Raw genomic sequence first — 113,978 nt, forward strand, 5'->3', positions numbered from 1 at the left:
GACCGCCAGGCCGCCGATGAGTGCCAGCACCGGGACGGCCAGCACCGGGAGCGCGCCCATGAGGCCCGGTGAGCTCTTCAGCGAGGTAAAGCCGGCGAGGTAGATCATGAGCTCGCTGACAAAGCCGTTTAGGGGCGGAAGCCCGCAGATCGCCAGCGCGCCAGTCAGGAAGAAGAGCCCGGTCCTCGGGAGGCGCCGCCCTACCCCGCCCAGCACCTCGATCTCCCGGGTTCCCGCGGCCTGGATCACCGCCCCGGCCCCCAAAAAGAGCAGGGCCTTGAAGGTCGCGTGGTTCAGCACGTGCAAAAGCGCCCCAGCCAGCCCCAGGGTCGCCAGGACGGGCGACGCCAGGCTCTGCCCCAAAAGCGCGCACCCCAGCCCGATCATGATGATCCCGATGTTCTCGATGCTGTGGTAGGCAAGCAGCCGCTTCAGGTCGTGCTGCCCGATGGCGAAGGCGACGCCGATCACCCCGGAGATGGCGCCCAGGATGAGCACGGTACCCCCCCACCAGGGGGGCGGCGTTGCGAAACAGGAGAAGATGCGCACCATGCCGTAGATGCCGACCTTGAGGACCACCCCGGAAAGGACCGCCGAGATGTGGCTGGGGGCGTTGGCGTGGGCCGACGGGAGCCAGACGTGCAGCGGCATCACCCCTGCCTTGAGGCCGAAGCCGATCAGGGCGCAGAGGAAGATGGCGCTTGCCAGCCCCCCCTGGGCCGGCAGCGACCCGGGCGCGGGAAAGAGGTAGCTGCCGGTCAGCGAGGCGATGAGCGAGACCATGGCGAAGAGGACCAGCACCCCCAGGTGGGCGGTGACCAGGTAGAGGATGCCGGCGTCGCGCACCTCCGGCTTCTCGTCCTCGGTGCTGAGGGCGAACCAGGCTGCGAGCGCCATGATCTCCCAGACCACCAGGAAGAGCACCAGGTGGCGCACCAGCAAAAGCGCGCTGAGCGAGGCGGCCAAAAGCCCCAGGAAGAAGGTGACCCGTGCGGCAGTTTCGGGGTGACGGTCGGCGGGCCAGTAGCCGAGGGCGAAGAGGGCGCTCGCCCCGGTGACCAGGAATACCGGGATGAGAAACCAGGCGGAGAGTGCATCGATGCCGAGGCTGCCGGGGCCGAAGGGGAGTCCGGAGATGAGGGCGAAGGTGACCGGTGCCGGCGAGGTGAGGGACCAGAGTGCGGCGGCGCTCCCGGCACAGGATCCGGTCAGCATCAGGAGAACTGAGAAGCGCTGGGCGGCGGCAGAGCTGCGGGCGAAGAGCAGCGGAAGCCCGGAGGCTCCCTGGCAGGCGACGGCAAGGCAAAACAGCACGAAGCAGTTGATCGCCTGGCCGCCCGCTGCCATGTCAGCTCCTGATCCCGCGTTCGAAGTGCCGGGCCGCTTCCAGGACGCCCTCGGGGTCGCAGGCTCTCAGCACCGTGTCGTGGAACTGCGGGTCGTGCAGCGCGTAGGCAAGCCGGGAAAGCAGGTGCAGATGCACCTTCACGGTAGGGCTTGTGAGCAGGAACAGGATGTGCACCGGCTGGCCGTCCAGTGCCGCGAAATCGATCGGGTTGGCGAGGTAGCAGAGGGTGACGGTCGGCGCAGGACGGTTCTGCAAAAGGATCGGGTTTCTCACGTGCGGGATGGCGATCCCCCCGCCGATTGCCGTGGTCCCCAGCGCCTCCCGGGCCAAAAGGACCTGGAGCAGGAAATCCGGGTCCACCTGGGGCGGCAGCTTCAAAAGGTTCACCACACTGCGCAAAACGCTCAGCTTGTCCTCTCCCGGCACGCCGCAGTGGATGCCGCCGGCCTCGAGCGCCTCGCTGAGCGTCGGATAGTGCATATCGGCCTCTGCCGCCTCGAAGAGCTCGGGGGGCATGGTGATGCCGTTCTCGGTGGCCCACTCGAGGAGGTCGATCCGGTTGATCCGGTAGCTCCCGCGCACTAAGGTGGCGGCCAGCTTCTCCTTCTTGATCCACTTAAGGACGGTGTTCTCGTCTATTTTGAGAAGTGCGGCCACTTCCGAGGCTTTCAACAGCATCTTCCAGACTCCTGTAGGGTAGCTAACATTTGTATAACATCGTTAGAAGAAAGAAACAAGAGCCTCCTCGGAGAACCGGAAAGTTTCAGTCTCTTCCATGACCTATTTGTTCTAACCGGGCCCCGCCCCGCTCAACCGCGCCCCGTCCACCGCCCCCTGCGCTCCCCTGCCCCACCCGATTGCCCGCGCGCGCCGCGGCACAAAAAAGGCGCCCTTGGGACCAGGGGCGCCGGAACTCATACTGGAATCGGGCTAGCCGAAGTGCGAGCGCCGCGGCGGCAGGGAGCGCTCCCGCGGCAACTGGTGGGCGATCAGGCTGCGCAGCCTGAGTCTCGTGTCCTGGTCCAGGTTCACGAACCTGACACAGGCCATCCCGTACCCCAGGTGCACCAGGCGCGTCATGAAGCGCAGCGACGTGTTGTTGTCCTCGCGGTACAGGGCGAGCGAGCAGCGCTCCCCCGGCGACATGGCGGGCTCCGCGCCCTCCAGGGTCACCAGGGCCCCGGCCAGCGAGATGTTCTCCAGTCGGGCACGGTAGAGTTCGTCGCGATATACCAGCAGCCCCTCGGCATCCATGGCAACGCGGGGAAAGGTCCTTTTCTCCAGAACCGGTCCTGGCATGATCTGCTCCCTTGAGCTCCCCGGAGCGTGCAGCCTGCACGAGCTCCAATGAAAGCTGACTGTCCGTAGCTTTTCCCCACTGAATCGGCAGCCAGGGCGGGAACTTTAGGAAAAATACCGACAAAGACTCAGGCACCAGGGGAGCGCGGTTTTTCGCGGCGGAGGTTCCGCGCCCCCCGCTTCCGGCACCGGGAGTCGGGCTGCCCGGCGTAGGGTTGCTGCGGCGAGGGAGTCCTCCGGGACCCGGGCCAGGCACAAAAAAAGGCCCCCGGAGTATCCTCCGGGGGCCTTGCTGCATAGGCTGGTACTTGAAACTACTTCTTGTGGGCCTCACCGCCCGGGACGTCCTGGCCGCCGGCGGAATGGCAGTCCGAGCAGTTGGTCTTCATGATCTCGTCGCCGATGTCAACCGGATGCACGAAGCCGTTGGGCTTGGTCCCCTCGGGGATGTTCTCCTGCTTCTGGCTCAAGACGGTGTGGCACAGGTTGCAGTCCTTCGAGATGATGCGCCCCTCGGCGTTCTTGTGCTTGCCGTCGTGGCAGCGGAAGCACCCCGGGGTGTAGAAGTGGCCGATGTTGTTTGGATAGGTGTTCCAGGAAACCTTCATCTGCGGGAAGAAGTTCCTGCCGTAGATATCCTGGACCTCGGTGACCGCCTTGGCGATCTCCTTGGCCTTGGCCTGCGCCACCTGCGGGTAGTTCTTCTGGTAGTAGGCCGGGATCTCCTTGGCGATGGTCGCCTTGGCTTCCTCGGTCGTCTTGTAGGGCCTGGTCAGCACTTCGACCGCCACCTTCTTCATGTAGGGGAGCGACTGGTCGATGTGCCCAGACACGAAGTTCTCATCCATCTCGACGCCGGGGGCGCGGTAGATGTGGGTCGGACGGTTGTGGCAGTCGGTGCAGTCCATCTCACGCTGCTTGGACTTCTCGATCTCCGCCTTGGTGAGCGGCTTCTCGGTGTCCATGAACTCGGTGATCTTGCCGTCTCTCCCCTCGACCCTGATGTAGGGGATGTTCATGCGTTTCTTGTCGGTGGCGATATAGGTAACCTTCTGGCCGATGTGCCAGTGGATCCCCTTGGAGTGGGCGCTCTTCGGGGTGCCGCCGATGTTGATCAGCATGTTGATCTCGCGCGGCGAGTTCTGCTCGTTGGGCGCGTAGTGATAGAAGACCTTCTGACGGCCGGCGTAGAACTTCTCGGGCCAGTGGCAGTGCTCGCAGGTGTCGCGCGCCGGGCGCAGGTTGTCGATCGGGGTCTCGATGGTCTCCGGGTAGGTGTGGAAGGCAACTGCGTAGAGCTGGCGCATGCCGGAGAGTTTCGCCTTGACGTACCAGGCGGCACCGGGGCCGACGTGGCACTCGACGCACTTCACCTTGGCGTGCGGAGAGTTGGCCCAGGCGGTGTGCTCCGGCGACATCACCACGTGGCAGAGCTCGCCGCAGAAGGTGGTGGACTCGGTGAACTCGAAACCCTTGAGCGAAGCTACCGAGACGAGCAGCACGAACCCGACGCTGGCGATGACGAAAAAGATGAACATGTGACGCTTGTGCGGGTCGTTGAAGTCGACCCGGGGGAACGGCGGGATGTGCTCCTCTGCCTCTTTACGCTTCTTGTTGCGCACCAGGTAGGCGCCCAGCGGCACCAGCAGCAGGCCGAAAATGAGCATCCCCGGGAACAGGAAGTAGGTCATCAGACCGAGGTAGGGTTTCTCCACTCCAGTTATCCCCTCATAGGACAGGAAGCCTATGATGAGACATGCTGCTGTCAGAGCCAGGACCATGCCGGCGAGGCTGATCATGTTCCAGGCGTAGCCAGCATACTTTCTCAGTGCCATGTGTTCTCCTTCAAAACGTGTATCTGGGGTCTAAAAAATCGCAATAATTTACTATGTGTAAACAGTTTTGTCAAAGGAAAGAACGTTAAAATTTCCTACCCCGAAATAAAACGCAAATCGGTGAGAAATCCGGGTGATACCGTGACCTTGGCCTTGCAAAATGAACTTTTTCTGGTAGCTTCAAACCGGCGTTATATTAAAGCTAAACATGGTGCCGACCGAAAGAAGAGAACACGCCAGAAGGCGAGGAGGCTGTCCAATGAAGAGTCACGTTTGGCGACCGCTCTACGTGGTGCTGCTGGTCGTCGGTACCGTGTTGCTGGTGCGCAAGGTCCTGGTGCCCGCCGACTTCGGCATCGGCAGCCGCGGCTACATGTACGGCTGGCACCGTCCCAGCAACGAGGCCGAGTGGCAGAAGGTGACCGTTAAGTACCGGACCGCCGAGTACTGCAAGGATTGTCACGCCGACAAGTACCAGGAGATCAAGCAATCTCCCCATGCCGCCATCAGCTGCGAAAACTGTCACGGCCCCGCGCTGAAGCACCCCGACGATCCCCGGTCCCTCACCATCGACCGCAGCCGCGAACTCTGCGCCCGCTGCCACTTCCGGCTGGAGTACCCGACCAGCGGCCGGGGCAAGATCCGCGGGATCGATCCGAAGACCCACAACCCGGGACTTGAGTGCGTCACCTGCCACTGGCCCCACGACCCGCGCAAGCAGGGGCACACCAAGAAAAGCGCCGCGGCTTCGGGCCTGCCGGGGCGGCCAGCATCGATCGGGCACAAGGGGGGCGGCCATGATATCGCGTAGGAACTTCTGCAAAAAGTCGCTCCTGGTGGCCGGCGGTCTCGCCATTCTGCTCTCGGCACTCGAGCTTTTCGACCCCCGCCGCCTCGAGGCCGAAAAGGGGGACGGCAAGAAGGTGCGCTGGGTCTTTCTGGTGGATACCCACAAGTGCGTGGGGTGCGGCTTCTGCGTCAAGGCGTGCAAGATCGAGAACGAGGTCCCCTACGACGCCAACGTGACCCGGACCTGGGTGGAACGCTACGTGGTCACCAAGGACGGCAAGACGCACATCGACTCCCCCAAGGGGGCGCGCGACGGCTTCGAGGACACCCGGATCGACATCGGCGAAGGGAAATTCCAGGAGATCAAGAACGAGGAGATCAGCAAGGCGTTCTTCGTCCCGAAGCTCTGCAACCAGTGCGACAATCCCCCCTGCGTCCAGGTCTGCCCGGTGGGCGCCACCTACCAGACCGCGGACGGCGTGGTGCTGGTGGATCGGAAGTGGTGCATCGGCTGCGGCTACTGCGTGATGGGGTGCCCCTACGGGGTGCGCTTCTTCCACCCGGTGTACCACGTCGCCGAGAAGTGCAACTTCTGCTACCACCGGATCTCCCAGGGGATGCAGACCGCCTGCGTGGACGCCTGCCCCTTCGGTGCCCGCAAGGTCGGCAACATCCGTGATCCCCAAGACCCGGTCACCAAGGTGATCACCACCGATCGGGTCAACGTCCTCAAGGAGGAGTACGGGACCACGCCGCAGGTCTTCTACCTTGGGCTCACCAAGGAGGTGAAATAGCCATGGTGCACGGAGAAGCCTGGACCCTCAAGGAGTTTTTCACCTACCCCAACGAGTACATCTACTGGACCATCCAGATCGTCATGTACCCGTTCATGACCGGCCTCGTCGCCGGGGCTTTCGTACTCTCCTCGCTGTACCACGTCTTCGGCGTGACGCAGCTCAAGGGGATCGCCCGCTTCTCGCTGGTGTTCTCCTTCGCCCTCTTGCCGGTCGCCATGCTCCCCCTGATGCTGCACCTGCAGCAGCCGCAGCGCGGCATCGAGGTGATGATGACGCCGCACTTCACCAGCGCCATCGCCGCCTTCGGCATCGTCTTCTCCACCTACGGGATGATCGTCGCCTCCGAGCTCTGGTTCGTCTACCGCAAGCACTTCGTGGAGAGCGCGCTCAGGCTGAGGGCCATCCCCCAGCGCAGCGTTCCCGAAAACCTCTGGCACCTGCTCTACTCGGCGCTCACCCTGGGGGCGACCGACATCAGCCACGAGGCGCTCGAGGCGGACGAGCGGGCGGTGAAAAAGCTCGCCGCGGCGGGAATTCCGGTCGCCTGCTTCCTGCACGGCTACGCCGGCTTCATCTTCGGCTCGGTGAAGGCGAACGCCCTCTGGATGACGCCGCTTATGCCGGTCATCTTCATCTGTTCGGCGGTCGTCTCCGGGATCGCCCTGTGCATCCTCACCTACATCCTCACCATGGAGATCAGGAAGGTCCTGGCCGCGCGCCGGCGCCGCGAGTATCTGGAACTCCCCTCTACCGAGGAGCTCAAAAGCGCGGAGCTGCACGTGGTGACCATGACCACCAAGTACCTGGTGATGTTCCTGGTGGCGGCGATCACCCTCGAGCTTCTCGACCTCATCTTCCGCGGCTACACGGCGATGAAGTCCTGGGACATCTTAAGGAGCGTCATCTACGAGCGCGACTTCGTGAACATCTTCGTGATCCAGTACGGCCTGGGGAACCTGGTGCCGTTCATCATCTTCCTCACCCCCGGGCTCACCATCCGGCGCGCGCTTTTGGGGACCTCCCTGGTCCTTCTGGGGGTCTTCATGATGCGCTGGAACGTGGTCATCGGCGGGCAGGCCTTCTCCTCGTCGCTCTCGGGCTTCATGCACTACGTCCTCCCCATCTGGCCCGACAGCATGGAGACCGCCAAGGAGGGGCTCGTGGGTGCGCTCACCGTCGCGGTGGTCCCCTTCTGCCTGTTTTACCTGCTCAACAAGGTGATGCCGGTCTTCAAGGACACCCACTGAACCGACGGTTCCCGATAGCCGAAATAAAAAAGGCCTCCCCTGTCACCGGGGGAGGCCTTTTTATTGTTCGGGAGACACCAGGAGTTTAGGAGCTGTAACCGAACTCCTTGAGCATCCGGCTGTTCTCGCTCCACTCGCCGCTTACCCGCACGAAGAGCTCGAGGAAGACCTTGGTGTCCAAAAGCCGCTCGATTTCCTGGCGCGACTGCATGCCGATGCGCTTGAGCATGTCGCCGCGCTTGCCGATGATGATCCCCTTCTGCGAGTCGCGCTCCACGTTCACCGTCGCCTGGATAGCCACCAGTCCGTCCGGCCGCTCCTTGAAGCTGTCCACCACCACGGCTACCGAGTAAGGTACCTCGTCGCGGGTCATCCGGAAGATCTTCTCGCGGATGATCTCGGCCACGATGAAGCGCTCGGGGAGATCGGTCAGGATATCATCGGGGAAGTAGCAGGGGCCTTCCGGAAGCAGGCCATGCACCAGTTCCACCACTTGCTCAACGCCATCGCCGGTCTGCGCGGAGATGGGGATGATCTCTTTGAAGGGATAGACATCGCCGTAGGCCAGCAGGCGCTCCAGGAGGTCCGATTTGGGGAACAGGTCGATCTTGTTCAAAACCAGGATGACCGGCGCCTCGACACCGGAGAGCACCTCCTTGATCATCCCGGTCTCCTTGGCGGGATCGGCCGCGCCGTCCACCAGGTAGAGGATGACGTCGACCCACTGCACCGCCGAGAGGGCCTCCTCGACCATGAACTTGTTGAGCCGGGACTTGGCGCGATGGATGCCGGGGGTGTCGATGAAGACAATTTGCCCGCCGGGGACGTTGTGGATCCCCTGGATCCGGTTCCTGGTGGTCTGCGGCTTATCCGAGGTGATGACGATTTTCTCGCCCAGGATCTTGTTCAAGAGGGTCGACTTGCCGACGTTGGGCCGGCCGACGATCGCTACGAACCCGGAGCGGAATGCTGCTTGTGACATGGGTATCTCCTAGAATCTTCTGCGTGCTTGCTACGTTTCACCATACGGGAAAAGCAGCGGGATGAAAAGTCCTCTTTACGTGCTCTCCCCGGCAGCGCGGGCCCGGCGTCGCCTTTTGAGGCCGACGCGGCAGCGCTCACCTCACCCGGTTACCGATCGGCAAGGGACCGGAAACGCTCGCCGTGGGGGCCTTCCAGCACGATGACATCTCTTCCCAGGGTGTCGTCCTCACGAACCTTGAGGATCCGGACCTCAAAGCGTTCCGCAAGCCGCCTCAGGTTGCAGCGGCGCTGTCCGACCAGGTCCGAGGTCCGCCCCGGAGCGGCCCGGAAACCGACCTCGCTCCCCGGCGTGGCTCCCTCCAACAAGCTGGCCATCACCTCGAAGCAGATTTCCGACTCGACCAGTTGCCCGAAGGCGGGATGAAAGGGACCCGCGAGGATCACGCCGGGTGTCTCGAGTTCTTCCGTCGGCTGCAGGCCGAGGCGGACCACCGGCACGCCGGCCTGCCGCGCCAGCTTGAGCAGCTCCTTGCACCAGGTTACCGCCTCACCAAGGGCAAGCGGCCGGTAGCGCCCATGACGATAGAGCTCGGCAAGCTCGGTCCCTGCGACCACGACCGTCGGATAGATCCTCAGGAAGGACGGCTTATCCTGCAGCACCCGCTTCAGCGAGGCAACGGAGCGTTCCAGGGTGTCGCCGGGAAGCCCCGGCATGAGCTGCACGCCGACTCTGAAACCGAGCTCCTTGAGGGTTGCCAGCGCCTGTTCGCTGTCCCGGCCACCGTGGCCGCGCCCCGCCAGACGGAGCACCTCGTCGTTCATCGACTGGACTCCAAGTTCCACGGTGCCAACCCCCATGCGCTTTAACAGGGATCCTGCAGCGTGATCGACAGCGTCTGGCCTGGTGGAAATCCGGAGCGAGGTAACAGTGCCGCCAGCGAGATACGGCTGCACCGCGCCGAGGAGCTTGAGCTGGACTTCCTCAGGCAGTGCGGTGAAGCTCCCGCCGTAAAAAGCGACCTCGAGCTGGCGGCCGGGTGCGCTGGCTCGGAACTCTTCAATCTTGTCCAGGATCGCCTGGGTGTCGGGGAGAGCTGTCCGGCTGCCGGAAATCTTCTCCTGGTCGCAGAAGATGCAGCGATGCGGACAGCCCAGGTGGGAGATGAAAAAGGGGACGACAACCGGCCTCAAGGAGTCCCCTCGAGCCGTTGCCAGGCTTCCTTGGCGGCCGCCTGTTCCGCTTCCTTCTTGCTGCGCCCGGCACCCTCGCCCATCAGCTCGTCGCCCAGGTAGATCTCCACGGTGAAGTGGCGGTCGTGGTCAGGACCGGTTACCTGCTTTAGCTGGTAGCGCGGGAGAACGCCGCGCACGTTGCGGGCACGCTCCTGCAGTGCCGTTTTAAAGTCCCGGCCGGCGAGCGCTGAGCCGGAAACCAGCTGCGCACCGAACTGTTCGAGCACCACCCGCCTGACCGCCTCGATGCCGCCGTCGAGATAGAGCGCCGCGAGGAGTGCCTCGAAGGCGTCGGCCAGCAGGGACCTTTTTTCCCGCCCGCCCCCTTTTTCCTCGCCGCGCCCCAGGCGCAAAGCGGCACCGAGGTCGAGGGTCGCGGCAATGCGGGCGAGGCTCACCTCGTCCACCAAGGAGGCGCGGATCCGGGTGAGTTCTCCTTCGCGGCTGGCCGGGAACTGGACCATGAGCATCTCGGAGAGCAGGAAGTCGAGCACCGCGTCGCCGAAGAACTCCAGGCGCTGGTTGTCCTTGCCGCCACCAGCCTCATTGGCATAGGTGCGGTGCGTCAATGCCTCTTCCAGCAGTTCCTTGTTGGCAAAGGTATAGCCGAGAGCTTTTTCTATGCGACTGAGTCTATCGTGGTCGAGATCCATAGAGCCTTCCGATGGGTGAAAGTCCAAACACTATAGCCAATGCACTGCTCCATGGCAATAGCCAAGGCTGCGGTGTGAGTATATGTCGCTCATACAGTGGCGACAGCGGGATAAAACGCACTAAAACAGTCAGTTGGCCGTTTTACGAGCTTCGCGACCTGGCGTGGCTGCTCTACCTGTATGGAAGAGCCAAACGCAAGCTGGCAGATCGCCGCGCTCCCCGCAGCACCGTCGGACAACCTTACGTATTTATGGTCTTATTTTATCGGGTACAGGCGACATGCTCTGGCATGCTACCTGCTAATGGAATATCAGGAATGAAATGCAGCGTTGCAGGAGGGGTGTCATGAGAGCCATTACCTTAGGAGTTGCTATCGCAGCAATGACAACGACAGCGGTTACCGCCAATGGTGCGTTGCAGAATGGGCCGGGTGGAATGCTGAACTGGCTGGCCTTGGGCCTGTGCGCCGCGGTGCTGGTCGGGCAGACCCTGCCGGCCATCAGGATGATGCTGAACTATCCCAATATCACCAACCGCCCGAGCACAGCCGACCCGCGCTAAGGCAGCGCCCCACAAGTTGTCCAAACAACCGTCCAGGTGGCCGTTCAAGTGGGCGTTCTGGTGGCCGTTCTGGTGGCCGTCCAAGTGGCAGTCCAAGGGACCGTTCAAGCGGCCGTCTGAGTATGCCTGCCAGCCTGTCTGCAGCTTCAGCGTTTATGGCTACGACAGGTGTCGATTACCCCCCTCCGCACAGAGCTCATTACCATCAGAATTATCATGCCCCGGCGTGCGCCTCACGTTCACTAACTGAACGTGGGTTTTTTGGTTTGTAAGGCGCGTGGCGGGTTTGCTTTGATGGTTTATTTTGTGTGGAAAGTGGGGGAAGGCAGAAGGGGCACTACAACCGTCACCCGACGCCGGGCCGGTAGGCGGCCCGAGCGACGGTGTCTGGTTGCAACAGCTGAAGGGTGAGGGTTGTGGTTATTTCCCGCTGCGCGAGGATTCGGAAACCTGCTGCCGGCGGGCCGCACGTCCCAGGGCGAGCCGGATGCGGAATATCGGCAGCAACTGCCCCACGACGATCATCGCGCAGAACCCGAGGAACAGCCAGATCGCGAAGTCACTCCCTTGCTGGGCGGTACTTGCAGCGCGGCGCGGAATGGCATCGGTGCAGAGCACCAAGGCGAGCAAACCGACCATCCACGGGAGCAGTTGCACCAACTGCGGGCGCACCTTTTCGTGATGCGCCGCAGCAGGAAGCAGATAGTGGCCACGACTGCGCCTGGCGTCGGCGGCCTGCTTCTCGAAGGCGCAGGCGACCGCTTGGCCCAGTTCCGCGGCCTCGCACTCCGAAGCAGGCTTCAAGGCGTGGTAGAAGATCCCCTCCTGCCTGACTTGCCGTTCCTGATCCAGGGTTACCTCGTCACAGACCATGATGATCTGCAACTGCCGGTTGCACTTTTTAAGGAGCCGAACCAACTCCGGCGAAGGGACCTCGCTGCCGAACGCACTTCCCAGCAGAAGGACCGGCGCCCGGCGCTCCCGAACGCTGCGCAGGACTTGATCGGCGGAGGCGGTTGCCTCGACGCGGTACCCTGCCCTTCTGAAGAAGACGGCGATGGTACCGCAGTAGTCGAGATCTCTGTCAGCGATGATGATGGTTTTCTCGTCCATAACCCACCTCAAACACTTCTCTTGCTGGCGAGCCAACGTCTAGTGAGCGTGCTCCGCTTCGCGGTTCGCATTTCTCTTGAAAATCATGCCGTAGATGCCTTTGAACATGGCGCCCAGCAGCATGAGCCCGGGAACGACCTGCAGTACGATCACGGCACCAATGAACAGGATGAAAAGTTTCGCGCTGGAGCCCCCTGCCTCTGAGACGTCGGCAACACCCGAGATGGCAAAGGCGCCCGCTACGACTACTGCTACGATGAACCAACTTGCGATCTTGCCGGCGGTTTTGCTGGATTTCGCTTTCATGGTTTCCCTCCCTGACGCTAGTATTTGGATGCCGAATCGTTCTCTTGACCTGGTAGTAGCATCAACCGTGCCCGATTTCACCCAAGAGCGTAAGGCACTGTTTCTTCGTCGGTTTCAGACTCTTCAAGGCGACAGTCCCGGCACTGAGGTTCCCCAGGAAGTATGTTTTCCCAATACACCCCCACGATGCGGCTGCCGGCCGGCAACGCCGTCTATTGGCTAAGAGGCCTAAAATACGGTAATTTTTTCGCGTTACAGAACTGTATATACACGATGTACGTTCGGTCGGGGGCGCTGCATGAAACACCAGGGACGGGAAATATGGGTGAGTTTGCGCAGCTCTGTCAAAGGGTACATCGTCATTTGAACTAATGGCAGGGGATCTTGAACAAGCGTCTGAACCTAAACAATACAAATCCTGAACTTGGTTGCTTTGCCGCAGCACAAAGATATGATGTAAAAAGATAATGCCCTGGTTTTGCCAGTTAAGAGGCTGCCGATGAGCATTCCGGTCTTTCAAATTGATCTGCTACAGAGTGAGCACCCTCAAAGGCTCGAAAGCGACCTTGAGAAAGTGGCACTCTCTGAGTCTGTGACACCCCCTCAAGCTGGATGTCCAGCCTGGGTTCAAGACATCTGGGTGTAAAGGAGAGACAACATGCATCCTACCTATCGAGTTCTCAATCTTCCGGTTGCGCTGGCGCTGGTCGGGGCGTTGTCTGGCTGCGCCCACTACGAAGTGAACAACGGACACGGCAACATCCCCGGCTACTACATCCATTCCGAAATGCAGGACGCGGACCGCGCGGTGGAATCCGCCCGCCAAGCCGGGAAAGATCAGGCGTGCCCGGCCGATTTCAAAGCCGCCGAGGCCGCCAAGGACAAGGCCTACGACGTCTACCGCGCCTGCCACACCGAGGAAGGGATCGCCCTTGCCAAAGAGGCCACGGCCAAGGCCAACGCGCTCTGTCCGCCGCAACCGGCCAAGGCCGCCGAGGCTCCCCCGGCGCCCCCTGCCGCAGCTGCTGTCGAGACGCCCCTTGAACCGGTACCCGCCAGTGAGCCGACCCCCGAACGTTTCAAGTACTGCGTGTCCCTCAACATGGAGTTTGACATCGGCAGCGCCGAGGTCCGCCCCCAATACCGCGATGAAATAGGGAAGGTCGGGGAATTCATGAAGAAGTATCCGACCACCACCGCCGTCATCGAAGGGTATACCGACGAGGTCGGCTCCGACGAGGTCAACATGCAACTCTCCCAGCAGCGCGCCAAGAGCGTCGTGAAGTACCTCGAGGAGAATTTCGGCATCGAACCTTCCCGGCTTTCCGCCAAAGGGTACGGCAAGAGCCGGCCCATCGCCGCCAACAGCAACGACACCGGACGGCAGAAAAACCGCCGCATCGACGCAGTCATCGACTGTGCCTTCGACGTCCAGGAGGTTACCGCACCTCCGGATCGGCTCTGTATCGCCCTCAACGTGGAATTCGCCACGGACAGCGCCGAGATCAGACCTCGCTACTTCGAGCGCATCGATAAGGTCGGCGAGTACCTGAAGAAGTATCCGACCACCACCGCTGTCATAGAGGGGCACACCGACGGGACCGGCGACCTGGGGCACAACATGAAACTCTCCCGGCAGCGCGCCGAGAGCGTCGTACACTACCTGGAGACCAAGTTCGGCATCCAGGGCGACCGGCTCTCCGCCAAGGGTTACGGCCCGACGCGGCGCATCGCCTACGACAGCACCGCGGAAGGACGGCAGAAAAACCGCAGGATCAACGCCATCATCGACTGCGTGGTGAGATGAGACTGGTAACATCCCTCTGAACTGGCAGGCGCACCTCTCACGCGGGGTGCGCCTGCCACCGTCTGTTGTACCCCACCCACTTCGCTGCAGGGACCACCCGAGGTTTCAGAACAAACCGCCGGCTTTTCTTGAATGAACCTAGCGAGGTTCACCTGCACGCGCCGCTCACTGCCAGGACCTGAGACAGTTTCATTTTCCGCCTCGCACATACCCCTCAAAGCTCAGTCGTGACGCGGCCTGGGGACCATTAAAATGTTGCATATTTACCCCCCCTCCCCTATAATTCGGTGATTTTATAAAAAGGTTAGAACAAGGGCATCGGCATGTTCATTACATTTGAAGGCGTCGAAGGGTGCGGCAAGACCACCCAGCTAAGACTCTTGAAGGAGCGCCTTCAGGCACGGGGGCACCGGGTGACGGCGACCCGTGAGCCAGGTGGCTGCCCGATTGCCGACCAGATGCGTGCCATTCTCCTGGACGCCCAAAACAGCGCGATCACCCCGCTTGCGGAGTTGCTGCTCTACGCCGCGGCCCGCGCCCAGCACGTTCAGGAGGTGATCGTTCCGGCACTCGAGCGCGGCGAGGTGGTACTCTGCGACCGCTTCACCGACGCGACCGTGGCCTACCAGGGGCACGGCAGGGAGCTGGATCTCGCCACCATCGAACAGTTGAACCGGCTCGCCACCGGCGGGCTGGAGCCGCAGCTTACCCTGCTCATCGATTGCCCCGTCGAAACCGGCCTATCGCGAGCCAGGGCGCGCATCGAGGCCGCCACCGGTGCTCGAGAAGAGAGATTCGAACTGGAGAGCATCCTCTTTCACGAACGCGTGCGCCAGGGATACCTGGGCCGTGCCGCCGCAGCGCCGCAGCGCTTCCTGGTGATCGACGGCTCGGGCGACGTCGCGGCGACCGAAGAACGCGTGCTCGCTGCCCTGTCCGGCAAGTTATCTGTGCTTGGGGAGGCTGTCTCGGTGCCGCAACAGGCGGAACGGTAATGCCCTTTTCAGAGATCATCGGCCAAGACCGTGCAATCGGCGTATTGCGCCGCTCCATCGCCATGCAGCGGGTGGCGCATGCCTATCTCTTCTCCGGCATCGAGGGGTGCGGCAAGCGCAAGACGGCGCTTGCCTTCGTACAGGCGGTCTTCTGCGGCCGGGACGAAGCCTGCGGAACCTGTTCCTCGTGCCGGAAACTGGCCAGCGGACAGCATCCCGACCTGCACATCCTGGAACCCGACGGCGCGTTCATCAAGATCGACCAGGTGCGCGAGCTGCAGAAGGAGCTCTCCTACCGGCCCTTCGAGGCGCCTAAGAAGGCCTGCATCATCGACGGCGCCGAAAAGCTGAACGCCTCGTCGGGAAATGCACTCCTGAAAACCCTGGAGGAGCCGCCGGGAAATGCGCTGATGATCCTGATCGCCCCGGAGCGCTCCGCGGTGCTGCAGACCATCCTGTCCCGCTGCCAGTCCCTGGCCTTCCAGCCGCTGTCGGCCGAGCTCATCGAGGAGCGACTGGTGCGCGACGGCTTTGCCGGCGAGGCCGCGCGCGTCGCGGCGACCCTGTGCGGCGGCAGCCTGAGCCGCGGCCTGGAGATCGCCGCCGACGGGGTACTCGAGGGGCGTGCAGCCTTCCTCACCCGGATCACCTCGCTCTCGCTGAAAGACGTGGGGGCGCTCTTCGCGGCCGCCGAGGAGTTCGCCGCCAACAAGGACGGGCTGCCGGAACTCCTCGAACTGCTGCTGTCGTTTCTGCGCGACATACTGATCTACCGCAGCACCCCTGAGTCCCTGGTGAACAGCGATCTCGCCCCCCTGGTTGCCAAGGAATCGGCACGGCGCAGCGACAGCCAGATCATGGAACTCATCGAACAGCTGATGGCGATGCGCCACATGTTCGTTCGCAACGTAAACGCGAGGCTGGCGCTGGAAGTCTTCTTCATGCGCTTTTGCACCTTGCGCCTGGCCTAGTCAGCACGCAGTGCTGTCCCCTCCCCTTGCGGCGTCGAGTGGGGTGGCGAAACGACAGAATCGGCGCCGGCATCGTGATAACGTCGGGGCTCTTCCCGACAACCCGCAGCACACGACCCCACGGATCGAGGCTCCACGCACCTTCCCCTCGACAGATCCGTCTCAGTAATCGGAGGCATGTTTGGCAAGAATAGTACGGATACAGTTCAGCACCGCCGGTAAACTCTATGACTTCACGGTCGGCAAAGTCGAGCCGAAACCGGGTGACAAGGTCATCGTCGAAACCGAGCGTGGCAAAAGCATAGGTCACGTCGTCGCCGGCCCCATCGAGGTGGACGACTCGCTGTTGCCGGAGGGGACCAAGCCGGTACAGCGCATGGCAGAGCAGTCCGACCTGGCCATCCAGGCCGCGAACGTGCTCAAGGAGCGCGAGGCACACAAGTTCTGCCTGAGCCGCATCAAAGAACGCGGCATGGACATGAAACTCGTCAAGGTGGAGTACCTCTTTGACGGGAGCAAGGCGATCTTCTACTTCACCGCCGACGGCCGCGTCGACTTCCGCGAACTGGTGAAGGACCTGGCCCACGCCTTCCACACCAGGATCGAGATGCGCCAGATCGGCGTGCGCGACGAGTCGAAGATGGTGGGCGGCATCGGCATCTGCGGCAGGGAACTCTGCTGTTCCTCGTACCTGCGCGAATTCGAGCCGGTCAGCGTGAAGATGGCCAAGGAGCAGAGCCTCGCTCTCAACCCGAGCAAGATCTCCGGCCAGTGCGGCCGGCTTTTGTGCTGCCTCTCCTACGAGTTCGAGACCTACTGCAGCCTGAGAAAAGGGCTCCCCAAGTGCGGCAAGCGGGTGCAGTGCGGCTGCGTGGACGGCGAGGTGGTCAAGGTGAACGTCTTGGCCGGCACCGTGACGGTGAAGCAGAACGACGACAGCCTGGTGCAGTTAAACGGTGACCAAATCGCTCCGGAGAACGTAAGCGACCGGATCAAGAAGCCCCAGGGGCAGCCCGGCGACAAGGGCAAAGGGCAGCAGGGCCAGGCCCAGGGCCAGGGGCAGAAAAAGCCGCGTCGCGACCGCCCCCAGGACGTCAAGGAAAGAAAAAAGGAGAAACCACAATGAAACCCGCGTTCTACGTCACCACCCCCATCTACTACGTAAACGACGTCCCGCACATAGGCCACGCCTACACCACGCTCGCGGCCGATGTCCTGGCCCGTTACAAGCGGCTCAAGGGTTTTGACGTCTTCTTTTTGACCGGCACCGACGAACACGGGCAGAAGGTGGAGAAGGCGGCCTACGCCGCAGGCGAGACCCCGCTGGAGCTGGCAGACCGCGTCATGAAGCGCTTCCAGGCCCTGTGGGAGAAGCTCGAGATCTCCAACAACGACTTCATCAGGACCACCCAGGAACGCCACAAGAAGGGGGTCACCGAACTCTTCGAGCGGGTGATGGAGAAGGGTGACATCTACCTGGGCGAGTACGAGGACTGGTACTGCACCCCGTGCGAGACCTTCTGGACCGAGACCCAGCTCATCGACTTCAAGTGCCCGGATTGCAACCGCCCCACCGAGAAGCTCAAGGAGGAGTCCTACTTCTTCAGGATGAGCAAGTACCAGGAGCAACTGCTCGCGCACATCGAGGCGAACCCGGAGTTCATCCAGCCCAAGAGCCGCAGAAACGAGATCATCGCCTTCGTGAAAGAGGGGCTGAGGGATCTCTCCGTCTCCCGCACCACCTTCCAGTGGGGGATTCCGGTTCCCGGCAACGACAAACACGTGGTCTACGTCTGGTTCGATGCGCTCACCAACTACATCACCGCGCTCGGCTACCCGGACGAGGCGGGGAACTTCGGCAAGTACTGGCCCTGCGACGTGCACCTGATCGGCAAGGACATCCTGCGCTTCCACACCGTCTACTGGCCGACCTTCCTGATGGCGGCCGGTCTCCCCATCCCGAAGCGGGTCTTCGCCCACGGCTGGTGGACCGTCGAGGGGCAGAAGATGTCCAAGAGCCTGCAGAACGTGGTCGAGCCGAACATGCTGATCGACAAGTACGGCGTGGACGCGGTGCGCTACTTCCTGTTGCGCGAGGTCCCCTTCGGGCTCGACGGCGACTTCTCGCATCAGGCGCTCATCCACCGCATCAACTCCGACCTGGCGAACGACCTGGGGAACCTTTTGAACCGCTCCACCGCGATGCTCGGCAAGTACTTCGGCGGCGTGCTGCAGGCGCCGGGCGAGGAGACCGAGCTGGATAAAAACTACCGCGAGAAGACCGTGGCCCTGCTGGAGCAGGTCGAGAAGCACATCGAGGATCTCGCCTTCAGCCGCACCCTCCAGGCGATCTGGGAGGTGATCTCGGCCGGCAACAAGTACATCGACGAGACCGCGCCGTGGACGCTTGCCAAGGACCCGGCCCAGAAGGAGCGGCTGGGAACCGTCATGTACTACATGCTGGAGTCGCAGAGGATCGTCTACCTGCTGCTCTCCGCCTTCATGCCGAAGACCGCGGAGAAGGGGCTTGGCTACCTGGGCTGGACCCAGGTGGACGACGCCGCACTTGCCTGGGGCGGGCTCAAGCCCGGCAGCAGCATCGCGAAGGCCGAGGCGCTCTTCCCGCGCATCGAGGAGAAGGCGGAGTAGCCCAAGGTCCGAACGTGGCAATGAAAAAGGGGACGCTCGCAGGAGCGTCCCCTTTTTTGGTGGTTCGGAATGGGGGAATAGGGGCCGCTGTTTTCTCCTCCTCAGCTCCCGCCGGGGAGCGGTCGCAGCTCTCCGGGCGCCAGCATGAAGAAGAAGCGGAACCCGCAGTACTTGTAGAACTCCGTGAAGAGGAGCTTGAAGCTGCCACCGTGAATCCACCAGTCTTCCTTGAGGTTGCGGGAATCGACCGGATGCGGATAGATGGCGATGTCCTTGGCAAGCGCGTTTCTGAAAATAAGCGTGGCCCGCTTCATGTGGTAGCGCGAGGTGATGAGCGAAATGGAGGTCACCTTGTGCCTGGTGATCAGATCGCGGGCGTAGATGGCGTTCTCCAGGGTGTTGCGGGAGACGTTCTCCAGGTAGACCTGGTCCGGCTTGGTGCCGCGGTAGAGTTCCCCCTTTTTGACCAGCGGATCCACCCCGATGAGGAGTAGCAGGCGCCCCTGCCCCTCCTTGTACATCTTGATCCCCTCCTCCACCCGTCCACGCCCGCCGGCGAGCACCACGATGGCATCGGTGTGCACCTCGCGCGGGGTAACGGAGAAGGTTTTATAGACGAAATCGACAAAGAGCACGCTCAAGACGAGGAGCGTGACGATCAGCAACGAGAAGAGACCTTTTATCAAACCCATGATTGCACCGTTAAATCCATCACCACCGGTATTTTTTACTTGCACCTGGTGGTTTCATCTGCTATAAGTGACGACTTCAGTAAACACCGGAGGGTAGAAAGAAATGTCCAGAATATGCGAGATTTGCGGTAAGGGCCCTAGCTTCGGGAATAACGTCAGCCACGCTAACAACAAAACCAGCAAAATCTGGCGCCCGAACCTGCAGAAGATCAAGGCCGTGAGGAACGGTACCGTCAGGAGCATCAAGGTCTGCACCCGCTGCATCCGCTCCGGACACGTAACCAAAGCCCTCTAGGATCTGACCCTCTGCAAAGAATCTAAAGCCGCTCGCGCCTCAAGGCGCAGCGGCTTTATTTTTGTCCGGAGCGGGCTTGCCCTAAAGCCTATCGGCAAAGGGCGGTCACCTCGATCTCGACCAGCGCGGCGCGCGGCAGCCCCTTGACCTCGACGGTGACCCGCGCCGGCGGGTTCTCCGGGAAGAAGCGCCCGTAGATGGCGTTCACGGTGGCGAAGTCCCCCATGTTGGCCAAGTAGATGACGCTCTTCACCACGTCGCCGAACCCCAGGCCGGAAGCCTCCAGAAGTGCCCCGATGTTCTTCATGACCAGCTCGGTCTCCGCACTGACTCCACCGCCGCACATCTCGCCGGTCGCCGGATCGAGCGCAATGGCGCCGGAAAGGAACAGGAAGCCTCCCGCCTTCACGCCCTGCGAATAAGGCCCGATCGCCTTGGGTGCCTGCTCGGTGCTGATGATCTCCTTGCTCATGGTTCCTCCTCAAAATAATGCGGGTTCCGGACCCGTGAGATTATCAACGTACGAAATCTTTTTGTAGCTACTACCCGCTTCAGGCGACTCACGCCGACTCACCCTAGCTCTTCAGCCTTTCCACCTTCAATACGCCGCGCACCTTGTTGATCGAGGCGAAGACCCGCTTCAGGTGATCCAGGTCGGTCACGTCCACCTCGAAGAGGTTCTCGCCGCGCTTGTCCATAGTGCTCTGGATGGAGGCGCTGGAGATGTTCGCCTCGCTGTTGGTGATGGCCGTGGCGATGTGCGCCAGAATCCCCTTCTCGTCGTTGCAGATGACCCGGATCTTGACCGGCAGCGCGCTCTTCCGGCCCCGGTTCCAGGCCACCTCGATGCGGCGCTCCGGTTCGAGGGCAGCCGCGAAGGGGCAGTCGGCGGTGTGTACCGTGACGCCGCGGCCGCGGGTGATGAAGCCGGTGATCTCGTCGCCGGGCAGCGGATTGCAGCACTTGCCGAAGCGGACCAGCACGTCCTCCACACCGTCGATCTGGATCGCGCTGGAGGACTTCCCCTTCAGCTTGTCGATCACCTTCCCGATGCGGGTTTCCTTGCGTTCCTGGGCCGCCTCCAGCTTCTCGGCCGGCACCAGTTTGCCCAGGATCTGGTTCGCCGAGAGCTTACCGTACCCAACCGAGGCCATCAGGTCGTCCTCGGCCTGGAAGCCGAACTCGACGGCCACCCGCTTCATCTCGCCCGTCTTTTGCAGCTTGGCGTAGTTAAGCGAATAGCGGCGGAACTCCTTCTCGCAGATCTCGCGCCCCAGCTGGATGCTCTTTATGCGCTCCTCGGTCTTCACCCAGGCCCGGATCTTGTTGCGCGCCCGGGAGCTCTTGACGATCTTCAGCCAGTCCTTACTGGGGGTGTGGTGCGGCGAGGTGATTACCTCGACGATGTCGCCGGTCTTAAGCTCGTACTTGAGCGGGACCAGCTTGCCGTTCACCTTGGCCCCCACGCAGCGGTGCCCGACGTCGGTGTGCACCGAGTAGGCGAAGTCGATGGGGGTGGACCCCTTGGGGAACCCCTTCACGTCCCCTTTCGGGGTGAAGATGAAGACGTCTTCGGGGAAGAGTTCCACGCGCACCGTGTCCATGAACTCCTTGGAGTCGGCGAGCTCCTGCTGCCACTCGAGAAGCTGCCTGAGCCAGGTGAAGCGCTTCACTTCCTTCTCGTCGTACCCCTTCCCTTCCTTGTACTTCCAGTGCGCCGCGATCCCCGCCTCGGCCACGCGGTGCATCTCCGAGGTGCGGATCTGCACCTCCATCCGCTCGCCCAAAGGCCCGATCACCGTGGTGTGCAGCGACTGGTACATGTTCCCCTTGGGCATGGCGATGTAGTCCTTGAAGCGCCCGGGGATCGGCTTCCAGGTGGAGTGAATGATCCCCAAGACCTCGTAGCACTCGCGCACGTCCTCGACGGTAACCCTGATGGCGATCAGGTCGTAGATCTCGTCGATGTCCACGTTGCGGCTTTGCATCTTGCGGTAGATGGAGTAGAGGTGCTTGCTTCGCCCGGATACCTCCCCCTTGATGCCGTGTTCGGAGAGCTGGTTCTTGATGATCTCCTTGACGCTCGCCACGTAGCTCTCGCGCTCCTGCTTCTTCTTGGCCACCTTGCCGGCCAGGTCGTAGTAGAGCTGCGGCTCCAGGTAGCGGAAGGAGAGGTCCTCGAGCTCCCCCTTCACCCAGGAGATCCCCAAACGGTTGGCGATCGGGGCGTAGATGTCAAGGGTCTCGCGGGCGATGGCGCGCTGCTTCGCCTCGGGCTGGTACTGCAGGGTGCGCATGTTGTGCAGCCGGTCGGCAAGCTTCACCAGGATGACCCGGATGTCGTTTGCCATGGCGAGGAGCATCTTTCTGAAGTTCTCGGCCTGGCTCTCTTCCTTGGTCTTGAAGTGGATCTTGCCGATCTTGGTGACGCCGTCCACCAGGCGCGCCACCTCGCCCCCGAACATCTCGGCGAGTTCCTGGTGCGTGGTCAGGGTGTCCTCGACGGTGTCGTGCAAGAGACCGGTGACCACGGCCGGGATGTCCAGGCGCAGGTCGGCCAGGATCCCTGCGACCTCCATGGGGTGGATCAGGTACGGCTCTCCGGAGAGCCTGGTCTGCCCCTGGTGCACCTTGGCGCAGAAGACGTAAGCCTTTCTGATCAGATCGAGGTCGGCACCCGGATTGTACGAGGCGACCTTCTCAAGTATGTCGTTGAGTCGTATCATCGAATCTTGACGTCCCGGTAAGCAAAAGGGCCAACGGCGGGACCTTCCCCCAAAAAGCCGTCAGCCCCTTAAGTCGAGCGAAACAAAAAGGGGAGACGCGCTCCCCTTCTTAACTAACGACCTTTCTTGCCAATTTCACAGCCGATCTTGCCGGCGGCGATCTCCCTTAGGGAAACCACCACGTTCTTGTTGGCACCGCGGTTGTCGATGAGCGGACGGGCGCCCTTGAACAGCTGCTTGACCCTCTTGCTGGCCAGCATGACGAGGAGAAAGCGGTTATCCACTTTTTCCAGACAATCTTCTACGGTAACCCTTGCCATAGTAACACCTCTTTGTCGTGGTATCGTGTCGTTTTTTCTAGATATTGAACTGCGCCGAGAGCCCCTGGATGACCCTGAAGGCCCGGCACTGTTCGGCGACCAGTACGCTTTTCAGCTGTTCCAGCGCCACGGGAAACTCGTCGTTGACGATGATGTAGTCGTACCAGCGCGATTCCTTGATCTCGCCCGCGGCATTCTGGATGCGGCGCTCGATCACCTCTGCGGTATCGGAGGAGCGGCCGTTCAGACGCCGCCTGAGCTCTGCGATGGAGGGGGGCAGGATGAAGATATAGACGCCTCCGTCGAAGCGTCCCTTCAGCTGCTGGGCTCCCTGGCAGTCGATGTCCAGGATCAGGTCGATCCCCTGGGAGCGGCATTCCTTGAGGGTGGCGAGCGATGTGCCGTAGAGGTTGCCATGAACTTCGGCCCACTCTGCGAATTCCCCGGCCTCAATCATCCGGGAAAATTCCTCCTTACCCACAAAAAAATAATCACGACCAGGCACCTCTCCGGCTCTGGGGGCGCGCGTCGTGTAGCTGACAGAATGCCGCAACTCCGGGAATTTGTCAATAATTTCCTTGCAGAGCGTGGTCTTGCCGGCACCGGAGGGGGCCGAGATGACAAAGAGCACTCCTTCGCGTTTCATGGTTCCCTCCATTTTTGCTACTCGACGTTTTGCACCTGTTCGCGGATCTTCTCGAGCTCGCCCTTAAGCTCCACCACGCAGGCGGCGATCTCGGCGTCGTTCGCCTTGGATCCGATGGTGTTCACCTCGCGGTTGATCTCCTGCAGGAGGAAGTCGAGCTTGCGCCCCACCGGTTCGCTGCGCTCCAGGGTCTCGTCGAACTGGCGCAGGTGGCTCTCCAGGCGGACCAGTTCCTCAGTGATGTCACACTTATCGGCCAAAAGCGCCACTTCTAGAGCGACCCGGTCCTCCGGGAGGCCGCTTTCCTGGGTGAGCGCCTGGATGCGTTCCTTGAGCTTCGCCGCGTATTCGGCCACCACCGACGGTGCGCGCTTTTCCACCCGGGCGATCAGCTCGGCAAGCGTCTCGCGGCGTTTTCTGAAGTCCGCCCTAAGCGACTCCCCTTCGAAGCTGCGCATCTGGTCCACCCGGGCAAGTCCCGCCTCGAGCGCCTCGACCAGTTCCGCCGGGATCTCCTCGATGGCCGCTTCGGCCTCGGCACTCACCGTGATGACGTCGCGCTGAGAGGCGATGAGGGCGAGATCAACCTCCTCCTCGAGCCCCAGCGCCTCGCGGATGCTGGTGAGGGCGCGGTGGTAGCCGCGCGCCAGCGGCAGGTTCGCAGTGGGAACCCCGGCTTGGGCGGCCGACTCGAGCTGGATGAAGACATCGATCTTGCCGCGGTTCAGCTTCTCGGCGACCCGCTTCTTGATCTCGTTTTCAAACGGCATCAGCACGCGCGGCAGCTTCACCGAAATCTCGCCGTAGCGATGGTTCACGCAGCGCAGCTCCACGACGATACGCCCTCCGGCGTACGCCGCCTCACCCTTGCCGTAACCGGTCATGCTCTTGATCATCATATCCTCCAGGGCGAGCGCCCCTAGCGTTTAGCCTCGAAAAGTTTCTTTTCCCAGCGCCAGGCGTCCTGGACGATGGTGGTGAGATCCGCGTAACGCGGGGTCCAGTCCAAAAGGGTGCGGATCCGGTCGGCGCCGGCCACCAGGTTGGGCGGGTCGCCGGGACGGCGCGGCCCCTCCAGTACCTTGAAGTCCACCCCGCTCACCTGCTTCACCACCTCGATCACCTCGCGGACGCTGCTCCCCTTGCCGTACCCCACGTTGATGGTGCTGGAAGTCCCCCCCCCGGAAAGGTAGTCGAGCGCCCTCAGGTGCGCCGAGGCGAGGTCCTCGATGTGGATGTAGTCGCGGATCCCGGTGCCGTCGGGGGTGTGGTAATCGGTGCCGAAGATGGAGACCGCGTCGCGCATCCCGAGGGCAGCCTGGCAGCAGACCTTGATGAGGTGGGTGGCGTCCGGGGTACGCTGCCCCATGCGGGCCTTCGGGTCGGCGCCGGCCACGTTGAAGTAGCGCAGGGCGACATACGAGAAGCCGTGGGCAAAAGCGGCATCGCGCAGCATCCACTCGCTCATCAGTTTCGAGGTGCCGTAGGGGTTGATGGGAACGGTCGGCGTCGTCTCGGAGGCCTCGCCCCCTTCCGGGATGCCGTAGACTGCGGCGGTCGAGGAGAAGATGAAGCGCTCCACCTGGTGCTCGACGCAGGCCTGCAGGAGGTTCAGGGTGTTGCGGGTGTTGTTGCCGTAGTACTTAAGCGGCAGGTGCACCGATTCCGGGGCCACGATGGCCGCGGCGAAGTGGAGCACGCTCTTGCACCCGGTCTCCTTGAGCACCCGGTCCAGGTGTTCCCGGTCCGCGAGATCCCCCACGATCAGGCGCTCGCCGTGAATCAGGGCATCCGCCGAGCCCGTGGAGAGGTTGTCGAACACCACAACCTGGTGCCCCGCTTCGGAAAGCTGCCGCACCACGTGACTGCCAATGTAACCGGCACCTCCGGTCACCAGTATTGCTCCCATCGGGTCCTCCTCGTTCGTTGCAGTGGCAAGCGCGATAAAAACGAAACAAGGGCCTAGCCTTTGGACTAAACCCTCGAGTCTGGCAGAGCGTGCCGGCAGGGGTCCCCATCAGGAACCACAGCCTTGCCGGGTGGCTGCTGCAAACCGGCCCGTCGTACAGGATCTGGCTCCCGCAGGACAAGCATTAGTTCGACATATATAGCACTTGGCCCCGCTCCATGCAACAGCTAATCTGTTTCGAATCCGGCACACAGTGGGTGCGTCGACAGCTGGATGAGCGAAGTCGCCTCATGGTAGATACTTATTGGGTGGGGGAATCAGTTCCTGGTGCGTCTGTCGTTACTCCAGGCCATGCGCAACTCGTAGGGGAGGCAACTGTTGATGTTCAGTACTTCTGCGGCAAGCACATGACTGTGATAACGGATCGAGAATTCTTCCAGGCGGGTTTTCAGCTGGAACAGCACGTCGAAGCTTTGGTGACGCAGGTACTCCCGGTGCAGGGACATGATCTCGTCAAAGACCCGCTGGGTCTCCGATTCGGTGGGAAGGTCGCTTTCCGCGGCCCTGTCAAAGGCTCCGGAGGGGATGGTAAACCGACCGCGCGCTTCCTCGATGAACGAGTCGAGCGTCTCCGGATCGAAATGGTACTTGCCGCTGCCAATCCCAAAGATGTGTTTCTGCATTTCCCGCCCCTTGAACCATTCAATTGAATACTCAAAGCAAATGTGACACGCCGGAGTCTGGAAAAAAGCCTGATACTCTCAGGAGCGTTTGTCACGGAATCTATTGCAGCACCGTCAGTCATAGCAGACCGGTACTGACAGTGTGCAGTCTCTTTAGACCATTCCGTACCATGCTAAAAGACATATCGGTGTGTGGTGTTGCAGACTTTAATAATTATTGTTGGCTCCCTCAGCCGTTCCCGTCCCGGACGCAAAAAGGCCGCGTCCCCTGCGGGAGGCGGCCTTGAGGTGTCGTTAGGGAGCGGTCACAACGCTAAGCCGCCCCAGGAGTCGCTCCAAACTCGGTTAAGCCGTCCGGTGAGGTGGCAGCGCCGCTTCCCCTCGGGGCTCCCGCCAGGCAGACGAGAGGGGGTTGACAGCCTGCCGGGCAATAGTTATAGTACGTTAATAAAAATTTTCTGGAGGAACTGCGCAGTGAGCAAGGTAAATCCCTTCGACTTGGCCTACGAACAGTACCGACTTCTCAAAGAAAAACTGACCGCGACCGGCGACCCCAAGGAAAAAAATCAACTCTTCAAAAGGCTTCTCAACCTGCTGGCGGTAATGGAGTTCCTCACCTCACTCAACAAGGTCCCCTGAACATAACGAGAGCCGCCCCCCAAAAAGGCCTGCACCTGCAGGCTATATTTTTGGCGCCGTAAGGTCGAGCCGGCTCAGCAATTCCCGCAGCGCCCCGAGCGTGTAGGGCTTCTGCATGAACCCCGCCAGGCGCCGCCCGGGAAACTTGCCGGCCACCTCCTGCTCGGTGAAACCGCTGGAGAGCACCACCCGCACGCCGGGATCGAGGCGGATCAGCTCCCGGAAGGTCTCCTCGCCGTTCAGGTTTGGCATGGTGAGGTCCATGAGCACCAGCGAGATCTCGTCCCGGCGCTCCTGGTAGCGTTTGAGCGCCTCCGCCCCGTCTTCCGCGCAGATCACCGCAAAGCCCAGGGCGCGCAGCAGTTCACGCCCCACCTCGCGCACCGCTTTCTCGTCGTCCACCAAAAGAACCGTTCCGCTGCCGCGCCAGGCCTGCGAGGTCTCGACTTTGCTCGTCTCGCAGCTTGTCTGCCTGCTGGCCGGCAGGTAGATCCGGAAGCAGGTCCCCCGCCCGGGCTCGCTCTCAACCGAGATGGCACCCTTGTGGCCGCGCACGATGCCCAAAATGGCGGCCATCCCGAGGCCGCGCCCGGTGAACTTCGTGGTGAAGAACGGCTCGAAGATCCGGGCAAGTGTATCGGCATCCATGCCGCAACCGGTATCGCGGACCTCCAGGAAATCGTAGAACCCCGGCGGTAGGTCGTCGTTGAGCCAGGTGCTGGCCAGCAAGCTCCGGTCGCACTCCAGGCAGCCGGTCCGGATGGTGATGTCACCGCTTTGCTCTCCGATCGCCTCCGTGGCATTGATGGCGAGGTTCATCACGATCTGGCGCAGCTGGGTGGCATCTGCCACCAGGCACGGGATCCCCTCGTCGAGCTCGAAGTGAAGGGTCACCTTCTTGCTGAGCGAAACCTCGAGCATCGCAGTCATATCCTGCACCAGCCGGTTCAGGTCGACGGCCTGCAGTACGAAGTGCCCCTTGCCTGAGTAGGCGAGCATCTGGCGGGCCAGGTCGGCAGCCTTGTCCGAGGCGTGCTCGATCTGCTCAAGGTGGTACTGCGCCGGAGAGTCGGGGGGGAGCCGGTGCAGGGCGAGGCTTGCGTTCCCCATGATGGCCAAAAGGATGTTGTTGAAGTCGTGGGCGATCCCCCCCGCCAGCACCCCCAGGCTCTCCAGCTTCTGCACGTGGAGCATCTGCTGCTCCATCCTGAGCCGCTTCTCCTCGGCGCTTTTCAGCTCGCTGAGGTCGGTCACCGTGCCGACCATGGTAACCACCCCTCCCCCTCCGCTAACCACGCGCCGCGCCGTGAGGTAGCCCCAGAACGGGGAGCCGTCGGCGCGGCGGTAGTGGCGCTCGGTACTCAGGCATTCGGTTGCGCCGCTAAAGAGCTGCCTCAGGTTCTCCGTGGCGGGTTCCACCTGGTCCGCGCCGATCAGGGCGCGGTAGTCGCTCCCCAGCAGCTGTTCTGGGGCAAGCCCCAGCATCTCGGCCATGCGCGGGTTGGCGAACCGGACCACCCCCTGGTCGTCGAGCTGGATGATTCCCGCCTGGGTCACCTCGAACAGCACCCGCAGGGTCCGCTCGCTCTCCTTGAGCGCCTCCGCCGCCTGCTGCTGTTCGAGCCTCGCCTGGTGCAGATCCTCCTCCACCAGTTTGCGCTCGGTGATGTCGCGGATGCTGCTCAGGCACGCCGGGCGGCCCCGGTAGTCGATGATGCGCGCCGTCACCTCGACCAGGCGGCGCTCGCCGTTCTTTAAGAGGTGTTCCGATTCGAAGACGGCGCTGCCGGCGCTGAAGATCTGCTCCAGCCGCTTGAGTGCAGGGAACTCCCTGTTGCTGCTGAAGTCGGCGAGGTTCAGTTCGAGCAGCTCCTCGCGGCTTGAGCCGTACCAGCGCCAGGCGGTCTCGTTGGCGTCGAGGATCTTCCCCCCGCGGTCGAGAACCAGTACCGAGTCGCTTACGCAGTTCAAGAGTTCGGCCCGCACGGCGAGTTCCTGCTCGTGAAGTTTCTGCACGGTGATGTCCCGGTTCGAGATCCGGCGCCCCTGGTAGTTTCCGGCCGAAAAGACCGGACGGCAGGCATGGTGGATCCAGCGCAGGGTACCGTCGCGGGCGATGATCCGGAACTCGTGGGTGCCCGCGCACTCCTTGGGTTGCAGACGGCTTTGCCGGACATGATGCACATAGGCCTCCCGGTCCTCGGGGTGCACCAGTCGCGCCAAGAGATCCGGATCCGCCAGGAAGGCGTCGGGAGGGTGACCGGTGTGTTCCTCACACGACGGGGAGAGGTACCTAAGCTCCCCCGAGGCGTCGATCCAGTACTCCCAGTCCTGGGTCCAGTCGCAGATGGTCCGGAACTTCTCCTCGCTGGCGCGCAGTCTCTCCTCGTAACGGGTCCGCTTCCGGGAGCTGGCACCAATACCGACGGTCCCGGCGAACCAGAGGGCGAGGTAGCCGGCCACGAGGTCGTTGCGGGTTTGGGCCTCGGAGGCGAGGTAGGGAGCGAGCGGGATGGCGATGGTGATGCCGCCGCGCACCTCGCCGGTCCGGTACCCCTGAACACCGTGACAGGTGAGACAGGGAGGGAGCGTGGTGAAGCGCGAGATGTAGCGCAGATAAGGCTGGCCGTTGATGCTGGAGAGCTGGGTGCGTTCGGTCGCACCCTTGCGGATGAAGGCCTCGATTGCCTCCCGTTCCCAGGGATCGGGTGCATTGGCGGGGTTGAGCGGCCGGTCGCTGACCAGCTTACTGATCACCGGGGTGGCCGAGGAGTGCCGGATCGCCTCGAACACCATCCGGGTCATGTAGGCGGGGTTTACCAGGGTGAGCTCTTGACCGTCCTCGGTGCGCAGGTCGCGGCGCGGCGTGGTCAGGTAGGGGTTGGGGGCCACCTTGTCGGCCGGGGCGTAGACACCGCCCAGCCGCGCCGCCCACCCGCGGTAGAACTGGTTCAAAAGGAAGTAGTTGCGCGCCTCGCTCTCGGCCTCTTTCAGGGTGTCCTGGTGGTGGAAGTAGAGCGTCGTCAGAGTGAGCGACACCATGAACGCGGTCCAGGCGGCGATGTAGCCGACCCCGTAACGGGAGAGCGACGCGGAGAGCCTCGTGATGCGGGATGTTTTCCCGGCCTGGGCGGCCGATGGCGAAGGGGGCAACTGAGCACCTCGATTCCGTGGTAAGGATCGGCTGTGACATACCACGTATCGGGTCGCGAGTGAATATCTTTTAGCATTTTGTGGTGATTGGGACCGCCTCCCTGAGTTGGTCGTTAATACATTAACGAGCCCTTACCATAGAAACGGCTATTGGATCAGCAACCGAGGTCATCCTAGAAACCGACGGCCTTCCCCTTTTTTTTCCCGTCAAGGCTGTTAACATTACCTGAAAAGATGAGCTAAACCACATTAAACCAGCGCCGGTATCGCCTATTAATGATAGATCCACCGCGCTTCCCCGACCAGGAGCCTCCAGACCATGCACGAATCCATCGTCGTCTTTTCGCACCTGCGCTGGGACTTCGTCTACCAGCGCCCCCAGCACCTCCTGGCCCGCATGGCCAAACTCCGACCGATCATCTTCATCGAGGAGCCGATCCACCAGGAAAACAGCGCCCCCTTTTTCGAGCTGAGCCGGCCCGAACCGGGGGTCCTGGTCTGCAAACCGGTCACCCCGAGCTCTCAGGGCGGTTTCCATGACGAGCAGATCCCCTGGATTGCGGAGCTCCTCGGAGAGCTTCTGGCCAAGGAGCAGATCAGCCACTACCTCGCCTGGTTCTACACCCCGATGGCGCTGCCGCTGTTGCGCCACCTCAGGCCGCAGCTGGTGGTCTACGACTGCATGGACGAACTCTCCGGGTTCCTGAAGGCACCACGACAGCTCACCCAGCGCGAGGCCGCCCTCTTGAAGTCCGCGCACCTCGTCTTCACCGGCGGGCGGAGCCTCTACGAGGCGAAGAAGGGGCTGCACCCCGCGGTGCACTGTTTCCCGAGCAGTGTCGACGCCGCCCACTTCGCCAAAGCGCTGGACCCCGCCCTGGACCACCCGCTGCAGCGCCCCCTCCCCCGGCCGCGCCTGGGGTTTTACGGGGTACTGGACGAGCGACTCGACCTCGCCTTGCTGCACGCCCTGGCCAAGACGCACCCGGGCTGGCAGATCGTCCTGGTGGGCCCGGTGGTCAAGATCGCCCCCGAGACGCTCCCCAAGGCCCCCAACATCCACTACTTCGGGAAAAAAGAGTACACCGAACTCCCCGCCTTTCTCTCCGGCTGGGATGTCTGCATCCTCCCCTTCGCATTGAACGAAGCGACCCGCTACATAAGCCCCACGAAGACCCTCGAGTACATGGCCGCGGAAAAGCCGGTGGTCAGCACCCCCATCACCGACGTGGTGCGCCCCTACGGCGAGGTGGTCTTCATCGGCCGAAGCATCGCGGAGTTCATCACGGGGTGCGAGCAGGCGCTCAGGCAGGATGCGGAGCAGAAGCGTCGCATGGTGGCCGGCATGCGCCGCATCCTTTCCAGCACCTCCTGGGACAGCACCGTGGAGGCGATGGACACCCTGATCCGGCAGGCGCTCCGCGAGAGAACTGCCGCGCCTCGTTGAGGCAGCGCCCGCTTCAGCACCAGAAAAAGCCCCGAACCGGGGCTTTTTTCGTTTGCGGCACCACCGTCGGGGTGTCACAGCAAGGGCTTTAGCGCGGGAAAACCGTTCCGGCGCTAGGGGAGACGGGGGAGAGCCGCGTCACGGAAGTAGCGCTCTAACGCGTCGTCCAGCTCGGGAAGGGATCCGCCGCGCACGGTGGCGAGGGGGACGAAGGAGGGACGCAGCGCGGGAAAGCCGAAGCTCGCCGCGGGGCGGGGGAGGACGCCGGCGGGGTCCAGGCCGGCCAGCGCCGCGAACCGGCGGGCGAACTCGGCCCAGCTCACGGCACCCAGGTTGGAAAGGTGCCAGATCCCCCGCTCCCGGTCCAGCAGGAGATCGAGGCTCGCGCTCACCAGGTCCGGGACGTAGGTGGGGGAGACGTAGAGGTCGCACGCCGCGGGTACCCCCTCTCCGCGGCGCAGCTCGCGCAGGGTCGTGGTGACGAAGTTGTAATCGTCCCAGGGGCCGAAAAAGGCGCTGGTTCGCACCACCAGCGCCTGCGGGTGGAGGGCGAGCACCCGCCGCTCCGCCTCCGCCTTGCTGTGACCGTAGGTATTGAGGGGGGCCACGGGGTCGTTTTCGTAGTAGGCCGTCCCTTTCTTGCCGTTGAACACCATGTCTGAGGAGAAGGTGAGCAGGGCGATCCCCCGCTTGCCGCACTCCCCCGCCAGGAGTGCGGGACCGGTGGTATTCTCGCGAAAGCAGTTCTCCCGATCCGACTCGGCCTGGTCGATGCGCACGAATCCGGCGCCGTTTACCACCGCCCAGGGGCGGAAGCGCTCCAGCGCCGCGGCCACCGATTCGGGAGAGGCGATGTCCAGTTCCTGGCGGCACAAAAGCCGGTAGTGGATGCCGCGCTGCTGGCAGAGCCGGGCGAAGGCCTGCCCCAGCGTCCCGGTCTTGCCGGTTATGAGCACCCCGCAGGCCGCCTCGCCGTCGAAGTGGCGCGGACGCCACCCCGCAGGGCGGCACTCGGGGAGAAAGCGCTCCGGCCGGCGCCACCACCCCGGGGTACCGAGACAGGGGTCGCTGAGCCCGCCGGTCTGCGAAAGCTCCCTGAGTGCCGCTCCGATGGCGGTCCGGCGCGGGCGGGGGCCCCGGATGTCGAAGGCGCCGGGCTCGTAGCAGCCGGTCTGCCGGGTGAACAGCGAGTCCCAGTCGAACGACCCCAAAAGCGCCCAGGAGGTCACCGCCTCAAGTGCCACCCCCTGGCGCCTCAGGGCGAGCGCGGCCTGCCAGGCCTCGTTGAGCCAGCGCAGCTGCTCCTCGCGGCTTGAGCCGAGGTGCACCTCGGTGATGGCGAGCGACCTGCCGTAGCGGGCCCACGCCTCGCGCAGGTGCTCCTCGTGACCCACGATCCCCTCGGGCCGGACCCGGACCGCCTCCACGTCGGCATAGCGGTCCCGGCCGTTGCCCCCCCTGACCCACTCGGGGTAGCGCTCCAGGCGGTGATCCAGGAAACGGTCGCTGGTCAGGTAGTAGTTGACGCCGATCACGTCGGGGGGGGAGGGGCGCTCGCAGAACTCGTCCAGCTCGGCGGGGCTTGCGCCGTGCAGCTCCAGCCACCACCTGAGCGGGTGCTGGTCGTTCACCCTGCCGCAAAGCAGGTCGTAGCTGAGCCAACGCCGGTGGTTTTCGAACTCCGCCTGGTAGCGCAGCCGCCCGGTGGCGAAGGTGCAGCCCAGATCCTCGGTGGCGACCAGGCGGGCCTGCGGGTTCACCTGGCGTATGGCGCGCATGGCGCGGGCAATGGCGCGGCACTGCAACAGGAGCGCGCGCACGAAGCTCAGATCGTCGGCGGCGTGGGGGTACCAGTGCCCGTAGAGGGCGCTGAAACGTGCGGTGGTGAGCGGTTCGTTGATCGGGGTGTAGGCGGAGATCCAGGGGTAGCGGCGGGCCACCTGGGCGGCATAGCGGGCGAGCTTGTCGGGGAAACCGGCATCGAGCAGGCTCGTGTAGGCGGGGCCGCTGCCGTGATGCAGCAGCCCCGCGATGGGAGCGATCCCCAGCTCCCTGAGCCTGGCCAGGCGCTCGTCGCACCAGGACCAGTCCGTCTCCTCCGGGGTGTTTGGCGCCACCAGCTCCCACAGTACCGGGTAGCGCAAGGTCTTAAGCCCCAGTCCGGCGATGAGCTCCAGGTCCGCGGGGCGGTTTAGGTGGCCACTTAGGGCCAGCTGGTTCTGGTAGGTATCTCGCACGCGGTTCACGGTGCATTCAATGCCGCCCCACAGCTCGGGAGGTTCGGTCAAACTTCTGCGGGATTCCATGACCACCTCGCGGAAAACCTAGCGGGGGACCAGCAGGGTCCCCAGTTGCCCCTTCTCACGGTACCGGTCGAGCACCCATTCGCCGAGTTGGGTGCCCCACCCCTCCCGAACCAGCGCGACGCAGGCGCCGCCGAATCCGGCCCCGGTAAGCCGGGCTCCGAAAACCTCCTCTTCCCCCTGCAGCAGTTGCACCATGAGGTTCAGGGCGGGAATCGAGACCTCGAAGTCGTCCCTGAGGCTGCGGTGCGAGAAGTTCATGAGCTCGCCGAAGCGCCGGGCGTCGACCCCCTGGGCCGCCTCGAGGACGCGCAGGTTTTCGGTCACCACGTGCCGGGCCCTTTTGGCCAGCTCCTCGGGGAGCGCGGCCAGCTCCCCCGGATCCCCGACATCCCTCAAAGCCGCTACCCCGAGAAGCCGCGCGGCCTCCTCGCACTCCCGGCGCCGCTCGTTGTAGCCGCTCTCCTCGAGCCGGCGCGGGACGCCGCTGTCCAGGACCAAAAGCTCCGCCCCCTCGGGGAGCGGCAGGAGCCTCCGCTCCAGGGTCCGGGTATCGAGGAAGAGCATGTGGTGCTCGTCGGCGAGGCTTGCCGCCATCTGGTCCATGATGCCGCAGTTCACCCCCGCGTACTCGATCTCCGCCCTTTGGGCCAGCCGCGCCACCCGGACGTCGTCCAGGTCCAGGTGGAACAGCTCGCGCAGCGCACGCAGCACGGCAACCTCGAGGGCGGCGGAACTGGAAAGGCCGGACCCCATCGGGACCTGGGAGTCCACCCTCATGAGCACCGGCGGGATCACCGCCCCGCCTTGCCGCACCAGGGTAAGGCAGCCGTGCAGGTAGGCGGCGAAACCCGGCGGTGTCGGCCCGACCGGCTCGCAGTCGACCCGCTGCCCCAGGTCCTCCGCCGCGAAGTGGTCCAGCCGGTCCGGGCTCAGCGCCATCTCCACCCGGGTCTTTTGCGGTATCGCGCAGGGTAGCACGAACCCGTCGTTGTAGTCGGTGTGCTCGCCGAGCAGGTTCACCCGTCCGGGGGCCTGGGCTACGGCTTTGGGTTCCACGCCGAAGAGTTCCAGAAACGATCGAGGCATGAGGCGCTGCTCCATGGCCTAGCGCTCCAGGACCTGGGGCCGGGGGATGCCGGCCACCGGCACCGTGGGCCAGGCGGGGTCGAGGGTGAGGTTTTCCAGACCGCTCTCGGTGATGAGGAAGGTGTCCTCCACCTTGGCACCGGGAAGGCTCGGGTTCCAGGCCACCGCGCTTGCGGCGGCAAGGGTCTGACAGCTGTCGGGGGTGGCTATCACCTCGCGGGAGAGGTAGCCGGTGCTCCCCCCCTGGTGGTGCTCCCGGATCGCCTCGGGGTGCCCGAGCGCCGCGTACGCCTTGGAGAGTTCCCGGTACACGGTGCGCAGCCGCGCCCCCGGGCGCGAGAACTCGAGGGCCCGCGCCTCCACCTGCTGCACCAGGCGGTGCCGCTCGAGGGTCGCGGCGGGGAGCGCCCCGAAGCTTAGGAAACGGGTGAGGTTCGCCCACAGCCCAAAGCCCCGGGCACAGAAGACCAGCATCGCGTAGCGTCCCAGGGGGGCCGTGGTCGGCATCGGGTGGCGGTAGAGCTCGAGGCGCCGCTCCCCTGCCGCCATGACCAGCCCCGGCTCGAGACCGCGCCGCAAAAGCGCCTGCGCCCCTGCCCCCGCCAGGTCCAGCTCGCTCCACTCGGGACGCGCCAGGTTCAAGACCTCGGTCATCGCGAGCGCCGCCTGGCGCCCCACCTCCCGGTAACGCTCGACCTCGCCCGGGACCAGGGCCCACCTGGCATGCAGGAGCTCCTCGGGAAGCGGCTCCTCTCCGGGCACCGGCCGATCCGAAAAGACCCGACACCTCTGGGTCAGCTCGCGCACCAGCGCCTCGCGCGCCTCCGGATAGGCCCAGGGGGTGGGGCGGACCGGGAACCCCACCGGGAGCTCCTCGTCCATGAGGCGCGCCGCCTCGATCTCGTCGGTAACGACGCACCCCCCCTGGGCGGTCACCACGACCTCGGCGATCCCGGTCTCCGCAGCCAAAAGTACCGCGCTGGAGCCGCCGGCACTGATCCAGGCAAACCAGTCGATGCCGCGCAAGCGGGCAGCCCCCCCCTCCCCCAGCACCCGCTGCACGGTGCGGACCTTCTCCTGTACCTCCTGGTAGCGCGAGCTGCCGGTCACAGGGTCACCGCCACGGCCCGCAACTCCTCGGCCTTTTCTTCGGGAAGGGCGTCGTTGGCGAACATCCCGGCGGCGAGCTCGGTCCCCGCCAGGTACTTGAGCCGGTCACTCGAGCGGTACGGGGGGAAGAACTCGGCATGCAGGTGCGACTCGGGGTGCGCCTTGCCGTCCACCGGCCCCTGGTACCAGGCCATCAGGTAGGGGAAGGGGCGCTGCCAGAGCCCGTCGTACTTGAGCAGGGTGGTCTTCAGAGCCCGGGCCAGGTCCGCGCGCACCGGCGGGGTGAGGGCCCGGAAGTCCGGCACCGCCTTGATGGGGGCGAGCCAGACCTCGTAGGGATAGCGGGCCCAGGCGGGGACGAAGGAGATGGCGTGCTCGCCGCGGTAGATGACCCGGGTGTCGGCCGCGAGTTCGGCGGCGATCAGGGTCTCCAGGAGCGGTTTCCCCTTCTTCTCGAGGTAGCTCTTCTCCTGGTGGTTCATGCGCTTGGGGACCGGAGGGATGAACGGGTAGGCGTAGATCTGTCCGTGCGGGTGGTGCAGGGTGACCCCGACCTCCACCCCCTTGTTCTCGAAGGGGAGCACGTACTTGATCCTCGGGTCCTGCGCGAGCACCGCGGTGCGGCTCCCCCAGACCTCCATGAGGAGCTCCAGGTGGTCGAGCGGGAGCCCGGCCAGCGAGGTTGCGGGATCCTTGGTGAAGACCACCACCTCGCACTTCCCCAGTCCCGGCATGGTGTCGACGATGCTCTTCGGGGCATCGTGGGCCAGGGGGCTCAAGGAGGGGAACCGGTTGTCGAACACCGCCACCTCGTAGTTCCCCTGGGGCAGCTCGGTGGGATTCTCCGGATCGGTAGTGACCGCGAGCGGGTTGTACTCCGGCGGCGGCATGAAGGTGCGTCCCTGGCGGTAGCTTGCGTAGGCGATCCACTCGCGGCGCAGGGGGTGCCAGCGCAGGTGCGGGTTGGCCTCCAGCGGTTCCCGGTTCGGACTGGGGACCGGGCCTGCCACCTCGATGGGGCGCCGGCCGTACAAGGTCAGGCTGCGTCCGTCGGGTTTAACGAGCTCGTGCCGGTAGAGCATACGACCTCCAGGTCACGGCACGGCGGGACGCCGGCCGGAAAAGGCAAAACGATTCGGGTTCACTTAGGGGGGATGATCGGGGGGGTCAGACACTCTCCCAGGAGAGGGCCCCCTGCGCCCGGGTGCCGCGCACCGCCTCGGCGATCTTTTCCAAGGGGATCTTCGGGGTGCGGTCGGCGAAGAGCAGGCCGTTTGCCTCCTGGAAGGTGTCGGCGAACTGGGTGTAGCAAAAGCCGCTGAACATCGCGGTGGTGCGTGCCACCTCGATGAGCGTGAGCACCACCCGTTCGAACTCGTCGATGTCGTCGTGGCGCACGTAGCCCCAGGCGCTGTGGTGCAGCTCGTCCACCGGCCGCACGTAGGCCACGCCGCCGAACTCGGTCAACATGATCGGCTGGCCGCGGTGCGGAAAGCCGTCCAGGGTGAGGATCCGCCCTCCGGGGCGCCGCCTGTCGAAGAGCTCTTCGGGCTTCACCTGCGGGCCGTAGCGCTCGCGCAGGGTCTGCGGGTTGTGGTCGTAGTCGTGGATGCCGATGATGTCGGTGGCGGAACTCTCCCAGCCGTCGTTGCCGATCACCGGCCGGGAAGGGTCCAAGGTCTTCGAGAGGTGGTAGAAGGCGTGCACGGCGTCGCGGTGCGGCTGGCTCGCGGTCAGATCCGGCCCCCCCCAGGACTCGTTGAAGGGGACCCAGACGATGATGCAGGGGTGGCTGTAGTCGCGCTCGATGGCCTGGATCCACTCGCGCATCAGCCTCTTGATGGAGCGGGTGGTGAAGCGGTAGGCGCTGGGCATCTCGGACCAGACCACGAGCCCCAGGGTATCGGCCCAGTAAAGGAAGCGGGGATCCTCCAGTTTCTGGTGCTTGCGCACGCCGTTGAAGCCCATCGCCTTCACCAGTTCCACGTCGCGCCGGAGCGCCTCGTCCGAGGGTGCGGTCATCAGCGAGTCGTGCCAGTACCCCTGGTCCAGAACCAGGCGCAGCGGGTAGAGCCTGCCGTTTAACAGGAATCGATCCCGGTGCACCTTCACGGAGCGAAGCGCGGTGTAGGAAAGGAACTCGTCCAGTACCTCCCCACCTTGGGTGAGCTTCACCTGGGCGTGAATCAGCCGGGGATGCTCGGGAGACCAGAGCAGGTCGTTGCGGTAGTCCTCGATCCCGGGGTCGGCCAGCGCCAGGCGGCGGTGCATCTGGTCCCCGATCACCCGGTAGCGGTCCTCGACCAGGAGCTGGTCCGCCGTGGTGAGCTTCACGTAGAGCTCCATGCCCTCGGCGATCTCCCCCTCGAGGAGAGCCTCGAAGCCGACCTCCCAACGCTCCAGGTGAGGGGTCCAGCGCACCCTTTTCACGTAGGTCCTCGGTACCGTCTCGAGCCACACCGTCTGCCAGATCCCCGTGGTGCGGTGGTACCAGATCGAATGCGGTTCAAGAGCCCAGTCCTGCTTGCCGCGCGGCTTTTCGAGGTCTTCGGGATCGTCCTCCACCTGCACCGTGATGCGCTGGGTTCCCGAGGGGTCGAGGGCGTGGGTGATGTCGATGAAAAACGGGGTGAAACCGCCGCTGTGCCGGGCTACGTGGATGTCGTTGACCCAGACCAGGGCGTGGTAATCGACCGCACCGAAGTGCAAAAGCACCCTCCCCGCTTCGGGGATCTGGTACTGAAAGTCTCTGCTGTACCAGCACTCCCGGTGGAAGGTGGTGTCTTCGATACCGCTACGCTTGCTCTCCGGCACGTAGGGCACCTCGATGGTCAGGGGCCACTCCCTGACGTCGGCGGGAACCCGGTAGTTTTTACCGTCGGCAAAGGTGAACCGCCAGGGACCGTTCAGGGAGAACCAGTTGGAGCGCTGCAACTGTGGACGCGGGTAGTTCATGAGCAGGACCCTCGGTTTAATTTTTATAATTACAGGATGCTAACAGGTCTCTCATAAATTTCAACCTGACGATAAAGCCTTGCCAGGCGCCTTACAGCAAACCGCCGGGCCGGTCGGGCGAGGACGCTTTATTAGTGAACGCCATTTCACGACCCATGCGCCCTCCTGGCACGGCGAGAACAAAGGGCGGCCTGCGCTGCCCTCGAACGTCCCGCGTCAATCGCCTCCCTGGAAAAGCCGGCTTTCCGCGTTCCTCATTGACACCCAACGTCGATTAGGTATCTTTAACATTTCAAAACACCGGGGATCGCTGGCGCAGGGAAAAGACCAGCAAAGCCGGGCGAGTTACGCTAGTCCTAAAACGGCTGTACAGCTAAGCGACAGGGAGACGGCTCATGAGCGGCAAAATGAAAACAATGGACGGCAACACCGCAACGGCCTACGTCGCCTACGCCATGAGCGAGACGGCGGCCATCTACCCGATCACCCCCTCCTCCACCATGGGCGAGGTCGCGGACGAGTGGGCGGCTAAGGGGCGCCACAACATCTTCGGCCAGCGCCTCTTGATCCGCGAGATGCAGTCCGAGGCGGGGGCCGCCGGATCGGTGCACGGCTCGCTCGTCGCAGGCGCGCTCACCACCACCTTCACCGCCTCCCAGGGGCTTTTGCTCATGCTCCCCAACATGTACAAGATCGCCGGCGAACTCCTCCCGGGAGTCTTCCACGTCTCGGCCCGCGCCCTCGCCACTCACGCCCTCTCCATCTTCGGGGACCACCAGGACGTCATGGCCGCCCGCGCCACCGGGTTCGCCCTTTTGTGTTCTTCGTCGGTGCAGGAGTGCATGGACCTCGCCCTGGTGGCCCACCTGGCCGCGCTGGAGGGGAGCATCCCGTTCCTGCACTTTTTCGACGGTTTCCGGACCTCCCACGAGGTGCAGAAGATCGAGGCGATCGAGTATGAGGCCATGGCGCGCCTTTTAAACCGCGACAAGCTCGCGGCCTTCCGGAAGAAGGCGATGAACCCGGAGCACCCGGAGCTGCGCGGCACCGCCCAGAACCCCGACATCTACTTCCAGGGGCGCGAGCGCTCCAACCCCTACTACCTGGCGCTGCCTGAGATCGTCACCCGCTGCATGGAGCAGGTGGGCGAGTTGACCGGCCGGCCCTACCGGCTCTTCGACTACGTGGGGGACCCGCAGGCCGAACAGGTCATCGTCAGCATGGGCTCCTCCTGCGAGACCATCGAGGAGGTGGTCACCCACTTCAACGCGAAAGGCGAGAAGCTCGGCCTCGTCAAGGTGCGGCTCTACCGTCCCTTCGACAGCCAGGCCCTCTTCGCCGCACTCCCCGCGTCCGCCAAGAAAATCACCGTGCTGGACCGGACCAAGGAGCCGGGATCGCTCGCCGAGCCGCTCTACCTCGACGTCTGCACCGCGTTCATGGAGCGCGGCGGTCCGCTTCCCGAACTCTTCGCCGGGCGCTACGGGCTGGGGTCCAAGGAGTTCAGGCCGGTGCACGTAAAGAGCATCTTCGACAACATGAACGGCTCCCCGGGCCTTAGGCACTTCACGGTCGGGATCGAGGACGACGTCACCAACCTCTCGCTTCCCGCCGGGGGGACCATCTCCACCACCCCCGAGGGGACCATCCAGTGCCGCTTCTGGGGGATGGGGGCCGACGGGACCGTAGGGGCGAACAAGGCGGCGATCAAGATCATCGGCGACAACACCGACCTCTTCGTCCAGGCCTATTTCGCCTACGACTCCAAGAAGTCCGGCGGCATCACCGTCTCGCACCTGCGCTTCGGCACGAGCCCGATCCGGTCCACCTACCTGGTGGACAGCGCCGATTTCGTCTCCTGCCAGCAGTCGGCCTACGTCGAGGTCTACGACGTCCTCGAGGGGATCAAGGAGGGGGGGACCTTCCTCTTGAACTCCCCCTGGACCACGGTCGAGGCCCTGGAGGAGCACCTCCCGGCGGCCATGCGGCGCGCCCTCGCCGGCAGGAAGATCCGCTTTTTCAACCTCGACGCCATCAGCATCGCGGCCCAGGCGGGGCTGGGCGGACGCATCAACATGATCATGCAGACCGCCTTCTTCAAGCTCTCCGGCGTGCTCCCCTTCGAGCAGGCGGTCGAGCTCCTGAAGGATTCCATCCGCAAGGAGTACGGGCGCAAGGGGGAGCAGGTGGTCGAGATGAACCTGAAAGCGGTGGACCTCGCCGTGGAGAGCCTGGTGGCCATCGACTACCCCGATTCCTGGCGCGAGGCCGACGATAGCCGCGGGCTCAACTTCCGCCTGAACCAGCAGATGCCCCACTACATGGGAGAGACCATCTTCCCCATCCTGCGCCAGAAGGGGGACGACCTGCCGGTCTCCTCCTTCACCCCCGACGGGGTCTTCCCGGTCGCCACCGCGCGCTACGAGAAGCGCGGCGTGGCGATCAACGTCCCCGAGTGGATCAAGGAGAACTGCATCCAGTGCAACCAGTGCTCCTTCATCTGCCCCCACGCCACCATCCGCCCCTTCCTGGCGACCGACGAGGAACTCGCTCAGGCGCCCGCGAGCTTCGAGACGCTTCCCGCCACCGGGCGCGAGGTGAAGGGGCACCGCTTCCGGATCCAGGTCTATCCCCTTGACTGCATGGGGTGCGGCAACTGCGCCGACATCTGCCCGGCCAAGACGTCCGCCCTGGTGATGAAGCCGATCGAGACCCAGGCGAAGCTCCAGGAGGAGAACCGCGCCTTCGCCGAGACCCTCTCCCCCAAGGGGCACCTGGCCAAGCGGACCACGGTAATCGGGAGCCAGTTCCAGCAGCCGCTCCTCGAGTTCTCCGGCGCCTGTTCCGGCTGCGGCGAGACCCCCTACGCTAGGCTCGCCACCCAGCTCTTCGGCGAGCACATGCTGATCGCCAACGCCACCGGCTGCTCCTCGATCTGGGGCGCCTCGGCTCCGGTCAGCCCCTACTGCACCAACCACGAGGGGCACGGCCCGGCCTGGAACAACTCGCTCTTCGAAGATGCCGCGGAGTTCGGCTACGGCTACCACATGGCCTACGCCCAGCGCCGCGAGCGGCTCGCCGAACAGGTGCGCGAGCTGCTCGCGGGCGAGCTCACCGGTGAGTTGGCCGGCGCACTCGGGGCCTGGCTCCAGGACATGAACCATCCCGAAGAGTCCCGGCGCCAGGCGCGCGAACTGAAGGGCCTCCTGGCTCAGGTTTCCTCAGACGGGCGCTTCCGGGAGATCGTCGAGTCGGCCGACCTCTTCGCCAAGAAGTCGATCTGGATCTACGGGGGGGACGGCTGGGCCTACGACATCGGCTTCGGCGGCCTGGACCACGTGCTTGCCATGGGCGAGGACGTGAACATGCTGGTCATGGACACCGAGCTCTACTCAAACACCGGCGGGCAGTGCTCCAAGGCGACCCAGTTGGGGGCGGTGGCGCGCTTTGCCGCGGCCGGCAAGGGGACCGCCAAGAAGGACCTGGGGCGCATGGCCATGAGCTACGGCTACGTCTACGTCGCCTCGGTGGCCATCGGCGCCGACAAGAACCAGACCCTGAAGGCACTCTCCGAGGCGGAGGCCTACCCGGGGCCGTCCATCGTCATCGCCTATTCCACCTGCATCAACCAGGGGCTCAGGAAGGGGATGGGGAAATCGATCGAGGAGTCGCTCTTGGCGGTGCGCTCGGGCTACTGGCCGCTCTACCGCTACAACCCGCTCTTGAAGAGGGAGGGGAAAAACCCGTTCATCCTGGAGTCCAAGGAGCCCGACGGCTCGCTCAACAGCTTCCTCTCCGGGGAGGTGCGCTACGCGGCACTCGCCCAGTCAAACCCGGAGGCCGCCCGCGCCTACCGGCTCAAGCTGGAAGAGGAGGTGAACGAGCGCTTCCGGATCCTGAAGGATATGGCGGACTGGCAGCCCACCAAGGGGGACGTGCCGAAGGGGGGCGGGCGCAGCCACGAGCACGTGCCGGCCGAGGCGGGAGCCGCCGAGGAGTCGGCGCCGGTCTGCATCAGCGCGACCAGCGACGCCCGCTACAGCCGCCCCACCATGCCGGAGGAGGCCTGCGACGACGGGCGGGCCGGGATCGACAAGAAACTGGACGAGTAGAGGAGAAGCTGCGGAGCACACGTCACCGCGGCCCCGCAGCCCCCCTGGCGCCGCCATGCACCACTGGCATTTACATTAGTGGGCCGACCCGGGAGATCCCCCCTCCCCCTGCGGGAGGGGGTTAGGGGGTGGGGAAGCTGCCACGAAGAACAACAGCCTGTCACCTCAGCGGCAACCACCCTCCCTCAAAGAGGGGGGAAGACGCTAACCAAACGGCAGCGTCCCTGCAGTCGGAGTGAGTCATGAGCACGTTCGACATCGTCGTCATCGGAGCCGGCATATCCGGGGCCACCTTGGCCGAGCGCTACGCCGCCTTGGGCAAGAAGGTGCTGGTGCTCGAGAAGCGGGACCATATCGGGGGGAACTGCTACGACTACTACGACGAGGCGGGGATCCTGGTCTCCAGGTACGGGGCGCACCTCTTCCACACCAACTACGAGGACGTCTGGCGCTACGTGAACCGCTTCTCTAACTGGTACCCCCACGTGCACCGCGTGCTGGCGCGCGTGGACGGCCTCCTGGTCCCCATCCCGGTCAACATCGTCACCGTGAACCGGATCTTTAAACTGAACATCCAGTGCGAGGAGGCGATGCAGGCCTTTCTGGACCGGGTCCAGGTGAAGAACCCCGCCCCCCAAAACGGGGAGGAGGCGGCGCTCGCGCGGGTGGGGCAGGTCCTCTACGAGAAGATGTTCAAGCACTACACCAAGAAGCAGTGGGACAAGTACCCCCACGAGCTGGACGCCTCGGTGCTGCAGCGCATCCCGGTGCGCAGCAACTTCGACGACCGCTACTTCGAGGACACCTACCAGGCGCTGCCGCTCAACGGCTACACCCGGCTCTTCGCCGCCATGCTCGACCACCCGAACATCACGGTCAGGCTCAACACCGACTACTTCGAGGCGAAGGAGACCCCCGAGGTGCGGGGGTGCCACAAACTCTTCTACGCCGGCCCCATCGACCGCTTCTTCGATTACCGTTTCAGTCTCGAGCGCAAGCTGCAGTGGCGCTCCATCCGCTTCGAGTGGCAGACCCTCGACCAGGAGTACTTTCAGGAGAACTCGGTGGTGAACTACCCCGACCCCCAGGACGGGACCTTCACCCGCATCGTCGAGTACAAGCACTTCACCGGCCGGAAGAACCCGAAGACCACTATCTCCCGCGAGTACACCACCGACGAGGGGGATCCCTACTACCCGGTCCCCAACCCGCAGAACGAGGCGATCTGCCAGCGCTACCGCGAGGAGGCGGACAAGCTTGCGAACATCTACTTCGTGGGGCGCCTTGCCAACTACAAGTACTTCAACATGGACCAGGCCTTCAAAAACGCCCTCGACCTCTTCACCCGCCTCGAGGGTCCCGCCGCCGCGGAGATCAGCGAACCATCTGCGGCATGACCGGATCATTGCTCGCCCCTACCCCGATTCCCGGATGCACCTACAACAAAGGCCCTTGGCAGTGAAGCCAAGGGCCTTTCTTCTTTCCGGCTGTTGTTACGTGTCAGGCCGAACCCGTGTCACAAGGTTCGCGGCTGGTTTGTCCCGTTTTGCCTGAGTCCAGCTAGACCGGGGCCACGGCGAGTGCGGTCCCCTCTTCGTCCCACTGGTAACCGCAGATCGGACAGATCCCCTTCCCGGTCCCGAAGTAGTCCTCGCCGCACTCGGGGCAGGTGAGGTTCGGCTGTGGCCCGCACATGCTGCAGCTGTCTCCGCCGTTTAGATCGTGCCCGCACCAAAGACAAGTGGTTCGTTTCATGGTTTCCCTCCTGGCAATCACGCTTGCTACCTTACCCTTTCTCGACCGCCGGGGGAATATCTTTAAGCGGTGCCTCCCTTATTGCGGGGAGACCCTTACCACGACCTTCCCGAGGTTCTTCCCGGCCAGCAGATCGATGAGCCCCTGCGGCGCCTGGTCCAGCCCCTCGATCAGTTGCTCGCGCGCCTGCACCTGCCCGTCGCGTACCCACTGCCCCATCTCCCTTGTGAAATCTGCCAGCCGGGTCTCGTAGTGGTCCGAGATGATAAAACCCTGGACCCTGATGCGCCTGGCCAGCACGGCCCCCATCAGCAGGGGGAGCCGGTCGGGTCCCTCGCCGGGGCCAAACTGGTTGTAGTGGGCGATCAACCCGCACACCGGCACCCGCGCGTGCTGGTTGAGCAGCGGCCAGACCGCTTGGAACACCTTGCCGCCGACGTTCTCGTAATAGATGTCGATCCCCTTGGGGCAGGCCTCCTTGAGCTGCGCTGCCAGGTCCGCACGGTGGTGGTCCAGGCAGCGCTCGAAGCCGAACTCCTCAACCGCGATCCGGCACTTCTCCTCCCCCCCGGCGATCCCCACCGTCCGGCACCCCTTGAGCTTCGCGATCTGCCCCACCGCCGAGCCGACCGCACCGGTTGCCGCGGCAACCACCAGGGTTTCGCCTCCTTTCGGCGCCCCGATGTCCAAGAGCCCGACGTACGCGGTGAACCCCGGCATCCCCAGGACCCCCAGGGCGTAGGAAGGGTGCGGGAATTGGGCCGGGAGCTTGTTGAGACCGCTGCCGTCACATACTTCGTACTCCTGCCAGCCGCTGTAACCAAGGACGAGATCCCCGGGCTGGAAATCCGGATGCCGGGAGGCCTCGACCCGGGATACCGTCCCGCCGACCATGACCTCCCCGAGCTCTACCGGCGGGGCGTAGGAGGGTCCCTCATTCATGCGGCCGCGCATGTACGGGTCGAGCGAGAGGTAGACCGTACGCAGCAGGACCTCCCCTTGGGCGGGTTCTGTTACCGGTTGTTCCTCGATGCGGAAGTTGTCCCTGGTCGGTGCCCCCGAGGGACGCGAGTTCAGCACGACGCGGCGGTTCATCCTCGTTTCAACACTCATGTTCGCACTCCTTTGTCAGGTGAAAGAATTCCGGTGCTGGTCGCAACCGCACAAGCTTATCATGCTATTATCCTCTGGGGAGTGCGAGCGCTCGCGGAATACCGGCAACGCTGCTCCCGGAAGAAATCCCGCAACAAGGAAATTTCTTTTTGGGAGGACGCGATGATCGAGAAAGTGGTGTCGGGCGGGCAGACCGGCGTGGACCGGGCGGGGCTGGATGCGGCGCAGGCGGCGGGGTTCCCGATCGGCGGCTACTGCCCCAAGGGGCGGCTGGCCGAGGACGGCACCGTTCCGGAGTGTTACCCGCTCATCGAGCTGGAGAGCGACCGTTACGCAAGCCGCACCGAGAAAAACGTGGTGGAGTCCGACGCCACCTTGGTACTCAACTGCGGCGAGCTGAGCGACGGCACCCGGGCGACCGTCGAGTTCGCCAGGGAGCACCGCAGACCGCATCTCATCCTGCAACTGGACCAGGAGCCCGACCTCGAACTCTGCCGCGCCTGGATCGAGGAGAACGGGGTGAGGACCCTGAACGTCGCGGGTCCCCGGGAGAGCAAGTGCCCCGGCATCTATCAAAAGGCTCTGGAGTTCCTCAGGCGGCTCTTCGAGTAGCAGCGGGAGCCTCACGGTGCAGATCCTCTAACCCTCTTCCGGTCCCCTCCCCTACCCCCGTCACGTAAACACCGATCCCCCCGATCACCGCTAAAGCTGTTGGCGATTCGTCCGATGAGCCCCCTGAAGATGCACCATGATCGTGCCGATGCAGTCGCCTTTCCCGCCCACGACTGCCAAAGGCCGGTCACGTCGATGCACCCCGCGCGTTACCACCTTCAGGAGAGCTGCATGAAAACCACCTTCAGCATCAGATTCAAAGTACTGCTTGGAACCGCCGTCCTCGTGACACTGCTCGCCGTGATCCTTACCCTGCAGGGACGCAGCGCCATCCGCAGCCTCGCCCAAAGCGGCTGCGATACCCTGCGCGACAAGAGCGTGGAGTCCCGCAAGCAGGAGTTAAAGAGCGAGGTAGAGATCGCCCTCGGAATCATCAACGCGGTGTACCAGGAGGCCCAGGCCACAGGCGGCGACATGGCCCAGGCCCAGCAGCGGGCGCTCAGCCTGTTGCGCCCGGTTCGCTTCTTCGGCAACAAAAGCGGCTACTTCATGGTGCACGCCCTCTCCGGCGAGCGCGCCAAGGCCGTCCTCATCCCGGTGAAACCGGAGCTGGAAGGAAAAGACATCACCGAGCTCAAGGATAAAAAAGACAAGCTCTTCGTCCAGGAGTTCATGAAGGCGGCTCGCGCCGGCGGCGGCTGGGTCGAGTACAGCTTCCCGAAGACCCCGGACGGCCAGCCGCTCCCCAAGACCACCTACATCGGCCACTTCGCCCCCTGGGACTGGGAGGTCGGCACCGGGGTCTACACCGACGACCTCGAGGCAGAGGTCGGCGCGCTGAAGAAGGTGGAGCTTGGCAAGGCCGACGGCCAGTTTTACCGGATGCTCGGGGTCTCGGTGCTGGCACTGGTGCTCATCGTCTCTTCCCTGGGTTACCTGGTAAGCACGGCGCTCAGGCCGCTCAAGAGCATCGGCGACCTCGCCAGCGAGCTGGCCGCCGGCGAGGGGGACCTGACCCGGCGCCTTCCCGAGGGGACCCATGACGAAGTCGGCACCCTTTCCCGGGCCTTCAACCGCTTCATCGACAAGATCCAGCACATCATGCTCGAGGTGGTCGAGGAAAGCCGCCAGGTGAGCCGCTCAAGCGAACAGCTCTCCCGCACCTCGGACAGCATCGCCGTCGATTTCGACCACCTGGCGACCAAGTCCTCCTCGGTCGCCACGGCCAGCGAGCAGATGGCGGCGACCACCAACGACATCGCCGCCAACTGCATGAGCGCCGCCGAGGGTGCCCAGCTCGCCAGCCGCAAGGCGAGCACCGGACAGGCACTCTTGGACAACACCCTCACCTCGATGCATCGGCTGGCACAGCAGGTGACCGAATCGGCCCAGACCGTTGAGGGGCTGGGTTCCCGCTCCGACCAGATCGGGGCCATCGTCAGCACCATCGAGGACATCGCCGACCAGACGAACCTCCTGGCCCTCAACGCGGCCATCGAGGCGGCCCGTGCCGGGGAGCAGGGGCGTGGTTTCGCGGTCGTGGCGGACGAGGTCCGGGCGCTTGCCGAGCGGACCGCCAAGGCGACCCGCGAGATAGGCGAGATGATCAAGGGGATCCAGACCCAGACCAGGCTGGCGGTCGGGGTGATGGAAGCGGGGGTGCGCGAGGTGGAGACCAGCTCCGGCGAGGCCGAGCGCAGCGGCACGGCATTAAAGGAGATCCTCGAGCAGGTGGACCGGGTGACCGGCCAGGTGAACCAGATCGCCACCGCCGCCGAGGAGCAGAGTGCGGCGACCGGCGAGATTGCGGGGAACGTGCAGCAGGTGAATGAGGTCTTGCAGCAAAGCGCCGAGCTGTTGAGAAGCTCCTCTGCGATGGCCGGTTCCATGAAGGAGCGCTCCGACGCCCTGAACCGCGTGATAAGCCGCTTCAAGCTGGCCTGATCCCGCGCCGGGAAACGTCACCGAGCACCTGGCAGGTACAACCGAGGGGGGCTACCGGCACTACGAGATCTCCAACTTCGATTTAGAGCAGAAAAAAACGCGGCGGGATCTACCGGACCCGGCGGCTGAAGGAAGATGACCTTTCCAGCCGCCGGTTCCGGCAGATCACCAGGTCCGCGTTTTTTTGTATGGTATTCCGGTTTTCCGGGATTCATTTCATCAGTAACGGGAACACATCCCCCCCTCCCTTGACGGGAGGGGGTCGGGGGGTGGGTGAAGGCAGTCACCGGCAATGACGTCGCGCCCTCCCCCTCAGGGGACCCCACCTGCGCGCCTTTCTCGAATTCCAGCAAGAACCGTTTCTTTTCGGCTCCAGCTCCGGCGGAATTCCCGATCCGGCGCCGTTTCTGCTCCTTAACTAGTTTCGCGGTGTCGGCTAGCCGTTCGCCCCGAACCACCCCTTGCGCTGCTCCTCTTCGATGCGCTCCGCCAGGTAGTCCCAAAGCGCCGGGCACCCCGCCTTGATCGGCGGGCCGATCCGCCCGATCACCCGCTCGTAGCTGATCCCGTTTTCGCGCCAGCTCTGACCGTCGTTGGCCAGGTTCAAAAGCGGCGGCATGGCCCGGTCCACCGCGTTGGCGAAGACCGCCTCCGGCGTGGTGCCGGCCTCGAACTCCTCCCAAAGTTCCAGAAAGTACGCCCCCGGGTCCTCGGGGAGCATCCCGAAGATGCGCCGGGCGGCGGCGAGTTCCGCAGCCTTGCGCTCCTCCCAGCCGTCCTGGACGAACACCATGGTATCGCCGGTGTCGATCTCGCCTATGTCGTGCACCAAAAGCATCTCCACCACGCGGTTGATGTCCACCGGGGCCTGGGCGAAGCGCTCCAGGGAGAGTGCCAGCATGGCGATCTGCCAGCTGTGCTCGGCGGAGTTCTCGAAACGCTCGAGCCCGAGCGGGCGGTTTTTGCGGGTCACTCCCTTTAGTTTGTCCAACTCGAGTATGAAGGAGACGATCTGGGAAAGCGGGCTGTTCTCTGGCGTCATGGCGGTTAAGGGTCCTCTCGTTCGGGGTGTGGTCGGCTGGTCTGCCGGCGCCGACCATAGCACAGCTTGCCCCCCAAGACAAACGCTCGGCTACTGTCGCGCCCCGTCTGGCTGGGGCCCGATCCGCTCCAGCGGGATCCGCTTGAAGCCGAGCTTGAAGGCCGGCGCCCCTTTCTTCAGCTGGAAATTGCCGGCCGCCCGGTCCACGAACCCCGGGTCCCGGTTCTCCAGGTTGTCCGCAAGCCTTACCATCTCGCGGGTGACCCCCTCCTTCAGTTCGACCAGGCGCCCCCCTACGCTTATGTTGCGCAGGAAACTGTTTCCTTCCGGCAGCGCCGGGTCCTTTTCGTAGAGGCGCTTCAGCTGCGGGTAGCGCGTGCTGTAGGGGGGTTCCCGGTAGCGCACCGCGGCCAGCCGTTCGGTGAGCGTCGTGTCGGTGCCGTCGAAATACTTGCGGTACCAGCTGGTGCCGCGGGCATCGAAGAACGAGGCTTCCTTGCAGTCGATGAAGATGTTGTTCTCCACGCGGTTGTCCCGCCCACCTCCCACCTGGATGCCGCGCCCGGCCCGGTAGACCAGGTTCCCGAACACCGTGGTCCCGCTGGCGAAGTCGTCCAGGTAGATCGCCTGCACGTCCCCCTGGTTCAGGTCGTGGAAGTAGTTGAAGCGGACCACGTTGCCCCGTTCGGAATAGTCGCGCCCCATGTAGAAGGCACCCGCGTCGCTGGTCTCCAGGCAGACGTGGTGGATCTCGTTGTACTCAACCAGGTGGTCGTTGCCGTGCAGGAGGATGGCGGTGTGCGGCGCGTCGTAGATCAGGTTGTGCGCCACCCGGTTCCCCACCCCGAAGAGGTCGATTCCCGGGGTGTAGGTCCTTACCCAGCGGCTGAAGTCGTGGATCCGGTTGTTGAGGGCGTAGTTGGCGCCGGGGGTGAGGCTTTGCCGGTCCCCCCCCGCGAGAAAGATCCCCCCCTCGCCGCAGTGGCTGATCTCGCTCCTTTCCACCCCGCTGTGGCTCGCCCACTCGATGCGCACCCCGGTGTTCCCGGCGTTGCGCACGGTGAGCCGGGACAGGCGGACGTGGCTGCCGCCGTTCACCACCACGGCGCTGCCGCGGCAGCACTCGACGGTGAACCCCTCGAAGTTCACGTGCGCTACCCGGAACAGGGAGACCACCGTGGGAAGCAGCGAGACCGAGGCCCCCTGGCTCCCCTGGCGCGCCGGCGGCCAGAAGTAGAGGAGCCCCTTTTTCCGGTCCAGGTACCACTCGCCCGGTTCGTCCAGCTCCTCCAGAAGGTTCAGGGCGCGGTAGCGGGCCTTCGCCTTGTAGCCGAAGAGGTGCGGCTCCCTCAGCACCAGCTCGCGGCGTTGCGGCTTGATGTTCTGCACCCGCACGTAGCCGTCGGCCCAGTCCCAGGCCCAGTAGCCGTGCAGCCAGAGGTCCTCGGCATCGAGCCAGCGGCGCGGCCGGTCCCCCTCGTAGGTGATCCTGGTCTCTCCGGGCTCGCCGCTCGCCGCCGCAACCCGGGCCCAGCCGCTGTTCGGCCAGCGCGCCAGCTGCATCGGCCGGCCGTCGAAGAAAAGCTCGAGGCCGGCCGGGATGTTCGCCTTGGCGAAGCCGCGCGGCTTCATCTCCCCGAAGTCGCGGATGCCGAGCGCCCAGAGGTCGACCTGGAGCACCTTGCCCCGAGCCGAAGCCGGGAGCCGCTCCAGTACGGCGGGATCGACCACCGGAGTGAACCCGGCGATCTCCCGCCCCCCCGTGAGACGCACCTCCTCGTTCTTGTAGGGGCGGTAGCTGACCGGTGCCTCGGGCGAGCCGGAGTCCGGCTCCGAGAGTTCAAAGGTGCGCGCCAGCTGGTAGGTGCCGCCGCGCACCAGCACCTGGACCGGGCCTGCCGGCGCAGCGCTGCGCCGCCCTTCCCGAATCGCGTCACGGGCCCGCTCCAGGGTCCTAAACGGTTGTTCCAGGGTCCCCGGGCCCCGGTCGTCACCACCGGGTGCCACGAAGAAGAGGTTGGAACCAGCTGCGGCAGGGTGCGAGACCAGGGAGAACCAGAGCATCACCAGGAGCGGGACGAGTCGTCGCACAGGGGACATGGCTGCACCTCCTTGCTTTGGGTTGTGGCAAATCCAGATTGGATTCTACAACCAAAGCAAGATTAGGCCAGTCTCATCCAGCCATCCCCACCTTCCCGAGTTGCCGGGCGCCCGAAGCCGCGGCCAGGATCAATTCTGCTCCACCGCCAGCGCGACCATGAACCAGTCCTCGTCGGAGTCGAAGAGGAGCGTGGTCACTTCCGGCTTCCGGGTCATGTGGATCACGTACTTGGTACCGGAGACGACCGAAGGGGTGGCGAGCCTTATGTCCAGGCTCCTCTCGCACAGGTACGGCTTGAAGGTGCCGGCCAGGATGTTGGCGAGTTCCCCGAGGGCGTCCTCCACCTCCTCCTCGCTCGGCTCCAGGGTGACCAGGAGCTGGGCCGCGATGCTCTGCGCCAGCGACCGCGAGGCGTGCAGGCTGACCACCCCGTTGCAGGTTCCGGCAAAGCCGACCAGTGCGCTCAGGCAATCGGTGAAGTTGGAGGCAGGATCGATGGACAGCGGCAGGTGCAGCAGGTGATCCATCCCGACAAAGGAGGTGAAGACCCGCTTCACCTCGTGGATCAGTGATTTCTCCAGCGCGGGTCCGGTAGTTTTAAGCTTCGTGAGAAGTTCGGCCGAAAATGTCATGACTCCCTCCTTGGTGCTAGTCGCGGGCTGTACCCGGCAAGGACAATCTGCCGGCATACCGGCGCGGGTACCAAGGAGATTACAGGATCGGTGCCAAGAGGATGAACGGCGTTCCCACGCGGGGTTAGCGTGCCGGGGCCCCGGCGGGGTGTCCCGGGAGGGGACACGGTGTTTCTCCGGGGGACAACAACGCGTGTCCGAAACGCCGCAAAGGACTTGGGTGCCGGGCGCCTTGGTGGTATAGTCCCTGGCGACTCACCACGTCACACTTCCCGGAGCAGACACATGGTAGCGATCATCGGCGCCGGAGCCTTGGGCGCCATCTACGGTTCTCTTCTGTTTCAGGCCGATCCCGCATCGGTCTACTTCATCGCCGGCGGCGAGCGCGGCCAAAGGCTCTCACGCGACGGCGTCGTGGTAAACGGCAGCCGCTTTGCCATTCCCGTGCGCACCCCGGATGAGGCGACCCCCGTCGAGCTGGTGATCGTCGCGGTGAAGTACCACCAGCTCCCGCAGGCCCTGGCCGAACTGAGGCGGGCGGTCGGTCCGCACACGGTGATCCTCTCGGTCATGAACGGCATCGACAGCGAGGAGCGCCTGGGGGAGGAGTTCGGTCCCGAGAAGCTCCTCTACGGGCTGTCGCTCGGCATCGACGCGGTCCGGGTCGGCAACGAGGTCAGCTACCGTAACCTTGGGCGCATCGTCTTCGGCGAGAAGCGCAACGAGGAGCACAGCGACCGGGTGCGCCAGGTCGCGGCGCTCTTCGACCGGGCCGGGATCGCCCACCATACCCCGGTCGACATGATACGCAGCCTCTGGTTCAAGTACATGATCAACGTCGGGGTGAACCAGGTATCGGCCCTTTTGGGGTTGAGCTACGGTGGGGTGCGCAACGATCCGGCGGCGCGCGAACTCATGGAGGCCGCCATGCGCGAGGTGATCGCCCTGGCGCAGGCGCTCGAGGTCGACCTTTCCGAGCCGGACATCCAGGAGTTCTACCGGGTGCTCGAGACCCTGGACGCCGACGGCAAGACCTCGATGCTGCAGGACGTGGAGGCGGGCCGCAAGACCGAGGTGGAGATGCTGGCGGGGACCGTACTGGCCCTGGGGGAGCGCCACGGCGTCGCCACCCCGGTGAACCGCCGGCTCTTCGAGGAGTTGAGGCGGCTGGAGGCGGGCTTCACGCCGTGACGCACGGTAAGGTGGGAATCAGGGGCGGGTCCAGACCGTGGTCCGGCCGAAGAGCGGGACACCCACATAGCCGCGGATCTTGAGCTTCGTGGCGTTCACCAGGGTCATCTTGCAGGAATAGGTCTTCCCGGAGTCGGGGTCGTAGATCTCCCCGTGTTCCCAGCTCTCCCCGCCGCCGTAGCTGAAGCCCTGCATGATCTTCAGCCCGAGCAGGGAGCGCCCTTTCAGTTTCGGGTCCGGGTTCTCCCGGTCCACCCGCGGCTTCCCCGCCATTCCCTGGGGATCGTCCGGCGGATACACCGGGCGTCCCAGCCAGGCGAGCCTGCCGCAGTACTTCCCGTCGCAGTGATAGATCTCGATCTGCGCCCTGCCGTCCTCGTTCTTCCAGGCCCCCAGGATGTCGTCCGCCGCGCCGTAGGCCGCAGCCGTCAAAATAAGAAGAACCGGCAGCGAGCCAAGCACCCGCCCAAGTACCTTTTTCATAACTTCCCCCTATCTGACGTTCAGGACGGCCTCTCCGTCCGATTTCGCCAGCAGCGCGACCAGCTCGGGCACCGCCTGCCGGGCGACGATCTCCACCAGGTCAAGCAGCGTCTGGTCGAACACCTTCGAGTCGCTGCGCAGCGCCTCCGCCGACGAGGTCCCCTCGTACTTGAACGTCTTCACCAGCTTTCCGGCCTTAAAGACGTCGATCGTCACCTTGAGCGAGCCGTTCACCTCGCGCTTCACCAGGTGGTCCACCCCATCCAGCTTCGCCTCGATGCGGCTGAAATCGATGCCGCGGCCGGCTCCCTCGGGAAGCCTGGCTGCCAGGTTCACCCGGTAGCCGGCCTGTTCGAGTTCCCTGATCAGCGACTCGGCCACCATCTCCCTCGGGTTGCGGTCGGTGAGCAGTTTTCCCTGCACCTCACCGTCCGCGTCGCGCAGCTGCCCCAGGACCCAGGCGACCTCGCCGCTCTGAGCTGCGTGGTCGGCGGAGACCGCGGCGTAGACCTCGCCACGTCCTCCCGAAGCTCCCACGACCGGCTGGTAATCGAGCCGTACCGTCCGGTCCTGCCCGGCGCACCCCGACAGGAAAGCCACAAGCACCAGGACCGCGAGGACAAGTCCGCCCCGCTTGAACCCATTCTTTTTCTCAATCATGGTTCCCCCCTTTTCAGAAGATTCTTCCCGGAAATTACGCGTGCGGATGTGCAGGCGAAGATCATTCGCCCGGCGCGCCGGCAGGCACGAAACAAGCGCCACCATCTTCCCGGCACCACCTTCCGGACCTCGCACCTGGCAGATCAGGGTGTTCCCTTCCGCCGGAGCAAAAGCCGGATCGGCAACGCAGAAAATGGTGCCACAGGATTGCGGACTGGCAACCGGCACCGGAAGTCCGGCACCGGGAAACACGCATCGGATGCTGCGCAGCGGCACCCGGGACCAGGAACTTTAACCGGCCCGCATGAGATGTGAGATAACCACCCGCAAAAAAGGAGCTGCCGGCCCACCGGCAACTCCTTTTTCCTTTCCGGTGCACTTAGGCAGCGCTAGTCGTGCTTGCCGTGGTGCTTGCCGTGCCCCTCGCCCTCGTGCTTGCCGTGGTGCTTCGGCCCGTGCCCTTTCTCCTTGTGGTGGTGGCCGCGGTCCCGTTCCAGGTAGACGATCCTCCCCCCTTCACGGTAGCAGGGACGCCCCCCGACGTAGACCACCTGCACCCCTGCGGGAGCCGGCAGGTAGCCGTTGATGTTGACGCTGACAGCGGTGCCGGCATAGGCGCTGCCGGCGCTTAAGACCAAAGCTGCGACCGCCGCCAGACGGCCTGCTCGATGTTTCATACAACCTCCTTGAAAACCGGGAACCCCGGTCAGTTGCGGGACAAAAGCGGTTGTTCCGCCTCCCGGGAGAAAATGCGATAGATGGTACCTGGCCGGCTCTTTGCTGAGCTGCCGGAGGCGTGTTCAGGGACACCTGCCGGAAGAGCCCGTCGACCGGCGGCGGGTGGTGACACTACGACTTCGTTGCCTCCTTTTTGGCCACGAAAAAAGCCGGGGCCAAGATATCGGTTAGATATTTCGGCGACCCGGCTGTCTCGGTGAGACCCTGTAGGCTTTCCGTCCCATCCTCGCGGATGGTTTAGTAGTATCGTTTATCTCACGCTTGTTGTACTGGCCGTCTTGATACCTTCCCCACGCCTTCCTGTCAAGAAAAAACCCTCCCGTCAACCCGAAGGCCGTTCATGCGTTTAGCGTTGGTGCGCCCCCGCGTGCCCGCACCGGATCTCCCTGCGGAGCTACTCGCCGCCCCAGCTGTTCTGTACCGCACCGTGACAGGCCCTGTACCGAAAACGAACAGCCAGGGGAGGCTGCCGGCCTGCGACCCGCTCCCCGCGCGGTTTTAGCTTGGCACAGAGTTGGCTTACCTGAACCATCCAGTACGAGGGTGGGCCGTTCCCCGCCGTCAGATCGGAGTCGGCCTGGCCCGAACCGGATCCGGAGGTTTCCCATGAGCAGACAACAGCATTCCTTACACCAGCAAGCTGCCGCCGAGGCGGGGCTGCGGGTTCTTTTTGTCGATGACACCGAGATCAACCGGGAACTGGGTGCGACCGTACTCAAGAGGCTCGGGCACCAGGTGACAATCGCCGCAGATGGTGCAGAGGCAATCGCGGCCCTCTCGTGCGCTACCGCATTCGACGCGGTCTTCATGGATCTCCAGATGCCGTTACTCGACGGACTGGAGGCGACCCGGCGCATCAGGCAGATGGCGGGACTGGACAAGATCCTGATCGTGGCGATGGCCGGTTCCCTGCAGCCGGGGGAGCGTGATAAGATCCGGGCGGCGGGAATGGACGACTGGGTGAGCAAACCGATCCGGCGCGAAGAACTCCAGGCAGTCCTCGAGCGTCGTCTCGGCTCCCCCACGGTGCCCGCAGCGCCCGTCCCGGCCGAAGAGCCGCTTCCCCCCGTCTTCGACCGGCAGGGGCTTTTAGACCGCCTGGGTCGCGATGCCGGGCAGCTCAGGCGTTTTCTCGAGATGTTCTTCCGGTCCGCCGCGGCAAGCCTGGCCGGCCTGGAAGCCGCCCTTATCGCGGGAGATCGGGACAGTCTCCGACTCTACGCCCACACCTTGAAGGGAACCTCCCTCAACATCGGTGCCCAGCGCCTCGCCTCCCTTTCCCGGAACCTGGAAGAGAGTGCCGCGGCCGGCCAGCCCGAGCAGCTTCGGGTGCAGTTCGCCGCGCTGCGCGAGAGCTACCGCGAGTTTGCCCAGTTGCACGGGAGCTTTCCCGATCAATCGTCCGTCGTGGCAGAGCGTCGCGAGGCGACCCGTTCCTCCGCCCCGGCGGCGTCCGGCGAGCAGGTCCCCGTGGGCAGGACAGCACGGCTCTGAGTGCAGGTGACTTCGGTCCCGCTCCCTAGCCGGTCCTCGCCTCGTTACGATACAAAGGTTCCAGCCTTTCCCCGCCGTTGCCGTTCCTCTGTGCCCCTCCGTGTCCTCGGTGGTGAGGGAAGTCGTTTTCCGCTCTCTGCTTTTCTCCGTGTTCTCCGTGTCTCCGTGGCAGAATTCAGGATTTTCTTCTGTTGCCCAAACCCCCGTCCCTGCGTTATAACATCTGAAAAATTTCTCAAGGCGGAAGACATGGGGAAAGCAGCAAAAGGTTCCGGCGGCGGGCCGATGAACGCGCTGGAAATAGAGATCGCCATTGCGGCGCTCCACTCGACCGGAGACTTCCAGGTATTGCGCAGGCTCGACCTGGAGCGCGAGACCCGTTTCGCCCGCGCCTCCCAGCAGGGGAAGATCGCCATCTGCCTCGACACCGAGACCACCGGCATCAACCACCTCCAGGACAAGGTGATCGAGCTCGGCATGGTCGCCTTCGAGTACCTCCCCGAGACCGGCGAGATCACCCGTGTCCTCGGTCGCTACAACGGTTTCGAGGATCCCGGCTTCCCGCTTCCCGACGAGATCAAGGAGATCACCGGGATCACCGACGACATGGTCGCCGGCCAGAGCTTCGACGACGCCGAGGTGCAGAACCTTGCCGCCTCCGCCAGCCTGGTCATCGCCCACAACGCCGCCTTCGACCGCAAGTTCGTCGAGACCCGTTTCCCCGTATTCCGCGATACCCCCTGGGCCTGCACCGTCTCCCAGATCGACTGGAAATCCGAGCGGATCTCCTCGCGCACCCTCGATTACCTTCTCTTCAAGATCTGCGGCCTCACCATCCATGCCCACCGCGCCCTCGACGACGCCGAGGGGGTCCTCGGGCTTTTGCTCGGCCGCTTGCCGGTGACCGAGTTCCCCATCTTCAAGGCCCTGCTCGAAAGTGCCACGCAGACCACCTCCCGGCTGAGCGCCGTAGGTGCGCCCTTCGACAAGAAGGATCTCCTGAAGGACCGCGGCTATCGTTGGAGCGACGGCACCCAGGGGACCGCGAAGGCGTGGTGGCGCGACGTCCCGTCCCACGAAGAGCGCCAGGAGCTCGAGTACCTGGCGCGCGAAGTCTATCCTCGCGGCAACGCCGACGCGGTGCAGATCAAGCGCATCGACGCCTTGACCCGGTTTTCGGTAAGGGAATAAGGCAGGGGCTAGGGGCTGGGGACCAAGGACCAGAGTCCCGGGCTCGCCAAAAGCCCATCGGTTCTCCTTCCGTCCTTTGTGTCCTTTGTGTCATTCGAAAGCCGGCAGGCACTCTAAGGAATATCGAAGCCTTCCAGCGCTTGCTTAATGAACCGTGGGAGGTAAGCTCTCTTCCAAATCCTTTACCAGGGGTACCGGATGAAGAAAAAAGCCTACTGCCCTGCCTGTGGCAACCGCGAACTCAACAAGCTCTTCATCACCACCAACCGGGGGAAGTCGCTCTCGCTGCTGCTCACCTCCCAGTCCGACCTGCGCAAGTCCTCCGGTGACGTCTGCTGCATCCAATGCCAGCACGTCTGGAGGATCAGCCACCTCCACAAGGACTAGCGGCGCACGCAGATCCCGCGTCGCCTCCGCCACGACTCCCCACACCGAAGGGCACCCGGCCCCCACCGGGCAGCCAACTCCGCTGACGAGCGCCTTCCCCCGTTTGTTCCCCCGTGGTGTGCCGATACTACCCGCCCGAGCCTGTATTACCAAGCGCCAGTCCGACGTTTACTGTTCCGGCAAGATCTCCTTTTGAAATCGGTTCACGACCACCGTGTGGGCGGGGGAAAGCGCCTGGGCCTTCCCGGTCATGGTCTCGATGGCGATCTTTACCAGGGCGGTGTTGGCGAGGTTCTCCTCGTTCATCGGAGAGACCGGGTAGCTCGCCGGGACGTACTTCTCGATCATCTTGACCAGGATCGCACGTTTTTCGGCAGGATCCTCGATGAAGCTGGCGCTGCCGAAACAGAGAACGCTCCGGTAGAGCTGGCTTATGCCGCAGCCGCGCGCCGAAAGGACCTGGGGACCGGCCTCATCCACCTCGAAACAGACCCGGCCATCGGCCTTGAGGGCGTCGAACTTGCGCCCCGCCCGCGCGCTGTGGACGTAGATGGCTCCCGGCAGGAACAGGAAGTTGACCGGGACCAGGTAAGGCCCCTCCTTGGTTGCCAGCGCGAGCCGGCCCACTGCCGCCTGTTCCAGAAGCTCTTCCATCTGCTGAGGCGATTCCATAACGCGATCCTTACGCCGCACTTCCCTTGTCATGACCTGCTCCGTTACGAAGTTTGATGGCAATTCCTGCCACCTTATACCCCAACCGCCCTGGCCGGCCAACCAATTAAAGGTTGCAGCGCGCTTCCCGGACCAGGAAAAAGAAGAGGCACCGGAGCTTTACGTTCCGGCGCCTCATACGTCAACGACCTTGTGTCGGTTAGGACCTTCGACCCTTTCTTCGTAGCTCCTCTAAGCCTACACCCTTCCCGCCGAGCCCAGCACCGCCTCGTTCTTGTGCCGGACCAGCTTGGCGAACTCCGAGCGTGCCTCGCCCAGGTACTTCCTCGGGTCGAACTCCTGCGGGTTCTTGGCCAGGTGCTCGCGGATCTTCGCGGTGAAGGCGAGACGCCCGTCCGAGTCGATGTTGATCTTGCAGACCGCACTTGCCGCGGCCCGGCGCAACTGCTCCTCGGGGATCCCCACAGCGTTGTCCATCTTGCCGCCAAAACTGTTGATCATCTCCACGTACTCCTGCACCACGCTGGAGGCGCCGTGCAGCACGATCGGGAACCCGGGGATGCGCCGCTCGCACTCTTCCAGGATGTCGAAGCGCAGAGGAGGCACCTCCTCCCCCGGGGCCAGCCGGAACTTGTAGGCCCCGTGGCTCGTGCCGATCGAGATGGCCAGCGAGTCGACCCCCGTTTTCTTCACGAAATCCTCCACCTGTTCCGGGTTCGTATAGGTCGAGTGTTCCGCCGAGACCTCGTCCTCGATTCCCGCCAGCACCCCTAGTTCCCCCTCAACCGTCACCTCGAAGCGGTGCGCAAACTCCACCACCTTCCTGGTCAGCGCCACGTTTTCCTCGTAGGGGAGGTGCGAGCCGTCGATCATAACCGACGAGAAGCCGCTCTCGATGCAGGCGACGCAGAGTTCATAGGAGTCTCCGTGGTCCAGGTGCAGCGCGACCGGGATCTGGGATCCCTTCTCCCTGATCATCTGCAGTGCGCCCTGCACCATGTGGCGCAAGAGCGTTTCATGTGCGTAGCTGCGGGCCCCCTTCGAGACCTGCAGGATGACCGGCGAGCCCGTATCGGCGCAGGCGGTGAGAATCGCCTGGAGCTGTTCCATATCGCTGAAGTTATAGGCGGGAATTGCGTACTTGCCGGCCATCGCCTTGGCGAACATCTCGCGGGTGTTGACCAGCCCGAGTTCCTTGTAATGCACCATCTCGCCAGCCATGTCCCCTCCCCTTTTCTCTTTCGACGTGCGGAAAAACATAAGGATAGAACACAATGGACAATTGACAATGGACCATTGGCAATGACGACAAGGCAATTCACAATGGCCCCTTGCCCCAGGTTCTCGTTGTCAATCGATTCTCTCCGTGTCCTCCGTGCCTTCGTGGCAGAATCAGAGGCATTGGGAGGGAACAACGCAGCGTGGTAAAATCAGGTGGTGCCGGTTGAGGGAGCAGCAGAAAGAGAACAGCCAGAAGGGAGTAAGCCGTGCGCAAGATCACCTACAGCACCAACATCCGGGCGCGGTTGGAGACAGTGTGGAGCCTCATGGTGGACCGGATCGAGCATCCGTCCCTTCCAGGAGTAAAAGAAGTGCGGGTCACCGAGCGCGGCGAGGGGTACCTGGTCCGCGAGGTGCGGGCGCGTTGGCTGATGATCCAGGAGCGGGTGATCGTCGACCAGGGGAAGCACGAGATCACCTTCAAGATGGAAGAGCACCCGCTTTTCAACGGCAGTGCCGTCATGCGAGCCGTGGCCCTCTCCCGGCAGAGCCCCGTCGCGCCGGTCCAACTGACCATGGAAGTTAACTGGATACCGAAGCACGAGGAAGCCGAGCGCACCATCCTCGAGACCATGCCCTCCGAGATCCAACAGGAAGTCCTGGGCATAAAGGAAGAAGCGGAGGCGATTGACAGTTGACAATGGACAATTGACAATTACAACCTTAACTGCGGCCGGCAGAACAGCCTGCAGTCGTTTTCACTGTCAAATGTCAATCGTCCATTGCAGTACAGGAGATGTCATGACCAAGCACAAGCATGCAGAGAAAGAGGTTCCGAGAACACCCGAGCAGTTGACCGAGACCGATCTGAAGGAGATCGATGCAGCTCTCTTGGAGAACGCCTCCGAGAACTGGAGCAAAGTCTCCCGGATCGTGCTGGCCACGATGATCGAGCGCGGCGAAGGCACGACCGGTCTCCCCACCGGCTTCTACGCGGAAAGGGTTGCCGGCCTGGTAAAAGCCGGATCTCTCGAGGCGCAGGGCGACCTCAGCGACATGCACCTCAGCGAGGTCCGGCTGAAAAAATAGCCGTCGCCCCTGTTCGCGGTACGTCCCTTTCGTCGATTATGTCCCCTGCGTCCTATTCGTCCTTTGCTGGTGCAACCCTGGCTAGCGCCACGGCATGATCGGCACACTGGAGATGCTGTGCTTGGGCGAGCCGTTCACCAGCTTGTCGGTGAAGGCGAGGTACACCAGGACGTTTCGCTTGCGATCCAGAAACCGTACCACGTGGAGCTTCTTGAAGAGCACCGAGCGCGATTTCGAGAACACCTCCTCCCCCTCCTTCAGATTTCCCGGCAGCGCAATCGGTCCGATCTGCCGGCAGGCGATCGACGCCTCCGAGCGCTCCTCCACCAATCCCAGCGCTCCCTTGATCCCGCCCTTCGTCGGATAACTCACGTGGCAGGTAACGCCCGGCACCAGAGGATCGTCGAACGCCTCGATGACGATCTTCGAGTTCGGTCCCGTCATGATGAACTCAGTGCTCACCTCCCCGACCTTCTCCGCAAAAGCCGGAGCCGCGGCCAACAGCAAAGCCAATCCAGCCAGCGCAACCATCGAACATTTCATACAACCTCCCTGGGCAGCATAAGAGATACGTCCGAAGACGCCATCACCAGTCGGACCGGAAGCGATCCCTTCTGCGGAATAAGAAGATACCCCAACAAATCCCCCCCGTCATCCCCAGATTGCTCCGCGGTTCGCTTCGCGCGGTTCTAGCCTTTACTGCGTCCTGAGAATGTATCATCATCCAGTAATCGAGGAGAGCAGGAAGTGAAGAAGACCGACCAGTACCTGAAAATTGTTGAATGGTCAGAGGAAGACGGTTGCTATGTAGGCAGCTGCCCCGGTGTCATCTACGGTGGCGTGCATGGCCAGGATGAATCTGAGGTGTACCGGGAACTGTGCCAGGCCGTTGCGGAAGCTGTGGAACTTTACGAAGCAGACGGTAAGCCGCTTCCGGTACAAACTGCGCATAAGGATTATTCTGGTCGTTTCCTCTTGAGGGTCGATAAGGAGTTGCACCGAGAACTCGCCATCCGTGCCCTCAGATCCGGCGAGAGCTTGAACAACTATTGCCAAAACGTCCTGAAGAAGGCGATCCGTCAAGGGTAGATCGGGGAGGAGAATCCTTTTCCCGCCCCCCTTTTTCCGTGTTCCTCCGTCTTTCGTGTCTCTCCTTCGTGTGCGATTTCGATCAGCTTAGCGTGCTTAGCGATTTCGGTTCAAACCGTTTGCCTTTCCCGGTTTGCCTTTCCTCTGTGTTCCCCTGTGTCCTCTGCGGTGAAGCTTTTCATTTTTGAAGTTGTTTCTGCTTTGCGGTTCAGCTCCCATTCATGGTATCTGTTACCGAAATTCCGATGCCCAAGGAGAGCACCGTGTCCCTGCGCAGCCTTCGCATCCTCACCTCCATCGCCAGCAAAGGAACCTTCGCCGCCGCGGCCGACCAGTTAGGGCTCACCCAGTCCGCCATCAGCCTGCAGGTCAAGAACCTGGAAGATGAACTGGGCGTGCAGCTCTTCGAAAGGACCGGCCGCAGTCCCAGGCTCAACATGAACGGACGCTACGCGGTGGAGCGCGCCAGAGAGATCCTCCAGATCTACGACGAGATGAAGGCCCGGCTCTCCCCCTCCGATGGGGTGCAGGGCGTGCTGACCCTGGGCGTTGTACCGACCGTCATCACGGGTTCGCTCCCCCCCGCCCTCGGCCGGCTGCGCTCCCGCTACCAGGAGATGCACGTCAAACTCGTCTCCGGCCTCTCCAGCGAACTGGTGCGCCAAGTCGAGGAGGGGGATCTCGATGCCGCCCTCACCACCGAGCCCCCTTACCTGGTGCCGGCACAGTTCGAGTGGATCCCCTACGACGAAGAGCCTTTCTACGTCGTGGCCCCCAAGGGGGTCGGCACCCACAACGTCAGCGAACTCTTCGAGCGGTTTCCTTTCGTGCGCTTCGACAAGATGGCCTGGGCCGGCGCCATCGTAGACCGCGAGTTGCTGGCCCGGCAGATCAATCCCCGCGAGGTGATGGAATTCGACTCCCTCGAGGCGGCCCTCGCCCTCGTTGAAGAAGGACTCGGCATCGCCGTGGTGCCGCTCAGCAAAGCCCGCCGGGCGCGCGTTTCGGACCACATCACCCTCACCCCTTTCGGCTCGCCGCAACTGACCCGGCGCATGGGGATGTTCCAGAAGCGGCAACACCCGCGCCTCTCCCTCACCGGCGCGATCCTGGACGAACTGCGCCGGCCCCACACTTAAGTAAAACTCAAGCTTAGAGAAAGTATTATCAACTTTTTGTAAAAGCAATCTCGTGCTACCCTCTCTCCATTCATCAAAGTGGAAGAGGTTTCAGCATGGTTGCCATCGTAAACGCCCTCACGCCGGTCCTGGCGTTGATACTTTTAGGCTTCATCATCAAGCGCAGCGAGTTCATCCCGAACTCCTTCTGGCCTTCCGCCGAGAAACTCACCTACTATCTGCTGATGCCGGCCACCCTCATTCACAGCCTGGCCGGCAAAGATATCGGCTCCTCCCCCTGGTTCAACATCCTGCTCACCATCTGGGGCGCGGCGCTCGCGAGCGTGGTCTTCGTGGGCCTGAGCTGGCTCACCCACCGGCGCATGGGGGGGCCCGTCTTCACCTCACTCTTTCAGGGCGGAGTCCGCTTCAACACCTTCGTGGCACTCGCCCTTGCCGAAAGCCTCTTCGGCAAAGAAGGACTCTTCCTCGCCTCCTTGGGTGCAGGTTTCATGATACTCATCGTGAACGTGTTGACCGTCAGTGCCTTCTCAGTGGCAGTCGGCAGCGGCGGACTCGATGTGAGGCGCATCAGCCGCGACCTGATGCGGAACCCGCTGATCTGGGGGTGCGTCCTGGGGATCGGGTTGAACATTTCCGGGTTGAAACTACCCGTAGCGCTTGACGGTTCGCTGGTCCTTTTGGGCAAGGCAGCCTTTCCCGTCGGGTTGTTGGCAGTCGGGGCGGCGTACCAGGCCGGGAACATAGTCCGGCACTGGCAGCCGATAGTGGCGAGTTGTGGCATCCAGTTCTTTTGCAAGCCCGTCGTAGCCTGGTGGTTGGCGGCGGCGACCGGGCTGTCCGGGGTAGCCGCCGGAGTAGCCGTGCTCATCTTCAGCGTACCGACCGCGCCGACCGCCTACATCCTTTCCCGGCAGATGGGAGGCGACCACGACAGCATGGCCGTGATCATCACCATCCAGACCTGTCTCTCCTTCGTAACCCTCCCCCTCACCCTCTGGCTCTTGAGCTCATAGGACCGGTTACCACAGAGAGGACGCAGAGGTAAGATTCCAGCCTTTCCCCGCCGTTGCCTTTCCTCTGTGCCCCTCTGTGTCCTGTGGTTGCGGATTTTAGCTTTTGACGTCACCCTCACGAATTGTGCAAGAAATGTGAAAATAACAGTTGTAGGAATTCGCCGATCACAGTTATAGTGTAAACAAATGGGCGCCCCAGTCGTCGTAATCCGGATCCGCCTCCCGTTAACGGGGCGTGCGGCAAAAGAACAGCCACCTTCATCTACCCCATGTACAACGAGGTAAATCATGCTGACTGTCCTCATCGTCCTTGTAGTAGTAGCCGTAGTCGTTGCAGCGATTCAGTTTGCCTGTATGCCGTCCAGCAAGAGCAAGAACAAAGGCCACTAAAAAAAATGTGCCGCTCCTGGGCGCGGAGCGGCACATTTTTAAGCAGTTGTAATTGTCGTTCCACAGCTAGTGATTCAAGCCAAAGACTCCTGATCCAACAACCGATGCCCTCCCCCGATTGTCCCCACCGTTCCTTCGTAGCCAAATCTTGTCCGAGTACTTCAGTCGTAAGTAAAGAGATTCCAGCCTTTCCCCGAAGTTGTCTTTCCTCTGTGCCCTCTGTGTCCTTGTGGTGAGGCTTTTTGGAGCCGACCGTAACGTCACCGGTTCCCAGCCGCGATGATCGTCTCCAGCACACCCGGGAACCGTGCCTCCAGGTCATCCGAGCGCAGGAAGTTCATAAGTTCGTTCCCCTCCCGCCTGCTCGCGACCACCCCCGATTCCCTAAGCACCCTGAAGTGATGCGACAGCGTGGACTTCGGCATCGGGATGTCAAAGGCACCGCAGGCCACCTCCCCTGCCCTGGCGATCTTCAAGACGATCTCCATGCGCACCGGGTCGCTCAGCGCGTGGAGCACCTTGGGCAACGAGATTTCCTCCCGTACCGGCTGTCGAACCTCCGTTTTACAGACCATCTGCCGCCCTCACTCTGGTTCTTCCGAAAATGATGAAAACATCGAACCGTCTCCCCGCAGCGCCGCAGCAGCCCGCGCGTCCCCCCCTTTGCGAAGGGGGACAGGGGGGATTTGCCTTAGCATTCCCGGATGAACCTCATTTTTTGCCCATCATATAGAAACCATCTTGACAGCGCAAGATGGTTCGACTATTTTCGAACAACTCGTTCGAGATTTATCGAACTACTTTCCCGTCAGAAAAGCCCATACCGGCGCGGGGAAAACCTACAGTCGCAGGAGGAGAGAAGAGATGAACGTGATCGGAATCAACGGCAGTCCGCGTCAGCAGTGGAACACCGGAACCCTGGTGGCCAAGGCCCTGGAAGGAGCCGCAGCGCAGGGGGCGACCACCGAGTTGGTGCATCTTTACGAGCAGGATTTCAAAGGGTGCAAGAGCTGCTTCGCCTGCAAGGCCCGCGGCGGGAAAAGTTACGGCAAATGCGTGCTGAACGACGACCTGGCGCCGGTGCTGGAGAAGATTGCCGCGGCCGACGCCCTGGTTATCGGTTCGCCGATCTACTTCGGTTCCGTAACCGGCGAGACCCGCAGCTTTCTGGAGCGCCTGCTGTTTCCCTACCTCACCTACACCGTCCCCTACGGCACCCTGTTCGACCGCAAGATGAAGGTCGGCTTCATCTACACCATGAACGTCCCCGAGGAAGTAAGCGTCCAGTACGGTTACGAGAACCTCTTTGCGGCCAACGAGCGTTACGCCAAGCTGCTTCTGGGCGATGCCGAGTCCATGTACGCCTTCGACACCTGCCAGGTAGAGGACTACTCCAAGTTCGTGATCGAGAGCTTCGATCCGGTGCACAAAGGCAAGCGCCGCACCGAACAACTCCCCCTCGAGTGCCAGAAGGCCTTCGACATGGGCCGCCGGCTGGCGGGAGCAGAAGCATAGCAGCGTAGCTTCAAAAAAAAACGGGCCATCTTAGGTATCTCACGTTGATCTACCTAAGGTGGCCCATATATTAAACCGCTCGGCAGGTTTCAAGTTCCGTCGTCAGGGTCCAGTCTCCGTGTCCTCCGTGCCTCCGTGGCAAATTACAGATTATTCGCCCCCACCACCACAGCAGAAACTTAATCGAACCTGGCACGCCCCCCCGCAGCGAGTCCCCATTTACCACTTTACCGCCGTATCGATTACTGGGTATAGTTTTCACATCTTCGCTGCGAGTACCCCAGGGGGCAGCTTATGGGCAAGAACCGACTCGAAGCCTTCAGCGACGGGGTCATGGCCATCATCATCACCATCATGGTGCTGGAAATGAAGGTCCCCACCGGGACCGACCTTGCGGCCCTCAAGCCGATCCTCCCCATATTTTTGAGCTACCTGCTCAGCTACGTGTACATCGGCATCTACTGGAACAACCACCACCACATGCTGCACACGGTGCGTCAGGTAACCGGAACCATCCTGTGGGCCAACCTGCACCTTTTGTTCTGGCTCTCGCTTTTCCCCTTCGTGACCGGGTGGGTCGGCCACAACCACCTGGAGCCCGCCCCGATGGCGCTCTACGGCGTGGTGCTGCTCCTGGCGGCGCTCGCCTATTTCCAACTGCAACGGGCGATCATTCGGAGCCAGGGGGCAGATTCGCTGCTGGCCAAAGCGGTGGGGCGCGACATCAAGGGGAAGATCTCGCCCATCCTCTACGCCTCCGCGGTGCCGCTTGCCTACCTGAGCCCCTGGTGCTCCGCCGGCCTCTACATCGTCGTGGCCCTCATGTGGCTCATCCCCGACCGGCGCATAGAGAGGGCACTGATGACGGGCGAACACGTGTGAGCCCTGCCGAAGCTGCCTCTGCGCGAAAATTCCCCCAATCCGCGTCATCCGCACTCTCTTGAAGTTGCCGTTCCCACCACCTCAACGGAAAACAGGCTTGAGGGTATCGATACCCCCAAGCCCGTCCTTGCTGTCCTTGCTGTCCTTCCGTTACTTGCTCGTTATCAAGAGTGCCGCGCTCCCCATCACCTTCTCGTCGTCAGCTACCGGCGCTGCGAAGCGGTCCGTCGTGTACCTCAGCTGGGCTTTGACCGTGTAGAGGCCGGGGGCCAAGGCGGGGTCCCAGTTCACCAGGCGCTCCTCACCGGCCCGCACCGGGGCTTCATGCACCCCCTGGGCGTCGGCCCGCGTCTGGGCGTACCCCTCGTAGCCGGAGAGCTTCTTGTCGGCTTCCAGGAAAGCCTTGTCATCGGGACGCGCGCTGAAGTTCGGCGCAAAGAGCCACTCTTTACGGGCCCTGCTCACTCCCTGCCGATCCAGGACATCCACCGAAAGGTACACGCCGCGGGCATTGGGACCGGTCGGGACCGAGTGTCCGGCACCGATGTTGGTCACGCTGAAGGAGAGGTTCGCTTTCTCCTTGTCCCGCTGGATGATCGCGAGGCTCAGCGAGCCGCCCAGGCGCTGCCCGGAGTGGCCGCCGGTCCAGAGATGGCGCCCGACAGCCACGGGAGCACCGTCCGAGTCCTCGGCGAGTTTACGCAGCGTGCGCGGCATGTGGCAGTCCTGGCACTGCTGCGCACCGAGCCCCGGCTTGTTGAAGTCCTCGCGCCACTCCATGAAAGTCTGGTACTGCCCGCCGACGATCCTCTTGTCCGTGGTGTCGACGTGGCAGTGGGCGCAAATGGCAGAGCTCTGCAGGGCAGGCTCCGCGACAGAGGCATGGGGTGCATTTCCGGTTTTATGCACGCCCCTCACCTTCCCCTCCGGTGTCAGGTGGCAGGTCGCACAGGTAATCGAGATCTCTCCGGCATTCGCCACGTTGGGAAGCTGTTTCCCCAGCTCGCCCTTCGCGGGAATGTTGAAAGACCCGGCGAAATGGCAGGCGCGGCACCATTCGACGTCCCCGCCGGAGGCAAGCGGCGTGAACTTCGAGGTGGCATGGGCCGTCGCGGCAGAAGAGACCGTCGCGGGTATCGAGTGGTTGGCGGAACGGTTGTCGCTCCCCACGCCCAGGGCGTATTCGCGATAGAGGGTCTGGTGACACTCTCCGCAGGTCTCCGACGGGGTCGCGGCACCCTTGGGAAAGGAGACCGGTTCCGCAAGAGCGATGGATGCAAGTGACATAAACATGGTGAAAACCGTGCCTGCGAGCTTCAGACTACATTTCATGGTTACCCTCTCGATGCGTTTCTTGGTTTTTTCCGGCTTGCGCATTTGCCGGCCTGACATCAGTGAGGGGAGCATAGGCCGGATGTGCAACCATTCACAGCCGCAGTTATCGTTTTTTTTATGGTGGCAGATCCGATTGTATGCGAGTATGCGGAAAACGCCGGCGAGGTTAGTTGGCAGGCAAAGCGATCATCAAAAGCAGAGGATCGGGGACAACATGTTCATCCTGAATAGCAGTGATCCTGTACCGCTGTACAAGCAGCTCTACAACCAGATCAGAGAGCATATCCTGTCAGGCAAGATCCCCGCAGACACCAGGCTGCCGTCGGTGCGGCAGCTGGCCGGCGAGCTTTCTGCCAGCTGCAACACGGTTGACGGGGCCTACCAGGAGCTCTACGCAGAGGGGTACATCTACAGCAGGCCCCGCAGCGGCTACTTCGTCTCCGCACTGGACCAGGAGGTGGCGCCGCGCCCCGTGCCCCGGAAGCTTGGGAGAAACGACTTCCTGCCGCCCCCCCCGGCCCGCTTTACCTACGACTTCCACCCTGCCCGCCTCGATCCCGAGAGTTTCCCCGCCGAACTCTGGCGCAAGTGCCTGACCGAGGGGCTGCGCCGCGACAGCAGGGAGCTTACCCACTACGGCGAGCTCCAGGGAGACTGGGGACTGCGCTGTTCCATTCAAAGCTACCTGGAGAAATCCCGCGGCGTGGTGTGCGACCCGGAGCAGATCGTGGTCTCTTGCGGGCTGCACCAGACCCTGGAAATCGCCGCACAGCTTCTCAAGGACGATCATCCCGTAATTGCTGTGGAGAACCCCGGCTACCACCTGCCGCGCGACGTCTTCGAGAACCACGCCTATACCATCCTCCCCGTCCCCGTGGGGCAGAGCGGGATCGACCTGAACCGGCTCAGGGCCGGCCACGCCGACATCGTCTACGTCACCCCTTCCCACCAGTTGCCGCTTGGGTACGTGATGCCGGTGGCGAACCGGCTCGCATTGATCGAGTGGGCGGAATCAGGTGGCAGGTACATCATCGAGGACGACTACGACAGTGAGCTGCGTTACCAGGGGAACCCGATACCCTCGTTGCAGGGGCTGCGACCGACCGGCAACATCATCTATTCCGGGACCTTCTCAAAGATCCTCTCCCCGGCCCTGCGTCTGAGCTACCTGGTGCTCCCCTACTCTCTTTTGGGAGCCTTCCGCGAGCGTTACCGCAGCTACAACTGCTCCGTGTCACTGGTGGAGCAAAGAGCCATGGCAACCTTCATGGAGCAGGGACACTGGGAGCGCCACATCCGGCGCATGCGCACCGTCTACAAGAAGAAGCACGATACCCTTTTGCGTTCCGTGGAAGCCTGTTTCGGGAAGCGGGCCGAGGTCATCGGTCAGGGAGCCGGGCTCCATGTCGTCATACGGTTACCCGAGACGACCCAAAGCGAGGCGCAGATCCTCGACAAGGGGCGGCAAAAGGGGATCGGGCTGATCCCGTTTTCCGACTTCCACGTCACCGGCCAGCCCGAGAGCGTGACACTCATGCTAGGCTTCGGCGGCTTTAACAGCAGCGAGATAGAGCAAGGCATCGCCCTGCTCTCCCAGATCTGCTGAGGATTGTGACATAGGTGGTTCGCTGGGGCCCCGGTCAAATTGACAATCAGTTAGACACTTCTAAAATTTCTGCATTTGTCTCCCCAGGAGGTCCTCATGTCGACGCGCTACGGTGGGCGACTATTCGATCCCACGAACTTCCACCTGGTTCCATGAAGCGCTCCGAAGCGACAACGCGTAAAGGTATTCTACGGCCGATTCGAGGCCGAGCGGTGTTTCTGGAAATTCTCCTTATCATCCTTATTTCCAGCGTTCCTGGTCACACTGCTAGTTACCCCGGATTCGAGCTGTTGCAGGAGTCGCAGTGTTCCAAGGCAGACGCATACCTGGTGTCGACCCTCCCCACACAGTGGCAAAAGTATGCCTTGTTCGTTAAGTCGTGCGAACTGATGGGTAAGGCCGGCAGTCCTTCCGGCTTTCAAATTGTGTCGGTATGGGTAGACGAGTACTTTCAGGAGAAATATCCTCGGCAACATCCTCGTTGGGAGCCCTTCCCAAAGGCTTTGATTCTCGATTCCCACCTTAAGGTGGTAGGCACACTTCCAGTCGTCTATCCGCGCGATGACATTACTTTTCCTGATGTGTTTTACGGTAGGTGGATTACAAACGTTCCCACGGAAATCAGAATCGACGTCGAGAACCCAGCCGAGGGCGGAGACTACTACTATGCCGCTCTCGTCTGGGACGAGTCATCGCATTCCTACCGCAGCCATGGTACGGAGGCCATAGATGGCACAAGACCAAGGTAACCCGGCTGATAAACTCCGCGCCGCGTGTCAAGCCGCCTTCCAGAAATACCCGGACTCTTGCAGTACGGCAGTTTGGCATGTCATTAGACAATACAGGCCAAGCCAGCCATACTTGATGGCTAATGACCTATTAGACGCTCTCGGTTCAAGTCCTGACTGGCAGGAGGTGCCTCTGAATCATGTCAGTACCGTAGCAAATGAAGGTGGCGTCGTCGTTGGAGGATTAAAAGAACCGGGACACGGACACGTTGCTGTTGTCTATCCAGGTGAAGAAAAACTGAACGGTGGATTCACTTATATCAGCAAGAAAACCGGAAAACCGGTGGAAGCAGCTGCAACGGGCACGTACCCATTGGCAATGTCAACAACCATGGGCGCCTGGCCAGGAGCTAAGAGCAACGGAGATAAGACGGTGAGAGATCCTTGGCCGGCCGAAAAATTTAAGGCCGTCCAGTTCTGGAGATACATCGGCTCAGTTGGAGCCGCCTCTAGCCCTCCTAGAACCAAAGAAAGGTGGACCATGAAAAGTCAGAGGGGGCTAGCCTACTCCAAAGGGTGCGAGCGGCACGGCAACATAAAACGTTGGCAAGCGGAGGAAGATTCACTTCGCCTATCTCCAGGAAGGCCAAGTAACGTCATCAGGTGGGTGCGGTAAGGACAAAATACAGCAGGCGAAAAGGTGGCTGGGTTCTCCACGTGCTGACTATATTTTCGTTGTCGGTATCCCCTTGACAGGTATACTATGGCCGTTGCATGGATCGTGACTTTTTCGGGAAAAGCTTTAAAGCAGAAAACGAAACTGCCGGAGCGGGTCCGTTTGCTGCTCTTCCAGCTTGCTCGAGACATTGAGTTTTCCGGTGCGGTGAGGGGAGAGGTAGTGCGGGACAACGTCTCGGTGGAGATCATCTATGCAGGAACCCACGAAAAAGCACCATACTGACGAATTGGTAAGCGTCACTCTTCAAGTCAGGCGAAAAGACCTGTCGTTGTTGAAGAGGTACGCAGAAGCGCTGCGCAGCGAAGAAGGATCCTTTTCCGTCGCCGAAGTTTTTCCGGAGTATGCCGGGCGTGAGCAGCAGGTGGCCCTGCGGGCTTACCGTCATCGGGAAGGACTCACCCAGAAGCAGCTTTCCGAGCTTTCCGGGATTCCCCAGCACCACATAAGCGAGATGGAAAACGGCAAGCACACCATCGGCAAAGACCGTGCTCGGACCTTGGCACAAGCCCTCAACTGCGACTACCGCCAACTGCTGTAGGATGTTGCCGGGGATATGATTGGCAACGCCTCATAACCGTGCAAACGCCAGCTTGCGGTCTAGCCTCCCTCCGTATCGTCTCCTTTGACTCGCCTTTCCCCTGTGTTCCTCTGTGCGCCTCTGTGGTCAGGGCTCTTGCCTTTGATCGGCGTCTCAAGATCCAGTCCCCAGTCCAGGTTCCAGGTTTATCCGCGGAAATCAGCACAATCCGCACAATCCGCGTTCAAAGAAGTTGAACTTGTCTTTGGTTTCAACTCCATAACGGGGTTCCCGCCTTCGTCTTTCCTCTGTGTTCCTCTGTGCCCTCTGTGGTGGGGCTCTTGCCTTTGCCTTGAGCTTAAGGTTTTACCTGATTCACGAATCTCCCCTGGTACTTGGCCGACCCGATGCAGCGCTCGAAAACGAACTGGCAGATCCGGGTCCCTGGATAAAGCGCCAGCGGCCCGCGCCCCAGGTTCACGATTTCCAGCACCTGCTGGTTCGAGATCCCCGGTTGCATGAACCCCGCCGTCACGTGGATAGCCAGGCCGAACCGGGCGAACCGGCTGCGCCCCTCAAGCCATCCCGCGACATTCTCCGAAAGCGTGATCCGTTCCCTGGTGATCCCCAGGATCATCTCGCAGGGTGCGATGGTGATGAACTCTCCGTCCGTGAGGGAAACCAGATCCGTGACATCGGCGAAGTCCGAGTCGTTGTGCACGTGATAGATCCCGGCCTCCTTCTTGAAGACCCTGAAATCGTTCCCAAGCGTAAGGTCCACCGATCCCGGCCCGATCTGGGAATCCTCCAGCGGATCGACGCAGACCTCCCCGCGCCGTATCGCCGCCCGCAGCTCCTCTCCTACCAAAATCGACATAGCTCCCCCTTCCTTTCGACACCTGCAGGATGACGTCTTGATTCCTTTCCTAGCCTTATCGGCAAGGCCCAGGTGAACGGAAGTGCTGAAATCCTATCGTAGCATTTTTCCGTGTCGACTTTTATCTGCAGTGCGTCCCGGAACAGGCACACAGGCACAAGCCGCCACGAAGGTTGTTCCGGAATTTCCAGGAAGCATGAACAGGTTGCTACCCACCACCAATGGCAGCCGAGCGTTCTCCATGTTGAAAAGGTTCATCCGAGATTCCGGAAATGCGGAAAGGGCTGCCATCAACCACTGCTGTCAGCCCAGCGTTCCCCACTTTGAAAAAGGGGGACAGGGGGGATTTGCCACGTCTTCAGTGTTTTCAAGCAATAAGCGACAGTTCGATGGTGAGTTTTTCGTAGGGAGCCCGGATGTGGTTCTTCGCGTCCCGTTCTATAAGCCCCGATTCTTCCAGTATCTTCACGTCCTGGTGCACGTTCTTGTAGTTGCGCTCCAGCAGCGCCGCCAGTTCTCATTACGGGATGTCACATGGTAAAAGGCACCTGGGAACTCAAGTCGAAGCGACCGCGCCATAATCCCCCTCCAGACCTAGGAGCCTAAAGCACAGCAACGATCGCCTAAATGTAAAAAGTGGAGCTTTGCCCCCTCGGAGGCCCCCAAAAGTTGACCCCACCCAAGATCTCAATCACCGCGCCGCTCCTCCCTTTGCAGAGGTTCTTTCGGAAATTCTAGGAAGCCTGGATAAGGTTGCCACTCGCCACCAATGGCAGCCCGACGTTCCCCACTTTGGAAAAGGGGGGACAGGGGGGATTCGCTTTGCAGTCAGCGCCTTAGCCTTTTCAGCCTACCCCCTACCCCGCTCATCGCTTTAAAGAACGGAAGCAGGTGGGCAATGTCAAGCTGAGACCCCACAGGCATTCCGACCCCACAGGCATTCCAAGCCAGCCCTCCAGATGTTGCCCTTTATATCAATTTAGGTAATAATCTCGGGAAGGATGCTGACAGGAGGAGCCCATGCGCAGTGTTACCCTACGACTGGACGACGACTTGGACCAAAGGCTGGGGAACTTAGCACGCCAGACAGGCCGGACCAAAAGTTATTTTGCCAAACTAGCCCTGCAAGAGTTTCTTGACGAGCAGGAGGATTACGTACTTGCCATAGCGTCTCGCGACCGCAATGAATCGACTGTCAGCCTGGATGACCTGGAGAGGGAGCTTGGTCTGGCGCGTTGAAATCAATGAGACTGCGCGCAAACAGATAAAAGCGCTTGATCGAAAAGCTCAAGTCGCTATAGTTGCCTACCTGCGAGAGCGGATTCTTGAAACAGGCAATCCACGCAAGGCAGGAAAGGCCTTAAAAGGCAACTTGGGAGACCTCTGGCGTTACCGAGTTGGTGATTATCGAATAGTATGTGAAATTATGGATGAAGTAGTTACCGTCCTGGTCATACGAGTTGGACACAGGAGTAACATATACAAGAGGTTATAGGTAAGACAGCCCTGCCCTCCCTTAGCCTATACAGCTACGCCCCTACCCCGCTCATCGCTTCAAAGAACGAAAGCATGTGGGCAATGTCAAGCTCAGCCCCCTCAGAAGTTCATAAGGCCGAAGCGAATTTGGTAGAGCGTCTTTAGGGGTCAAAGCTCCACTTTTTACATTACTCCTTCCTAAGCGCCTGAGTAATCGCGGCTATGGTCTCGCCAAGAACTTTGTCTGTTTCAGCTTCCTCATGCATACGCTTACTGGCCAAAGACACTGCAGAGTCGCCGATCCCAAACCTTCCCCCGATGGCCTTAAGGCTCATTCCCCCGTAGCGGTGGCAGAAGTAAAGACTGATCCGCCTTCTCAATCGATCCGCTGAGGGGGAAGGAATCACCCTCTCGACGGTCTCCACGATTTCATCAATAGTAAGGTGCGGAGCAAGGCTGCGTACCGCCGGCACACTCCGGTCAGGCTTGAGAGTTCTCGTGACGGTCTCCGAAATCTCTGCAGTGAACGGTTCCGTTCCCAGGAGTGTTTCAGCAATGGCCTTTTCCAGCGGGCTGCATAAATCGTCATCTCCTTTGGCATCTACAAAATTGCGGTAGCGCGCGACATCTCCATCCGGTTCGAAACTGGAGAGGACCAGATCGGTGTAGAGCCAACGGGGCGTCTCAGCAAGACCTAGGTAGGAGCGGTAACTTGACCACTCGTATTCCTCCGGCCTTTCAACCAGTCCCGCACGTACGGGATTCCGGTGGATATACCTTGAAAGCTCAATGGCATACGCTTCAGCTTCGACAAGGATTGAGGTGAACCTTCCATGAAACAAGTGACCGGATCTTTTGCGCTTAACGTTGAAGTAGGTGGTATAGGATCCGTTGAGGTACTGCAGGATGTGGGATAGGTTACCGCGAGGAGTTTCAAGCAAAAGGTGGTAGTGGTTTGACATGAGGCAGAACGCATGCACGACGGCAGCGTAGCGATCGGCCGCAGCCTCAAGGTATCCGTAGAAGTGTTCCCGGTCGGCGCGTGCCTTTCACCATGTAACGTCCCGGGGTAACGAAAAAGACCTGTTCCACCTGGACGACGTGCGGACGACCGACTCTCCAAATTAACCGAGTTGCAATACTGCAATCCAGGCCTTGGAAAAGAATCAGACGGTGCCGTACTTCTGCGCGAAACTTTGATCGGACATGGTCAAGAAGAGGATCCCCTCTATAAAACCGATCAACGCCGGGATAAAGGTCCAGCAAAAAATGAGGAACAGGATGCCCTGCCCCGCCTTTCCCAGATAGAACTTGTGAATCCCGAAGCCGCCCAGTAGCAGGGCAAAAAGCGCCGCAGCCAACTTGTTCTTACCATTTGGAGCAGCCACGCCAAGCCCCGAACTTGAATACTGCCGAACACCGCATTTCGGACAAATCTCTGCTTTCATCTTGATGGCTTCACCACATTCAAAGCAGAATTTCTCATCAGCAAGTTTCATTTCCTGAGGCATGGTTTCTCCTTTACCATGTTTTTTCCAGTAACCCTAGTTTGCCTTACCAAGAAATACCTTGTGCTTATCGAGCATGGTCTGCCAGTCCGGGCTCTTGCGGAGGTTTGCCAAATCGCCGTCCTTTCGGAGTGCATTGTAGTCATTGAACCCGTTGGTGAGAGCTGAATCGATCGCCACGATCCCCCGCCCCACCTGGTTGCGCAAGGAAAACCAGCAGGCTAGGTTGTAGTAGTTTTTGCCGTCCTTCGGACCGAGTTCAACGGCCTTTTTCAAATCATCTTCGGCCAAATCAAATTTTTTCTGCTGCATGTAGGCGACTCCGCGATTGGAGTACGCTCCCGCGTAGGAAGGATTGGCCTGAATCGCGTTGGTGAACTCCTTCACCGCGTTTTTAAAATCGTGCCGCGCGGCGTACTGCATCCCCTGCTGAAAGTGCTGCTTTGCCTCCAGAGAGCTCTTATTCGAGCCGGCGGGTACAGGCTCGTTTACCGGTGGCCGCGGCTGTTTCGCCACCTCGCCTCCGCTACCCGAATAACAGATCATATCCCATTGCTGCCGTGTCGCCTCCTTCAACACGGCGTCATTCGGCTCCGCCTTCAGGTTCTTGAGCAGCCCCGTCCAGCGCTCCTTGGCACCCTGTCCGGTTAGCATCTGAATCCAGTTCAGTGAAAATTCCTTGCGCTCCTTATTGGCCACCAGGATTACCCGTATCTTCCATGGATCGACCTTTATTGAACGCTTCCCGGCCTCATCGAGATACTTCTGGAACAGTTCCAGCGCATTACCATCCGAGAGGTAGACCGTGCGGTTGGCAGCAGTCTGGCTTTTTTGCAGCAGGACGTTGCAGATATCTTCGGCAACGGCATCCCGCGCTACCACCTCGAGGAGGACAATCAACATGATAAACGGAACCGGCATGATCTTTAAGAACAGTTGACCCATGGCACACCTCTGTGGTCTTAATTTGGCACTGCGGCAGAAGGCTCGAGACTCGCGTTTTTTACCGGATCCGGATCTCTCTGGAATTTCTTCATACTCGCATTGTTGACCATGATCTCGAAATCGCGGCGGTAGTTGCCTTCGTCGAGGTTCTTGGTGTGCATCTGGGAGGCCTGCACCCTTTGGCAGTTGGCGAAGTCCTCATGGCACTGAATGCGCTGCCGGGAGAGGTCGACAGCCGAAGCTTCACAGATGGCCACCGCTTCCCCGAAGAAAAGTGTGATCAGGAAAACGAGAAAGAATTGGGTCATGCCGAATCCCCCTGAACCACGAATTGTGGAGATCAGCAAGATCAGCACGGTTCCCAACCCGACCAGAATCCAGTCCCTGGTCTCGGGGGCGTTATGCGGTCTTCCGGTCCGGTTTTTCCAGCGGTAAAAAAGGAGATTTCCGGCACCGAGCCCCTGCAGAAATCCACCCAAACCCAGGATGAAGGCGAGAACGAAGATGAACGGGTTGATATCCCCGGAAAGGGCCGCCTGGACCCCCATGACGACGACCTCAGCTGAAAGGGCAAACCAGAAGGCCAGTTTGAAGCAGAAGATGGAGCCCCACTTCGGGCACTCGCCCTGCAGTTCTCCCCGCACGGCCTTTTTCCAGATCGCCGCAGGAGGATCGGTGAATGATGTATAGCCGCTGCTGATACTGCGCATCATGCTGTCGGCATAAGCATAGGCATTCTCTGCACCATTTTGTGTGTATATGTTGCCGGCCACCCGCTCCATCTCGTCATAGATGCACTCTTTCTCCAGCAAAAAGCTGAGATCGAGGTTCCATTCATTGTCGTCTGGCCTGAAATGCCGCTTCTCGGCGCGCTTCCCGTACTCCAAGGCAATCATTCTGTACCTCCCAAGGAAAAGTTGGTCTGAACCTAGACAGCACCAGGCAACCGGCATTACTCATGTTTCAGCTTGATCTGCAGGGTCAGCACCTTTTTTTTCCCGAGTGCCTGAACCGGTGCAACCGCATAACTTGCCGGCAGGGGGGCGGCCTCACCTACCTCCTCCTCGATGACCAGGTCCTTAGCGCCTGGGACGTGGGCATCTGCCAGCATCTGCCTGGTTTCCTGTTCGGGGAGACTTTTGGTACCCGGAGCGAGGTCGGGCATCGGTTTTTCCGACAGCATGACCAGCAACGTCTCCTCACCGGGGAGGTTGTCGAACTTGAGGCTGGAGTCGAAGGGAACCGCATAGGTGATCTTCGCCTTTATTCCGTTGGCGACCCCTTCGGCATTGGGGAACAACACCCGCGAAGCACCTGACGATCCAACTCCGACGACGTACAGGTAACCGTTGCGGTTGGCCTGCAGGTTCAATTTGATGCGATCACCACTGCGGAAAGTTCTCGATGCCGTAGTCCGAGAGACTTTCCCGTTCGGCTCGATCAGATCAACCCAGTAGGAGATGCCGAGGTAGTTTTGGGCAGTCTCCTTGGTCTTCTTTTTCTGGGCAGGCTTCTTTTTCGTTTTGGTAGAGGTCTGAACCGATACGTCCCCCTCATCATAGAAAAGTGCCTTTGCTCCGGACGCCGACGCGTCGGTGGCATAGATTCCAGCAAGAAGTATTGTCAGCAGGGTGATTTCACGTTTCATGTCGTTCCTCCCTTTAAAATTGCACTCCTTTTACCAATCTCTCTTTGACGCGATGACCTGCGGGTGCTGGTCGGCGTTTTTCTCCTCTTTTACCCCCAGTATGACTTTCGGCTTGGCGGATGCGAATGCGGTTCTCAGGCCGCGTCCCTTTTTCAGCTCCTGGAGCAACTGATAGGTGAAGAAGCTCGCCTTGTAGTTTTCCGATTCCCACGATCTTTCTCCTGCGTCGCTGGCACTTACGATTACCTTGACGCCGCCGTTTCCCTCTCGAGCTTCAGGAGAGGTCTGCTCCTGCTCAACGACGATGTCTTTGGCACCAAGCAGGCTCTTGGCCATCGCCTCGCGGGAAAGTCCCTGGTTGTCGTCATCGAAGCTGATCGATTTGGAGCCTGGGTGGTAGAATCCGTCAATCCCCTTGAATGCTGCGCCGCTGTAGCAGACGTCGAGCACTATGTACACGTGCCCCGCGCGCGTCCGTTCCAGAAACGACTTGAGCGTCTTGGAGGGGAAGGAACTCTCCGCCATGGTGAAGTGGTTCTTGAAGACCGTATCGTAGGTGACGATGTTCAGGCTGCCGTCGTAAATCGGAGCCCCATGCGAACTGAAATAGACAAAGACCTCGTCATCTTCACCGGCCTTTTGTCTGATAGCTTCAATGGAGCGCTGGATGTTTTTCCCCGTGGCGGTCTCATCTACCAGAAAGGTGACATTGTCAGGCTGGTACTGAGCGTAGTCTACGAGATAGCTGCGCACCTGTTCTGCGTCATCCGCCGCATATCTCAGGGTATTTTTCCCGTTCCGGTCATTTTGGAACCTGCCTACCCCCACAACCAGGGCAAACTTCTCCGGTTTGCCGCCGGACCGCCGAACAGGCTGTGGTTTACTCACATGCTCCGTCTTTTTCGTTGGGAACAGCAACGCGAGGCTTTCTGCCCACTCACGCACCTTCACGTTTTCGGGCACCACCGGGGAGGTCCACTTCACTCCGACCACGGACTGCGCCAGGGAAAACGCGAGGCTCACCTCTCGGCTGTCCTTGTAGCTTCCGCCGAGAAGCACCCTTCCCTGCCGGTCGAGCTTCACCTCGGCGTTGTTGATGCCGTTGTCCCTGAACATCGAGTCAATCATGATCAGGTGGGCGCTGGATATCGGTGATCCAGCTGCTTCAGCTGTTAAACATACAACGAGCTGCAGCAGCAGACCCAGGACAAAAACCTCGAGGATACGCACCATGCATGTCACTCCGTTATCTTGCAGAGGCTCGCGGAAACCCACGCCGAGGCTCCGTCCTCAAGTTTGACCTGGCACCATTTTTTACCACCTACCGTTATGGTGGTCTGGAGGGCAAATTTTTCCCCTCTGTTCGCTTTGGCGACGAGCTTCGAGCTAGCATCGGGATTCACGCGCAGGTTCGCGACTTTCGCCGTTATCTCTACCTGCTGGACGTTTTCGCTGCTGAGGTTCTTGCTGCCTACGGCAGAGGCTAACTCCACAGGTTTTGGTGTCGCATGTTCCGCCTCCACACGGGCCACCCGGGCACCTTTTCTATCCAAGTCATCTTTTGCCTTGGCAAGGATCGCCCCATCGTTCGTGATGGTGAGCGGCACTTCCTTTTGGTCGTATTTCCCATCCATATCGACCCTGAACGCTATGAAGAACTTGGCTTCTTCGGCATTAGGGGGAATAGGAATTTCTGAGGTCGCTTTTCGTTTACCTGGCTGGACCACTACTTTTTCCTGTGATTTGCCGAGTTCGACGAACTTTTTCTTATAGGGATCGAAGATCTTCAGGATGATCGTCTCGGTGATTTCAACCTCTTTCTCTTCTGGCGTCATCACATAGTACGAAGCGTTCAGACTCGGCTTGTCCCCGGGGGCTATTGCTACCGGGTCGACAGAGAGTTCTTTTATCTTGGTCAGCGTGCCCTGGCGTGGCTGGTAGTCGATTTCCTTTCGTACCGTTGAGTATGGAAGGTCCTCCGCGCTTTTCACCTTGGTAAAGGCAGCAAAACAGTGTCCCCAGGCATAGGCAAATGCCATGGCCCCGCCGGCAGCGGCGCCTATACCGGCTTTTGTAGCAGTATTTTTGGCCCCTCCGCCCGTTGCCAACGCGATAAGGACACCGGCTGTTGCTCCCAGAATTGCACCACCAGTGGTATAAGAAGCGATGCAGGCCTGCGGCGAGCTCCAAGTAAGCTCACCGTTTCGCCCGGTTGCACAGGAGCAAAGAACGAATACCGACAGCATCAAACTTCCGATTAATCTGGTGGTGCCTTTCATCGTTTCCTCCCTGGAGTCAACGGCTCGGTTCGTGTCAGATAATCCCTCGTACCAAACCACGCCCACACGCTCAGGCCGCTTTATCCTTCCGGCCATTCAACTAATGGCATCAAGCCAAGCCAATCTGGATGGATTCGCAATTTGCCTGATCGCCAGCTTCGGCCCCGGAATTGGCTGCAACTAACATTCCTTTTGTGTATCTGCACGAATTAACGGTCTTTACTGATCGATACGTGAAGGGATGTGTTAGGATTCTCGACAAATCTTTTCTCACAAAGAGCTAAGGTGTAAACCAATCCGACACAATTAGTATCTTCTTTTACTAAAGTGGTCGACAATATCGCTCAACCTTCAGCTGAATTAGATCCAACAAATTGCCAGACAGGCATTAGACTTGCTAAATGATTAGGCAAACAGACGGTGGGAAAAGGGAGACCCTATACAGATACGGCAAGTGAAACCAATACGTGTAGGATTATACTGAGCACACACTAGAATTTTTCGGATATCGTTTCAAGTAAGGGGTAAAGGTTTTGACTTTCAGCTTTGCCTGCTCTAATCTACCGACAACTCACGAGGTCACCACGCTTGCAGTATCAACGCTATTCCAGAGGACAAGCAAGACCGATGCAGAACTACTGCGCAGACTTTACCAAGCTCAACCGCGCACCGGGGCCAATGTGGGGAGAGGAGACCAAGCGGCGGGCACCGCATAAGCCTATTCTGCTGCTCGCCGTCCTCGACCTGGTGCACCGCGGCGTCATCACCTCCCCTTTCATCTCCATCTCCGGCGACCTCGTCGAGCTGAACGAACTCTTCAACCTCTATTGGCAGTGCGTGGTGCCGCTCGGTCAGACCAGCAGCATCGCCTTCCCCTTCTCCCGTCTCAATAACGAACCGTTCTGGGAACTCGTCCCAATTCCCGGCAAATCGATTACTCAAGCGGTAATCAACAATACCTCCTCGGTTTCCTACCTGAGAAAGTACGCATTGGGCGCCAAGCTCGATGACAACCTCTTTGCCATCATGGCCACCGACACCGGCCGGGAGGGGCTTCGGGAGGCGTTACTGCAATCGTGCTTTTCTCCTGTTGCTCAGATCCTGCTGCGCGAGCAGTCTTCCATCAACCGCGAGGCGTTCGACTACGGCACCCTTCTCGAGAAGCAGGCGCATCAGCAAGTGGCGGTAGAACTTCCACCAGACGACTATCGCCCCGTTGCCAGAAGCCAAGGGTTCCGGCGTTCGATCATCAGGGCCTACGATCACCGCTGCGCTTTATGCGGAGTCCGCATCATCACACCAGATCAGCAGACAGCGGTCGATGCCGCGCACATCGTACCGTGGAGCCAAAGCAAGAACGATGACATCCGAAACGGTATGGCCTTGTGCAAGCTCTGCCACTGGGCCTTCGACAGGGGGATGATTGGAGTAGCAAATGATTACAGCGTGATCACCTCCCGCCATATCGCAGCTAATGCAAACGTCCCCGGTCTTCTAACGACACTAGCGGGCCGCGGTATCATCCCGCCTGCTGATAAAGACCTGTGGCCTGCGCAGCACTATCTGGTTGAGCATCGGAAAGCGTGGAGACTGTAAGCAAGTTTCAAAAGGAGCAGTAGATGGGTCGTCAAAGAAAATCCGATGCAGAAAAAGTCATTGAGCTAGTTAGCAGGTATCCGTGGTGGATAGGAATAAGCCTCGCTCCCCTTTCCTTTTTCTTTTTAAACGCAGTAGCTGGTCGTACAATCGCAGCACCTCAAGGCTCGCTCACTGCAGTAATGTTTTTTATGCTAGTCAAGGTTTTCGCAGGCATCGGTCAATATTTTTTCCCACTCATTTTCGTACTGGGCGGTCTAGTTTCAGCAATTACTGCAGCCCGAAATAAGAAACTATACGACCGTGTCGCTTCATCTCAGGCCAAAGCCTCCATGGACAGCATCACATGGGGCGAATTCGAGAGCATTGTTGGTGAGTACTTTAGGAGGCACGGTTTCGTTGTGCAACGAAAAGGAGGGAACGGTCCCGATGGTGGCGCGGACTTGGAGTTGCACAAGAAGAGTGAGTGCTATCTAGTTCAGTGTAAACAGTGGAAGGCGTACAAGGTTGGCGTCCAGCCGGTACGGGAACTTTATGGTGTGATGGCTTCCAGGGGAGCGGCCGGCGGGTTTGTGGTTACATCAGGTGTATTCACTGAGGAGGCCAAGAAGTTTGCCAGAGGTCTCAACGTTGAACTGATCGATGGGGATCGACTGAAGACCATGATGGAGGAAGCCCGAGAAAAGGTGTCGGCGCAAGTTCCTCCTTCACCTCAGACTCCCTCCTGTCCCAAGTGCGGGTCACAAATGAAAAAGAGAGTTGCGCGGCAGGGTGCACAAGCCGGCAATGAATTCTGGGGCTGCTCGACCTACCCCAAGTGCCATGGGACGTTACCCCTGCAACAGTTACCGCAAGAGCCAGAGATTGCGCCATCTTTCAATCTGATAAAGAAGTCCTGTCCTGTGTGTGGAGGAGACCTCGTCCTCCGTCAATTCCAGAGCGGGCCGAAAGCAGGGCAGGAATTCTTAGGGTGCATTCCATGCAAGAAAGGCTGGCCGCTCAATGCCGGAGGCTGAGCTTTACAGATATTGCAATACTGAAAGCTTGGCACCAGGGGGTACCCCTACCTGATGAGCATCCGAAATCATGGAAGAGTTCAATTTCGTTTTCGTTTCGTTGATCTAACCTTGATTGCCGTCCTACTCTGATGAGGTAGTCATGCCTATTGAATCCCAGTCCCTAAAGGAGCTACCTAAGTGTCAGGTCTGGACATGAACAACCAGAGAGTCGCTGTGAGGTAAGGCCTTCCATTGAGTTTGTGGTGATATAAATGAAAGGGTCTTAAAGGCTCCTATACCTCACCCTTTGTCCATGTCCGGACCTGACACCTCAGCCTCCCGCATTCCATGAAACCCAACCTAAATTTCCATCAACCCGGCAGTTATCTTAGAATCTGATCGATCGAGCTTCTGTGTCAGGTTTGATTCAGTATTTCCTGCAGAAGTATTGATAGCAGGACCATCTGCATTGGTACTTCACGGCTTTACGGAGTAAACCAATGGAAAACATTGGCAAGACCCTTTCAGGTTTTTATTGGCTAAAATAGTGAGTTGTTTTATGGGAAAAGTAAACATTCACCCACCACGTCTATTTTCTTCAAACATCTCAACTGACATGGGATACTTGAGGCGCCAGACCATCTTGATTGGTCGCTCGCCCTCGTAATTTACTTGCTCTACAGGCCCCAGAAATGTGAAAGGTACCGTCAACCCATTGCGCTTCTTCAGGCCACGGGCAAATACCAAAACTGTGTATCCGCGCTCTTTATGATTGATTAAATTTTGACCGTCATTGTGGTGCTGAGCGGTGTTTGCCTGGGACTCCCAATGCAGAAGCTCACGGCTGATAGGGTAATCCGCGTACATTGTGCTGGGAGAGAATTCTTTCTCGGTCTTCTGGAACGTCACCAGAAGAACGTAAGTTTTCATCTCGGCAAAATGCATCACCCCGACACCAGTCTGACCGCTACTCTCAAGGCTTGCCCGGCCAAAGGCAGCTTGAATTTCCCTTATTCCATATTGTGCATGGAGTTCTAGTGGCACGTCGAATGGCAGCTCCAAATTTATCCCTGCAACTTCGGTAGAGTCCAGGGACCAGGCGAGGATCTCATCCATGTCCGCGCACACTGTAGGATTTTCTGACAGGCGCCGAAAGGCATCTTCCAACGACTCAACCCCAGCCCGCTCCGCCTTCTCGCCCCAGATACGGTAATAAAGCAGCATCGCAGATGATCCCGCCAGAGTGAGAGCCTCTATTACTTCTCCGTCAGTAACCTTCCGCAATACCTGGCGTAAGAGACTGGCTTCTTTTGGCCCATTGATAAAAGCTGACCGCAACAATGCCTTCTTGAGACGTGACAGGTCAGGATCAACGGGGATCGGTGCCAGCTGCGCTTTGGCCTTCCATTCGCTCCAAGATTCCTTCGCTAACAACACTTCGGGTTCGTAATCGTGATAGCGGATAAAGTTACCAAAGGTGAGATCCTGGCCCGTTTCGCTGGTAAAGGTCTGTAACCGGTCCGGCACCTGCACTGCAAGCCGACCGAAGTTCTCCCTGATGTTATCGAGTATGTATTGCCGAGACAGGCGGTCGAGTTGAATTGCACACCCTGCAGGCAGGTGCGGGAAATCTTGTTCCACTTCCTTATCAATGGCGAAACGGTGCCTGGGAAGTAGTGCTTTTAGTTTTGTATCACAGCGATAGCGGCGATGAGCCTGGCCGACGAAGTCGAGGACAGTGAGGCATTCTTTCTCTGGAGCATGCCGTAGACCACGACCGAGTTGTTGCAGGAATACTGTCAAGCTCTCCGTAGGGCGCAAAAAGAGGACGATGTTGATTTCGGGGACGTCTACCCCTTCACTCAACTTGTCCACGGTGAACAGAATCTTTAGTTCACCCTTTTTCAGCTTATCTAGCAACTTCGCAGATTGCTCAGTATCAACTCCAGAGACAAACGGGGCTGCGGGGATTCCTCGCAGATTGAACTGCTCGGCCATATACTCGGCATGCCGAATGGTTACGCAAAAACCAATTCCTTTCAGTGTCTCCACATCTGGTTCATACCGATGAAGAGCAGTAATGATGGCATCGACACGCTGACGGGCGTAGGCCTGATCTAGCACATATACATTCTCCAGCGCTGCGGTGTCATACTTGCCGTTACGCCAGAACTGCTCCCCATTTATTGCAACAGGATCGGCAATGCCGAAATAGTGGAAGGGGCAGAGAAGCTTTTCTTCGAGCGCCTCGGGTAGACGGATTTCTGCAGCAAAGCGATTACCGAAGTCGGCAGCGACATTATCTCCGTCCATCCTCTCCGGCGTGGCGGTCAATCCAAGTAAGATCTGTGGCGCAAAATGATCAAAGATAGGCCGGTAGCTGTTGGCTGTTCCATGGTGGGCCTCATCAACCACGATGTAATCGTAAAAGCCACTCCCAACTTGCTCCCAAATTTTACGTGAAGCAAGCATGCCGACTGAGCAAAATAGATGTTCCAGTCGGGTTGCTTCAAACGGCCCCACTTGCAACTCGCCGAAATTTTGGGCACGCAGGATATTCCGAAACGTCACCTGTGCTTGCTGAAGGATCTCCTGACGATGAGCAAGAAAAAGCAGGCGGGCTTGTCGCTGCCTTTGCTCAAAGAAGCGCTTGAAATCGAAAGCAGCCACGACAGTTTTTCCTGTGCCGGTAGCTGCAATCACAAGATTTCTCCACCGGTCGTGAACATCCCTTTCCCTCGCCAGCGTTTCCAATATTCTTTCCTGGAAGGGGTGGGGACGAAGATCAAAGAACACCGCAGGCGCATAGATACCCTTGTCTTTGCCCCGAGCAAGTGCACGACGGAGCATCTCAGGATTCGAGGGGTCAAAGGGGACAAACTCGCAACTGTTCCAGTAGGTTTCAAACTCGACGGAAAATTTCTCGAGGATGTGGGCCATGTCCTGAGCGGTGATCTTGAGATTCCACTCTAGGCCACTAGTGATCGCAGCATGAGACATATTTGCCGAGCCAATGTAGGCCGTCGAAAAACCACTCTGCCGTCGGAAGTGATAAGCCTTCGCATGCAAGCGGGTCCGTTCGGTGTCGTAGGAAACTCGAACCCGTACATTTGGGAGCTTGGCCAGCCATTCCACCGCAGGTGCATCAGAAGCTCCCATGTAGGACGTGGTAATGACTCGTACAGGCACTTGACGGTCACGCAAATCTTCGAAAGCAGGTATTAATAACCGAAGACCGGACCACTTGATAAACGACACCAGAATATCCACGCTATCGGCGGAACGCATTTCTTCCAGCAGTTCGTGGGCTAGTTGTGGCTCTTGAGGCGAGCCGGTAAAAAGGCTGCTTTCGGCGAGGGATGTGTGGGGGCGAGGAATTCCCGACCGGTTAAAATTCGACGGAGTAATTTCTCAAAGGAGGGATTTCGGCTCCGACACAAGACGGCGCTTCTCCAGATGCTCCCTACCAGGTTCAGCTGCCACCGATCCGAGAATCCGATTACAAAGTGCGAGCCGCCGTTCCGGGTCTGACTCTTCTCGCAGAGCCTGCTCCAACACCTTTGCTACGAAACTGGCGTAGACCGCCGGCTGTTCCTCAGGATCGATCTTACCAAAGACGCGGCGCAACTCAGGACGCTGAGCCAGTGCCTCTTGCAAAGCTTCATCTAAAAGCGCTTCGTATATGCCGTGGGCTAATGACATCGGAGCTCAATCATTCTATATGGAGTAAAAAGCAGCCCAAAACGTGCGTCAGGCTGTGCGACGTGGTAACCAAAACCTCATGAGTAAGATCTCGTCGCACATTAGGACAGACGCTGTTAATTGTCAAAAACATTTGGTGGTGAAGGCTTCTTTCTCCGAAACTTCTCCAATTAAATGGCAGATAATTCCCACACGCGACCAGGGACACCGTAACAGCTGTGCCTTGACAGAGTTGGCCCAAAAGTCCTGTTTTTTGTCATTGCGCCATCCCCGCCTTTGCAGTAGTTTTGCCGCATGAACAGTTGTGCTAGCCATTCTTCTTCAGAAGCTCCCTTTTCCAAACTTGTAGTCATGGCCGCCTATGACAAGGCAGAGGTCCTTGATATTACCGGACCACTGGATGTATTCGCCCTTGCCAACGCCGTTCATCGTGAACACGGTGGCCTAGCCCCTCTCTATCGAGTCGAGATAGCCGCCAAGGGGAGAGACAACATCATCGTTACGTCTTCGGGGATGCGACTAATCGCCGACTCTGGTTGGGGTGGGAGCACCGATATTGATACGCTTCTGGTTCCTGGTGGACCTGCGGCGGACGATGCTCCGGCTGAACTGGTGGAGTATCTACGCCTTGCCGCACCCCATGTGCGGCGCATCGGGTCGGTTTGCACGGGGGCTTTCGTGCTGGCTCGGGCTGCACTTTTGGATGGACGACGCGCCACTACACATTGGCGCGAGGCGGAACGGCTGCGGCAACGCTATCCGCAGATCCAGGTGGACGAAGACGCTATCTACACGAAGGACGGCTCGGTGTACACCTCGGCCGGCATCAGCGCGGGGATCGATCTTGCCTTGGCGATGGTGGAGGAGGATCACGGGCGTAAGCTGGCGCTCGAGGTGGCGCGGCTTATGGTGCTTTACGCCAAGCGGCCGGGGGGGCAGTCGCAGTTTAGTACCTCGTTGATCTCGCAGTTCCGGGAGGGGGGACCGCTCTCCCCTACCCTGCAGTGGATCCAGGAGAATTATCGGGAGCGCCTGGACAACGAGGCACTCGCGGCGCACGCCGCCATGAGCCTGCGCAACTTCTCGCGGGTCTTTAAGCGCGAGGTGGGGGTGACACCCGCACAGTTTATCGAACGAGTTCGGCTTGATGCGGCGGCGAAGCTGCTTGAAGATACTAACCTGTCCATGGAATCCATCGCCCGGGAGTGCGGGTTCCAATCGGGAGAACACTTCAGGCTGTGTTTTACTAGGCGATTCTCAATTTCTCCACGTGACTACCGGCATAGGTTTTAGTGACTGTGGTGGCTTCGTTGAATTGACAATTGACAATTGACGATTGACAACGAGAACCTGGAGAAGCATGGACAACGCAATTCATTACTGCATTTACAAGGAGACTTCGTGAAGAGACTTATCAAACTTGTTCTTGTTACCGCTCTACTGATCGCTTCGGCCTGGGCCGCTTTCGCTAAGGAACCGCCGGTGGATTTGCAGCCTGCGACTCCTGCCCACCAGAAGACGATCGGGGTGCTGCTCTTTCCGGGGTTCGAGATGCTGGACGCTTACGGGCCTATGGAGATGTGGGGCAACCTGAAACACGCGCCGGCTGCTACCTGGGGCGGGGAGGAGAAGAAGGTCGGCATCCGGCTCATCACAATCGCTGCCAAGCGCGGGGAGGTGGCTTCGAACCAGGGACCGAAAACGATGGCGGATTACGGGTTCGAGGACGCTCCGCAGTTCGATTACCTGCTCGTGCCGGGTGGGCTGGGGGTGATTCCGCTCCTGCAGGACAAGGCTACCCTGAACTGGATCCGGGCACGGGCCGGCAAAGCTGAACTTGTCATGTCGGTCTGCAACGGCGCCTCGCTCCTTGCCGCAGCCGGTGTCCTGGATGAACGGCCGGCTACGACGAACAAGATGTTCTGGAAACACTCGACGGACCCGGGACCGAAGGTCAAGTGGGTGAAGAAGGCGCGCTGGGTCGATGACGGCAACGTCGTCACCTCGTCGGGGATCTCGGCGGGAATGGACATGACGATTGCGGTGATCGGAAAACTTTACGGGAAGGAGCTGGCGGCGTGGCTGGAGCAGCTCACCGAGTACGATGCGCACAGGGACCCGAGCTGGGACCCGTTCGCGGTCAAGGCCGGCCTGGTCAGGGATTAAGAGGGATAAAGGCCTTATCGAACAGGGACGAATGGGATGAACGGGGATAAGGGCAAACAAAACCTACCAGGATTAACAGGGATGGATGGGATGAACGGGGATAAAGGCTAGAACCAACAACAATCCACTGCAGTTAAGGTTGATCGGCCTCTTGCGCTTGCGCATCAAGCCGAATGGGAACTAAGGAGCCTGGACCGGAAACGGACAGGCTTCTTGTTCATTGTGATGCCCGTAACGACATGCTCTTACCCGCTCGAAAAGTTTACCTATGCCACACCCATCATAAGCAGCTGGGAGACTAAGTCTCTATTCCCCTTGCTGTTTTTGGTTTTCATCCCCTGCATCCCATTCATCCCTGTCCCGATTAACAACTTCGTCGTCCGAATAACGATATTTTGTCGGCAATGTACAACATCGCTGCGGGAATATCGTTATTTTGTTTGCGAAGTACAACATCGTCGGGACGATGTTGGTTATTGCTCCCGCGATTAATGTTATTCCGTCCGCGATGTACAACATCGCCACGGGAATATCATTATTTCAAAAAAAGTAACGTTATTCCTCCGGCGATTAACATTATTCCAACCGCAATGTTGTACATTGCGCCGACGATATTGTTGATGGCCCGCCGAATATCGTTATTTCCCCGGCGATTAACGATATCTCCGCGAAAATATCGTTATTTTTTTCGCAATATCGTTAATCGCAGCGACGATGACGAAGATCGCGCCACCGATATCACACTTCGTCCCTTCGATGTTGTACATCGCAGAGACGATCTTCGTTATCGCCACAGAAATAGCGCTATTTTTTCCGCGATAACGTTATTCCCGCCGTCATCTATGTTATTTCATCGACGAAGTAAGATATCACGGCGGGAATATAGCTATTTTTTAGACGAAGTGCTACATCACAGAAAAAATATTGTTATTTCCGAGGGGATGTTCGCTAGCGTCGTTACCATCTCGTGTATCAGCTGGTGGAAGTCGTCTGAGGGGCAGGCAATTGGGTTCTTCGGGCGGGAGAACTGCCACTTCTGGCAGGGCTAATGCGAGGGCGGGGGCGGAAAGCGGATTATCGCGGGAGGCTTGTCGGCTTTCGCCTTGACGAATGCTTTTATAAAAAAGTGGCGGCACCGCTTGGTGCCGCCACTTGTAGTTTTACGCCTACTGCAAAGAACCATCTAGACCGCCATGATCTTGATGACGTTCGACCAGGGACCGAATCCGCCCGGTCCGAAGACGCGGACCCTGAAGTAGTAGACTTTGCCCGGCTCCAGTCCATCGAGCCTTACGTTGCGGGTGTTGAGGAAGGTCCCGGCGGCATGCCAGTCGGCCTCATTGTTCGGATCGCCAAAGCACATCTCCAGATCGTAGTGCACCGCAGCAAGAACTTTCGCGATCTGGAAGATGAGGGATCCACTCACCGGACCATGTTTGACCACGAACCGCTCGGTGGCCCCCAGGGGACCATAGGAGGAGCGGGAGTTTTTCTTCTTCTCCTTCTTCTTGAGCCCGAGCCCCTCGAGGTAGCGCTGGTCCTTGTGCCGCGCCGCCCGGATCTCGGCGTAGTTCACGAAGATCCTGATGTTGACGATGCACTCCTGGATGAACTGCTCCAGGTAGGCCCGCTTGCCGGTGTCCTTGGTGGCCGCATCGTCCTGGGCCTGCTGCAACTTCCAACTGAGGTCGATGAAACCGTCGCCGTTGAGTACCCCCTCGATGAAGGGTTCCTGGTACATCTCGTGCGCCTTGATGTGGCTCCCCATTGTCCCGAGAAGCACGATCAGGTCGTTGACGGGTATCCCCTTCAGGCTCGTAACGTCGATCTGTCCGAAGTAGCGCTCTTCCATACGCCCTCTCTTTAAATTAGTGTTTTCAAATCTGAACAGAGATTAACAGAGGAGTTTTCGGGCGTCAAGCGGGCAACTGAAAAAAATCAGGGATGGGGAGGATAAAGGCTTACGGCAGGACAAACAGGGATGAATGGGATGAACGGGATGAACAGGGATAAGAGCAACGGCTAAACGAACAGGGATAAATGGGATGAACGGGGATAAGACTATAAATACGCGAGCCTTCCGATAATCGACCCACTGGTCCCAACCGGGAAGGAGCATCCCTGCTCGCTCCCGGTCCGGATCAGTGTCTGAAAAGACGTGCCGTCCACCTCCTCGGGGGGGGGTAGCGTCATTTCCAGGTAGCGCTTGAGCATCTTCCAGGAGAGCTCGTAGGTGTACTTATAGCGCTGGAACACGCCATCACGTAGTAGATCGTTTGCGTGCTCCACCTGTGCAGCCTGCAACCCGACAGCCAACTGGGCAACCGCCTTGGCGCAGTCCGATCATGGTTTCCTGCGTATTCTCAGGTATCCCCCACAGAGGATTAAGCCAAGAATCACACTTATCAAGGATGCAGGTTCAGGTACCGGGGTCAGAGTCATTGAAGTGGTGGCAAACTGTGTTGCCCCAATGGATCCTCCCGCACCGGGGATGATCTGGGTGAGCGGTTCACTGAGAGCCGCGACGCTGAGGACCCCTTCGATATAGTACTGATGGTCGCCATTCAACCAGATATCGGTCTGGAAATCAAACCAGCTGCTGTCACTATTGACAATACTGAAAATTGGATTCCTAATGTCAGTAGAATCGTAAAGATACCAATAAAAGGCGTAAGTTGGGTGATATACTGGTGCTATGCAGTTTTCAATGCGGTTTATTATTATTGAATCGGCACTGGATATCCTAATATTGAATTTAGAACTTCCACTAATTTTCGGCGTAATCAGGTCAGGGCTATAGTAAAATTGTTGTCCAGTTTCACCGTGTCCGCTCAAATACCATCCTTCGTAGAAGTCAGACCAATAGGTTAAACTTTGAAAATTTACGTTTAGAGTTATATGTTCATCAATACCGATGACAACCGCATAGGCAGTCGGGGTATAGATAGTTCCCAATAGCACTAGTATCAATGCGGCAAGTATATGTTTCATTGACGACATTAGTGATACCACCGAACCAAAAGACATCTGTTTCATACACAACCCCCTTTGCACCGATTTGATTTCATCAACGCAGCAAATTTGGGTACGTTTCGTGATGTTTTGGATGGTTACTATGCACGAGCGCCCTGGTAGCAGAAAAGCTTCGGCGCTCAGTCGGCGTGATCAGAACACGGAAAAGCAACCCGCTGACGGGGCTTTAGAGTACGAGGGGCCCGGCATTTGCCCCCCGCTTGTGCAAATAAATGATCGCCCACCTAACGACACTGCGCGCGCCCTATGCAGACAACTGCCTTGCCTACCTTGTTACACAGGGCATTTCGTGATAAAAGAGCAAATTACAGGCCAAACATAATATACGTTTAATTCTAATAGGTTATTTTTTTAACCAGGCGAAATATGCCGCCGAGTGTAAATTTTTCTGACAGATTCGCGTAATACTGGCGTGTTAGTTTGTAAAGTAATTCGGCACCAGAGATCATAATTGCCAGTAAAACAGAGCATTACCTAACGTACATTTAATTTGTTCACATAAAATCAATTTTCTATTTTGCCCCAGAAAAGCTGTTTCCGGACACCTTGAATCCGGCAGGCCACATAATCCAGGACTCCTCCCTCGCTGCCGCAACATCAGCGGCCACACGCCCCCCGGATGTTATTGAGCCAGAATCTACAGTATCGGGCAGCCAACAAAAGAAAAGGCCCCGATTTCTCGGGGCCTTCGAGACTGCTTTAGTTTTTAGCGATTCCTTTTGTGGTGCCCGGAGCCGGGGTCGAACCGGCACGGCCTTGCGACCGAGGGATTTTAAGTCCCTTGCGTCTACCAATTCCGCCATCCGGGCCGCTGCCGGTACCGGTCTTCTAGAGGTTGTTCACCCGCTCGCGCAGATCCTTGCCGGTCTTGAAGAACGGGGTCTTCTTGCTCGGAATGCTGACGATCTCGCCGCTCTTCGGGTTACGCGCCTCGCGCGGCTCGCGATCGCGGATGGTGAAGCTCCCGAACCCGCGGATCTCGACCTTGTCACCGGCGGTCAGAGCCTCGCTCATCGCGTCGAAGACCAGCGAGACAACGGCCTCGGAGTCCTTGCGGGTCAGGGAACTGCGTACTTCCACCAGCTTGTCAATCAGTTCGCTCTTAGTCATTGTTACACCTCAGTAGTTGGCTATTAAATTACACCTGTCGGCGAAGTGACGGGTATTACTCTTCGTTTTTCTTGCTGAGCTTCTCTTTCAGGAGGTCGCCGAACGAAGAGGTTGCCTCACCGGTGGAACCCATGTACGAAGCGAACTCTGCCTTGTCGATCGCGGTCTGCAGGGACTTGATGGACAGGGCGATCTTCTTGTCGACCACGTCGACGGAAAGTACCACGGCCTCGAGTTCGTCACCCACGTTGGCGAAGTCCTTCGGGGTGGCGACCTTCTCCTGGGAAAGCTCGGAGACGTGCACCAGGCCCTCGATCCCCTCTTCGATCTCGAGGAACACGCCGAAGTCGGTCACGGAGGTGACGCGCCCCTTGACGCGGGAACCCGGACGGTACTTCCTGGGGATCTCTTCCCACGGATCCAGGGCAAGCTGCTTGATGCCCAGGGAGAGGCGCTCGTTCTCGACGTCGATGTTGAGAACCACGGCCTGCACGGTCTGCCCCTTGCTGAACAGCTCGCCCGGGTGCTTCACGCGGCGGGTCCAGGAGATGTCGGAGACGTGGACCAAGCCGTCGATGCCGTCCTCGATGCCGATGAAGACGCCGAAGTCGGTGATGTTCTTGATCTGGCCTTCGATCTTGGTGCCGACCGGGTAACGGTCGCCGATCACGGTCCAGGGGTTGACCTCGGTCTGCTTGAGGCCGAGCGAAATCCTGCGGTTGCCCGGATCAACACCCAGGATGACCGCCTCGACGTCCTCGCCGGTCTTCAGGATCTCGGACGGGTGACGCACGCGGCGGGTCCAGGACATCTCGGAGACGTGCACCAGGCCTTCGATGCCGTCCTCCAGCGAGATGAATGCGCCGTAGTCGGTGAGGCTCACTACCTTGCCGCTGACGCGCTCGCCTTCGTGGTAACGGTCGTTCACGTTCAACCAGGGATCGGGCACGGTCTGCTTGAGGCCCAGGGAGATCTTCCCTTTCTCGCGGTCGAACTTGAGCACCATCACGTTGAGGGTGTCGCCCACCTTGACCATCTCGGAGGGGTGGCCCAGACGGCCCCAGCTCATGTCGGTCACGTGCAAGAGGCCGTCAACGCCGCCCAGGTCCACGAACGCGCCGTACTCGGCGATGTTCTTCACCTGGCCGGAGACGATGTCCCCTTCCTTCAGGGTGGCGAGGGTCTCGGTGCGGGCCTTGTCGCGCTCTGCCTCGAGGAGCACGCGGCGGGAGAGCACCAGGTTGCCGCGCTTTCTGTTCATCTTGAGGATCTGGAACGGGAAGCTCTGGCCGATGAAACGGTCCATGTTGCCGCCGGGACGCAGGTCGACCTGCGAAGCCGGGAGGAACGCCTCCACGCCGACGTCGACGGTCATGCCGCCCTTCACCTTGCCGGTGATCTTCCCTTCGATGATGCCACCCTCGCCGGCTGCGGCGATGGTCTCCCAGGCAACCTGGGAATCGGCCTTCTTCTTGGAGAGGACCATGTGGCCGCGGATGTTCTCGCCGCGCTCGAAGTAGACGTTCACTTCGTCGCCCACTTTCACGGTCACATCGCCGTTCTCGTCGAGGAACTCGCCGATGCGGATGCACCCTTCGGACTTGTAGCCGACGTCAACCAGCACCACATCCTGCTCGATCTGGACCACCACACCCTTGACGACTTCGCCGCTCTGCGGCTGCCTCAGGCTGTCCTGGAAAAGGTCGGCGAACTCGCCGCCCATTTCGGACTGATCCATCTCCTCGTCATTATCGTGTAACCGCCTGATCGGCATATCTTTTTTCTTGTACGTCTTTTTTTCGTCTTCCATCAAGCCTGTACCCCCTGGGAAAATTCTCTATAAAATCGAGCTAATTTAGCACATTCGTGGAAAATATCAACCTATTTTCTCTCTGTCAATCTCCGCGATCCGGTCCAGCACCTCGTCGATGAGCCACTTAGGGGTGGAAGCCCCGGCGGTTACGCCGACCTTTTCGACCCCGGAGAACCAGGTCGGATCGAGCTGGCTCGCGGTCTCGATGTGGTGGGTGCGCGGCAAGAGTTCGCTGCAGACCTCGGCGAGCCTTTTGGTGTTGGCCGAGTTGAAACCGCCGATCACGATCATGCAGTCCACCTTGCCGGCGAGCGCCTTGGCCTCTTCCTGGCGCACCGCGGTCGCGTCGCAGATGGTGTGGTAGACGCGGATCTCGCCCCCCTTGGCGAGGCAGGCGTTCACCACGTCTTTCAGGTTCTCGAAGGACTGGGTGGTCTGGGCGACCACGCCGATCTTCGCCATGCGCGGGAGTTTCGCGGCCTCGTCGCCGCACCCCACCACGTAGACCTTCCCGGTCGCGTAGGAGACGATCCCCTGGACCTCCGGGTGGTCGGCGTCGCCGACCACGACCACGTCGTAGCCCGCCTGCGAGAGGCTCGCCACGTGTTCCTGCGCCTTCTTGACGAAGGGGCAGGTGGCGTCGACGATCTCGAGGTTTTTCGAGACCGCGGCCTCGAGTTCCTCGGCGGCGACGCCGTGCGAGCGGATGATGATGGTGCCGGCGTCCGCCTCGTTCACGTCGCCGAGCACCTTCACCCCCATCTCCTCGAGGCGCTGTACCACCTGCGGGGAGTGGATGATGGGGCCCAGGGTGTAGGTTTCGCCCTTTCTGTCGGCCGCCTCGAAGGCGAGGTGCGTGGCGCGCTTGACGCCGAAGCAGAACCCCGCCTGTTTAGCCAGTATGACTTCCATGTTGCTCCTTTTGAAACGAAAAATCTTTGAACCGGAACCGGTTTTGCCACGGAGACACGGAGGTCGCGGAGGAAAACCAGAAACGAACTTCTGAGGTAAAACCAAAAGCGAGAAAAACAAGAACCGGATTTGCCGCGGTGCCACCAAGCACACGGAGAAGGCGACTCGGCAGAGCTAAGGACCAAAGCGCCGAGAGACAGGCAAAACCAGCACAACCGGTTCGGCCTTACGCGCTGACGTCAAAGGCCGAACCCGCTTAAAAGGTTCACCCCGCCGTTGTCTTTCCTCTGTGCTCCTCTGTGTCCTTGTGGTTCGGAAAAGATTCTGCCTTTACGCCGCTACCCGCTCTTTCACGGTCTTTTCCATGAAGGAGAGGACCTCGTCGATGGTCATCGCGGTAGAGTCGACGGGGACGGCGTCTTCGGCCCTCTTCAGGGGGGCGTGCTCGCGGCTTTCGTCCTGCCTATCGCGACAGACCACCTTCTCGATGGTCTCCTCGAGGGTCACCTTTTCGCCGCGCGCCACGAGTTCCAGGTAGCGGCGCCGGCCGCGCTCCTCGGCGCTCGCGGTGAGGAAGAACTTCACCTCGGCGTCGGGGAAGACCACGGTGCCGATGTCGCGCCCCTCGAGGATCACTCCCCCCTTTACCCCCATCTTCCTCTGCATCTGCAAAAGGGCATCGCGCACAGGCTTTCTCGCCGAGATGCAGGAGGTCAAAAGCCCCACCTCTTCGGTGCGGATTTCCCGGGAGACGTCCCCGCCGTTCACCAGGACCCGGTAGGCCTCCCCTTCCCGCTCGAACTCGATGTCGATCCCGCGGCAGAGCTCGGTAAGCCGCGCATCGTCGTCGCAGGCTATTCCCCCGCGCTGCGCCATGAGGGCGACGGCGCGGAACATGGCGCCGGTGTCGATGTGCAGGTAGCCGAGTCGTTTTGCCAGAAGTTTCGTTATGCTGCTCTTTCCGGCCCCCGACGGTCCGTCGATGGCCACGATCACTCCGTTTGTTCTCTGCGCGCTCAACGTACTGCCACCTCCGTCAGGAGGTCGAGGAAACCGGGGAACGAGGTGGCGATGCACTCGGTGTCGTCCACGGTGGTCGCCCCGCCGGCGGCAAGCCCCGCCACCAGCATGCTCATGGCGATGCGGTGGTCGCCGAAGCTCTCGGCCTGGCAGCCGGCGAGCTTCCCGGCGCCGGTGATCTCCATGCCGTCCGGGGTCTCGACGATCCCGACACCCGCCTTGGCGAGGTTCTTCGCCATGGCGGCGATCCGGTCGGTCTCCTTGACGCGCAATTCCGCCGCATCCTTCACGCGGGTGGTCCCTTCGGCAAGCGCTGCGGCGACGCAGATGACCGGGAACTCGTCGATGGCGCGCGGCACCACCTCGCCGGAGATCTCGATCGCCTTAAGCTGCGAGTGGCGCACCCTGAGGTCGGCCACCGGCTCGCCGGACTGCTCGCGCTCGTTTTCCAGCGCGATATCGGCACCCATCGCCTTCAGGATGTCGAGGATGCCGGTGCGGGTCGGGTTCACCCCGACGTTGCGGATCAAAAGCTCGGAACCCGGGACGATGAGGGCCGCCACCATGAAGAAGGCGGCCGAGGAGATGTCCGCGGGGACCGCGATGTCGGCGGCCTTCAGGTCCACGCCGCCGGTGAGGCGCACGCCACCCTCGAAGCTCTCGATGTGCGCGCCGAAGTGGCGCAGCATCCGCTCGGAGTGGTCGCGGGAGAGGTGCGGCTCGTAGATCGTGGTGGTCCCCTCTGCGTAGAGGCCGGCCAGCATGAGCGCCGACTTCACCTGGGCCGAGGAGACCGGCGAGGTGTACTCGATCCCGGTGAGCTTCCCCCCCTGGATGGCGAGCGGCGCCTTCTCGCCGCCGTCGCGGCCGAGGATGCGGGCGCCCATCTTGGTGAGCGGTCCGACCACGCGCTTCATGGGGCGGGCGCGCAGGTACTTGTCGCCGGTCAAGACCGAGAAGAAGCCCTGGCCGGCGAGAAGACCGGTCAGAAGCCGCATCGAGGTCCCCGAGTTGCCGCAGTCCAGAACGTCGGAGGGTTCCGAGAGGCCGTGGAGTCCCTTGCCGTGGATGGTGATGGTCGAGCCGTCATCGTCGATCTGGATCCCCATGGCGCGGAAGGCCTCCAGGGTGGCGAGGGCGTCCTCGCCGCGCAGGAAGCCGGTCACCTTCGTGGTGCCGGTGGCCAGGGAGCCGAACATGATGGAGCGGTGCGATATGGATTTGTCGCCGGGTACGGTGATGTCGCCCCGTACCGTCTTGGCGCATTGCACGGTGAAACTTTGCATGAGGCCTCCGACAAACCTTGAATGAAATTTACTGCAACGTTTGGATACCAAAGCGAAAATCAAGTGCAGGGGACGCGGATTATGCGGATTTCGCAAAAATCACGCGAATACGACGGATAAACCTAAAGTAAACAAAAAGGCTGGTTTACTCGTGAAAATCCGCAGCTACTTCCGGACCATCCGCGTCTAAAGCCTTTCCGCTTGTTTTCGCCTCTAAAGAATCGCATCCCGTTTCTGCTTGGAGTTCAGGAAGAACGCCTCGAGGGCCTCGGCGTCGCCGGCCTCCACCAACCCTCTCAGCTTCGCCAGGTACCCCGCAAAGAAGTCCATGGTCTCCAATATCGCCTCGCGGTTGGTAAGCGCGATGTCGCGCCACATGACGGGGTCGGAACTCGCGATCCTCGTGAAGTCGCGGAACCCCCCGGCGGTGAAGGCGAGAAGGTCGCCCCCGAAACGGTCGTAACCGTCGACGGCGTTCACCAGCGAGTAGGCGACCATGTGCGGCAGGTGGCTTATCGCCGCAAGCATCCGGTCGTGCTGCACGGGATCCATGAGGGGAACGCTGCACCCGGCCCGCCGCCACATCTCGACGACCTTCTCGAGCGCCGCGGGATCGGTCTTCCCGGTCGGGGTCACGATGCTCCGCTTCCCCCGGTACAGGGTCGCAAAGGAGGCCTGCACCCCGGAGTGCTCGGTGCCGGAGATGGGATGCCCCCCGACGAAGTGCACCCCCTCGGGCATCAGCTCCTCGCAGGCGGCTACCACGAACTCCTTCACGCTCCCGCCGTCGGTCACGATGGTGCCGGGCTTTAAAACCGGCGCGATCTCGGCGACGACCGCGGGGATGGAACAGACCGGGGTGGAGACGAAGACGACGTCGGCGCCGTTCACCCCTTCGCGCGGGTCGACGACGTAGCGGTCCAAGACGCCCAATTCGACACCGCGCCTGAGGTTCTCCTCGTCGCGGTCGATCCCGACGATTTCCCGAACCGCACCCGCCTCGCGCAGGGCGCGCGCCAGCGAGCCGCCGATGAGGCCGACGCCGATGACGGCGAGCCTTTCTATCAGGACGCCCCCAACCGCCATCAGGAACGGGCCCTGGGGTAGGATCCGAGCACCTTGACGAACTGGCAGCAGTCCCCGAGCTCCCGGACCGCCTCGGCTACCGCCGGGTCGCCGATGTGGCCGGAGAGGTCGAGGAAGAAGATGTACTCCCAGGCCTTCTTTTTAAGCGGGCGCGACTCGATCTTCGAGAGGTTGATGTTGCGCTTGGCGAAGGGCTCCAGCATGCGGTGCAGGATCCCCGGCTCGTCGCGCACCAGGAACATGAGCGAGGTCTTGTCGTCGCCGGAGGGGTCGGTCATCTTGCGCCCGATCACCAGGAACCGGGTGAAGTTGTTCACCTGGTCCTCGATGCGCGCCTTCACCACCTTCAGGTTGTAGATGGAGGCGGCGTACTCGCTCGCGATGGCGGCGGCGTGGTAGTCCTCGGCCACGATCTGGGCGGCGAGCGTTGTGGAGGCGACGTCGACCAGGGGGACGTTGGGGAGGTTTTCGGCGAGCCACTTGCGGCACTGGGCCAGGGGCTGCGGGTGCGAGTAGACCTTCTTGATGTCCTCGAAGCGCCCGGTGCGCGACAAAAGGAAGTGCGAGACCTCGAGGAGCACCTCGGCGTTGACCTTTAACTCGCTCTCCATGAACATGTCGAGGGTGTGGGTCACCATCCCCTCGGTGGTGTTCTCGACCGGGACCACGCCGTAGTAGGCCTCACCCTTCTCGACCGCCTCGAAGACGGCAGGGATGGAGCGTTCCGGGGAGAGCTCGGCGGAGAGGCCGAACTGCTGCATGGACGCCAGGTGGCTGAAGGTGGCCTTGGGGCCCAGGAAGGCCACCCGCATCGGGTGCTCGAGCGAAAGCGAGGCGGAGATGATCTCGCGGAACACGCCGCGCACGGCGTCCGAGGGGAAGGGGCCCGGGTTCGCCGCGGTGAGGCGGTCGTAGATCTCCCGCTCGCGGCTGGGGACGTGGAAGTCGCTCTTGGCCTCGGTCTTCAGGGTCCCCACCTGCATGACCAGCGCGGCACGCTGGTTGAGGAGCTCGAGGATGCGGTCGTCGACCGCGTCTATTTCCTGGCGGAGATGTGCGAGCGTCTGCTTTTTCTGCAAGATTCGGTTACCTTCTAGGCGGGGGTAGTGAGAGTCAGCGAAGCGTCCATGTATAAGACACTACGAGGAAAGTTGCAATGTTTTTTTGGTTAGGAAACGGCAAACCGGGTCAGCCGCGGAGAGACGGAGGACACGGAGAAAGGCAAAAGCGGAGAAGCGTTCACCATCAGAGGACACAGGGGAACCCAGAGGAAAAACAACGGCGGGGGAACCTGTAATCGGGTACGGCCTTAATGACCGTTATACTAGGAGGCCAAAAACCTTGGCCCTAGTCCCCAGTCCCTGTTTGGCCTTCCCCTGTGTTCCTCGGGTTTACCTCTGTGTCCTTGCTCTGTGTTCAGGCTCTTAGGTTTTCCCCTGTCCCTAGCCCCTGCCGTCAATACACTTCGGCGTGGGCCTCGGGGTTCATCGGGTTGGTGCGCACGGCGAGCGAGTAGAGGTAGGGATAGTCCTTCTTCAGGTGCCACATGTAGGATACCCACTGCACCAGCAGGTGGGTGTGGGCCCTTTTCATATCTCCGGAGAGGTGGTCGAGGTCGCTCTCGGGAAGCCCGGTGAGGCTCTTCCGCGCCCGGAGTTCCTCGATGAGGTGGAAGACGGCCCACAATAGGTCGGTGAAGGCGTCGTGCTCCAGGAGGTTCGGGTTCTCCATGAGGGCGAGCATGGTCCCCTTCTTCTCGAGCAGGAAGTCCTTGAGCTGGACCAGGTCGCCGCGCCGCGAGTCGAGCCGGATGTCCTGCGCCTTGAGAAAACGCAGGGCCTCCTGGAAGTTCTGGTCCTTCCACTGCGGGGTCGGGCGCAGGTGCCGGGAGATCTCGTGGCCGTCGGGGAAGAACTCGAGGAAGTCGCGCAAAAGCTGGGTTCCCACCTCGGAGAAGAAGATGCCGATCACCATGTTGAGCTTCTTCATCATCGCCTCGCGCTCGCGGTTTTTGATGACCCGCTCGAGCATGAGCGTCACGAAGAGGACGTAGACCGGGAGGAAGGCCACGTTGGACATGAAGCCGAAGCCTATCTCGCCCAAGCGGCCGAAGAAGAAGTAGTCGGTGAGGTAGAGCACCAGGGAGACGAGAAGCAGGGACCAGACGATCTTGTCTTTGGGGATGCGGAACTTCAAGGGGCCCTCCGGGATTAAAGTAGAGGGGCGACAGGGTAGCACAGATTACCGCAAAACGAAAAGCACTCACCACAGAGGAAGGCAAATCATAACAACCAGGAAAATCGTTTAACCACAAGGACACGGAGGTACACAGAGGAAAGGCAACTGCGGGAAAACCTTGAAACGGGTTCGGCCCATTCACGCCGGGCGGTCCAGGCCGAAGAGCCTGGAGAAGGCTGTCGACCAAAAGCTCTCACACAGGGGACACAGAGGGAGAGTCGAGGTAGACAGGGTAAAATCTTTTTGGTGTTACGTCTTCAGGTCTTCCCCTGTGTGCCTTCGTTTTTCCCCTGTGTACCTTGGTGAGTGCCTTTAAGGTTTAACCGATGCGGCGCAGCCCCTCGGCTACTTTTATGGTGGCACCCCGCCAGGTGGGGAAGATGCCGGAGATCACTCCGACCAAAAGCGCCGCCAGGACCTCCAGGGTGATGGTCTCCCGCGAGACGCTGAAGTACGGGAAGAACTGGGCCAGCTGGGTCTCGATCCACAAGGCGGCCGGGAAGGTCCCCACGGCTCCCAGGACGCCGCCGAACAGGGAAATGGCCACGGACTCGCCGAAGATGAGCACCCCCAGGTGCCCCGCCTTGAACCCCAGGGTCTTAAGTGTCGCATACTCGCCGGTCCGCTCGCGCGCGGTCATCGCCATGGTGTTGGCCGCCACCACCATGATGATGGCGATCACCATGTAGGAAACGATCTGGATCGCCACCATGATCGCCTCGGTCATGGAGACGAAGCTCATGTGGAAGGCCTTCTCGGTCTCGGTGAGGGTCTCGGCCAGGGAGTTCTTGAAGATGCCGTCGATGGTGAGGGCCACGTCGGGGGCGAGCTCGGGCTTCTTCACCCCGACCATGTAGAAGCCGACCTGGTCGGCGCGCCTAGCCACGCTCTTCTTCAGGGTCTCGTTCAGGTAGTCCCAGTGAAAGAGCAGGATGCGCTCCTCGGTGGTCTTCTCGGCGCCGTGGTAGACGCCGCGCACCACCATCTCCCAGTTGCCGGGGTAGATGGTCCCCTTTAAGGTGACGATGTCCCCCACCTTCCAGCCGTAGGTCTTGGCGAGCTTGCTCCCGACGATGCACCCCTTGCGGTCCATCAGGAAGTCGCTGCGCTCCTTGGGGGAAAGCCGGAACTCGGGGTAGAGGTCGAGGTAGCTCGCGGGCTGGACGGCGTAGTTCGCGAAGAAGTGTTTCTCGTCGATGTAGATGCCGCCGAACCAGTTGCCGTAGGAGACCTGGGTGACCCCGGGGACGCCGCGGATGCGGTCCAGGTAGGAGACCGGGAGCGGGAAGATGAGGGAGATGGCGTTGCGGGTGACCAGGCGGGTGGCCGAGGCGTGTTCGGCGCCGGAGTACCAAAGGCCAACCAGGGTGCGCAAGAGCCCGAAGGCAAGGACCGCCACGGCGACCCCCACCACGGTGAGGATCGAGCGAAGCTTGTGCCGGAACATGTTGCGCACTATGAACTTCAACATGAACATGAGGAGCTCACCTGTTTGTTGTACCGTACTGCCAATGTAAGGGCGACGCTGCTCGGACCGATCCGACCGATAAGACGATCGGACCGAGCACACTCCACGGGAGCCGTCAGCTTTCCCGCAGGGCGCTGACGATGCTCAACCTCGCCGCACGCACTGCCGGGAGCATGCCGCCTATGAAACCCATCACCAGGGAGAAGACAAGCGACTTCCAGAAGATCCCGAAGGTGAGGGTGAAGGAGAAGGCCAGCTCGGAGAAGGACGCCCAGTTCATGGTGGAGATGGTGATGAACTGGAGAAAGGACGCGGCCACTACTCCCAACACCCCTCCACAAAGCCCCAACAACAACGCCTCGAGCAAAAACGCCCCCAGGATGCTCACCCGCTGAAACCCCAAGGCCCGCAGGGTCCCGATCTCCCCTACCCGGTTCGCCACGGCCGCGTACATGGTGATGGTCGCCCCGATCACGGCTCCTATGGAAAAGACGACGGTAAGCACCATCCCGAGGATGCGCAGGAAGTTCGCCATCGCCTCGGACTGGTCCAGGTAGTACCTGGTCTCGCGCTTCGCCTCGACGGTGAGCCTCGGGTCGCTCTCGATGCGCGCCTTGAACGGATCGAAGCGCCCGGGATCCTTCATCCGGAACAGTACGGAGGAGTAGACCTGGCGCCGGAAGGCCTGCATCATCTGGTCGCAGTCGCCCCAGATCTCGGAGGAGAACCCGGTGCTCCCGGCGTCGAAGATCCCCACCACGCGCCAGTCGCGCATCCCGAAACGGAGCGTCTCGCCCAGCCCGCACCCCTGGAAGCGCCGCGCGATGCTCTCGCCGGCAATCACCTCGGCGGAACCGGGGCGCGGCAGCCTCCCCACCTTGAGGTGCACCGCGGGCCTCAGGTCAAGGGAGGCGGCGGCGATGCCGCGGATCACCACGTTCGCGGGGTTGTTGCTGCCGCGCTTTTTCAGGTTGATGAGGACCACCAGCTCCTTCGCCAGGAGCTCGTTGCCGTCGGCGCCGATCGCCACCTCGGGCTGGCTCTCGATGAGCGCCGCCTGGTCGCGCTCCACACCGCTTTGCACCTCGGAGTTGGACGCCTTCCTGATGACCACCACGTTGTCGGAGGAACCGGTCTGCACCAGGGTCTGCTGCAACCCCTCGGCGAGCATGAGGGTCGCCGCGAAGACGAAGACCACGAGCCCCATGCCGCTTGCGGTGAGGACGGTGGTCAGGCGCCGGGTCCAGAGGTTGCGCAGGCTATAGGAGTAGGGGATCCCCATCGTCAGCTCTCGCTCAGTTCGCCCTTCTCGAGGTGGCGGATCAGGTGGGCCTTCTCGGCGGCGCGCGGGTCGTGGGTCACCATGATGATGGTCTTCCCCAGCTCGTGCACCAGGCGGTCCATGAGCTTCAGGATCTCCTCGGCGGAGGCGCGGTCGAGGTCGCCGGTCGGCTCGTCGGCCACCAGGATCTCGGGATCGGTGACCACGGCGCGGGCGATGGCGACCCGCTGCTGCTGGCCGCCGGAGAGCTGGGAGGGGTAGTGGTCCATCCGGTCGGCGAGCCCGACCACGGAGAGGACCGCCTCGACGTGCTCGCGGCGCTCGCGACGGGAGAGCGAGGTCAGCAGGAGGGGGAGCTCCACGTTCTCGAAGGCGGTGAGGACCGGGATCAGGTTGTAGAACTGGAAGATGAAGCCGACGGAATGGGCGCGCCAGCGGGCGAGCTCGTTCTCGGAGAGGCCGGTGATCTCCACCCCGGCCACCTTGATGGAGCCCGAATCGGCGGAGTCGATGCCGGCGATCAGGTTCAAGAGGGTGCTCTTGCCGGAACCCGACGGCCCCATGAGCGCCACGAACTCGCCGCGGGCGATGTCGAAGCTGATGCCGGTCAACACCGGCAGGACCTGGTTGCCGCGCCGGTAGCTCTTGGAGAGGTTGCGTATGGAGACGATCGCGTCCGGGCTTGCGCTCATCACTTCTCCTGGGTCTTGATGCGGGAGCGGTCCTTGAGTTTCTCGAGCGGCTTCACGGCGATACGCTCGCCGGCCTTGAGCCCTCCGGTCACCTGCACCAGGTCCCCCACCTTTTCGCCGAGGGTGACCGGGGTCTCGACGACCTCGTCACCCTTCACCAGGAAGACCACCTTCCTCCCGCCGCGCTCCACGATGGACGCGGGCTGGATGGCCAGAAGCGGCTTGTTCTCGCTCGGTGCCACCGGGCGCTCCAGGAAGGCGACCTTGGCGCTCATCTCGGGGAGGATGCGGGGGTCCCGGTCCAGGAAGCGCACCTTCACGAGGACGCTCCCCTTGCTGCGGTCGGCGGTGGGGACGATGGTGTGCAGCTCGGCGCGGAAGCGGGTATCGGAGAGGGCGTCGAGGAGGATCTCGCAGGGCTGGCCCACCTTCACCTTGGCGATGTTGGCCTCGGAGACGTCGGCCTCGACCTCGAGGGAACCCATGTCGGCCAGGGTGACCACGGCGGCCTTGGCGTTGGCCGCGGCGGCGAGCGGAGAGACGATGTCCCCGACGTCCGCGTTCTTGGTGAGCACCACGCCGTCGAAGGGGGCGCGGATCAGGGTGTAGTCAAGCGACGCCTCGGCACCGGCGAGGGCTGCCTGGGCGGCGCGGATGTTGTCGCGGGCCCCGGCGCTGGCGGCGACGGCGCGGTCGTAGCGGGCCTTGGCGCTGTCGTAGTCGGACTGGGAGATGATCCCCTGGCCTATGAGTTCCTTGTTGCGGGAGAGGTTGCGGGCAGCGTCCTTCTCCTCGACCCGGGCCTGTTCGAGGACCGCGCGGGCGTTGGCGAGGGATGCTTGGGCCTGGTCCTTGGTGGCCGTGACGTCGCGGTTTTCCAGGCGCGCCAGGAGCTGGCCGGCACGCACCACGCTCCCTTCCTCGACACCCAGCCACTCGAGCCGGCCGGTCGCCTTCGAGGAGACCGCCGCCTTGCGCTGGGCCACCACGTAGCCGCTGGCGTTTAAGAGAGAAAAGGTCTGGGAGGGGTAGACCAGCGAAACCGTGGCGACCTCGACCTGCACCGGGCGGGTCACCAGCACCCGCCACCCCAAAAGCGCCACCAGAAGGACGGCCGCCGCGATGATGAGCCAGAAACGCCGGCGTTTGCCGGGGCCGGCGGGGGAGGTGTAGCGCTCCTTGTCGATGGTGAGCTTGTTCAGATCGTCTTGAGCCATAGGTCGCACTCCCCGTGAAAGTCTTAACTTCTTACCACTTTTAGAAGCAATGGACAATTGACAATGAACAATCGACGACTGACGGCTGAAGGCCCAGGCAGTTACGATGCCTGAAAATGACGTAAGGGACGCAAGGGACCGAAGGATTTACGGGGCCTGACCTGACGTCCTAGAGCTCCTCGACCAGCATTTCGGTTACCTCGACGTCGGGGCGCTCGACCAATAGCCAACGCTCGAGCTCCTGCAACTGGGCACGGGCGTGGCTTGCGCTTTGGGAGAGGGTCACGAAGGCGAGCTCGGCATCCTCGGGCTGGTCGTTGAGTCCCGCCTCGGTGCAGGCTACGTTGAACCGGTTGCGCGCCCGGGTAAGTACGCTCTTCACGATGGAACGCTTCTCCTTCAGGGTCCGGCTGGTCAGACGCAAACGCAACATGAGCATGACGACGTGCATAAGGTTACCCCCCTTCCCTCTCCACCTTAACCCTGCTCTTCACTTTTTCTCAACACCCAACTCTTTACCGCATTCTCACGTTGTCAGCCAGGCGCAATTTCGCTACACTGCGGCCTTCTTGAAAAGGAGCCTGTCATGTCGATCCTGCGCCTGCCCCTGTTCTTGTTTCTCCTCGCCTTTTCGGCGCTTGCCGGCTGCGCCCCGACGCTGCGCACCTCGCAGCTCCCCCCGGGTTTCTCGGTGCAGCCGCTCGCCAAGATCGACGCCGGCTCCGCCTGGGCGGTGAACGGAAACGGCACCGTCGCCGCGGTGCACGAGAACCAGCTGAACCTGGTGGTGGCCGCGCCTCAGCCCGGTATTCCTGTGGCACCCGCCCCGGCCTTGGTGCTCGCCTTCTCCCCGAAGGGGGACCGGCTCGCGGCGGCCTTCGCCGAGGGAGCAGAGAGTTCGCTGTGCGGTTACGACACGGGTGGCAGACTCCTCGCCGCAACGAAGGTTCCGGGACGGGTGACGGCAATCGTTTGGCGCAGCGACGCCGAGATACTGGCCACCTCGCTCTCCCTCAAGCGCCTGAGTATTGGCTGCGAGCTCTCCTCGTTCCTGGTGCGCTGGGACCTGAAAGGAGCGGCGGCGCAGACGATGATCTTCGACGTGACGGTGCGCCCCGAGCTTGCCAAGTTACCGGAGACCGAGCTTTACCGCACGCTCAATTTCGCCCTCTCCCCCTACGGTGACGAGATCGCCTACACGGCACTCAAGGACCCGCCGCTTTCCCCGCCCTACGAGAGGGTCGCGCTGCGCCACCTGGAGAGCGGTGCCGAAAAGGTGGTCACCGAACTGCCGCTTTTCTCGGGGGGGCCTGCCTACCTGCCGGACGGCAACCACCTCCTGGTTGGAACCGCGGGAACCATCACCCGCAAGCTGAAACTGCCGAGTGGCAACGAGGTAAACGCCTGGACCAGCCCCGGCGACCAGATCGCGGTCTCTCCTTCGGGGGGGTACCTTTTGCTGGACAACCGGCTCTACCAGGGGAACCAGGAACTCTTCTCCCTGCCGCGCCGGGCTCAGGGGAGTTTTCTCCCCGACGGCAGCGGGCTCGTGGTGGCGGACGGGGGGAATCTCTTCCTGGTATCGGGACTGAACGACCAGCCGCGCCCCGCGCTCCCCGGGGACCTCGACCGCATCCTGGAACTGCGCAGGCTGTTCATGCAGGGGGTGATCAGCGATGCCGAGTACAAGGGCCGGCTCAAGACGTTGAGCCAGCCGTAAACCTCGCAAGGCAAAAGCTTTTACCACAGGGGACACAGAGGTACACGGAGGAAAACCAACGGCGGGGAAAATCTTTGGAAGGGGCGGCCGCTTCATGCCAGGCGGTTAAGGCCGAAGAGCTTGACTAGCCCCCAGCCCCTAACCCCGATGTTTGCCTTCCCCTTTGTTCCTCGGGTTTACCTCTGTGTTCAGGCTTTTAAGCAGGACCCCGGGACGGAACCAAAACCCTTTAGAGGTAACGTTTTTGCGTTCCTCTGTGGTCCTCTGCGCGCCTCTTTGGTTGACGCTTTGCCAGGTTTTCCTTGGCGCCCGCTTTTCCCTTTTTTCTTGCCCGCACCTTTTAAAAGGTGTATCCATGCTGTCCCCCATAATTACGCGTACTACCGAAGGAGAAACACCCATGGGCATTCTTGCCAATACCGTCAGCGTCTGTCACTTCCAGGTCCAGGGGGAACTCCCCAAGCGTGAGGAACTCTTCGCCTGGGCCTGTACCCAACTCGCCGGCCACCGCTTCACCCCGATCGACCAGGGGACCGAAGAGTTCTCGATCGGCTGGGTCCACCTGGACGACCCGAGACTCGCCGAATTCGACTCCCCCACCGCCTGCTGGCGTGAAAACTACCTGACCTTCACCCTGCGCCGCGACCGCCGCGCCGTGCCGTCGGCTGTTTTGAAGGCGCACCTGGAACGCGCCAAGGAGCAGTTCCTGGCCGAGAACCCGAGCTTCACCAAGGTCCCGAAACAAAAACGCGAGGACCTGAAAGAAGCGGTGCGCGCCATGCTCCTCTCCCAGACGCTTCCGACTCCGTCGACCTACGACGTGGTCTGGGACACCAACACCGGGATGGTCACCTTCAGCTCGCTGTCGCCCAAGGTGATCGAGATGTTCGAGGACCTCTTCAAGAAGACCTTCGAGGGGCTGCGCCTCTCTGCCTTCCACCCCTACGCCCGCGCCGAGAAGGTGCTCGACGAGGGGAACCGCGTACTCTTGCAGAAGGCCAACAAGGCAAGCGGCGACAGCTACTTGGAGCTCATCAAGGAGAACCAGTGGCTGGGGACCGACTTCCTGCTCTGGCTCATGTACCAGACCATGAACGAGAACTCGGAGTACCGGGTGAACCAGCCGGGGATCCTGGTGGAGAACGATCAGTTCGTGGGATACCTGGACGACCGGGTCATCCTCTTGGGAGCCGGGGACAACGGCGCCCAGAAGATCACCGTGGCGGGTCCGCAGGACCGCTTCAACGAGGTGCGCAGCGCCCTTTTGAACAACAAGCAGATCACCGAGGCGACGCTGCACCTGGAGACGGGGGACGACCACTGGAAGATGACCCTGAAGGGTGAGCTCTTCCACTTCGCCTCGCTTAAGTCCCCGGCGGTGAAGATCGAGAAGGACAACACCACCGACCCGGACCTGGAGCGCGAAGCGGTGTTCTTCGAGCGGATGGTGGTGCTGGACAAAGGGAACCAGCTCTTCGACTCGCTGTTTGCCGAGTTCCTGAAGCTGAGGCTGGGGGCCGGTTGGGGTGAGCAGGAGGCGGCGATCACCGGTTGGCTGAACATCTGCCCGAGCTGCCACTCGGCACTGGCCGGGAAGTAACGCCCCGCCGCAAAAAGGCACAAGAGACACAAAAAAAGACCTTTCGGTAACCAGCACAAACGGTGCTGACGCCGGAAGGTCTTTTTTTTGGTCCTAAGGCAAAACCTGGTTAGCCACGGAGGCACCAAGCGCACGGAGAAAGGCAGCTCATAGGATCAATGGCCACAAAACCCCGTAAAAATACCAAGAGTACAAACCAGTAACCACAGAGACACAGGGGAACACAGAGGAAAAACAACGGCGAGGTAAACCTTTCATCTGGTTCGGCCTGCAACGTCAGCGCTTTAGGCCGAACCAGTTTGACGGTTTTCGTTGCCTATCCGCGCTAAGGCGCGTTAACTCTGGGGCTAAACTGCATATCACCAAGTTTTTTCTCCGTGCCCTTGGTGGCTCCGTGGCTAAAATCCGTTTTATAGGGCACCGGTGATGCGGCCGCCACCGAGCACCTCTTCGCCGCGGTAGAAAACCACGGACTGCCCCGGGGTAACCGACTTCTGGGGCTCGACGAATCTCACCTCGCCCTCCCCTCCCTCAAGTAACCTCACGCGACACTCGATCGGCTGCTGACGGTAGCGGATCTTGCAGCTCGCTTCCAACTCGCCTGCCCCGGGCGGCACGATCCAGTTCAAATCGCTCACCTTGAGCCCGGGCGCAAAGAGCCCACCGATCTCGCCGACGGTCACCCGGTTCTCCTTGGCGTCGATGGCCACCACGTAGAGGGGCTCCTTCCAGGCGATGCCGAGCCCCCTGCGCTGCCCGATGGTGTAGCGGTGGGTGCCGTTGTGCCGCCCGATAACGCTGCCGTCTACATGCACGATCTCGCCCGGCCCGGTCAGGTGCTGCGGCTCCATCTCGAGAAAGGCGACGTAGTCGTCGTTGGGGATGAAGCAGATCTCCTGGCTCTCGGATTTCTGCGCGACGGGAAGGCCGTACTCGGCCGCGCGGCGACGCACCTCGTCCTTGGTCGGGACCTCCCCCAAGGGAAAGACCACGCGGCTTAGCTGCTCCTGGGTCAGGGTGTAGAGAAAATAGGACTGGTCCTTGGCGAGGTAGCTCGCCTTCAGGAGGTGCCAAAGCCCGTCGGCACCGAGTTCGGTCCGCACGTAGTGCCCGGTCGCCAGGTAGTCGGCCCCGAGCTCCCGGGCCTTCTCCAGCAAGAGACCGAACTTCACGTACCGGTTGCAGCGCACGCAGGGGTTCGGGGTCGCGCCGCCGAAGTACTGGTCGCGGAAATCCTCCATGATGAGCCGAGCGAACTCCGTCTCGAAATGCACCTGGTGGAAGGGGATCCCGAGGTAGTCGGCGACCACTTCCGCGTCCCCTTTGGCCCCCGGGACCTCGCCGGGACGCTCGAAGAGTTTCATGTTGATCCCGATCACCTGCGCCCCCTGCTCCTTCAAGAGGGCGGCCACGGTGGAGGAATCGACCCCGCCGCTCATGGCGACGGCTATTTTCTTGCCGTTGTAATCATGCATACCTTGATGCTCCTGCCTTTCATGATGAAGCACCATAGTTGACCGATTCGGGCTGCAAGCGCAACTGTTAATTTCGGTTGGGAGTCAGATCTGCGGCCAAAGCGGAGAGGGGCAACGGCGGGAATCTGCCACGGAGAACTTCTGAGACAAAAGCGGAGAGAGGCAACGGCTACGTCTTGAGGGTTAACCCAAAAGCTTTGCTCCGATGTTCCCAGATTTTCTCCGTGGCTACCAGTAAGCCGACTGGGTCAGGACGGTTTGCTGGTACTCCGCGATGATGGGGAAATCGGCTTCGGCCCAGTCGAGTTCGTGCATGGTCGCCGGGGGAAGCCAGGTGATGGCGGAATGTTCGTGGAGGACGATCTCGCCGGCGGTGATGCTGCAGACGAAGGGATAGAGCGTAACCGTCAGGTTCGGGTAGCTGTGGGTGGCCGGGGTGAGCGGGCGGCCCACGGCTATCTCCACTTCCATCTCCTCGATCAACTCCCGCCTCAGGCACTCCTCGAGTTCTTCCCCAGGTTCCAGTTTCCCCCCGGGAAATTCCCATTTAAGCGGCAGGTTCGAAGAGGCTTTGCGCCGGGCGGAAAGCACCAGTCCGTCGCGTTCGATGATGGCGCAGGCTACGTGGACGTGTCGTTTGGCGGGGGCGGTTTCGTTGGACATGGCGACAACTATAGCATTCATTTACGAATGGACACAAGGGACTAAGGGGACGCAAAGGACCAAAGGGAAAACGACTGCCGGGCCAGAAGGGAACCGCTACGAGAGGTTCTTCTTGAAGCGGGCGATGGCCAGGGTGAGGATGACGACGCCGATGACCGCCAGGGCCGCGAGCTGGGGCCAGAGGATCTCCAACCCTACCCCCTTCTGGAAGATGGACCGGATGATCACCAGGAAAAACCGCATCGGGTTCAGGTAGGTGAGCCACTGCACGGGCTCGGGCATGCTCTCGATCGGAAAGGCAAACCCGGAAAGGAGCATGGCGGGGAAGATCACGAAGAAGGCGCTCATCATCGCCTGCTGCTGGGTCCGGCTGATGGTGGAAATGAGCAGCCCGATCCCGAGGGAACTCATCAGGAACACGGCGGTGGACCCGAAGAGGAGCAGAAGGCTCCCCCGCAACGGCACCTCGAACCAGAAAACGGCCACGAGCGAGACCAGCGCCACGTTGATGAAACCGATCAGCACGAAGGGGACGGTCTTCCCCAGGATGAACTCCCCCTTGCCGATGGGGGTCACGATCACCTGCTCGATGGTCCCGATCTCCTTCTCGCGCACCACCGCCATGCTGGAGAGGAGCATGGTGATGATGAAGACGATGTTGGTGATGACGGCGGGGACGAAGAAGTTGCGGCTCTCCAGGTTCTCGTTGTACCAGGCGCGGCTGGCGAGCTCGACGCCGCGCACCGGCACGGTACGCCCCGCGGCACGCTTAACGGCGGCAAGCTGGAGCTGGCTTCCGTAACCGTTCACGATGCGCATCGCGTAGTTCAGCACGATCCCCGCAGTGTTGGAGTCGGTGCCGTCCAGGATGAGCTGCACGGTGGCGCCGCGGCCACCGACGAGCCCGGCCCCGAAGCCGTGGTTCATGCGCAAAAGGGCCTTCACCTCGCCGCGGTCGATGAGCTCGCGCGCCCGGGCCTCGTCGCTCACCCGCTCGGTGAGCTCGAAGTAGCCGGACTTGAGGAAGCGGTCGGCGAGCTCGCGGCTCTGGCTCGAGTTGTCCAGGTCGTAGACGGCGGTCGCCACGTGGCGCACGTCGGTATTGACCGCATAGCCGAAGATGATGGTCTGCACCGCCGGGATGATGAACACCACAAAGCGCATGCGCGGGTCGCGCAGCACCTGGATGAACTCCTTGATCAGCATGGCCTTGAGACGCTCGTACAAAAGGGGTACCTCGGTGCTTGGTTTCAGGTTTTTAGGACCTAAGGGACCAAAGGGACGTAAGGGACGAAAATGGACCGATCCCCCGACACTAGACGATCTTCTTTTTGAACTTCACATGCGACAGGGCCAGGATCAGGACCGCGAATGCCGCCAGGAACAGGGTCTCGCCGTACAGGTGCCCGAGCCCCAACCCCTTGAGGTAGATCCCCCGCAACAAGACCACGAAGTAGCGCGCCGTGATGATGTGGGTGAAGACCTGGATCGGATAGGGCATGTTCGCGATGGGAAAAACGAAACCGGACAAGAGGAAGGCCGGGAGCATGGTCGCCACCAGGGCGATCTGGCTCGCCAGGAACTGGCTCTTGGTGACGATGCTGATCAGCATCCCGAGGGATAGCGCCCCCACCATGAAGATGGAGGAGCTGGCAAAGACGAGCCAGAGCTCCCCGCGCATCGGGATGCGGAAGACGAACTCGGCAACCAGCACGGAAAGGACCAGGTCGAACATCCCGATGGCGAAGTAGGGGATCAGCTTCCCCAGGATCAGCTCACCGCCGGTGACCGGGGTGGCGATCAGCTGCTCCATGGTCCCCACCTCCCACTCGCGGGCGAAGGTGAGCGAGGTCAAAAGCGCCGCGATGACCATCATCACGATGGCGATGAGCCCGGGGAAGATGTAGTTGCGCGACTCCATGTCGGTGTTGAACCAGACCCGCGGCTCGACCTTTAAGAGCGCGCCGCTTACGGCCGGAAGCCCCAGGCGCCGGGTGAGCTCCACGGTCACCTTCTGGCTGTAGCCGCCAACGACCTCCTCCGCGTACCCCAGGGCAAAGGAGGCGACGTTGGAGTCGGAGCCGTCGAGGATCGCCTGCACCGCTGCGCCGCGCCCGGCGGCCACCTTCCCCGCGAAGTCGACGGGGATCACCAGGGCGATCTCGGCACGGCGCGAGGCGATGGCGCGCTCGACCTCGCGGTAGTCGGCCACCGCGGGGA

General features: G+C 61.3%; 101 protein-coding genes, 1 tRNA gene, 3 pseudogenes and 1 riboswitch (2 of these 106 running past the window's edge). Of the genes and pseudogenes, 38 read left to right on the top strand and 67 right to left on the bottom strand.

Going from position 1 to position 113,978, the window contains the following annotated elements; translation table 11 throughout:
* From GMST_RS12370 to GMST_RS12385, 4 genes are all read right to left on the bottom strand, one after another.
* A protein-coding gene (locus GMST_RS12370; RefSeq protein WP_183354974.1) for a proton-conducting transporter transmembrane domain-containing protein crosses the window boundary here: on the bottom strand, nt 1-1,347 show its 5' portion. 651 nt of this gene lie to the left of the window's left edge; 1,347 of the gene's 1,998 nt are visible here — the first part of the coding sequence; its start codon is at nt 1,345-1,347; its stop codon lies off the left edge, out of view.
* A 1-nt stretch (nt 1,348) separates the two neighbouring features.
* Entirely contained in the window at nt 1,349-2,026 is a 678-nt protein-coding gene (locus tag GMST_RS12375; RefSeq protein ID WP_183354975.1) for a PTS sugar transporter subunit IIA, read from the bottom strand.
* A 252-nt stretch (nt 2,027-2,278) separates the two neighbouring features.
* Nucleotides 2,279-2,647, bottom strand: a complete 369-nt coding sequence (locus GMST_RS12380) for a PilZ domain-containing protein (RefSeq protein ID WP_183354976.1) — start codon at nt 2,645-2,647, stop codon at nt 2,279-2,281.
* 314 nt (nt 2,648-2,961) lie between these two features.
* The gene (locus GMST_RS12385; RefSeq protein WP_183354977.1) at nt 2,962-4,482 is read right to left on the bottom strand and encodes a NapC/NirT family cytochrome c; all 1,521 of its coding nucleotides are present in this window, start codon (nt 4,480-4,482) and stop codon (nt 2,962-2,964) included.
* 259 nt (nt 4,483-4,741) lie between these two features.
* Here GMST_RS12385 and GMST_RS12390 point away from each other — a divergent pair, with 259 nt between their 5' ends.
* The 3 genes from GMST_RS12390 to nrfD are packed head-to-tail and all read left to right on the top strand — an operon-like array spanning nt 4,742 to nt 7,315.
* Nucleotides 4,742-5,293, top strand: coding sequence for a cytochrome c3 family protein (locus GMST_RS12390; protein ID WP_246399522.1), 552 nt, complete (start codon nt 4,742-4,744; stop codon nt 5,291-5,293).
* Nucleotides 5,280-6,065, top strand: a complete 786-nt coding sequence (locus GMST_RS12395; RefSeq protein WP_183354978.1) for a 4Fe-4S dicluster domain-containing protein — start codon at nt 5,280-5,282, stop codon at nt 6,063-6,065. Before GMST_RS12390 ends, GMST_RS12395 begins: the two co-directional genes overlap by 14 nt.
* 2 nt (nt 6,066-6,067) lie before the next feature.
* Complete coding sequence (nrfD, locus tag GMST_RS12400; protein ID WP_183354979.1) at nt 6,068-7,315, top strand: NrfD/PsrC family molybdoenzyme membrane anchor subunit; 1,248 nt, start codon at nt 6,068-6,070, stop codon at nt 7,313-7,315.
* Nucleotides 7,316-7,400: 85 nt separating this feature from the next.
* Here the strand turns inward: nrfD and era are convergent, their stop codons facing one another.
* From era to rnc, 3 genes are all read right to left on the bottom strand, one after another.
* The gene (gene era, locus GMST_RS12405) at nt 7,401-8,297 is read right to left on the bottom strand and encodes a GTPase Era (RefSeq protein WP_183354980.1); all 897 of its coding nucleotides are present in this window, start codon (nt 8,295-8,297) and stop codon (nt 7,401-7,403) included.
* A gap of 149 nt (nt 8,298-8,446) precedes the next feature.
* Complete coding sequence (locus GMST_RS12410; protein ID WP_183354981.1) at nt 8,447-9,490, bottom strand: elongator complex protein 3; 1,044 nt, start codon at nt 9,488-9,490, stop codon at nt 8,447-8,449.
* Nucleotides 9,487-10,185: a ribonuclease III gene (rnc, locus tag GMST_RS12415; RefSeq protein ID WP_183354982.1), complete on the bottom strand. Its 699-nt coding sequence runs from the start codon at nt 10,183-10,185 to the stop codon at nt 9,487-9,489. Before rnc ends, GMST_RS12410 begins: the two co-directional genes overlap by 4 nt.
* 346 nt (nt 10,186-10,531) lie before the next feature.
* On the opposite strand from rnc, the gene GMST_RS12420 reads away from it, so the two are divergent.
* Nucleotides 10,532-10,747 carry a hypothetical protein gene (locus GMST_RS12420; protein WP_183354983.1) on the top strand — a complete coding sequence of 72 codons (216 nt, stop codon included), beginning with the start codon at nt 10,532-10,534 and terminating at the stop codon, nt 10,745-10,747.
* A gap of 420 nt (nt 10,748-11,167) precedes the next feature.
* On the opposite strand, the gene GMST_RS12425 is transcribed toward GMST_RS12420, so the two are convergent.
* Both GMST_RS12425 and GMST_RS12430 read right to left on the bottom strand, forming a co-directional pair.
* Complete coding sequence (locus GMST_RS12425; protein WP_183354984.1) at nt 11,168-11,860, bottom strand: DNA-binding transcriptional response regulator; 693 nt, start codon at nt 11,858-11,860, stop codon at nt 11,168-11,170.
* A gap of 39 nt (nt 11,861-11,899) precedes the next feature.
* Nucleotides 11,900-12,166: a hypothetical protein gene (locus GMST_RS12430; RefSeq protein WP_183354985.1), complete on the bottom strand. Its 267-nt coding sequence runs from the start codon at nt 12,164-12,166 to the stop codon at nt 11,900-11,902.
* A 658-nt stretch (nt 12,167-12,824) separates the two neighbouring features.
* Here GMST_RS12430 and GMST_RS12435 point away from each other — a divergent pair.
* From GMST_RS12435 to metG, 5 genes are all read left to right on the top strand, one after another.
* A complete protein-coding gene (locus tag GMST_RS12435) occupies nt 12,825-13,973 on the top strand; it encodes an OmpA family protein (RefSeq protein ID WP_183354986.1) in 1,149 nt (382 codons plus the stop codon).
* 317 nt (nt 13,974-14,290) lie between these two features.
* Nucleotides 14,291-14,968: a dTMP kinase gene (gene tmk / locus GMST_RS12440; protein WP_183355125.1), complete on the top strand. Its 678-nt coding sequence runs from the start codon at nt 14,291-14,293 to the stop codon at nt 14,966-14,968.
* Nucleotides 14,968-15,939, top strand: a complete 972-nt coding sequence (holB, locus tag GMST_RS12445; RefSeq protein ID WP_183354987.1) for a DNA polymerase III subunit delta' — start codon at nt 14,968-14,970, stop codon at nt 15,937-15,939. Before tmk ends, holB begins: the two co-directional genes overlap by 1 nt.
* Nucleotides 15,940-16,120: 181 nt before the next feature.
* Nucleotides 16,121-17,065, top strand: a complete 945-nt coding sequence (locus GMST_RS12450; protein WP_183354988.1) for a PSP1 domain-containing protein — start codon at nt 16,121-16,123, stop codon at nt 17,063-17,065.
* Nucleotides 17,062-18,588 carry a methionine--tRNA ligase gene (metG, locus tag GMST_RS12455; protein WP_183354989.1) on the top strand — a complete coding sequence of 509 codons (1,527 nt, stop codon included), beginning with the start codon at nt 17,062-17,064 and terminating at the stop codon, nt 18,586-18,588. The genes GMST_RS12450 and metG overlap by 4 nt, the downstream gene beginning before the upstream one ends.
* Nucleotides 18,589-18,689: 101 nt before the next feature.
* Here metG and GMST_RS12460 read toward each other — a convergent pair whose 3' ends face one another.
* Nucleotides 18,690-19,280 carry a YdcF family protein gene (locus GMST_RS12460; protein ID WP_183354990.1) on the bottom strand — a complete coding sequence of 197 codons (591 nt, stop codon included), beginning with the start codon at nt 19,278-19,280 and terminating at the stop codon, nt 18,690-18,692.
* A gap of 103 nt (nt 19,281-19,383) precedes the next feature.
* Here GMST_RS12460 and rpmB point away from each other — a divergent pair, with 103 nt between their 5' ends.
* Complete coding sequence (gene rpmB / locus GMST_RS12465; protein ID WP_183354991.1) at nt 19,384-19,575, top strand: 50S ribosomal protein L28; 192 nt, start codon at nt 19,384-19,386, stop codon at nt 19,573-19,575.
* An 88-nt stretch (nt 19,576-19,663) separates the two neighbouring features.
* Here rpmB and GMST_RS12470 read toward each other — a convergent pair whose 3' ends face one another.
* The 7 genes from GMST_RS12470 to GMST_RS12500 form a co-directional block, all read right to left on the bottom strand.
* Entirely contained in the window at nt 19,664-20,047 is a 384-nt protein-coding gene (locus GMST_RS12470) for a RidA family protein (protein ID WP_183354992.1), read from the bottom strand.
* 103 nt (nt 20,048-20,150) lie between these two features.
* On the bottom strand, nt 20,151-22,301 hold the full coding sequence (locus GMST_RS12475) for a RelA/SpoT family protein (protein WP_183354993.1): 2,151 nt from the start codon (nt 22,299-22,301) through the stop codon (nt 20,151-20,153).
* 113 nt (nt 22,302-22,414) lie between these two features.
* Nucleotides 22,415-22,621, bottom strand: coding sequence for a DNA-directed RNA polymerase subunit omega (gene rpoZ / locus GMST_RS12480; protein ID WP_012531643.1), 207 nt, complete (start codon nt 22,619-22,621; stop codon nt 22,415-22,417).
* A gap of 37 nt (nt 22,622-22,658) precedes the next feature.
* A complete protein-coding gene (gene gmk / locus GMST_RS12485) occupies nt 22,659-23,267 on the bottom strand; it encodes a guanylate kinase (RefSeq protein ID WP_183354994.1) in 609 nt (202 codons plus the stop codon).
* Nucleotides 23,268-23,284: 17 nt separating this feature from the next.
* Nucleotides 23,285-24,163 (bottom strand): YicC/YloC family endoribonuclease, encoded by an 879-nt coding sequence (locus GMST_RS12490; protein WP_183354995.1) that lies wholly within the window; start codon nt 24,161-24,163, stop codon nt 23,285-23,287.
* 23 nt (nt 24,164-24,186) lie between these two features.
* Nucleotides 24,187-25,176, bottom strand: a complete 990-nt coding sequence (gene galE / locus GMST_RS12495; RefSeq protein WP_183354996.1) for a UDP-glucose 4-epimerase GalE — start codon at nt 25,174-25,176, stop codon at nt 24,187-24,189.
* 317 nt (nt 25,177-25,493) lie between these two features.
* Nucleotides 25,494-25,859, bottom strand: a complete 366-nt coding sequence (locus tag GMST_RS12500; protein ID WP_183354997.1) for a hypothetical protein — start codon at nt 25,857-25,859, stop codon at nt 25,494-25,496.
* A gap of 474 nt (nt 25,860-26,333) precedes the next feature.
* Between GMST_RS12500 and GMST_RS12505 the strand changes: the two genes are divergently transcribed.
* Nucleotides 26,334-26,498: a hypothetical protein gene (locus GMST_RS12505; protein ID WP_183354998.1), complete on the top strand. Its 165-nt coding sequence runs from the start codon at nt 26,334-26,336 to the stop codon at nt 26,496-26,498.
* A gap of 42 nt (nt 26,499-26,540) precedes the next feature.
* On the opposite strand, the gene GMST_RS12510 is transcribed toward GMST_RS12505, so the two are convergent.
* Nucleotides 26,541-29,651 carry a hybrid sensor histidine kinase/response regulator gene (locus GMST_RS12510; protein WP_246399525.1) on the bottom strand — a complete coding sequence of 1,037 codons (3,111 nt, stop codon included), beginning with the start codon at nt 29,649-29,651 and terminating at the stop codon, nt 26,541-26,543.
* A gap of 319 nt (nt 29,652-29,970) precedes the next feature.
* Between GMST_RS12510 and GMST_RS12515 the strand changes: the two genes are divergently transcribed.
* Nucleotides 29,971-31,098 (top strand): glycosyltransferase, encoded by a 1,128-nt coding sequence (locus tag GMST_RS12515; protein WP_183354999.1) that lies wholly within the window; start codon nt 29,971-29,973, stop codon nt 31,096-31,098.
* Nucleotides 31,099-31,211: 113 nt separating this feature from the next.
* On the opposite strand, the gene GMST_RS12520 is transcribed toward GMST_RS12515, so the two are convergent.
* The 5 genes from GMST_RS12520 to GMST_RS12540 form a co-directional block, all read right to left on the bottom strand.
* The gene (locus GMST_RS12520) at nt 31,212-33,404 is read right to left on the bottom strand and encodes a family 1 glycosylhydrolase (RefSeq protein ID WP_183355000.1); all 2,193 of its coding nucleotides are present in this window, start codon (nt 33,402-33,404) and stop codon (nt 31,212-31,214) included.
* A gap of 18 nt (nt 33,405-33,422) precedes the next feature.
* Nucleotides 33,423-34,490: a galactokinase gene (gene galK, locus GMST_RS12525; protein WP_183355001.1), complete on the bottom strand. Its 1,068-nt coding sequence runs from the start codon at nt 34,488-34,490 to the stop codon at nt 33,423-33,425.
* 18 nt (nt 34,491-34,508) lie between these two features.
* A complete protein-coding gene (locus tag GMST_RS12530) occupies nt 34,509-35,600 on the bottom strand; it encodes a M24 family metallopeptidase (RefSeq protein ID WP_183355002.1) in 1,092 nt (363 codons plus the stop codon).
* Nucleotides 35,597-36,682 carry a galactose-1-phosphate uridylyltransferase gene (galT, locus tag GMST_RS12535; RefSeq protein ID WP_183355003.1) on the bottom strand — a complete coding sequence of 362 codons (1,086 nt, stop codon included), beginning with the start codon at nt 36,680-36,682 and terminating at the stop codon, nt 35,597-35,599. The genes GMST_RS12530 and galT overlap by 4 nt, the downstream gene beginning before the upstream one ends.
* An 85-nt stretch (nt 36,683-36,767) precedes the next feature.
* Nucleotides 36,768-38,555, bottom strand: coding sequence for a glycoside hydrolase family 2 protein (locus tag GMST_RS12540; RefSeq protein WP_183355004.1), 1,788 nt, complete (start codon nt 38,553-38,555; stop codon nt 36,768-36,770).
* Nucleotides 38,556-38,950: 395 nt separating this feature from the next.
* Here GMST_RS12540 and nifJ point away from each other — a divergent pair, with 395 nt between their 5' ends.
* Both nifJ and glf read left to right on the top strand, forming a co-directional pair.
* Nucleotides 38,951-42,667, top strand: coding sequence for a pyruvate:ferredoxin (flavodoxin) oxidoreductase (gene nifJ / locus GMST_RS12545; protein WP_183355005.1), 3,717 nt, complete (start codon nt 38,951-38,953; stop codon nt 42,665-42,667).
* A 242-nt stretch (nt 42,668-42,909) separates the two neighbouring features.
* Nucleotides 42,910-44,064, top strand: a complete 1,155-nt coding sequence (gene glf, locus GMST_RS12550) for a UDP-galactopyranose mutase (protein ID WP_183355006.1) — start codon at nt 42,910-42,912, stop codon at nt 44,062-44,064.
* A 163-nt stretch (nt 44,065-44,227) separates the two neighbouring features.
* Here glf and GMST_RS12555 read toward each other — a convergent pair whose 3' ends face one another.
* Both GMST_RS12555 and curA read right to left on the bottom strand, forming a co-directional pair.
* Complete coding sequence (locus tag GMST_RS12555) at nt 44,228-44,422, bottom strand: hypothetical protein (protein ID WP_183355007.1); 195 nt, start codon at nt 44,420-44,422, stop codon at nt 44,228-44,230.
* 78 nt (nt 44,423-44,500) lie between these two features.
* On the bottom strand, nt 44,501-45,535 hold the full coding sequence (curA, locus tag GMST_RS12560; protein WP_183355008.1) for an NADPH-dependent curcumin/dihydrocurcumin reductase: 1,035 nt from the start codon (nt 45,533-45,535) through the stop codon (nt 44,501-44,503).
* A 162-nt stretch (nt 45,536-45,697) separates the two neighbouring features.
* Between curA and GMST_RS12565 the strand changes: the two genes are divergently transcribed.
* Both GMST_RS12565 and GMST_RS12570 read left to right on the top strand, forming a co-directional pair.
* Complete coding sequence (locus tag GMST_RS12565; protein WP_183355009.1) at nt 45,698-46,147, top strand: putative molybdenum carrier protein; 450 nt, start codon at nt 45,698-45,700, stop codon at nt 46,145-46,147.
* 231 nt (nt 46,148-46,378) lie between these two features.
* Nucleotides 46,379-48,091, top strand: coding sequence for a methyl-accepting chemotaxis protein (locus GMST_RS12570; RefSeq protein WP_183355010.1), 1,713 nt, complete (start codon nt 46,379-46,381; stop codon nt 48,089-48,091).
* Nucleotides 48,092-48,527: 436 nt separating this feature from the next.
* On the opposite strand, the gene GMST_RS12575 is transcribed toward GMST_RS12570, so the two are convergent.
* The 3 genes from GMST_RS12575 to GMST_RS12585 form a co-directional block, all read right to left on the bottom strand.
* Nucleotides 48,528-49,133, bottom strand: coding sequence for an HD domain-containing protein (locus tag GMST_RS12575; RefSeq protein WP_183355011.1), 606 nt, complete (start codon nt 49,131-49,133; stop codon nt 48,528-48,530).
* Between the two features lie 90 nt (nt 49,134-49,223).
* Nucleotides 49,224-51,233, bottom strand: a complete 2,010-nt coding sequence (locus GMST_RS12580; protein WP_183355012.1) for a right-handed parallel beta-helix repeat-containing protein — start codon at nt 51,231-51,233, stop codon at nt 49,224-49,226.
* 129 nt (nt 51,234-51,362) lie between these two features.
* Nucleotides 51,363-51,866: a chemotaxis protein CheX gene (locus GMST_RS12585; protein ID WP_183355013.1), complete on the bottom strand. Its 504-nt coding sequence runs from the start codon at nt 51,864-51,866 to the stop codon at nt 51,363-51,365.
* A 285-nt stretch (nt 51,867-52,151) separates the two neighbouring features.
* Here GMST_RS12585 and GMST_RS12590 point away from each other — a divergent pair, with 285 nt between their 5' ends.
* Complete coding sequence (locus GMST_RS12590; protein WP_183355014.1) at nt 52,152-53,057, top strand: ketopantoate reductase family protein; 906 nt, start codon at nt 52,152-52,154, stop codon at nt 53,055-53,057.
* An 18-nt stretch (nt 53,058-53,075) separates the two neighbouring features.
* On the opposite strand, the gene GMST_RS12595 is transcribed toward GMST_RS12590, so the two are convergent.
* The 3 genes from GMST_RS12595 to GMST_RS12605 all read right to left on the bottom strand — a co-directional run bounded on the left by GMST_RS12595 (nt 53,076) and on the right by GMST_RS12605 (nt 54,877).
* Nucleotides 53,076-53,540 carry a DUF2147 domain-containing protein gene (locus tag GMST_RS12595; RefSeq protein ID WP_183355015.1) on the bottom strand — a complete coding sequence of 155 codons (465 nt, stop codon included), beginning with the start codon at nt 53,538-53,540 and terminating at the stop codon, nt 53,076-53,078.
* A 9-nt stretch (nt 53,541-53,549) separates the two neighbouring features.
* On the bottom strand, nt 53,550-54,200 hold the full coding sequence (locus tag GMST_RS12600; protein ID WP_183355016.1) for a hypothetical protein: 651 nt from the start codon (nt 54,198-54,200) through the stop codon (nt 53,550-53,552).
* 389 nt (nt 54,201-54,589) lie between these two features.
* Nucleotides 54,590-54,877: a hypothetical protein gene (locus GMST_RS12605; protein WP_183355017.1), complete on the bottom strand. Its 288-nt coding sequence runs from the start codon at nt 54,875-54,877 to the stop codon at nt 54,590-54,592.
* Between the two features lie 236 nt (nt 54,878-55,113).
* Nucleotides 55,114-55,190, bottom strand: a riboswitch (cyclic di-GMP riboswitch).
* A 354-nt stretch (nt 55,191-55,544) separates the two neighbouring features.
* Between GMST_RS12605 and GMST_RS12610 the strand changes: the two genes are divergently transcribed.
* The 3 genes from GMST_RS12610 (at nt 55,545) to GMST_RS12620 (ending at nt 58,010) form a co-directional block, all read left to right on the top strand.
* Nucleotides 55,545-56,432 carry a response regulator gene (locus tag GMST_RS12610; RefSeq protein ID WP_183355018.1) on the top strand — a complete coding sequence of 296 codons (888 nt, stop codon included), beginning with the start codon at nt 55,545-55,547 and terminating at the stop codon, nt 56,430-56,432.
* A 249-nt stretch (nt 56,433-56,681) separates the two neighbouring features.
* A complete protein-coding gene (locus GMST_RS12615) occupies nt 56,682-57,623 on the top strand; it encodes a 3'-5' exonuclease (RefSeq protein WP_183355019.1) in 942 nt (313 codons plus the stop codon).
* Between the two features lie 198 nt (nt 57,624-57,821).
* Nucleotides 57,822-58,010, top strand: a complete 189-nt coding sequence (locus GMST_RS12620; RefSeq protein WP_183355020.1) for a hypothetical protein — start codon at nt 57,822-57,824, stop codon at nt 58,008-58,010.
* 168 nt (nt 58,011-58,178) lie between these two features.
* Here GMST_RS12620 and GMST_RS12625 read toward each other — a convergent pair whose 3' ends face one another.
* Nucleotides 58,179-58,682, bottom strand: a complete 504-nt coding sequence (locus GMST_RS12625; protein ID WP_183355021.1) for a pyridoxamine 5'-phosphate oxidase family protein — start codon at nt 58,680-58,682, stop codon at nt 58,179-58,181.
* A 237-nt stretch (nt 58,683-58,919) separates the two neighbouring features.
* On the bottom strand, nt 58,920-59,903 hold the full coding sequence (locus GMST_RS12630) for a class II fructose-bisphosphate aldolase (RefSeq protein ID WP_198424556.1): 984 nt from the start codon (nt 59,901-59,903) through the stop codon (nt 58,920-58,922).
* Nucleotides 59,904-60,169: 266 nt separating this feature from the next.
* On the opposite strand from GMST_RS12630, the gene GMST_RS12635 reads away from it, so the two are divergent.
* Together GMST_RS12635 and GMST_RS12640 are read left to right on the top strand one after the other, a co-directional pair.
* On the top strand, nt 60,170-60,601 hold the full coding sequence (locus GMST_RS12635; RefSeq protein WP_183355022.1) for an SRPBCC family protein: 432 nt from the start codon (nt 60,170-60,172) through the stop codon (nt 60,599-60,601).
* Between the two features lie 103 nt (nt 60,602-60,704).
* On the top strand, nt 60,705-60,992 hold the full coding sequence (locus GMST_RS12640; protein ID WP_183355023.1) for a DUF3658 domain-containing protein: 288 nt from the start codon (nt 60,705-60,707) through the stop codon (nt 60,990-60,992).
* Nucleotides 60,993-61,073: 81 nt separating this feature from the next.
* Here the strand turns inward: GMST_RS12640 and GMST_RS12645 are convergent, their stop codons facing one another.
* Entirely contained in the window at nt 61,074-61,535 is a 462-nt protein-coding gene (locus tag GMST_RS12645) for a CreA family protein (protein WP_198424557.1), read from the bottom strand.
* 204 nt (nt 61,536-61,739) lie between these two features.
* Here GMST_RS12645 and GMST_RS12650 point away from each other — a divergent pair, with 204 nt between their 5' ends.
* The 3 genes from GMST_RS12650 to GMST_RS12660 all read left to right on the top strand — a co-directional run bounded on the left by GMST_RS12650 (nt 61,740) and on the right by GMST_RS12660 (nt 64,236).
* Nucleotides 61,740-62,081 (top strand): type II toxin-antitoxin system HicB family antitoxin, encoded by a 342-nt coding sequence (locus GMST_RS12650; RefSeq protein ID WP_183355024.1) that lies wholly within the window; start codon nt 61,740-61,742, stop codon nt 62,079-62,081.
* A gap of 263 nt (nt 62,082-62,344) precedes the next feature.
* Nucleotides 62,345-63,220: a LysR family transcriptional regulator gene (locus tag GMST_RS12655; RefSeq protein ID WP_183355025.1), complete on the top strand. Its 876-nt coding sequence runs from the start codon at nt 62,345-62,347 to the stop codon at nt 63,218-63,220.
* A gap of 95 nt (nt 63,221-63,315) precedes the next feature.
* On the top strand, nt 63,316-64,236 hold the full coding sequence (locus GMST_RS12660; RefSeq protein ID WP_183355026.1) for an AEC family transporter: 921 nt from the start codon (nt 63,316-63,318) through the stop codon (nt 64,234-64,236).
* A 650-nt stretch (nt 64,237-64,886) separates the two neighbouring features.
* Here the strand turns inward: GMST_RS12660 and GMST_RS12665 are convergent.
* Nucleotides 64,887-65,144: an ArsR/SmtB family transcription factor gene (locus tag GMST_RS12665; RefSeq protein ID WP_246399576.1), complete on the bottom strand. Its 258-nt coding sequence runs from the start codon at nt 65,142-65,144 to the stop codon at nt 64,887-64,889.
* Nucleotides 65,145-65,490: 346 nt separating this feature from the next.
* Between GMST_RS12665 and GMST_RS12670 the strand changes: the two genes are divergently transcribed.
* Nucleotides 65,491-66,141, top strand: a complete 651-nt coding sequence (locus GMST_RS12670) for a flavodoxin family protein (protein WP_183355028.1) — start codon at nt 65,491-65,493, stop codon at nt 66,139-66,141.
* Nucleotides 66,142-66,435: 294 nt separating this feature from the next.
* Nucleotides 66,436-67,023, top strand: a complete 588-nt coding sequence (locus GMST_RS12675; protein ID WP_183355029.1) for a TMEM175 family protein — start codon at nt 66,436-66,438, stop codon at nt 67,021-67,023.
* A gap of 150 nt (nt 67,024-67,173) precedes the next feature.
* Here GMST_RS12675 and GMST_RS12680 read toward each other — a convergent pair whose 3' ends face one another.
* Nucleotides 67,174-68,355 (bottom strand): hypothetical protein, encoded by a 1,182-nt coding sequence (locus GMST_RS12680; protein ID WP_183355030.1) that lies wholly within the window; start codon nt 68,353-68,355, stop codon nt 67,174-67,176.
* Nucleotides 68,356-68,572: 217 nt separating this feature from the next.
* Here GMST_RS12680 and pdxR point away from each other — a divergent pair, with 217 nt between their 5' ends.
* From pdxR to GMST_RS12695, 3 genes are all read left to right on the top strand, one after another.
* Nucleotides 68,573-69,964: a MocR-like pyridoxine biosynthesis transcription factor PdxR gene (gene pdxR, locus GMST_RS12685; protein ID WP_183355031.1), complete on the top strand. Its 1,392-nt coding sequence runs from the start codon at nt 68,573-68,575 to the stop codon at nt 69,962-69,964.
* Nucleotides 69,965-70,693: 729 nt separating this feature from the next.
* Nucleotides 70,694-71,368, top strand: coding sequence for a hypothetical protein (locus GMST_RS12690; RefSeq protein WP_183355032.1), 675 nt, complete (start codon nt 70,694-70,696; stop codon nt 71,366-71,368).
* Between the two features lie 253 nt (nt 71,369-71,621).
* Entirely contained in the window at nt 71,622-71,969 is a 348-nt protein-coding gene (locus GMST_RS12695; RefSeq protein WP_183355033.1) for a helix-turn-helix domain-containing protein, read from the top strand.
* Nucleotides 71,970-72,306: 337 nt separating this feature from the next.
* Here GMST_RS12695 and dcd read toward each other — a convergent pair whose 3' ends face one another.
* Both dcd and GMST_RS22715 read right to left on the bottom strand, forming a co-directional pair.
* The gene (gene dcd / locus GMST_RS12700) at nt 72,307-72,825 is read right to left on the bottom strand and encodes a dCTP deaminase (protein WP_183355034.1); all 519 of its coding nucleotides are present in this window, start codon (nt 72,823-72,825) and stop codon (nt 72,307-72,309) included.
* Nucleotides 72,826-73,192: 367 nt separating this feature from the next.
* On the bottom strand, nt 73,193-73,339 hold the full coding sequence (locus GMST_RS22715; protein WP_443093443.1) for an HVO_A0114 family putative DNA-binding protein: 147 nt from the start codon (nt 73,337-73,339) through the stop codon (nt 73,193-73,195).
* Between the two features lie 506 nt (nt 73,340-73,845).
* On the opposite strand from GMST_RS22715, the gene relB reads away from it, so the two are divergent.
* Nucleotides 73,846-74,064 (top strand): type II toxin-antitoxin system RelB family antitoxin, encoded by a 219-nt coding sequence (gene relB, locus GMST_RS12705; RefSeq protein WP_183355035.1) that lies wholly within the window; start codon nt 73,846-73,848, stop codon nt 74,062-74,064.
* Nucleotides 74,030-74,320 (top strand): type II toxin-antitoxin system RelE family toxin, encoded by a 291-nt coding sequence (locus tag GMST_RS22600; protein WP_371873123.1) that lies wholly within the window; start codon nt 74,030-74,032, stop codon nt 74,318-74,320. Before relB ends, GMST_RS22600 begins: the two co-directional genes overlap by 35 nt.
* A 169-nt stretch (nt 74,321-74,489) precedes the next feature.
* Here the strand turns inward: GMST_RS22600 and GMST_RS12715 are convergent.
* The 7 genes and pseudogenes from GMST_RS12715 to GMST_RS12745 form a co-directional block, all read right to left on the bottom strand.
* Nucleotides 74,490-75,326: pseudogene (locus GMST_RS12715) on the bottom strand (transposase); the annotation flags it as partial.
* Nucleotides 75,327-75,467: 141 nt separating this feature from the next.
* Entirely contained in the window at nt 75,468-75,812 is a 345-nt protein-coding gene (locus GMST_RS12720; protein WP_246399540.1) for a TM2 domain-containing protein, read from the bottom strand.
* Between the two features lie 33 nt (nt 75,813-75,845).
* Nucleotides 75,846-76,754: a tetratricopeptide repeat protein gene (locus tag GMST_RS12725; RefSeq protein WP_183355037.1), complete on the bottom strand. Its 909-nt coding sequence runs from the start codon at nt 76,752-76,754 to the stop codon at nt 75,846-75,848.
* A gap of 17 nt (nt 76,755-76,771) precedes the next feature.
* The gene (locus tag GMST_RS12730; RefSeq protein ID WP_183355038.1) at nt 76,772-77,650 is read right to left on the bottom strand and encodes a hypothetical protein; all 879 of its coding nucleotides are present in this window, start codon (nt 77,648-77,650) and stop codon (nt 76,772-76,774) included.
* A 56-nt stretch (nt 77,651-77,706) separates the two neighbouring features.
* Nucleotides 77,707-78,402: a DUF4384 domain-containing protein gene (locus GMST_RS12735; protein WP_183355039.1), complete on the bottom strand. Its 696-nt coding sequence runs from the start codon at nt 78,400-78,402 to the stop codon at nt 77,707-77,709.
* Nucleotides 78,403-78,432: 30 nt separating this feature from the next.
* Nucleotides 78,433-79,635 carry a caspase family protein gene (locus GMST_RS12740; RefSeq protein WP_183355040.1) on the bottom strand — a complete coding sequence of 401 codons (1,203 nt, stop codon included), beginning with the start codon at nt 79,633-79,635 and terminating at the stop codon, nt 78,433-78,435.
* A 5-nt stretch (nt 79,636-79,640) separates the two neighbouring features.
* The gene (locus GMST_RS12745) at nt 79,641-80,681 is read right to left on the bottom strand and encodes an SH3 domain-containing protein (RefSeq protein ID WP_183355041.1); all 1,041 of its coding nucleotides are present in this window, start codon (nt 80,679-80,681) and stop codon (nt 79,641-79,643) included.
* Nucleotides 80,682-81,308: 627 nt separating this feature from the next.
* Here GMST_RS12745 and GMST_RS12750 point away from each other — a divergent pair.
* Both GMST_RS12750 and GMST_RS12755 read left to right on the top strand, forming a co-directional pair.
* A complete protein-coding gene (locus GMST_RS12750) occupies nt 81,309-82,277 on the top strand; it encodes an HNH endonuclease (RefSeq protein WP_183355042.1) in 969 nt (322 codons plus the stop codon).
* Nucleotides 82,278-82,300: 23 nt separating this feature from the next.
* Entirely contained in the window at nt 82,301-83,293 is a 993-nt protein-coding gene (locus GMST_RS12755) for a restriction endonuclease (protein ID WP_183355043.1), read from the top strand.
* Nucleotides 83,294-83,851: 558 nt separating this feature from the next.
* On the opposite strand, the pseudogene GMST_RS12760 reads toward GMST_RS12755, so the two are convergent.
* A pseudogene (locus tag GMST_RS12760) lies at nt 83,852-86,977 on the bottom strand (DEAD/DEAH box helicase).
* A gap of 294 nt (nt 86,978-87,271) precedes the next feature.
* Here GMST_RS12760 and GMST_RS12765 point away from each other — a divergent pair.
* Together GMST_RS12765 and GMST_RS12770 are read left to right on the top strand one after the other, a co-directional pair.
* The gene (locus GMST_RS12765) at nt 87,272-88,270 is read left to right on the top strand and encodes a GlxA family transcriptional regulator (RefSeq protein ID WP_183355044.1); all 999 of its coding nucleotides are present in this window, start codon (nt 87,272-87,274) and stop codon (nt 88,268-88,270) included.
* Nucleotides 88,271-88,459: 189 nt separating this feature from the next.
* Complete coding sequence (locus GMST_RS12770; RefSeq protein ID WP_183355045.1) at nt 88,460-89,143, top strand: DJ-1/PfpI family protein; 684 nt, start codon at nt 88,460-88,462, stop codon at nt 89,141-89,143.
* A gap of 1,183 nt (nt 89,144-90,326) precedes the next feature.
* Here the strand turns inward: GMST_RS12770 and GMST_RS12775 are convergent.
* The 17 genes and pseudogenes from GMST_RS12775 to GMST_RS12855 all read right to left on the bottom strand — a co-directional run bounded on the left by GMST_RS12775 (nt 90,327) and on the right by GMST_RS12855 (nt 106,751).
* Nucleotides 90,327-90,995 carry a fibronectin type III domain-containing protein gene (locus GMST_RS12775; protein WP_183355046.1) on the bottom strand — a complete coding sequence of 223 codons (669 nt, stop codon included), beginning with the start codon at nt 90,993-90,995 and terminating at the stop codon, nt 90,327-90,329.
* Between the two features lie 209 nt (nt 90,996-91,204).
* Nucleotides 91,205-91,468 (bottom strand): annotated as a pseudogene (locus GMST_RS12780) (nucleotidyltransferase substrate binding protein); the annotation flags it as partial.
* A gap of 18 nt (nt 91,469-91,486) precedes the next feature.
* The gene (locus tag GMST_RS12785; protein WP_183355048.1) at nt 91,487-92,179 is read right to left on the bottom strand and encodes a PEP-CTERM sorting domain-containing protein; all 693 of its coding nucleotides are present in this window, start codon (nt 92,177-92,179) and stop codon (nt 91,487-91,489) included.
* A 719-nt stretch (nt 92,180-92,898) separates the two neighbouring features.
* Nucleotides 92,899-92,985: transfer RNA gene (locus tag GMST_RS12790), tRNA-Leu, on the bottom strand.
* Between the two features lie 19 nt (nt 92,986-93,004).
* On the bottom strand, nt 93,005-93,286 hold the full coding sequence (locus GMST_RS12795) for an integration host factor subunit beta (RefSeq protein WP_183355049.1): 282 nt from the start codon (nt 93,284-93,286) through the stop codon (nt 93,005-93,007).
* Nucleotides 93,287-93,341: 55 nt separating this feature from the next.
* Nucleotides 93,342-95,096 carry a 30S ribosomal protein S1 gene (locus GMST_RS12800; RefSeq protein WP_183355050.1) on the bottom strand — a complete coding sequence of 585 codons (1,755 nt, stop codon included), beginning with the start codon at nt 95,094-95,096 and terminating at the stop codon, nt 93,342-93,344.
* Nucleotides 95,097-95,162: 66 nt separating this feature from the next.
* Nucleotides 95,163-96,011 (bottom strand): 4-hydroxy-3-methylbut-2-enyl diphosphate reductase, encoded by an 849-nt coding sequence (locus GMST_RS12805; RefSeq protein ID WP_183355051.1) that lies wholly within the window; start codon nt 96,009-96,011, stop codon nt 95,163-95,165.
* Between the two features lie 330 nt (nt 96,012-96,341).
* Complete coding sequence (cmk, locus tag GMST_RS12810; RefSeq protein WP_183355052.1) at nt 96,342-97,031, bottom strand: (d)CMP kinase; 690 nt, start codon at nt 97,029-97,031, stop codon at nt 96,342-96,344.
* On the bottom strand, nt 97,028-98,317 hold the full coding sequence (gene aroA, locus GMST_RS12815; protein ID WP_183355053.1) for a 3-phosphoshikimate 1-carboxyvinyltransferase: 1,290 nt from the start codon (nt 98,315-98,317) through the stop codon (nt 97,028-97,030). Before aroA ends, cmk begins: the two co-directional genes overlap by 4 nt.
* A 213-nt stretch (nt 98,318-98,530) precedes the next feature.
* Nucleotides 98,531-99,403 carry a prephenate dehydrogenase gene (locus GMST_RS12820; RefSeq protein ID WP_183355054.1) on the bottom strand — a complete coding sequence of 291 codons (873 nt, stop codon included), beginning with the start codon at nt 99,401-99,403 and terminating at the stop codon, nt 98,531-98,533.
* Nucleotides 99,403-100,482 (bottom strand): prephenate dehydratase, encoded by a 1,080-nt coding sequence (gene pheA, locus GMST_RS12825; protein ID WP_183355055.1) that lies wholly within the window; start codon nt 100,480-100,482, stop codon nt 99,403-99,405. Before pheA ends, GMST_RS12820 begins: the two co-directional genes overlap by 1 nt.
* Before the next feature lie 376 nt (nt 100,483-100,858).
* Nucleotides 100,859-101,599, bottom strand: a complete 741-nt coding sequence (locus tag GMST_RS12830; protein ID WP_183355056.1) for an MJ1433 family protein — start codon at nt 101,597-101,599, stop codon at nt 100,859-100,861.
* 361 nt (nt 101,600-101,960) lie between these two features.
* Nucleotides 101,961-103,118 (bottom strand): ABC transporter permease, encoded by a 1,158-nt coding sequence (locus tag GMST_RS12835; protein WP_183355057.1) that lies wholly within the window; start codon nt 103,116-103,118, stop codon nt 101,961-101,963.
* A gap of 106 nt (nt 103,119-103,224) precedes the next feature.
* A complete protein-coding gene (locus tag GMST_RS12840) occupies nt 103,225-104,391 on the bottom strand; it encodes an ABC transporter permease (protein ID WP_183355058.1) in 1,167 nt (388 codons plus the stop codon).
* 2 nt (nt 104,392-104,393) lie between these two features.
* Nucleotides 104,394-105,083 (bottom strand): ABC transporter ATP-binding protein, encoded by a 690-nt coding sequence (locus GMST_RS12845; protein ID WP_183355059.1) that lies wholly within the window; start codon nt 105,081-105,083, stop codon nt 104,394-104,396.
* Nucleotides 105,083-106,300 (bottom strand): efflux RND transporter periplasmic adaptor subunit, encoded by a 1,218-nt coding sequence (locus GMST_RS12850; protein WP_443093442.1) that lies wholly within the window; start codon nt 106,298-106,300, stop codon nt 105,083-105,085. The genes GMST_RS12845 and GMST_RS12850 overlap by 1 nt, the downstream gene beginning before the upstream one ends.
* 169 nt (nt 106,301-106,469) lie before the next feature.
* On the bottom strand, nt 106,470-106,751 hold the full coding sequence (locus tag GMST_RS12855) for a DUF503 domain-containing protein (RefSeq protein WP_183355060.1): 282 nt from the start codon (nt 106,749-106,751) through the stop codon (nt 106,470-106,472).
* 135 nt (nt 106,752-106,886) lie between these two features.
* Here GMST_RS12855 and GMST_RS12860 point away from each other — a divergent pair, with 135 nt between their 5' ends.
* Nucleotides 106,887-108,020 carry a WD40 repeat domain-containing protein gene (locus tag GMST_RS12860; RefSeq protein WP_183355061.1) on the top strand — a complete coding sequence of 378 codons (1,134 nt, stop codon included), beginning with the start codon at nt 106,887-106,889 and terminating at the stop codon, nt 108,018-108,020.
* 400 nt (nt 108,021-108,420) lie between these two features.
* On the top strand, nt 108,421-109,620 hold the full coding sequence (gene rdgC / locus GMST_RS12865; RefSeq protein ID WP_183355062.1) for a recombination-associated protein RdgC: 1,200 nt from the start codon (nt 108,421-108,423) through the stop codon (nt 109,618-109,620).
* 410 nt (nt 109,621-110,030) lie between these two features.
* On the opposite strand, the gene mnmA is transcribed toward rdgC, so the two are convergent.
* The 4 genes from mnmA to GMST_RS12885 form a co-directional block, all read right to left on the bottom strand.
* Nucleotides 110,031-111,095 carry a tRNA 2-thiouridine(34) synthase MnmA gene (gene mnmA, locus GMST_RS12870; RefSeq protein WP_183355063.1) on the bottom strand — a complete coding sequence of 355 codons (1,065 nt, stop codon included), beginning with the start codon at nt 111,093-111,095 and terminating at the stop codon, nt 110,031-110,033.
* 228 nt (nt 111,096-111,323) lie between these two features.
* Nucleotides 111,324-111,758, bottom strand: a complete 435-nt coding sequence (locus GMST_RS12875) for a (deoxy)nucleoside triphosphate pyrophosphohydrolase (RefSeq protein ID WP_183355064.1) — start codon at nt 111,756-111,758, stop codon at nt 111,324-111,326.
* A gap of 96 nt (nt 111,759-111,854) precedes the next feature.
* Nucleotides 111,855-112,985 (bottom strand): ABC transporter permease, encoded by a 1,131-nt coding sequence (locus GMST_RS12880; protein ID WP_183355065.1) that lies wholly within the window; start codon nt 112,983-112,985, stop codon nt 111,855-111,857.
* 88 nt (nt 112,986-113,073) lie between these two features.
* Nucleotides 113,074-113,978 carry the 3' portion of an ABC transporter permease gene (locus tag GMST_RS12885; protein WP_183355066.1) on the bottom strand. Its footprint extends 232 nt past the window's final position, so the window shows 905 of its 1,137 coding nt (coding positions 233-1,137); the start codon falls outside the window, past its right edge; the stop codon is at nt 113,074-113,076.

It is taken from the genome of Geomonas silvestris (assembly GCF_014193515.1).
GTDB classification, from domain to species: domain Bacteria; phylum Desulfobacterota; class Desulfuromonadia; order Geobacterales; family Geobacteraceae; genus Geomonas; species Geomonas silvestris.

What these genes read in the sequence shown, in the direction of transcription:
- GMST_RS12375 (WP_183354975.1), bottom strand. Translation starts at nt 2,026, where the DNA reads ATGCTGTTGAAAGCCTCGGAAGTGGCCGCACTTCTCAAAATAGACGAG.
- GMST_RS12380 (WP_183354976.1), bottom strand. Translation starts at nt 2,647, where the DNA reads ATGCCAGGACCGGTTCTGGAGAAAAGGACCTTTCCCCGCGTTGCCATG.
- GMST_RS12385 (WP_183354977.1), bottom strand. Translation starts at nt 4,482, where the DNA reads ATGGCACTGAGAAAGTATGCTGGCTACGCCTGGAACATGATCAGCCTC.
- GMST_RS12390 (WP_246399522.1), top strand. Translation starts at nt 4,742, where the DNA reads ATGAAGAGTCACGTTTGGCGACCGCTCTACGTGGTGCTGCTGGTCGTC.
- GMST_RS12395 (WP_183354978.1), top strand. Translation starts at nt 5,280, where the DNA reads ATGATATCGCGTAGGAACTTCTGCAAAAAGTCGCTCCTGGTGGCCGGC.
- nrfD (WP_183354979.1), top strand. Translation starts at nt 6,068, where the DNA reads ATGGTGCACGGAGAAGCCTGGACCCTCAAGGAGTTTTTCACCTACCCC.
- era (WP_183354980.1), bottom strand. Translation starts at nt 8,297, where the DNA reads ATGTCACAAGCAGCATTCCGCTCCGGGTTCGTAGCGATCGTCGGCCGG.
- rnc (WP_183354982.1), bottom strand. Translation starts at nt 10,185, where the DNA reads ATGGATCTCGACCACGATAGACTCAGTCGCATAGAAAAAGCTCTCGGC.
- GMST_RS12420 (WP_183354983.1), top strand. Translation starts at nt 10,532, where the DNA reads ATGAGAGCCATTACCTTAGGAGTTGCTATCGCAGCAATGACAACGACA.
- GMST_RS12425 (WP_183354984.1), bottom strand. Translation starts at nt 11,860, where the DNA reads ATGGACGAGAAAACCATCATCATCGCTGACAGAGATCTCGACTACTGC.
- GMST_RS12430 (WP_183354985.1), bottom strand. Translation starts at nt 12,166, where the DNA reads ATGAAAGCGAAATCCAGCAAAACCGCCGGCAAGATCGCAAGTTGGTTC.
- GMST_RS12435 (WP_183354986.1), top strand. Translation starts at nt 12,825, where the DNA reads ATGCATCCTACCTATCGAGTTCTCAATCTTCCGGTTGCGCTGGCGCTG.
- holB (WP_183354987.1), top strand. Translation starts at nt 14,968, where the DNA reads ATGCCCTTTTCAGAGATCATCGGCCAAGACCGTGCAATCGGCGTATTG.
- metG (WP_183354989.1), top strand. Translation starts at nt 17,062, where the DNA reads ATGAAACCCGCGTTCTACGTCACCACCCCCATCTACTACGTAAACGAC.
- GMST_RS12460 (WP_183354990.1), bottom strand. Translation starts at nt 19,280, where the DNA reads ATGGGTTTGATAAAAGGTCTCTTCTCGTTGCTGATCGTCACGCTCCTC.
- rpmB (WP_183354991.1), top strand. Translation starts at nt 19,384, where the DNA reads ATGTCCAGAATATGCGAGATTTGCGGTAAGGGCCCTAGCTTCGGGAAT.
- GMST_RS12470 (WP_183354992.1), bottom strand. Translation starts at nt 20,047, where the DNA reads ATGAGCAAGGAGATCATCAGCACCGAGCAGGCACCCAAGGCGATCGGG.
- GMST_RS12475 (WP_183354993.1), bottom strand. Translation starts at nt 22,301, where the DNA reads ATGATACGACTCAACGACATACTTGAGAAGGTCGCCTCGTACAATCCG.
- rpoZ (WP_012531643.1), bottom strand. Translation starts at nt 22,621, where the DNA reads ATGGCAAGGGTTACCGTAGAAGATTGTCTGGAAAAAGTGGATAACCGC.
- gmk (WP_183354994.1), bottom strand. Translation starts at nt 23,267, where the DNA reads ATGAAACGCGAAGGAGTGCTCTTTGTCATCTCGGCCCCCTCCGGTGCC.
- GMST_RS12490 (WP_183354995.1), bottom strand. Translation starts at nt 24,163, where the DNA reads ATGATCAAGAGCATGACCGGTTACGGCAAGGGTGAGGCGGCGTACGCC.
- galE (WP_183354996.1), bottom strand. Translation starts at nt 25,176, where the DNA reads ATGGGAGCAATACTGGTGACCGGAGGTGCCGGTTACATTGGCAGTCAC.
- GMST_RS12500 (WP_183354997.1), bottom strand. Translation starts at nt 25,859, where the DNA reads ATGCAGAAACACATCTTTGGGATTGGCAGCGGCAAGTACCATTTCGAT.
- GMST_RS12515 (WP_183354999.1), top strand. Translation starts at nt 29,971, where the DNA reads ATGCACGAATCCATCGTCGTCTTTTCGCACCTGCGCTGGGACTTCGTC.
- GMST_RS12520 (WP_183355000.1), bottom strand. Translation starts at nt 33,404, where the DNA reads ATGGAATCCCGCAGAAGTTTGACCGAACCTCCCGAGCTGTGGGGCGGC.
- galK (WP_183355001.1), bottom strand. Translation starts at nt 34,490, where the DNA reads ATGCCTCGATCGTTTCTGGAACTCTTCGGCGTGGAACCCAAAGCCGTA.
- galT (WP_183355003.1), bottom strand. Translation starts at nt 36,682, where the DNA reads ATGCTCTACCGGCACGAGCTCGTTAAACCCGACGGACGCAGCCTGACC.
- GMST_RS12540 (WP_183355004.1), bottom strand. Translation starts at nt 38,555, where the DNA reads ATGAACTACCCGCGTCCACAGTTGCAGCGCTCCAACTGGTTCTCCCTG.
- nifJ (WP_183355005.1), top strand. Translation starts at nt 38,951, where the DNA reads ATGAGCGGCAAAATGAAAACAATGGACGGCAACACCGCAACGGCCTAC.
- glf (WP_183355006.1), top strand. Translation starts at nt 42,910, where the DNA reads ATGAGCACGTTCGACATCGTCGTCATCGGAGCCGGCATATCCGGGGCC.
- GMST_RS12555 (WP_183355007.1), bottom strand. Translation starts at nt 44,422, where the DNA reads ATGAAACGAACCACTTGTCTTTGGTGCGGGCACGATCTAAACGGCGGA.
- curA (WP_183355008.1), bottom strand. Translation starts at nt 45,535, where the DNA reads ATGAGTGTTGAAACGAGGATGAACCGCCGCGTCGTGCTGAACTCGCGT.
- GMST_RS12565 (WP_183355009.1), top strand. Translation starts at nt 45,698, where the DNA reads ATGATCGAGAAAGTGGTGTCGGGCGGGCAGACCGGCGTGGACCGGGCG.
- GMST_RS12570 (WP_183355010.1), top strand. Translation starts at nt 46,379, where the DNA reads ATGAAAACCACCTTCAGCATCAGATTCAAAGTACTGCTTGGAACCGCC.
- GMST_RS12575 (WP_183355011.1), bottom strand. Translation starts at nt 49,133, where the DNA reads ATGACGCCAGAGAACAGCCCGCTTTCCCAGATCGTCTCCTTCATACTC.
- GMST_RS12580 (WP_183355012.1), bottom strand. Translation starts at nt 51,233, where the DNA reads ATGTCCCCTGTGCGACGACTCGTCCCGCTCCTGGTGATGCTCTGGTTC.
- GMST_RS12585 (WP_183355013.1), bottom strand. Translation starts at nt 51,866, where the DNA reads ATGACATTTTCGGCCGAACTTCTCACGAAGCTTAAAACTACCGGACCC.
- GMST_RS12590 (WP_183355014.1), top strand. Translation starts at nt 52,152, where the DNA reads ATGGTAGCGATCATCGGCGCCGGAGCCTTGGGCGCCATCTACGGTTCT.
- GMST_RS12595 (WP_183355015.1), bottom strand. Translation starts at nt 53,540, where the DNA reads ATGAAAAAGGTACTTGGGCGGGTGCTTGGCTCGCTGCCGGTTCTTCTT.
- GMST_RS12600 (WP_183355016.1), bottom strand. Translation starts at nt 54,200, where the DNA reads ATGATTGAGAAAAAGAATGGGTTCAAGCGGGGCGGACTTGTCCTCGCG.
- GMST_RS12605 (WP_183355017.1), bottom strand. Translation starts at nt 54,877, where the DNA reads ATGAAACATCGAGCAGGCCGTCTGGCGGCGGTCGCAGCTTTGGTCTTA.
- GMST_RS12610 (WP_183355018.1), top strand. Translation starts at nt 55,545, where the DNA reads ATGAGCAGACAACAGCATTCCTTACACCAGCAAGCTGCCGCCGAGGCG.
- GMST_RS12615 (WP_183355019.1), top strand. Translation starts at nt 56,682, where the DNA reads ATGGGGAAAGCAGCAAAAGGTTCCGGCGGCGGGCCGATGAACGCGCTG.
- GMST_RS12620 (WP_183355020.1), top strand. Translation starts at nt 57,822, where the DNA reads ATGAAGAAAAAAGCCTACTGCCCTGCCTGTGGCAACCGCGAACTCAAC.
- GMST_RS12625 (WP_183355021.1), bottom strand. Translation starts at nt 58,682, where the DNA reads ATGGAATCGCCTCAGCAGATGGAAGAGCTTCTGGAACAGGCGGCAGTG.
- GMST_RS12630 (WP_198424556.1), bottom strand. Translation starts at nt 59,903, where the DNA reads ATGGCTGGCGAGATGGTGCATTACAAGGAACTCGGGCTGGTCAACACC.
- GMST_RS12640 (WP_183355023.1), top strand. Translation starts at nt 60,705, where the DNA reads ATGACCAAGCACAAGCATGCAGAGAAAGAGGTTCCGAGAACACCCGAG.
- GMST_RS12645 (WP_198424557.1), bottom strand. Translation starts at nt 61,535, where the DNA reads ATGAAATGTTCGATGGTTGCGCTGGCTGGATTGGCTTTGCTGTTGGCC.
- GMST_RS12660 (WP_183355026.1), top strand. Translation starts at nt 63,316, where the DNA reads ATGGTTGCCATCGTAAACGCCCTCACGCCGGTCCTGGCGTTGATACTT.
- GMST_RS12670 (WP_183355028.1), top strand. Translation starts at nt 65,491, where the DNA reads ATGAACGTGATCGGAATCAACGGCAGTCCGCGTCAGCAGTGGAACACC.
- GMST_RS12675 (WP_183355029.1), top strand. Translation starts at nt 66,436, where the DNA reads ATGGGCAAGAACCGACTCGAAGCCTTCAGCGACGGGGTCATGGCCATC.
- GMST_RS12680 (WP_183355030.1), bottom strand. Translation starts at nt 68,355, where the DNA reads ATGAAATGTAGTCTGAAGCTCGCAGGCACGGTTTTCACCATGTTTATG.
- pdxR (WP_183355031.1), top strand. Translation starts at nt 68,573, where the DNA reads ATGTTCATCCTGAATAGCAGTGATCCTGTACCGCTGTACAAGCAGCTC.
- GMST_RS12690 (WP_183355032.1), top strand. Translation starts at nt 70,694, where the DNA reads ATGGCACAAGACCAAGGTAACCCGGCTGATAAACTCCGCGCCGCGTGT.
- GMST_RS12695 (WP_183355033.1), top strand. Translation starts at nt 71,622, where the DNA reads ATGCAGGAACCCACGAAAAAGCACCATACTGACGAATTGGTAAGCGTC.
- dcd (WP_183355034.1), bottom strand. Translation starts at nt 72,825, where the DNA reads ATGTCGATTTTGGTAGGAGAGGAGCTGCGGGCGGCGATACGGCGCGGG.
- relB (WP_183355035.1), top strand. Translation starts at nt 73,846, where the DNA reads ATGCGCAGTGTTACCCTACGACTGGACGACGACTTGGACCAAAGGCTG.
- GMST_RS22600 (WP_371873123.1), top strand. Translation starts at nt 74,030, where the DNA reads ATGACCTGGAGAGGGAGCTTGGTCTGGCGCGTTGAAATCAATGAGACT.
- GMST_RS12720 (WP_246399540.1), bottom strand. Translation starts at nt 75,812, where the DNA reads ATGCCTCAGGAAATGAAACTTGCTGATGAGAAATTCTGCTTTGAATGT.
- GMST_RS12725 (WP_183355037.1), bottom strand. Translation starts at nt 76,754, where the DNA reads ATGGGTCAACTGTTCTTAAAGATCATGCCGGTTCCGTTTATCATGTTG.
- GMST_RS12730 (WP_183355038.1), bottom strand. Translation starts at nt 77,650, where the DNA reads ATGATTGCCTTGGAGTACGGGAAGCGCGCCGAGAAGCGGCATTTCAGG.
- GMST_RS12735 (WP_183355039.1), bottom strand. Translation starts at nt 78,402, where the DNA reads ATGAAACGTGAAATCACCCTGCTGACAATACTTCTTGCTGGAATCTAT.
- GMST_RS12740 (WP_183355040.1), bottom strand. Translation starts at nt 79,635, where the DNA reads ATGGTGCGTATCCTCGAGGTTTTTGTCCTGGGTCTGCTGCTGCAGCTC.
- GMST_RS12745 (WP_183355041.1), bottom strand. Translation starts at nt 80,681, where the DNA reads ATGAAAGGCACCACCAGATTAATCGGAAGTTTGATGCTGTCGGTATTC.
- GMST_RS12750 (WP_183355042.1), top strand. Translation starts at nt 81,309, where the DNA reads ATGCAGAACTACTGCGCAGACTTTACCAAGCTCAACCGCGCACCGGGG.
- GMST_RS12755 (WP_183355043.1), top strand. Translation starts at nt 82,301, where the DNA reads ATGGGTCGTCAAAGAAAATCCGATGCAGAAAAAGTCATTGAGCTAGTT.
- GMST_RS12765 (WP_183355044.1), top strand. Translation starts at nt 87,272, where the DNA reads ATGAACAGTTGTGCTAGCCATTCTTCTTCAGAAGCTCCCTTTTCCAAA.
- GMST_RS12775 (WP_183355046.1), bottom strand. Translation starts at nt 90,995, where the DNA reads ATGGAAGAGCGCTACTTCGGACAGATCGACGTTACGAGCCTGAAGGGG.
- GMST_RS12785 (WP_183355048.1), bottom strand. Translation starts at nt 92,179, where the DNA reads ATGAAACAGATGTCTTTTGGTTCGGTGGTATCACTAATGTCGTCAATG.
- GMST_RS12795 (WP_183355049.1), bottom strand. Translation starts at nt 93,286, where the DNA reads ATGACTAAGAGCGAACTGATTGACAAGCTGGTGGAAGTACGCAGTTCC.
- GMST_RS12800 (WP_183355050.1), bottom strand. Translation starts at nt 95,096, where the DNA reads ATGGAAGACGAAAAAAAGACGTACAAGAAAAAAGATATGCCGATCAGG.
- GMST_RS12805 (WP_183355051.1), bottom strand. Translation starts at nt 96,011, where the DNA reads ATGGAAGTCATACTGGCTAAACAGGCGGGGTTCTGCTTCGGCGTCAAG.
- aroA (WP_183355053.1), bottom strand. Translation starts at nt 98,317, where the DNA reads ATGCAAAGTTTCACCGTGCAATGCGCCAAGACGGTACGGGGCGACATC.
- GMST_RS12820 (WP_183355054.1), bottom strand. Translation starts at nt 99,403, where the DNA reads ATGGCGGTTGGGGGCGTCCTGATAGAAAGGCTCGCCGTCATCGGCGTC.
- GMST_RS12835 (WP_183355057.1), bottom strand. Translation starts at nt 103,118, where the DNA reads ATGTTCATGTTGAAGTTCATAGTGCGCAACATGTTCCGGCACAAGCTT.
- GMST_RS12840 (WP_183355058.1), bottom strand. Translation starts at nt 104,391, where the DNA reads ATGGGGATCCCCTACTCCTATAGCCTGCGCAACCTCTGGACCCGGCGC.
- GMST_RS12845 (WP_183355059.1), bottom strand. Translation starts at nt 105,083, where the DNA reads ATGAGCGCAAGCCCGGACGCGATCGTCTCCATACGCAACCTCTCCAAG.
- GMST_RS12850 (WP_443093442.1), bottom strand. Translation starts at nt 106,300, where the DNA reads ATGGCTCAAGACGATCTGAACAAGCTCACCATCGACAAGGAGCGCTAC.
- GMST_RS12855 (WP_183355060.1), bottom strand. Translation starts at nt 106,751, where the DNA reads ATGCACGTCGTCATGCTCATGTTGCGTTTGCGTCTGACCAGCCGGACC.
- GMST_RS12860 (WP_183355061.1), top strand. Translation starts at nt 106,887, where the DNA reads ATGTCGATCCTGCGCCTGCCCCTGTTCTTGTTTCTCCTCGCCTTTTCG.
- rdgC (WP_183355062.1), top strand. Translation starts at nt 108,421, where the DNA reads ATGGGCATTCTTGCCAATACCGTCAGCGTCTGTCACTTCCAGGTCCAG.
- mnmA (WP_183355063.1), bottom strand. Translation starts at nt 111,095, where the DNA reads ATGCATGATTACAACGGCAAGAAAATAGCCGTCGCCATGAGCGGCGGG.
- GMST_RS12875 (WP_183355064.1), bottom strand. Translation starts at nt 111,758, where the DNA reads ATGTCCAACGAAACCGCCCCCGCCAAACGACACGTCCACGTAGCCTGC.